The 115,343-nt window shown below is 51.1% G+C and carries 99 protein-coding genes, 1 tRNA gene, 7 pseudogenes and 2 riboswitches (1 of these 109 running past the window's edge); of the genes and pseudogenes, 77 read left to right on the plus strand and 30 right to left on the minus strand.

Annotated elements, in window-relative coordinates; translation table 11 throughout:
- Positions 1-2: 2 nt before the first annotated feature.
- Positions 3-1,103 carry an NADH:flavin oxidoreductase/NADH oxidase gene (locus B0W44_RS02920; RefSeq protein ID WP_077718698.1) on the minus strand — a complete coding sequence of 367 codons (1,101 nt, stop codon included), beginning with the start codon at positions 1,101-1,103 and terminating at the stop codon, positions 3-5.
- A gap of 134 nt (positions 1,104-1,237) precedes the next feature.
- Between B0W44_RS02920 and B0W44_RS17985 the strand changes: the two genes are divergently transcribed.
- Genes B0W44_RS17985 through B0W44_RS02930 form a run of 3 tightly spaced genes read left to right on the plus strand, consistent with a single transcriptional unit; the run spans position 1,238 to position 2,736 of the window.
- A complete protein-coding gene (locus tag B0W44_RS17985) occupies positions 1,238-1,390 on the plus strand; it encodes a hypothetical protein (RefSeq protein WP_169835393.1) in 153 nt (50 codons plus the stop codon).
- Positions 1,384-1,977, plus strand: coding sequence for an ABC transporter ATP-binding protein (locus B0W44_RS02925; protein WP_237087445.1), 594 nt, complete (start codon positions 1,384-1,386; stop codon positions 1,975-1,977). Before B0W44_RS17985 ends, B0W44_RS02925 begins: the two co-directional genes overlap by 7 nt.
- The gene (locus B0W44_RS02930; RefSeq protein ID WP_077718700.1) at positions 1,978-2,736 is read left to right on the plus strand and encodes an ABC transporter permease; all 759 of its coding nucleotides are present in this window, start codon (positions 1,978-1,980) and stop codon (positions 2,734-2,736) included.
- 91 nt (positions 2,737-2,827) lie between these two features.
- Here B0W44_RS02930 and B0W44_RS02935 read toward each other — a convergent pair whose 3' ends face one another.
- Positions 2,828-3,445: a LysE/ArgO family amino acid transporter gene (locus tag B0W44_RS02935; RefSeq protein ID WP_077718701.1), complete on the minus strand. Its 618-nt coding sequence runs from the start codon at positions 3,443-3,445 to the stop codon at positions 2,828-2,830.
- Positions 3,446-3,700: 255 nt separating this feature from the next.
- On the opposite strand from B0W44_RS02935, the gene cimA reads away from it, so the two are divergent.
- Entirely contained in the window at positions 3,701-5,326 is a 1,626-nt protein-coding gene (gene cimA, locus B0W44_RS02940) for a citramalate synthase (RefSeq protein WP_077718702.1), read from the plus strand.
- A 107-nt stretch (positions 5,327-5,433) separates the two neighbouring features.
- On the opposite strand, the gene B0W44_RS02945 is transcribed toward cimA, so the two are convergent.
- Positions 5,434-6,453, minus strand: a complete 1,020-nt coding sequence (locus B0W44_RS02945; RefSeq protein WP_228441443.1) for a DMT family transporter — start codon at positions 6,451-6,453, stop codon at positions 5,434-5,436.
- A 171-nt stretch (positions 6,454-6,624) separates the two neighbouring features.
- Between B0W44_RS02945 and polA the strand changes: the two genes are divergently transcribed.
- From polA to gap, 5 genes and pseudogenes are all read left to right on the plus strand, one after another.
- Complete coding sequence (gene polA, locus B0W44_RS02950) at positions 6,625-9,267, plus strand: DNA polymerase I (protein ID WP_077718703.1); 2,643 nt, start codon at positions 6,625-6,627, stop codon at positions 9,265-9,267.
- Between the two features lie 38 nt (positions 9,268-9,305).
- Positions 9,306-10,132, plus strand: a pseudogene (gene mutM / locus B0W44_RS02955) (DNA-formamidopyrimidine glycosylase).
- A 224-nt stretch (positions 10,133-10,356) separates the two neighbouring features.
- Positions 10,357-10,944 carry a dephospho-CoA kinase gene (gene coaE, locus B0W44_RS02960; RefSeq protein ID WP_335582664.1) on the plus strand — a complete coding sequence of 196 codons (588 nt, stop codon included), beginning with the start codon at positions 10,357-10,359 and terminating at the stop codon, positions 10,942-10,944.
- A gap of 139 nt (positions 10,945-11,083) precedes the next feature.
- The gene (locus tag B0W44_RS02965; RefSeq protein WP_335582645.1) at positions 11,084-11,542 is read left to right on the plus strand and encodes a lytic transglycosylase domain-containing protein; all 459 of its coding nucleotides are present in this window, start codon (positions 11,084-11,086) and stop codon (positions 11,540-11,542) included.
- 84 nt (positions 11,543-11,626) lie between these two features.
- Entirely contained in the window at positions 11,627-12,682 is a 1,056-nt protein-coding gene (gene gap / locus B0W44_RS02970; protein ID WP_077718705.1) for a type I glyceraldehyde-3-phosphate dehydrogenase, read from the plus strand.
- Positions 12,683-12,769: 87 nt separating this feature from the next.
- Here gap and B0W44_RS02975 read toward each other — a convergent pair whose 3' ends face one another.
- On the minus strand, positions 12,770-14,398 hold the full coding sequence (locus B0W44_RS02975) for a Na/Pi cotransporter family protein (protein ID WP_077718706.1): 1,629 nt from the start codon (positions 14,396-14,398) through the stop codon (positions 12,770-12,772).
- Between the two features lie 201 nt (positions 14,399-14,599).
- Between B0W44_RS02975 and nrdR the strand changes: the two genes are divergently transcribed.
- The 5 genes from nrdR (at position 14,600) to B0W44_RS03000 (ending at position 18,359) form a co-directional block, all read left to right on the plus strand.
- The gene (gene nrdR / locus B0W44_RS02980; RefSeq protein WP_077718707.1) at positions 14,600-15,073 is read left to right on the plus strand and encodes a transcriptional regulator NrdR; all 474 of its coding nucleotides are present in this window, start codon (positions 14,600-14,602) and stop codon (positions 15,071-15,073) included.
- Between the two features lie 75 nt (positions 15,074-15,148).
- Positions 15,149-16,555 carry a replication initiation and membrane attachment family protein gene (locus tag B0W44_RS02985; RefSeq protein ID WP_077718708.1) on the plus strand — a complete coding sequence of 469 codons (1,407 nt, stop codon included), beginning with the start codon at positions 15,149-15,151 and terminating at the stop codon, positions 16,553-16,555.
- A 4-nt stretch (positions 16,556-16,559) separates the two neighbouring features.
- Positions 16,560-17,501 (plus strand): primosomal protein DnaI, encoded by a 942-nt coding sequence (gene dnaI / locus B0W44_RS02990; protein WP_077718709.1) that lies wholly within the window; start codon positions 16,560-16,562, stop codon positions 17,499-17,501.
- A 93-nt stretch (positions 17,502-17,594) separates the two neighbouring features.
- Entirely contained in the window at positions 17,595-17,876 is a 282-nt protein-coding gene (locus B0W44_RS02995; protein WP_077718710.1) for a YciI family protein, read from the plus strand.
- Positions 17,877-17,894: 18 nt separating this feature from the next.
- Positions 17,895-18,359: a histidine utilization transcription antiterminator HutP gene (locus B0W44_RS03000; RefSeq protein ID WP_228441446.1), complete on the plus strand. Its 465-nt coding sequence runs from the start codon at positions 17,895-17,897 to the stop codon at positions 18,357-18,359.
- 52 nt (positions 18,360-18,411) lie between these two features.
- Here B0W44_RS03000 and B0W44_RS18860 read toward each other — a convergent pair whose 3' ends face one another.
- Both B0W44_RS18860 and B0W44_RS03005 read right to left on the minus strand, forming a co-directional pair.
- On the minus strand, positions 18,412-18,534 hold the full coding sequence (locus B0W44_RS18860; RefSeq protein WP_257788059.1) for a hypothetical protein: 123 nt from the start codon (positions 18,532-18,534) through the stop codon (positions 18,412-18,414).
- A 1-nt stretch (position 18,535) separates the two neighbouring features.
- Positions 18,536-19,855, minus strand: coding sequence for a helix-turn-helix domain-containing protein (locus B0W44_RS03005; RefSeq protein WP_169835395.1), 1,320 nt, complete (start codon positions 19,853-19,855; stop codon positions 18,536-18,538).
- A 364-nt stretch (positions 19,856-20,219) separates the two neighbouring features.
- Here B0W44_RS03005 and B0W44_RS03010 point away from each other — a divergent pair, with 364 nt between their 5' ends.
- From B0W44_RS03010 to rplT, 5 genes are all read left to right on the plus strand, one after another.
- Positions 20,220-20,939 (plus strand): hypothetical protein, encoded by a 720-nt coding sequence (locus tag B0W44_RS03010; RefSeq protein ID WP_077718712.1) that lies wholly within the window; start codon positions 20,220-20,222, stop codon positions 20,937-20,939.
- A 352-nt stretch (positions 20,940-21,291) separates the two neighbouring features.
- A complete protein-coding gene (gene thrS / locus B0W44_RS03015; RefSeq protein ID WP_077718713.1) occupies positions 21,292-23,220 on the plus strand; it encodes a threonine--tRNA ligase in 1,929 nt (642 codons plus the stop codon).
- Positions 23,221-23,439: 219 nt separating this feature from the next.
- Positions 23,440-23,994 (plus strand): translation initiation factor IF-3, encoded by a 555-nt coding sequence (gene infC / locus B0W44_RS03020; protein ID WP_228441449.1) that lies wholly within the window; start codon positions 23,440-23,442, stop codon positions 23,992-23,994.
- A 33-nt stretch (positions 23,995-24,027) separates the two neighbouring features.
- Positions 24,028-24,225 (plus strand): 50S ribosomal protein L35, encoded by a 198-nt coding sequence (rpmI, locus tag B0W44_RS03025; RefSeq protein WP_077718715.1) that lies wholly within the window; start codon positions 24,028-24,030, stop codon positions 24,223-24,225.
- Between the two features lie 27 nt (positions 24,226-24,252).
- Positions 24,253-24,612, plus strand: a complete 360-nt coding sequence (gene rplT, locus B0W44_RS03030) for a 50S ribosomal protein L20 (RefSeq protein ID WP_077718716.1) — start codon at positions 24,253-24,255, stop codon at positions 24,610-24,612.
- Between the two features lie 345 nt (positions 24,613-24,957).
- Here rplT and B0W44_RS03035 read toward each other — a convergent pair whose 3' ends face one another.
- Positions 24,958-26,229 (minus strand): IS1380 family transposase, encoded by a 1,272-nt coding sequence (locus B0W44_RS03035; protein ID WP_077721187.1) that lies wholly within the window; start codon positions 26,227-26,229, stop codon positions 24,958-24,960.
- Between the two features lie 177 nt (positions 26,230-26,406).
- On the opposite strand from B0W44_RS03035, the gene ilvD reads away from it, so the two are divergent.
- The 6 genes and pseudogenes from ilvD (at position 26,407) to leuB (ending at position 34,817) form a co-directional block, all read left to right on the plus strand.
- Positions 26,407-28,077, plus strand: coding sequence for a dihydroxy-acid dehydratase (gene ilvD, locus B0W44_RS03040; RefSeq protein ID WP_077721230.1), 1,671 nt, complete (start codon positions 26,407-26,409; stop codon positions 28,075-28,077).
- Between the two features lie 635 nt (positions 28,078-28,712).
- Positions 28,713-30,454, plus strand: a pseudogene (gene ilvB, locus B0W44_RS03045) (biosynthetic-type acetolactate synthase large subunit).
- 23 nt (positions 30,455-30,477) lie between these two features.
- Positions 30,478-30,969, plus strand: coding sequence for an acetolactate synthase small subunit (gene ilvN, locus B0W44_RS03050; protein ID WP_077718717.1), 492 nt, complete (start codon positions 30,478-30,480; stop codon positions 30,967-30,969).
- 53 nt (positions 30,970-31,022) lie between these two features.
- Complete coding sequence (gene ilvC / locus B0W44_RS03055; protein ID WP_077718718.1) at positions 31,023-32,030, plus strand: ketol-acid reductoisomerase; 1,008 nt, start codon at positions 31,023-31,025, stop codon at positions 32,028-32,030.
- Positions 32,031-32,058: 28 nt separating this feature from the next.
- Positions 32,059-33,627, plus strand: coding sequence for a 2-isopropylmalate synthase (locus tag B0W44_RS03060; protein ID WP_077718719.1), 1,569 nt, complete (start codon positions 32,059-32,061; stop codon positions 33,625-33,627).
- Between the two features lie 110 nt (positions 33,628-33,737).
- Positions 33,738-34,817 (plus strand): 3-isopropylmalate dehydrogenase, encoded by a 1,080-nt coding sequence (gene leuB, locus B0W44_RS03065; protein WP_077718720.1) that lies wholly within the window; start codon positions 33,738-33,740, stop codon positions 34,815-34,817.
- 57 nt (positions 34,818-34,874) lie between these two features.
- Here leuB and trmB read toward each other — a convergent pair whose 3' ends face one another.
- Positions 34,875-35,516, minus strand: coding sequence for a tRNA (guanosine(46)-N7)-methyltransferase TrmB (gene trmB / locus B0W44_RS03070; protein ID WP_077718721.1), 642 nt, complete (start codon positions 35,514-35,516; stop codon positions 34,875-34,877).
- Positions 35,517-35,642: 126 nt separating this feature from the next.
- Here trmB and B0W44_RS17990 point away from each other — a divergent pair, with 126 nt between their 5' ends.
- Positions 35,643-35,792: a hypothetical protein gene (locus B0W44_RS17990; protein WP_169835338.1), complete on the plus strand. Its 150-nt coding sequence runs from the start codon at positions 35,643-35,645 to the stop codon at positions 35,790-35,792.
- Positions 35,793-35,883: 91 nt separating this feature from the next.
- The gene (locus B0W44_RS03075; RefSeq protein ID WP_077718722.1) at positions 35,884-36,294 is read left to right on the plus strand and encodes an Hsp20/alpha crystallin family protein; all 411 of its coding nucleotides are present in this window, start codon (positions 35,884-35,886) and stop codon (positions 36,292-36,294) included.
- A 44-nt stretch (positions 36,295-36,338) separates the two neighbouring features.
- Here B0W44_RS03075 and sspI read toward each other — a convergent pair whose 3' ends face one another.
- Positions 36,339-36,575 (minus strand): small acid-soluble spore protein SspI, encoded by a 237-nt coding sequence (sspI, locus tag B0W44_RS03080; RefSeq protein ID WP_077718723.1) that lies wholly within the window; start codon positions 36,573-36,575, stop codon positions 36,339-36,341.
- Between the two features lie 141 nt (positions 36,576-36,716).
- Between sspI and B0W44_RS03085 the strand changes: the two genes are divergently transcribed.
- The 10 genes and pseudogenes from B0W44_RS03085 (at position 36,717) to sleB (ending at position 48,734) form a co-directional block, all read left to right on the plus strand.
- Entirely contained in the window at positions 36,717-37,370 is a 654-nt protein-coding gene (locus B0W44_RS03085) for a potassium channel family protein (RefSeq protein ID WP_077718724.1), read from the plus strand.
- A gap of 5 nt (positions 37,371-37,375) precedes the next feature.
- Positions 37,376-38,179 (plus strand): TrmH family RNA methyltransferase, encoded by an 804-nt coding sequence (locus B0W44_RS03090; RefSeq protein WP_228441634.1) that lies wholly within the window; start codon positions 37,376-37,378, stop codon positions 38,177-38,179.
- A gap of 336 nt (positions 38,180-38,515) precedes the next feature.
- Positions 38,516-40,089, plus strand: a pseudogene (locus B0W44_RS03095) (Vga family ABC-F type ribosomal protection protein).
- A gap of 340 nt (positions 40,090-40,429) precedes the next feature.
- Positions 40,430-41,461, plus strand: a complete 1,032-nt coding sequence (pheS, locus tag B0W44_RS03100) for a phenylalanine--tRNA ligase subunit alpha (protein ID WP_077718726.1) — start codon at positions 40,430-40,432, stop codon at positions 41,459-41,461.
- 47 nt (positions 41,462-41,508) lie between these two features.
- A complete protein-coding gene (gene pheT, locus B0W44_RS03105; RefSeq protein ID WP_077718727.1) occupies positions 41,509-43,908 on the plus strand; it encodes a phenylalanine--tRNA ligase subunit beta in 2,400 nt (799 codons plus the stop codon).
- A 111-nt stretch (positions 43,909-44,019) separates the two neighbouring features.
- Positions 44,020-44,283: a cell division protein ZapA gene (gene zapA / locus B0W44_RS03110; RefSeq protein WP_077718728.1), complete on the plus strand. Its 264-nt coding sequence runs from the start codon at positions 44,020-44,022 to the stop codon at positions 44,281-44,283.
- Between the two features lie 6 nt (positions 44,284-44,289).
- Complete coding sequence (locus B0W44_RS03115; RefSeq protein ID WP_169835396.1) at positions 44,290-44,829, plus strand: CvpA family protein; 540 nt, start codon at positions 44,290-44,292, stop codon at positions 44,827-44,829.
- Between the two features lie 36 nt (positions 44,830-44,865).
- Complete coding sequence (polX, locus tag B0W44_RS03120; protein ID WP_077718730.1) at positions 44,866-46,602, plus strand: DNA polymerase/3'-5' exonuclease PolX; 1,737 nt, start codon at positions 44,866-44,868, stop codon at positions 46,600-46,602.
- On the plus strand, positions 46,592-47,851 hold the full coding sequence (locus B0W44_RS03125) for a D-alanyl-D-alanine carboxypeptidase family protein (RefSeq protein ID WP_077718731.1): 1,260 nt from the start codon (positions 46,592-46,594) through the stop codon (positions 47,849-47,851). Before polX ends, B0W44_RS03125 begins: the two co-directional genes overlap by 11 nt.
- Before the next feature lie 145 nt (positions 47,852-47,996).
- Positions 47,997-48,734 (plus strand): spore cortex-lytic enzyme, encoded by a 738-nt coding sequence (gene sleB / locus B0W44_RS03130; RefSeq protein WP_228441635.1) that lies wholly within the window; start codon positions 47,997-47,999, stop codon positions 48,732-48,734.
- A 59-nt stretch (positions 48,735-48,793) separates the two neighbouring features.
- Here the strand turns inward: sleB and B0W44_RS03135 are convergent, their stop codons facing one another.
- The gene (locus B0W44_RS03135; protein ID WP_077718733.1) at positions 48,794-49,153 is read right to left on the minus strand and encodes a phage holin family protein; all 360 of its coding nucleotides are present in this window, start codon (positions 49,151-49,153) and stop codon (positions 48,794-48,796) included.
- Positions 49,154-49,269: 116 nt separating this feature from the next.
- Here B0W44_RS03135 and B0W44_RS03140 point away from each other — a divergent pair, with 116 nt between their 5' ends.
- The 12 genes and pseudogenes from B0W44_RS03140 to lpdA all read left to right on the plus strand — a co-directional run bounded on the left by B0W44_RS03140 (position 49,270) and on the right by lpdA (position 64,501).
- Positions 49,270-51,645 (plus strand): endonuclease MutS2, encoded by a 2,376-nt coding sequence (locus B0W44_RS03140; protein ID WP_077718734.1) that lies wholly within the window; start codon positions 49,270-49,272, stop codon positions 51,643-51,645.
- A 79-nt stretch (positions 51,646-51,724) separates the two neighbouring features.
- The gene (locus tag B0W44_RS03145; RefSeq protein WP_077718735.1) at positions 51,725-52,132 is read left to right on the plus strand and encodes a DUF350 domain-containing protein; all 408 of its coding nucleotides are present in this window, start codon (positions 51,725-51,727) and stop codon (positions 52,130-52,132) included.
- A gap of 271 nt (positions 52,133-52,403) precedes the next feature.
- Positions 52,404-53,879 (plus strand): spore germination protein, encoded by a 1,476-nt coding sequence (locus B0W44_RS03150; protein ID WP_077718736.1) that lies wholly within the window; start codon positions 52,404-52,406, stop codon positions 53,877-53,879.
- Between the two features lie 90 nt (positions 53,880-53,969).
- Complete coding sequence (locus tag B0W44_RS03155; RefSeq protein ID WP_077718737.1) at positions 53,970-55,664, plus strand: long-chain-fatty-acid--CoA ligase; 1,695 nt, start codon at positions 53,970-53,972, stop codon at positions 55,662-55,664.
- A 348-nt stretch (positions 55,665-56,012) separates the two neighbouring features.
- Positions 56,013-56,600 carry a fatty acid metabolism transcriptional regulator FadR gene (locus B0W44_RS03160; protein ID WP_077718738.1) on the plus strand — a complete coding sequence of 196 codons (588 nt, stop codon included), beginning with the start codon at positions 56,013-56,015 and terminating at the stop codon, positions 56,598-56,600.
- A 133-nt stretch (positions 56,601-56,733) separates the two neighbouring features.
- Positions 56,734-57,510, plus strand: a complete 777-nt coding sequence (locus B0W44_RS03165) for an enoyl-CoA hydratase (RefSeq protein ID WP_077718739.1) — start codon at positions 56,734-56,736, stop codon at positions 57,508-57,510.
- Positions 57,511-57,538: 28 nt separating this feature from the next.
- Entirely contained in the window at positions 57,539-58,306 is a 768-nt protein-coding gene (locus tag B0W44_RS03170) for an electron transfer flavoprotein subunit beta/FixA family protein (RefSeq protein ID WP_077718740.1), read from the plus strand.
- Positions 58,307-58,380: 74 nt separating this feature from the next.
- Complete coding sequence (locus tag B0W44_RS03175) at positions 58,381-59,367, plus strand: electron transfer flavoprotein subunit alpha/FixB family protein (protein ID WP_077718741.1); 987 nt, start codon at positions 58,381-58,383, stop codon at positions 59,365-59,367.
- Between the two features lie 366 nt (positions 59,368-59,733).
- Positions 59,734-60,816 (plus strand): pyruvate dehydrogenase (acetyl-transferring) E1 component subunit alpha, encoded by a 1,083-nt coding sequence (gene pdhA, locus B0W44_RS03180; protein ID WP_077718742.1) that lies wholly within the window; start codon positions 59,734-59,736, stop codon positions 60,814-60,816.
- On the plus strand, positions 60,816-61,799 hold the full coding sequence (locus tag B0W44_RS03185) for an alpha-ketoacid dehydrogenase subunit beta (protein WP_077718743.1): 984 nt from the start codon (positions 60,816-60,818) through the stop codon (positions 61,797-61,799). The genes pdhA and B0W44_RS03185 overlap by 1 nt, the downstream gene beginning before the upstream one ends.
- Before the next feature lie 17 nt (positions 61,800-61,816).
- Positions 61,817-63,084: pseudogene (locus tag B0W44_RS03190) on the plus strand (dihydrolipoamide acetyltransferase family protein).
- 1 nt (position 63,085) lies between these two features.
- Positions 63,086-64,501 carry a dihydrolipoyl dehydrogenase gene (gene lpdA, locus B0W44_RS03195; protein WP_077718744.1) on the plus strand — a complete coding sequence of 472 codons (1,416 nt, stop codon included), beginning with the start codon at positions 63,086-63,088 and terminating at the stop codon, positions 64,499-64,501.
- A 95-nt stretch (positions 64,502-64,596) separates the two neighbouring features.
- Here the strand turns inward: lpdA and B0W44_RS03200 are convergent, their stop codons facing one another.
- The 6 genes from B0W44_RS03200 to B0W44_RS03225 all read right to left on the minus strand — a co-directional run bounded on the left by B0W44_RS03200 (position 64,597) and on the right by B0W44_RS03225 (position 69,996).
- A complete protein-coding gene (locus B0W44_RS03200; protein ID WP_077718745.1) occupies positions 64,597-65,346 on the minus strand; it encodes a gamma-glutamyl-gamma-aminobutyrate hydrolase family protein in 750 nt (249 codons plus the stop codon).
- Between the two features lie 10 nt (positions 65,347-65,356).
- Positions 65,357-65,638 carry a hypothetical protein gene (locus tag B0W44_RS03205; protein ID WP_077718746.1) on the minus strand — a complete coding sequence of 94 codons (282 nt, stop codon included), beginning with the start codon at positions 65,636-65,638 and terminating at the stop codon, positions 65,357-65,359.
- 12 nt (positions 65,639-65,650) lie between these two features.
- Positions 65,651-67,021, minus strand: coding sequence for a TRAP transporter large permease subunit (locus tag B0W44_RS03210; protein ID WP_077718747.1), 1,371 nt, complete (start codon positions 67,019-67,021; stop codon positions 65,651-65,653).
- A gap of 275 nt (positions 67,022-67,296) precedes the next feature.
- Positions 67,297-68,052 (minus strand): GntR family transcriptional regulator, encoded by a 756-nt coding sequence (locus B0W44_RS03215; protein ID WP_077718748.1) that lies wholly within the window; start codon positions 68,050-68,052, stop codon positions 67,297-67,299.
- A gap of 188 nt (positions 68,053-68,240) precedes the next feature.
- Complete coding sequence (locus B0W44_RS03220) at positions 68,241-68,585, minus strand: DUF4387 domain-containing protein (RefSeq protein WP_228441452.1); 345 nt, start codon at positions 68,583-68,585, stop codon at positions 68,241-68,243.
- 25 nt (positions 68,586-68,610) lie between these two features.
- Positions 68,611-69,996 (minus strand): acyclic terpene utilization AtuA family protein, encoded by a 1,386-nt coding sequence (locus tag B0W44_RS03225; RefSeq protein WP_077718749.1) that lies wholly within the window; start codon positions 69,994-69,996, stop codon positions 68,611-68,613.
- A 349-nt stretch (positions 69,997-70,345) separates the two neighbouring features.
- Here B0W44_RS03225 and B0W44_RS03230 point away from each other — a divergent pair.
- A pseudogene (locus B0W44_RS03230) lies at positions 70,346-71,759 on the plus strand (APC family permease).
- Between the two features lie 61 nt (positions 71,760-71,820).
- On the opposite strand, the gene B0W44_RS03235 reads toward B0W44_RS03230, so the two are convergent.
- On the minus strand, positions 71,821-72,603 hold the full coding sequence (locus tag B0W44_RS03235; protein WP_077718750.1) for an IclR family transcriptional regulator: 783 nt from the start codon (positions 72,601-72,603) through the stop codon (positions 71,821-71,823).
- Between the two features lie 138 nt (positions 72,604-72,741).
- On the opposite strand from B0W44_RS03235, the gene B0W44_RS03240 reads away from it, so the two are divergent.
- Positions 72,742-73,956, plus strand: coding sequence for a CaiB/BaiF CoA transferase family protein (locus B0W44_RS03240; RefSeq protein WP_077718751.1), 1,215 nt, complete (start codon positions 72,742-72,744; stop codon positions 73,954-73,956).
- Between the two features lie 42 nt (positions 73,957-73,998).
- Positions 73,999-75,195 (plus strand): acyl-CoA dehydrogenase family protein, encoded by a 1,197-nt coding sequence (locus B0W44_RS03245; protein ID WP_077718752.1) that lies wholly within the window; start codon positions 73,999-74,001, stop codon positions 75,193-75,195.
- A gap of 135 nt (positions 75,196-75,330) precedes the next feature.
- Here the strand turns inward: B0W44_RS03245 and B0W44_RS03250 are convergent, their stop codons facing one another.
- Positions 75,331-76,608: a DUF6179 domain-containing protein gene (locus B0W44_RS03250; protein ID WP_228441455.1), complete on the minus strand. Its 1,278-nt coding sequence runs from the start codon at positions 76,606-76,608 to the stop codon at positions 75,331-75,333.
- 107 nt (positions 76,609-76,715) lie between these two features.
- A complete protein-coding gene (locus B0W44_RS03255) occupies positions 76,716-77,237 on the minus strand; it encodes a DUF6323 family protein (protein WP_077718754.1) in 522 nt (173 codons plus the stop codon).
- 619 nt (positions 77,238-77,856) lie between these two features.
- Between B0W44_RS03255 and B0W44_RS18430 the strand changes: the two genes are divergently transcribed.
- From B0W44_RS18430 to B0W44_RS18440, 3 genes are all read left to right on the plus strand, one after another.
- Entirely contained in the window at positions 77,857-78,198 is a 342-nt protein-coding gene (locus B0W44_RS18430) for an IS110 family transposase (RefSeq protein ID WP_228441458.1), read from the plus strand.
- Between the two features lie 82 nt (positions 78,199-78,280).
- Positions 78,281-78,454, plus strand: a complete 174-nt coding sequence (locus B0W44_RS18435; protein WP_228441460.1) for a hypothetical protein — start codon at positions 78,281-78,283, stop codon at positions 78,452-78,454.
- The gene (locus B0W44_RS18440) at positions 78,439-78,951 is read left to right on the plus strand and encodes a transposase (RefSeq protein ID WP_077718756.1); all 513 of its coding nucleotides are present in this window, start codon (positions 78,439-78,441) and stop codon (positions 78,949-78,951) included. Before B0W44_RS18435 ends, B0W44_RS18440 begins: the two co-directional genes overlap by 16 nt.
- A 354-nt stretch (positions 78,952-79,305) precedes the next feature.
- Here B0W44_RS18440 and B0W44_RS03270 read toward each other — a convergent pair whose 3' ends face one another.
- On the minus strand, positions 79,306-79,533 hold the full coding sequence (locus tag B0W44_RS03270) for a DUF1128 domain-containing protein (RefSeq protein WP_077718757.1): 228 nt from the start codon (positions 79,531-79,533) through the stop codon (positions 79,306-79,308).
- Between the two features lie 128 nt (positions 79,534-79,661).
- Here B0W44_RS03270 and B0W44_RS03275 point away from each other — a divergent pair, with 128 nt between their 5' ends.
- A complete protein-coding gene (locus B0W44_RS03275) occupies positions 79,662-80,090 on the plus strand; it encodes a DUF309 domain-containing protein (protein WP_077718758.1) in 429 nt (142 codons plus the stop codon).
- 284 nt (positions 80,091-80,374) lie between these two features.
- Here the strand turns inward: B0W44_RS03275 and B0W44_RS03280 are convergent, their stop codons facing one another.
- Genes B0W44_RS03280 through B0W44_RS03290 form a run of 3 tightly spaced genes read right to left on the minus strand, consistent with a single transcriptional unit; the run spans position 80,375 to position 82,942 of the window.
- On the minus strand, positions 80,375-80,725 hold the full coding sequence (locus B0W44_RS03280) for a hypothetical protein (RefSeq protein WP_077718759.1): 351 nt from the start codon (positions 80,723-80,725) through the stop codon (positions 80,375-80,377).
- Entirely contained in the window at positions 80,683-81,093 is a 411-nt protein-coding gene (locus tag B0W44_RS03285; protein WP_077718760.1) for a hypothetical protein, read from the minus strand. Before B0W44_RS03285 ends, B0W44_RS03280 begins: the two co-directional genes overlap by 43 nt.
- A gap of 19 nt (positions 81,094-81,112) precedes the next feature.
- Positions 81,113-82,942, minus strand: a complete 1,830-nt coding sequence (locus tag B0W44_RS03290; RefSeq protein WP_077718761.1) for a monovalent cation:proton antiporter family protein — start codon at positions 82,940-82,942, stop codon at positions 81,113-81,115.
- Between the two features lie 150 nt (positions 82,943-83,092).
- On the opposite strand from B0W44_RS03290, the gene B0W44_RS03295 reads away from it, so the two are divergent.
- The 4 genes from B0W44_RS03295 (at position 83,093) to B0W44_RS03305 (ending at position 86,515) form a co-directional block, all read left to right on the plus strand.
- On the plus strand, positions 83,093-83,920 hold the full coding sequence (locus tag B0W44_RS03295; protein WP_077718762.1) for an inositol monophosphatase family protein: 828 nt from the start codon (positions 83,093-83,095) through the stop codon (positions 83,918-83,920).
- 21 nt (positions 83,921-83,941) lie between these two features.
- Positions 83,942-85,369, plus strand: a complete 1,428-nt coding sequence (pepV, locus tag B0W44_RS03300; RefSeq protein ID WP_418304085.1) for a dipeptidase PepV — start codon at positions 83,942-83,944, stop codon at positions 85,367-85,369.
- 156 nt (positions 85,370-85,525) lie between these two features.
- Positions 85,526-85,693, plus strand: coding sequence for a hypothetical protein (locus tag B0W44_RS18000; RefSeq protein WP_169835397.1), 168 nt, complete (start codon positions 85,526-85,528; stop codon positions 85,691-85,693).
- Positions 85,694-85,876: 183 nt separating this feature from the next.
- On the plus strand, positions 85,877-86,515 hold the full coding sequence (locus B0W44_RS03305) for an NfeD family protein (RefSeq protein ID WP_169835398.1): 639 nt from the start codon (positions 85,877-85,879) through the stop codon (positions 86,513-86,515).
- Positions 86,516-86,548: 33 nt separating this feature from the next.
- Here the strand turns inward: B0W44_RS03305 and B0W44_RS03310 are convergent, their stop codons facing one another.
- From B0W44_RS03310 to B0W44_RS03320, 3 genes are all read right to left on the minus strand, one after another.
- Positions 86,549-87,271 (minus strand): amino acid ABC transporter ATP-binding protein, encoded by a 723-nt coding sequence (locus B0W44_RS03310; RefSeq protein WP_077718765.1) that lies wholly within the window; start codon positions 87,269-87,271, stop codon positions 86,549-86,551.
- Positions 87,268-87,930, minus strand: a complete 663-nt coding sequence (locus tag B0W44_RS03315; RefSeq protein ID WP_077718766.1) for an amino acid ABC transporter permease — start codon at positions 87,928-87,930, stop codon at positions 87,268-87,270. Before B0W44_RS03315 ends, B0W44_RS03310 begins: the two co-directional genes overlap by 4 nt.
- A 76-nt stretch (positions 87,931-88,006) precedes the next feature.
- On the minus strand, positions 88,007-88,852 hold the full coding sequence (locus B0W44_RS03320) for a glutamine ABC transporter substrate-binding protein (RefSeq protein ID WP_228441463.1): 846 nt from the start codon (positions 88,850-88,852) through the stop codon (positions 88,007-88,009).
- A 192-nt stretch (positions 88,853-89,044) separates the two neighbouring features.
- Here B0W44_RS03320 and B0W44_RS03325 point away from each other — a divergent pair.
- Positions 89,045-89,120, plus strand: a tRNA-Ala gene (locus tag B0W44_RS03325).
- Positions 89,121-89,397: 277 nt separating this feature from the next.
- On the opposite strand, the pseudogene B0W44_RS03330 reads toward B0W44_RS03325, so the two are convergent.
- Positions 89,398-89,482: pseudogene (locus B0W44_RS03330) on the minus strand (preQ(1) synthase); the annotation flags it as partial.
- Between the two features lie 479 nt (positions 89,483-89,961).
- On the opposite strand from B0W44_RS03330, the pseudogene ltrA reads away from it, so the two are divergent.
- From ltrA to hflX, 8 genes and pseudogenes are all read left to right on the plus strand, one after another.
- A pseudogene (ltrA, locus tag B0W44_RS03335) lies at positions 89,962-91,372 on the plus strand (group II intron reverse transcriptase/maturase).
- 71 nt (positions 91,373-91,443) lie between these two features.
- Positions 91,444-91,489, minus strand: a riboswitch (PreQ1 riboswitch).
- Between the two features lie 212 nt (positions 91,490-91,701).
- A complete protein-coding gene (locus tag B0W44_RS03340) occupies positions 91,702-92,997 on the plus strand; it encodes an isoaspartyl peptidase/L-asparaginase family protein (RefSeq protein WP_077718767.1) in 1,296 nt (431 codons plus the stop codon).
- Between the two features lie 210 nt (positions 92,998-93,207).
- On the plus strand, positions 93,208-94,512 hold the full coding sequence (locus tag B0W44_RS03345) for an ABC transporter substrate-binding protein (protein WP_077718768.1): 1,305 nt from the start codon (positions 93,208-93,210) through the stop codon (positions 94,510-94,512).
- A gap of 107 nt (positions 94,513-94,619) precedes the next feature.
- A complete protein-coding gene (locus B0W44_RS03350) occupies positions 94,620-95,492 on the plus strand; it encodes a carbohydrate ABC transporter permease (protein ID WP_077718769.1) in 873 nt (290 codons plus the stop codon).
- Positions 95,493-96,350: a carbohydrate ABC transporter permease gene (locus B0W44_RS03355; protein WP_077718770.1), complete on the plus strand. Its 858-nt coding sequence runs from the start codon at positions 95,493-95,495 to the stop codon at positions 96,348-96,350.
- Between the two features lie 48 nt (positions 96,351-96,398).
- The gene (locus B0W44_RS03360; RefSeq protein ID WP_077718771.1) at positions 96,399-98,162 is read left to right on the plus strand and encodes a glycoside hydrolase family 2 protein; all 1,764 of its coding nucleotides are present in this window, start codon (positions 96,399-96,401) and stop codon (positions 98,160-98,162) included.
- 66 nt (positions 98,163-98,228) lie between these two features.
- Positions 98,229-100,439 (plus strand): family 43 glycosylhydrolase, encoded by a 2,211-nt coding sequence (locus tag B0W44_RS03365; RefSeq protein WP_077718772.1) that lies wholly within the window; start codon positions 98,229-98,231, stop codon positions 100,437-100,439.
- Positions 100,440-100,619: 180 nt separating this feature from the next.
- On the plus strand, positions 100,620-101,882 hold the full coding sequence (gene hflX / locus B0W44_RS03370; protein WP_077718773.1) for a GTPase HflX: 1,263 nt from the start codon (positions 100,620-100,622) through the stop codon (positions 101,880-101,882).
- Between the two features lie 121 nt (positions 101,883-102,003).
- On the opposite strand, the gene B0W44_RS03375 is transcribed toward hflX, so the two are convergent.
- Genes B0W44_RS03375 through B0W44_RS03385 form a run of 3 tightly spaced genes read right to left on the minus strand, consistent with a single transcriptional unit; the run spans position 102,004 to position 105,759 of the window.
- Complete coding sequence (locus B0W44_RS03375; RefSeq protein WP_077721233.1) at positions 102,004-102,783, minus strand: enoyl-CoA hydratase-related protein; 780 nt, start codon at positions 102,781-102,783, stop codon at positions 102,004-102,006.
- 31 nt (positions 102,784-102,814) lie between these two features.
- On the minus strand, positions 102,815-104,446 hold the full coding sequence (locus tag B0W44_RS03380; protein WP_077718774.1) for an acyl--CoA ligase family protein: 1,632 nt from the start codon (positions 104,444-104,446) through the stop codon (positions 102,815-102,817).
- A 32-nt stretch (positions 104,447-104,478) separates the two neighbouring features.
- On the minus strand, positions 104,479-105,759 hold the full coding sequence (locus B0W44_RS03385) for an MFS transporter (RefSeq protein ID WP_077718775.1): 1,281 nt from the start codon (positions 105,757-105,759) through the stop codon (positions 104,479-104,481).
- 97 nt (positions 105,760-105,856) lie between these two features.
- Positions 105,857-105,978: riboswitch (SAM riboswitch) on the minus strand.
- Between the two features lie 307 nt (positions 105,979-106,285).
- Between B0W44_RS03385 and B0W44_RS03390 the strand changes: the two genes are divergently transcribed.
- The 8 genes from B0W44_RS03390 to B0W44_RS03425 form a co-directional block, all read left to right on the plus strand.
- Positions 106,286-106,744 (plus strand): hypothetical protein, encoded by a 459-nt coding sequence (locus B0W44_RS03390; RefSeq protein WP_077718776.1) that lies wholly within the window; start codon positions 106,286-106,288, stop codon positions 106,742-106,744.
- Between the two features lie 429 nt (positions 106,745-107,173).
- Positions 107,174-109,747 (plus strand): sigma-54-dependent transcriptional regulator, encoded by a 2,574-nt coding sequence (locus B0W44_RS03395; RefSeq protein ID WP_169835399.1) that lies wholly within the window; start codon positions 107,174-107,176, stop codon positions 109,745-109,747.
- Between the two features lie 120 nt (positions 109,748-109,867).
- Complete coding sequence (locus B0W44_RS03400; RefSeq protein WP_228441466.1) at positions 109,868-111,745, plus strand: exo-beta-N-acetylmuramidase NamZ family protein; 1,878 nt, start codon at positions 109,868-109,870, stop codon at positions 111,743-111,745.
- Positions 111,746-111,781: 36 nt separating this feature from the next.
- On the plus strand, positions 111,782-112,096 hold the full coding sequence (locus tag B0W44_RS03405) for a PTS sugar transporter subunit IIB (protein WP_077718778.1): 315 nt from the start codon (positions 111,782-111,784) through the stop codon (positions 112,094-112,096).
- A 14-nt stretch (positions 112,097-112,110) separates the two neighbouring features.
- A complete protein-coding gene (gene celB / locus B0W44_RS03410; RefSeq protein ID WP_077718779.1) occupies positions 112,111-113,406 on the plus strand; it encodes a PTS cellobiose transporter subunit IIC in 1,296 nt (431 codons plus the stop codon).
- A gap of 21 nt (positions 113,407-113,427) precedes the next feature.
- On the plus strand, positions 113,428-114,180 hold the full coding sequence (chbG, locus tag B0W44_RS03415; protein WP_077718780.1) for a chitin disaccharide deacetylase: 753 nt from the start codon (positions 113,428-113,430) through the stop codon (positions 114,178-114,180).
- Positions 114,181-114,205: 25 nt separating this feature from the next.
- Positions 114,206-114,535, plus strand: a complete 330-nt coding sequence (locus B0W44_RS03420) for a PTS lactose/cellobiose transporter subunit IIA (protein ID WP_077718781.1) — start codon at positions 114,206-114,208, stop codon at positions 114,533-114,535.
- Positions 114,532-115,343: the 5' portion of a 6-phospho-beta-glucosidase gene (locus tag B0W44_RS03425; protein WP_077718782.1), read on the plus strand. 529 nt of this gene lie beyond the right edge of the window; only the first 812 of its 1,341 coding nucleotides appear in the window; its start codon is at positions 114,532-114,534; its stop codon lies beyond the right edge, outside the window. The genes B0W44_RS03420 and B0W44_RS03425 overlap by 4 nt, the downstream gene beginning before the upstream one ends.

A 115,343-nucleotide genomic window follows, 5' to 3' on the forward strand; every position in this document is an offset into this window, starting at 1 on the left:
CCCTAGCGTGTTGGCGGTTTTGCCCGTTCGTACGGTTTAGGCCAGTTCACCTCGACGTCGAGTGCCTTGGCGGCGTGGAGCGGCCAGTACGGATGGCGCAACATCTCTCTGCCTAAGGCGATAAAGTCCGCCTTTTTGTCCCGCAAAATGTATTCGGCTTGTTCAGCTTCGGTGATGAGCCCAACGGCACAGGTGGCTATGCCGGCTTTCCGGCGTATCGTTTCGGAAAAAGGCACTTGATAACCGGGTCCGATGGAAATCTTTTGTTCCGGTGCATTGCCACCAGAGGACACATCTACGACGTCAACCCCCTTTTCCCTCAACATTTGGCTTAAGCGGACAGAATCTTCCAGTGTCCAGGAAGGCCGTGAGGTGTGTTCCAGCCAGTCCGTTGCCGATATGCGCACCCACAGCGGATAGTCGTCCGGCCAAACGCTGCGAACCGCTTCGACGACTTCCATCAGAAAACGCGTTCGATTCGCAAACGATCCGCCGTACTCGTCAGTGCGGTGATTCGAGTACGGAGAGAGAAACTGGTGCAGCAAGTACCCGTGGGCGGCGTGAATTTCAACTAGCTGAAATCCGGCCTCTAGGGCGCGAATGGCTGCCTCCTTAAAGCAGCGGACGATGCGCCCGATTTCTTCTACTGTAAGCGCGCGGGGCATTCCGTAGTGGCGCGCGTACGGGATCGCGCTGGCTGATACGACTTCCCAACCTCCTTTTTCCTCACTGACATAGCCTTGCCCCTTCCACGGGGCGTGCGTACTCGCTTTTCGTCCAGCGTGGGCCAGTTGAATGCCGGGGACACTGCCGTTCTCTCTTATGAAGTGGGTAATGTTTTGTAACGGTTTTATATGTTCATCGTCCCAAATGCCTAAATCATCGGGTGAGATGCGTCCTCGCGGTTCCACGGCAGTCGCCTCTGCGATGATTAACCCGGCACCCCCGACGGCACGGCTACCGAGGTGGACGAGATGCCAGTCGTTCGCCAACCCGTTTACGGCCGAGTACTGGCACATAGGAGATACCACGATGCGATTGCGAAAGGAAATGTTCTTCAACGTCACAGGTTGAAACAACATCGGCTGTTTCTGTTTGGTCATGAACAAAAGATCCTCCTCTCAACGTGATTAAACTCTATTATACGGAAAACCGGAAGGAAATTGCAGGAAAAGGGACCTGTCCACTATAATGGAGGGTGTCGTGTACGTACCGCGAAAAGGTAAGGAGAACCCAGATGTTACGACTAAACAACATTGTCAAGCGTTATCGGGACGGAAGCAAAACAGTCACCATTTTTCAAGATTTGACCGCCGGATTGGACGCAGGCCAGTTTACGTGTGTGATCGGTCCTTCGGGGCGGGGAAGAGTACGTTGTTGCGCGTGGTGAACAAGTTAGAGCCGATCGACGCCGGTTCCATGTCGCTGTTCGGCAAAAGGGATCGAGACTACTCTGTACAGCAATGGCGAGCACTCATCGGACTCGTGTTTCAAAAACCGGTCATGTTGGAGGGGACCGTCCTAGACAACGTGTCGGCAGGACCGAGGCTGCACCATCGCCCGTTTAAAGAGGAAGAGTGTCTCCAATTAATGCACGAAGTCGGCTTGTCCGAAGAACTGTTACACAAAGACGCCAAAACGCTGTCGGGCGGCGAACAGCAGCGCGTATCTCTTATTCGGGCCCTTGCCCTTAAACCGAAACTGTTACTGTTGGACGAGGTGACGGCGGCGTTAGACGACCACCACAAAAGGGTGGTAGAAGCGTGCGTCAAGAAGCGGAACAGGGATGACGGGCTGGCCGTGCTGTGGGTCACACACGATATGGAGCAGATGAGGCGCTTGGCAGAAAGGGTTTGGTTTGTCTCGAGGAAGCGACTGTTGCAGTACGACACGCAGGAAGCCCTGTTTCACGACGATAAAACTCGAGAAGTTCAAGCCTTTCTACGCTATCAGACAAACGCAGGGGGGCGGAGGTAAGTGTCGACGTTTGCACTGTCGATGACGCTTATCTTTATTTTCATCACGCTGTTTCTGTCCATGTGGCAAAAGTTGCGTCTCGAAAAAGACATTGTAATCGCCACGATTCGCACCGCCGTCCAGTTGACGTTCATCGGATTCGTCCTGGAATTTGTCTTTGAGCAGAAAAATGCAGGTTTTGTCATTGGTGTTATCGCTATCATGGTCACGGTTGCCGCATACAATGCCGCTTCTCGTGGAAAGGATTTGAAAGGCCTCGTGTGGCGTGTGTGGTTCGTCATTGCCACGACTGAGGCTGTCACGATGGGGATCATGGTGGTCGTGGGGATTATCGAACCCCGCCCCGAAACGGTTGTCCCGATCAGCGGCATGATCGTGGGAAATGCGATGGTGGTCGCTAGTCTGCTGATTAACCAGTTGAAGGAGAGCGTGAGAGATTCTGTCCCGGAGATCGAGGTGCTGCTCGCTTTGGGAGCTTCTCAAAAGCAGTCGATGCACCGCGTACTGAAACGCGCCGTCAAGTCGAGCATGATCCCGACGATCGACTCCATGAAGACGGTAGGGCTCGTGCAGTTGCCGGGCATGATGACGGGGATGATTATAGCCGGAACAAGCCCGATTGAAGCTGTCAAATATCAGATTCTGATCATGTTTGCCATTACCGGATCAGCGGCGTTGACGAGCATTTTGCTGGGGATGTTGACTTACGGCATGTGGTTGACCCGCGATTTACAAGTCAAGGACATCCTGCTGAAGTAACGCTGTAAAAGAAACGCGACACGGCTCGATCATTTCGCCGTGTACGGGTGCCGGCAGTCAATCTGAAAAAGATCAAATGCTCTTCTGTCCGTCAAAGCCTTTTAATCACCTGAATCGCCAGGTGTACGGCGACCCCCCAAATGATAACAGCTGACACCCTATTGATGATCTTCAACAATCTACCTTCGGAATCAAATTGCCCGATCGCTTTTCCAAGTAAAGCGAGACCGAAAAACCAGAGCCAGGAAACCGTGATACAGGCGGTAGTAAATGCCACTTTTTCAGAACCCGTATAGCTGAGTGAACTCGTTCCAATCACGCCAATCGTATCGAGAATGGCATGGGGATTGAGCAGGGAGACTGACATAGCGAACACGATTTGTTTGTTGGTTGGCATGGCGGCTTCCGGTTCGCTTAAATTTGCGGGGTCGCTTTTCCAAATGGACCATCCCATATAGAGTAAAAATAAAATGCCAATAGAAAAGATTGCAGTTTGCAATGCCGGGACTGTTAACACAACGACAGAGACGCCTACGACTGCTAACAGAATGAGCAGAGTATCGCAAAGCGAAGCTGTAAGGATAACGGGAACGGCCCCTCTGAATTTTGGCTGGGAAGCTCCTTGATTAAATACAAACACATTTTGTGTACCGAGGGGAAGGATTAATCCAAAGGCTAATACAATACCGTGTAGAAAGGCGGCGATCATGAAAGTCCTCCTGCTGTTTAGAATGTGATAGTGAAACAGTGTCGGTCGAAACTTCGGAAAATCGTGACTGTCTAGATTTATGCACACGTACATCTTAAAGACATGAGACCGTTAAGTAAAGCATTCGCGTGACGAAAGACTTGCGAAGGGGTGACGCGCCGAAAAATTTGCGTGAAATAAAGGACCAACCTGTGTTATACTAGCGATAATTATCTGGAAATCTGACGGAACGCATCACGTAGGGGGTTTTGTAGGGTGAAACCTCAAGTTTTACTGTACGACACGACACTGAGGGATGGCACACAGGGGGAGGGCATCAGCCTTTCCGTAGATGACAAACTAAAAATCGCCAGAAAATTGGATGGCCTCGGCATCCACTACATCGAAGGCGGGTGGCCGGGCAGTAATCCGAAAGATATGGAATTTTTCCTAAAGGCGCGAGAATTGCATTTAGAGCACGCGACCATCACCGCCTTCGGTAGCACTCGGCGCGCCGGCATTGACGTTGAAGAGGACGACAACTTGCAGAAAATCTTGGACAGCGGTGTGAAAGCGGTCGCGATATTTGGAAAAACGTGGGATTTCCACGTACTTAAAGCACTAAAGACGACACTGGAAGAGAACTTAAACATGATTTTTGAGTCGATCCAGTACTTGAAACGAGCCGGTTTAGAAGTCATTTTTGATGCGGAACACTTCTTTGACGGCTACAAGCACAATCCGGAATACGCCTTGGAAGCAGTCCAAAAGGCGCAAGAAGCAGGTGCCGATTGTATCGTTCTCTGTGACACGAACGGCGGTTCCATGCCCCATGAAATTTACGACATCGTCTCGCACGTCGTATCGAAGCTATCGGTTATGGTCGGCATCCATTGTCACAACGACTGTGAGTTAGGAGTCGCCAATTCGCTGGCGGCTGTCCGGGCAGGGGCGAGGCACGTCCAAGGGACGATCAACGGGTACGGTGAAAGATGTGGCAACGCCAACTTGATCTCGGTTATCCCCAACTTGCAGATGAAACTGAACTACAGCTGCGTCGATGAATCGCAATTGAAAAATCTCATTACAGTGTCTAAATATGTCCACGAAATCGCCAACCAAGTACCGCCGAACAACCAACCGTTCGTGGGCAGAAGTGCGTTCGCGCACAAAGGCGGCATGCACGTCAGTGCCATTTTGAAGCACCCGGAAACGTACGAACACATCCCGCCGGAATCCATCGGCAACAAGCGCAGGGTTCTCGTGTCGGAGCTGTCGGGGCAGAGCAATGTGCTGTTTAAGGCGAAAGAGTGGAATGTGAAACTGGATAAGCACGACCCGCAGTCCCGCAAAATTTTAGACAAAATTAAAGAGCAAGAGCACAAGGGTTACCAGTACGAAGCAGCTGAAGCTTCGTTTGAGTTAATGGTGAGGGAAGGGCTCGGCGAATTAAAAGAGTTCTTCCAGTTTGACCACTTTAAGATTTTTATCGAACGCGATGAAGCGGACGTGTTGCGTACGGAAGCCGTCGTCAAACTGCGGGTGAACGGAGAAGTCGTGCACACTGTGTCTGAAGGAAACGGCCCGGTAAACGCCTTGGACAACGCCCTGAGAAAAGCGCTGGAGCAGTACTTCCCTTTAATCAAAAAGATGTACCTTTCTGACTACAAAGTGCGTGTACTGGATGAAACCGACGCGACAGCGTCCACTGTCAGAGTGCTGATCGAATCGTCCGACGGGAAAGAAAAGTGGAGCACCATCGGCGTATCTGCCAACATCATTGAGGCCAGTTGGTATGCGCTGATTGACAGTGTGCGCTACTACTTGATGAAACACGAGGAAGAAATCGAAATCGTCCAGAGCAGTAAACCCGAACAGCGCGTCGGCGTCGTCAACCACTAGCGCGGAAAGGACACATCGCCTCTCGTGCAAAAGGCGGACGTGATGACACTTTCACGGCAGAGGGAAAGCCAAACGCGCGACGCTCATCGAGGAGTGTCGCGCGTTGTTTACTTTTTCGTCCGGACGAACGCGTACACACCGAACAAAATCAGTCCCCCGCCGATCCATTGACTGACAGACAGCGTTTCACCGAAAACAGCGTACGCGAGAACGGACGCGCCGATTGGTTCGCCGAGAATGCTGACGGACACGACAGAGGCCCCGACCCATTTAAGAGACCAGTTCAAAACGGTGTGGCCGAGTAACGTCGGAAAGACAGCCAAGGCGAGGAAAATCCACCAGTCTTTCGCGGCGTAGTTCGTGAAGGAAGCGCCGTTGAAGGCGTTGTAAACGAATAGTGTCACGCTGCTCGCTCCGTACACGACGTACGTGTACACCATGAGGGACACGTTTTTGCGCACGTGCTGTCCGATCAGCCAGTAACCTGTAACCATCGCGGCGCCGAGAAGGGCGAGCAAATCGCCGAACAGCGCCATGCCGCCGATGCGGAAGTCGCCCCAGCCGATGATGACGCTCCCGGTCATGGCGACGCCGGCCCCGAGTAAGGCCTGTAAGGTCGTACGCTCTTTGAAGAAAACGTAGGTGCCGATAAAGGCAAAAAGCGGTTGCATGGCCACCAGTACGACGGAACTGGCGACGGACGTGTAAGCGAGCGATGTAAACCAAAACAGAAAGTGGAAGGCTAAAAAAACTCCTGAGACAAGTGCGAGCAACCAGTCTTTTCGCTTCAACGACTTCAGCTCTGTTCGGCCGTGCACGAAGACCCAAGGCGTCATGAGCACGACAGTAAAAAGCAAGCGGTACAAAGCGACGATCGCTTCCGGCGCGTCCGAGAGCTTGACAAATACTGCAGAGGTTGAGATGGAGAGAACACCGAGCAGCAATGCGGCGTAAGGTTTTAACGTGGATCGAGTTGAAGCCGTTGATTCTACAGAGGTGTGCAATGTCCAGTTCCTTTCTGTTTTGAAAATACAAGACGTTGTGCCGTGAATCGGGCCATCTCCTTCCACCCGGTTGCCTGCGTTCATGACAAGCGGGAAGATGCGTGAGCGGCCGAAGGCCTCCATCCTGGAGTGGCACTCCTCAAGCAACTCCACGACGCGGTTTAGTATTTGCAAGCAGTACGAAAGCCTGTTTTGGCTGCAACGCGGCTTGGAAGTTATAAAAGATTGACCAGTCTGGAAGACGCCTTTGGCACATGTTACAATAAACACAATTGTAACAGTTGGAGGCGCCTTATGGACAAGTTATATTTAATTGACGGGAGCAGTATTGCGTATCGTGCGTTTTACGCCCTCCCACTTTTGACCCATTCGAGTGGAACACCGATTAACGCCGTATACGGTTTTTCCTTAATGTTACTCAAATTGCTCGAAGAAGAAAAGCCAACCCACTTGCTCGTCGCTTTTGATGCCAGTGCAAAGACGTTTCGCCACGCCGATTACGAGGAATACAAAAGCACGCGCATGAAAACTCCAGACGAACTGTCAGGGCAATTTCCGATTATCAAAGATTTGTTGGATGCTTTTTCCATTCCTTACTACGAAGTGGAAAATTACGAAGCAGATGACATTATCGGGACGCTTTCGCGCAAAGCGGAAGAAGCATCTCTCAAAACGCGCATCGTCACCGGGGACAAGGACCTGCTGCAGCTCGTGTCGGAACGGGTGGAAGCCTTGTTGACGCGAAAAGGGATTACAGAAATGGACGTGTACACTGTGGACGCCATCCGTGACAAGTACGGTCTGAAGCCTGAACAGATTGTCGACCTAAAAGGGTTGATGGGCGACAGCTCGGACAACATTCCCGGCATACCCGGTGTCGGGGAGAAGACAGCGCTGAAGTTGCTTCAGCAATTCGGCTCCGTTGAAAATGTTCTCGACAATGCGGATTCCATCTCCGGGAAAAAACTGCAGGAAAGAGTGAGGGATCACGCCGACCAGGCCCGGTTGAGTAAAAAGCTGGCCACCATTTTCCGGGACATGTCTATAGACATTGCGCTCGCTGACTTAAAGTACGACGGCTATGATCGGGAAAGGCTGGCGAAGTTTTTCAAAAAGTGGGAGTTCAAGACGTTGCAAGAGCGCATTATGGGCGATGATGTGACAGAAAGGACAAAGGCGAAGGACATTCTCGTGGACACGATCGCGCATGCCAGTGTGCTCAATGAATGGATCGATTCGGCTTCCGCTCCCGTGGCCCTCTACGTGGAAATGGAGCCGGGACCGTACGTGAACGCCGATGTCATCGGGTTTGGCCTTTCCGATGGAACCCGTCACGCGTATGTCCCGTTTAAAACTGTGAAAGAGAGCCGCACCTTTCAAAGCTGGTTGCAGGACGACGCGAGGGCAAAAGTGGGCTACGATATCAAAAAAGCGATGGTCGCACTGAAAAAATACGGTATCCAAGTCAACGGGTTCGTGTTTGACGTGATGCTCGCCTCTTACTTGCTAAATCCGACCGAGTCGGATCACGCCTTAAGTGAAATCGCCAAACAGCAGTTGCAATACCCTTTACCCCACGACGATGAAGTGTACGGGAAAGGGGCGAAACGCAAACAGCTGGAAGGACAGGAGCTGGCTGAGCACCTCGCCCGCAAAACCGAAGCGATGCGCCTATTGCACCAGCGACTCGACGAACAGCTGGAAACGTACGGAATGAAAGACTTGTACTACCGTTTAGAGCTACCGTTAGCGAAAATTTTGGCCGGGATGGAAGCGGACGGCGTCAAAGTGGATCGAGGCCGGTTACAGGCTTTGGGAAAAGAATTTGAGGAAAGGCTTCAGAAGTTGACAGAAGAGATATACTCACTGGCCGGCACCGAGTTCAACATCAATTCTCCGAAACAGCTTGGTCACATCTTATTTGACAAACTCAATCTCCCGGTCATGAAAAAAACGAAGACGGGGTATTCCACGAGCGCGGACGTACTGGAGAAATTGGAACCGCAACACGAGATCGTGGGCAAAATTTTACTCTTCCGCCAAATCGGCAAGCTGCAGTCCACCTACGTGGAAGGCCTGTTAAAAATGATACAGCAAGAGACAGGCAAAATTCACACCATCTTTCAACAGACCGTTGCCGCAACAGGGCGGCTCAGCAGCACGGACCCGAATCTGCAAAACATCCCGATCCGGTTGGAGGAAGGGCGGCGCATCCGGGAGGTGTTCGTGCCGTCGGAAAGCGGTTGGAAAATATTGGCCGCTGACTATTCGCAAATTGAACTGAGGGTATTGGCGCACTTTGCCCAGGACGAAACGTTGCTGGAGGCGTTCCGCGAAAACATGGACATCCACACCCGTACAGCGATGGACGTGTTCGGTGTGGACAAGGACCGTGTAACGCCGCTGATGCGGCGTCAGGCAAAGGCGGTCAATTTCGGCATCGTGTACGGAATCAGCGACTACGGCCTATCGCAAAATCTGAATATCTCACGCAAAGAGGCGGCTACCTTTATTGAGCGGTACTTCCGAAGTTTCCCGGGCGTCAAACGGTACATGGACGACATTGTCAAACAGGCGCGGGAGCACGGCTACGTGACGACGCTGTTGCACAGGCGCCGCTATTTGCCGGACATCAACAGCAAAAACTTCAATCGCCGCAGTTTTGCCGAGCGGACGGCTATGAACACCCCAATTCAAGGGACAGCAGCCGACATTATCAAACTGGCCATGGTAAAACTAGCCGAACGCCTGTCCCGAGAAGGCTTTAAGACCCGCATGCTGTTGCAAGTGCACGACGAACTCATTTTCGAAGTACCGCCCAACGAGGTGGAAGCGTTAAAAGCGGTCGTAACCGACGTCATGGAAAACGCGGTGGAACTGTCTGTCCCCCTCAAAGTTGACGTCAGTACTGGGGACACGTGGTACGACGCGAAGTAACAATCGTGTATCTCAACGTGGAGAGAGGGGATGGTTGAGTGCCAGAACTCCCAGAAGTTGAGACCGTCCGCCGGACGTTGGAACAGCTCGTTGTCGGCAAGACCGTTGAACGCGTGAGCGTCCATCTGCCGCGCATCATTCGCGAGCCGGTGGACGTTGAAGCATTTGCTGCGGTGCTCCAAGATGAAACGATACGGAAGATCGGGCGCCGGGGAAAGTACTTACTGTTTCACTTCGACCACTGGGTCATGGTGTCCCACCTCCGCATGGAAGGACGTTACAGCGTCTTGCCGCAAAGCGTTCCCGCGGAAAAGCATACACATGTCGTGTTTCACTTCACGGACGGCAGCGACTTGCGTTATCGAGATGTGCGCCAATTTGGTACGATGCAGCTTGTCCGTCCGAAAGACGTGCCGGTAAAGACGACGGTGGGGAAACTCGGGCCAGAACCGCTTTCACAAGAATTCACTGTTTTGTGGCTTCAAGACCAGCTTACGCGGCGGCGGGCCCGGTTAAAGCCGTTGCTGTTGGACCAGTCATTTATTGCGGGATTGGGGAATATTTATGTGGACGAAGCTCTGTTTCAAGCTCGGTTACATCCGGAGCGCTCCGCGTCCAGCTTGAGTCGTGGGGAAATTCGCCGGTTACACGCTGCCATTCAAAAACGATCCGGAAGGCGATTGAGGCCGGTGGTGCTTCGGTGCGCTCGTACGTCAACGGGGCGGGAGAAATGGGCATGTTCCAGTTGCAAATTAGCGTTTACGGCCGACAGGGCGAACCGTGTCCCGTTTGCGGCAACTCGATTCAACGCATCGTCGTTGCCGGACGCGGCACCCACATCTGCGGCCATTGCCAAAGGACATAACGCCGTCCATCTTGAAACGATAGGCTACCATGCTTGCGCGTCATCACAGCAGGTGGCATTTCCACTGTGGATGCCGCAACGCGGCATGGGACTCTTTACGCGGCAGTCCGTTTGCCCAAGTGTCGGGGTAAACGGTACTGTAGGTAGCCGTTCTCGAGCGAGGAGTAGTGATGTATATGCGTGTTGGCTTGACTGGGGGGATCGCCTCTGGGAAGAGCACGGTCTTGGACAGGTTTCAAGAGCTCGGGGCTTCCGTCGTCGACGCCGACGTCGTGGCCCGGGAAGTGGTGGAGCCGGGCACTGAAGGCTTAAGACAGATCATCGCGCACTTCGGTCGGGATTTTGTGCAGCCCGACGGCACCCTCGACCGTGCAAAATTGGGTCAGCTCATTTTCCGAGACGAGAAAGAAAGAACAAAGCTGAACAACATACTGCATCCGATCATCAACGGGCGCATGCGGCAACAGATGGCGCACTTTGAAAAGGAAAAACCGGACACACCCGTTATCGCAGAGATCCCACTCTTAATCGAAAATAACCTCACACGCATGTTCGACCGGATCATCGTCGTGTACGTACCGGAACAAGTACAAGTGGAGCGTTTAATGAAACGAAACGGGCTGAAGGAAAGGGAAGCCAAGGAGCGATTGAAGGCCCAGATCCCTATAGAAGAAAAGAGGCAGTATGCCGATTTCATTGTGGACAACTCCGGGGACGTGGAGAATACGAGACGACAGGTGGATCGCATATGGGGAGCTTTACGCCGAGAAATGGGACAAGACGAACCATCTTCAAACGATCTTGGACATTAGTCGTCCTCTGTGGAGTGTGTCTGTTTCTCATTTTCCTGTTCATGCAGTCGGTGTTGGTCAAAAAGTTGATGTACCCGGTGAAGTACGAAGATGAAGTCCGCATTAGTTCTGAGGCGTTTGGCGTAGATCCTATCTCATCATGGCGATTATTCGAGTGGAAAGTAATTTTAACCCAGAGGTGAGCTCACACAAAGGAGCTTTCGGCCTGATGCAGCTCATGCCTGACACCGCCCGGTGGATGGTGGACGACGGGCACTTCGATTCACACTTTTTAGATCGGTTGGAAGAACCGGCGGTCAACATTCATATGGGTAGCTGGTACATCGGCCAGTTGCTGCGCCAGTTCGACGACAATCCGGTTGCGGCCATCGCTGCCTACAACGCTGGCCCAGGGCGAGTGGCAGAGTGGATAGAGGAAAATGAATGGGACGGGGACGTGCGGAATCTTGAGGATATCCCGTACGGGGAAACGCGGCACTACGTTCAGCGCGTGTTGTATTACTACAGGAAATATAAAGAAGTACACCCCGAAATTCAGAGCAACACGTCCTCATCTGTTGCCCTCACGGGAGAAGCATTTACGAATTTCAGCGGATAATGTTACACGTTAATGGCTAAATGTGATATACTAATTGCAGATAAAGAACGCTAACAGAGTGCAACATACAGGAAGGTGACCTGCATGACAGTTCGCGTGGCCATTAACGGGTTTGGCCGGATTGGAAGGGCGGTTTTTCGTCGGTTAGTCGAACAGGGAGAGGAAAACGTACAACTTGTAGGGGTTAATGCTGCGTATCCGCCGGAGACACTGGCGCACTTAGTTAAGTACGACACTGTCCACGGAACGTTTCGTTACAGTGTAGCGGCTGAAGATAACGCGTTGTCCGTCAACGGGCAACGGGTTTTGGTTGTCAACGAACGAGAACCGGAACGCTTGCCTTGGAAACGTTTCGGGGTCGACATCGTCATTGAGGCGACAGGGAAATTTCGTCACCGGGAGGAAGCGGAGCGGCACCTTGTGGCGGGTGCAAAAAAAGTGATCATAACGGCTCCGGGGAAGGCGGAGGACCTCACAGTCGTCATGGGAGTGAACGAACACTGGTACGACGGTGAAAAACACCACGTCGTGTCGAACGCGTCTTGTACGACGAACTGTCTCGCCCCACTCATGAAGGTGCTTCACGATTCGTTTGGGGTTGAACACGTGATGATGACGACGGTTCACTCGTTTACGAGTGACCAAAAAAGCTTGGACAATCCGCATAAAGATTTGCGCCGGGCCCGCGCTGCTTCCCAAGCGATTGTCCCCACGACGACGGGCGCAGCGGAGGCAGTGGCAAAGGTCATACCTGAGTTAGAAGGGCGTCTGACGGGGTTGGCGTTAAGAGTACCGACACCAAACGTGTCCATCGTCGATGCGGTCGTCGACCTGTCCCGTGACGCGGAGCTTGAGGGCATCATCGAGGCTTACAAAGAGGCGGGAACGACCCACATGCGCGGCATTGTCGATGTGTGTGACGTCCCCCTCGTTTCAGTCGACTTTGTCGGGAACCCCCATTCCGCCATCGTGGATACAGGGGCGTGTTCCATGTTGGGTAACCGAAAAGTCAAGCTGTTGGCCTGGTACGACAATGAATGGGGGTATTCCTGCCGTATCGTCGATCTCGTCCACTACATGGCCGATCAAATGGAGCACCGCGTTTCTGAACCTGAACGTCAAATGGTGTATTCCTCATAAACAGCGGCATTATCATGAATTAACCGGGGCGGTTGGAAGCTGCCCCGGTTTTTTGGTCGGAGGTGCCGCCGGTAGTGGGCGTCTGTCTCAATACTCTCCCAACACCGACTGGGCAATGTTCATCGAGTGGTCGCCGATCCGTTCCAAATTGCTGATAAAATCTAAGAACGCAACCCCCGCATTCCCCGTGCAATGCCCGTTGTTTAAGCGAGCGATATGGGACTTCCGGAACTTTCGTTCCATCTTGTCAATTTTTTCCTCGTTCTGAATAACTTTTTGGGCTAACTCTGTGTCATTCTGTTTCAGTGCCTCGATGGCCATACCGAACGTGTCCAGCGTTAAAGCGTACATTTCCTGCAACTCAGCAAAGGCTTCATCTGAAAAGACGATCTTGTGCCGTTTCTTATAGTTTCCTAATTCGACAACGTTCGTCGCGTGATCTCCGACGCGTTCAATGTCGTTAATCGTCTGCATTAACAGCGTATGCCGGTTCGATTCAGCAGCGGAAAAAGTGCTAGACGATATTTGCGTCAAATAGTCCGAAATTTTCTTTTCCAAGTCGTTAATGACTTCTTCCCGCTGCATCACCAATTCCGAGTCTCTCGACTTGCCGTGGAAGAAGTAGTCGGCGGCGTTATTCAACGCTTTGAAGGAGAGGTGTGCCATGCGGTCCAGCTCTTTCGCCGCTTGTCCCAAGGCGACAGAAGGGTTGTTTAAAAGACGGGTGTCCAAGTTTTTGGCACCGTATTCGATGATTTCTTCTTCTCCGCGAATGACTTTCGTGACGATGTAGGCGAGAACACCGATAAACGGAAGCTGGATCAATGTGTTCGTGAAGTTGAAGATACCGTGGGCGTACGCGATTTGCATCCGGATGTCCGCTCCGGTCATCTCTCCCAACCAGGTGACGAGGGGATAGAACAACGGTAGAGCCAATATAAAGATGATCGTACCGATGACGTTAAATAAGACGTGGGAAAGGGCAGCGCGCCTAGCGGCGAGAGAGGCGCCGAGGGAGGCGAGTACCGCGGTAATCGTCGTTCCGATGTTGTCCCCGAACAAAATGGGAAGCGCCGTGCGCAACGCCACGCCACCGTCGTCGGCCAACTGCTGCAACACGCCGATGGTGGCGCTGCTGCTCTGGACGATGACTGTAAAGACGGTTCCCACCAGAACGCCGAGTATGGGGTTTTGTCCCAATTCCACCATCAGATCTTGAAAAAGAGACAAATCTTTTAGCGGCTTTAAGCCAGTCCCCATCGTTTGCAGTCCGTAAAACAGCATGCCGAAGCCGAAAATGATTTGTCCGATATTGCGTATGTGTTCGTATTTGAAAAAGAAGAGGAGTACCGCCCCTAGGGCAATAATCGGCAACGCGTAATCCTCAATTTTCAGTCCAATGATGAACGCGGTCACCGTCGTCCCGATGTTCGCTCCCATGATGACGCCGATGGCCTGACGCAGAGTCATCAAACCGGCGTTCACAAACCCGACCACCAACACCGTTGTACCGGAGCTGGATTGAATGAGGACGGTCGTCAAAATACCGGCGATCACGCCCATCACGGGATTTGTCGTCAACCGGTCGAGAATGAGGCGCAGACGATCTCCTGCCGCCTTTTCCAGTCCGTCTCCCATGTACTTGATCCCAAACAGAAAAATGCCTAACCCGCCCAAAAAGAGGAAGAGCGTTTCTTGAACGGATATGCCCTCCATCGCATGTCCTCCTGTTGTCTCGTCCGTTTTATGAAACCGAAGACCATTATACAGCAAGTGGGACAAGGATGAAACTGTCTCTTGTTTGGAGTTCGGGCGTATTCTTTGAGTTATCCGGTTATGGACAAACTGTAGAGGAATGGCTGCGTTTGCTGTACAATAAAAAGTAAGACAAATTGGTGAAAATGGATGTGTGATGGAGTGCGATGTCCGTATTGTGATCACACCGGTACGCGCGTTTTGGACTCCCGTCCCGCTCATGAAGGGAAGTCTATTCGCCGCCGGCGGGAGTGTGAAGCGTGCAGCCGGCGATTTACGACATTTGAAACGGTAGAAGAAAAGCCGCTCATCGTCATTAAAAAAGACGGATCACGGGAAGAGTTTAACCGGGACAAGTTGCTGAGAGGACTGGTGCGGGCCTGCGAGAAGCGCCCTGTCCCCTATGAAGAATTGGAGAACCTCGTGTCCCGCATTGAGCGGGACCTGCAGGGAACGACGGAACAGGAAGTCTCCAGCCGCGACATCGGGGAGATGGCCATGGAAGGGCTGTACCACCTGGACGAAGTGGCGTACGTTCGCTTTGCTTCCGTGTACCGTCAGTTCAAAGACATCAACGTGTTCGTTAAAGAATTGGAAGAGCTGCTCAAGAAGCCGACTCCATTTCAAAAAAAGTAATATCCACTTCTGGCGCCGTGCTATAATGGTAGGACACTTCAACAAGTCACTTGGTTTGACCGGAGGTTTGCACGGATGAACCAGACATGGCGAGAACTGAGCCCGAACGACAGTTGGTCCGTCGTAACGGAACGGCCCCTTGAGACAGCTGCAGTCGGTGTGCTCGTCCATTTGTACCAGCCGATTATCGGTACAGATTCCGTCAGCTTGTACATGACGTTGTGCGTGCAAGGCGGAGCTTATGCGGGGAGCCAGTCTCCGCCTTGTACGCACCGTTTTCTGATGAACTTGTTGTCCCTCCCGCTGGATCAAGTGCTGGAAGCGAGGCGCCGTCTGGAAGGCGTCGGGCTGTTAAAGACGTACGAGCGCCGAGAAGAACTGGGTCGGTCTTTTCAGTATGAAGTCATTCCGCCGTTGGAACCGCGCGCGTTTTTTCAGACGGATGTGTTGAGCATCACGTTGATGAACCGTTTGGGAAAAGAGCGTTTCCGCCAGGTGCGGGAACGGTTCTGCCCCGAAAGGATCAGGGAGAGGGACGGTTTCGAGAATGTAACAAAAAAGTTTAACGACGTGTTTACGAGTATCACGGCGTCTGAGTTGACGGTGCGAGATGAAAGCGAGTATCAGCCGCTTTTAGCTGAACTTGAGACAGCTTCTGCCAGTGAAGCGGAGCGAGGCCCTTCGTTTGACGGTGATGAGCTGGATTGGGATTTTCTGAAAGCACAGGCGTCTCCCGTCGGCTCTATCGACCACTTGACGGAAGAGGACCGGGATCAGATTCGTCAGTGGGCGTTTTTTTACCAGTTAGACGTCGTCGCACTGGGCAAGGCTCTGCAAAACCCCGTATTGTACGACGAGCGAAACGAACTCCAATTGGAGGAATTGCATTCGTACATCAAACAGGAATACCGCTACCGTCACGGACACCCCCCGGACATTCGCCAAGTGAACGCACAGCGGCGCACCCCAAGTGGGCGTGAGACGGAGGGCGATCCTTCCGAAAGCGTGGAAGAAAAGCACCGCCGCTGGCTGGCCAAGCTGTCGCCGCTGGAACTGTTGGAACGGTACCAGCGCGGCGGAAAAGTGCCGGAGGCGGACGTCCAGTTGGTGGAAGAACTCGTCGAAACGTACGGCCTTCCCTTCGCCGTCGTCAACGTGCTCATTGAATACGTCCTGTTGACGAACGATTACAAGTTGCCGCGGTCGCTCGTGGAGAAGATGGCTGGGCACTGGAAGCGTGCCAACGTTCAAACCGTCGAGGAAGCGCAAGAACTCGCGTTGAAACAGCTGTACCGGCGTGAACGCCCGAAGTCGACCGAAATAAAGAATCAAAAACGGAGGACTGCTCAAAGACAAAATCGCGCAAAGTCAGACGGTGCGAAGAAACCGCCAGTGGAATCAGAGGAAAGCCGGCGAAAACGGCAAGTGAGATTCGAGCAACTCCTTGGAAAGTTGCAGCAGGCGCGATCGAGAGGAGAGTAGGGCGATGGATGCCTTTCGGCAAACGATCAAATCCGTGTTACAAGAAGTGTCCAAACAAGCGGTTGTCGATCCGGAAAAGAGGGTTGAACAACTGTTGGCAAAACCGAGAATGCGCCGTTTTCAGCGGGAACATCCCGAGCTGGAGAAAGGCGCGTACCTTCGGTCGTTAAACCGGTTGGACCAGTATATTCGCGAGTGGGATCACTGCGACCGTTGTCCCGGGCTTGAAAACTGCCCCAACCTCGTCCGGGGCCACCGCCCGTTCCTCGTTCCTTACGCCGGCTACATCGACCTCCGTCTCAGTCCGTGCCCGTTACAGCGCCAGATGGAGGAGAAGAAGCGCCGCACAAACAAAATTCGCAGCCACTACATACCGAACGACGTGTTGAACGTCACCTTTGAAAAACTGGAGCTCGACGCCACGAGAGAAGAGGCGATATTTGCTGCCATGGCGTTCGCTGCCGAATACCGCCCGGGAGAGAAGCGAAAAGGGCTGTACCTCTACGGCGATTTTGGCGTCGGCAAAAGCTGTATCGCCGGGGCCATGGCGCAGGAGTTGGCAATGCGCGACATTTCCGTTTACATGGTGTACGTCCCCGAGTTTTTCCGGGAGTTGAAAGAATCCATTCAGGAAGGTTCTTCACACCAAAAAGTAGAAGAGTTGAAACGAGTATCCGTCCTCATCTTGGACGACATCGGAGCCGAAGGGGTGTCTCCTTGGTTGCGAGATGAAGTGTTGGGAAGTATTTTACAGTACCGTGTGTCCCACAATCTCCCGACTGTTTACACTTCCAACTTCACGTATGACGAACTGGAAGAACATCTCGCCTATTCGCAAAAAAACGGTTTTGAAGCTGTCAAGGCAGGGCGCATCATGGAGCGAATCAGACACGAGACTGAGGCCTATCACGTTGGCGGGCCAAACCGCCGTACGGCTGAACGCTAGTCTCACATCTTTGACATTTTCATTTACGTATGGCACGTTTTCTCTGGTTGGGGAAGTTTTTATTTTATATGAATTCGAGAGAGGAGAAGTGATATGAAAATTTTTGCCGTGTTGTTGCCGATGCGTGATGAAGAAAAAAGTAACGTGTATCGTCCGCAACACCTCGATTACCTCGCTAAATTGCGAGAGGAGGGCAAAATTTTGGCGAACGGACGTTTCACCGACGGCGCAGGGGGACTCGTCATTTACCGGGCCGACTCGTATGACACGGTCAAAGCATACGTCGAGAACGATCCGTACGTCGTTCACGGGGCGCGGACGTATCACATTCACGAATGGGAAATGGTGACAGGCCGGGGTCCGTTGCAAAACTAGCTCGCGGGGAGGAGTTCGATGGACCGGTGGGAGCCGTTGTTACGAGGTGACATCGGCAAAATGGCAATGATGGTGACGCTGCTCTCGGACGGTCGCGAGGAAAAAGAACTGGTGCAGGCCGTCAGGAGGCGCGGGTATTTAATTGTCACTGGCAAGGTCGGGTCCATGGACCCGCAGAAAGTCGTTGGCTCTATTGAATCGTCAGTAAAACGTCAAGCCCTTATTGACTCCGATCTGTACCGCGAAGAGCACGCGTTGTACCACGCCATGATGGAGGCGCTCCTCGGAATCAGCCGGGGGCAGATTTCGTTCGGCAGCGTATTGCGCACCGTAGGGTTGCGTTACACGGTGTTAAGAGGGCTGAAGTCTCCCAATGCCAAGGAAGAAAAGGATTGGATTGCCGTCGCGATGTACGGAACCATCGGGGCTCCGGCTAAAGGGGCGGAACACGAGGTCATGGGCCTTGGGATTAATCACATTTAAACGACAGCCCGCTGCCATCGTCGAGGCAGCGGGCTTCGTCCAGATCGAGCTATCAGTTATCGCTCTGCACGGTCGGTTGGTGCGAACCGATCGGATAGCTCTCACCAGCAAACGCTACGGCAGGAAGCGATAACAGTGCCAAAACGACAAATCCGAGCAACGTTTTTTTCAACATCTTAAATTATCCCTCCCTTAACGTACTCTTTTTCCAATGCGTACAGTTCACCCATGTACTTCAAAAATTTCTCATTGTCCGTATGCTCGTGTAACTGGGCTAACAGGACAGTGGCCTCTTTATGTTCTTTCGAAAACCCGTGCTTCTTCGCCAGGTCAAAAGCTTTTTCCAACACTTCCTGGGCGCTGTCTTTTTCCTCAAGTTCCATGTAAATGTCCGCCAACATCAGCAGCGCTTCGCTTAAATACTTGTGGTTGGCTGTTTTTTCCGCCAGTTCCACCGCCTGGTGCAAGTCCTCTTTTCCTTTTTGAAAGAGGCCGCGTTTAACTGAAATTTGACCGAGGAACATAAAGGTGCGAATCAAATACTCGCTGGAAAGGTGCTTATGCTTTATGGACAGTGACGTTTTAAAACACTGTTCAGCCATGTCGTAGTTCTCCGTGAGGAAGTAATTCTCTCCTAAGTTGTTCCACAAAATCCCGGTTAATTTCGGATCGTTGGTCAAATGTAAAAACTTTTGGGCCTCTTTTAGTGTGTCGATGGCATCTTCTACATTGTAGTAGTTTTGTTGAATGATCGCTTTTAAAATGTATATGGAAATGAGGCTGTAGTAGTCGTTGTTTTCCTGGGCAATCGACATCGCTTCCACCGTTAGCCCGTAAGCTTGGTTCGCTTTGCCGATGCGTTCGTAGTACAGTGCGAGGTTGTGGAGCTGGCGACCTTTCAAGTAAGGGCGTTCGCCGTTCGGGTTGAACGTTTTGAGCGCCTGCTTCGTGTACCGAATGGCGGCATTAAAATTGTTTTGATAATAGGAAATGTAACCTAAATTTCCGTATGCCTCCGAGATTAAGTTTGTTTCCTCAGGAACGTGCAACTCTTTTGCGCGGCGAATGACATTGTGAAATTCCCATTCGGCCCGGTCGTATTTTTTTTGGTACATAAAATTTTTCCCGCGGAAAAACGTGAGGCGGCACAGGTGGGTCGGGTTCCCTTTTTTTCTTTCCTCGTGTTCCAACGCTTTCAAGCGGCTTTCCGCCTCGTCGTAACAGTGATTCAAGATGAGTGAATTGATCTGGTCCAATTTAATTTCGAAAAAGTCTTCTAACTCCTCCTCTTCTTGAGCCACCTCTTTCAGTTCATCCAAACTCAGTCCGAGCCGGTTCAACAGATAGTCCAGTTTATCTTGTGAGATGTGACGCGTCACGCCCCGTTCAATGTTGCTAATGGTCGGGACAGACAGTTGCGGACCAGCCAGATCCTGCAGAGTCAATCCCATTTCTTTCCTCTTGCGACGTATGAGTTCTCCAATGTGTTGTTCCACCGCATAATCTCCCCCGTATTCGTTACTTTCCCGAACAATTTCAAACATTCTACACGTTATTATAATGAATTGTAGTGTTTTCGTAAATAAAAATTTTACATACAAGGGGAAATTGTTCGAGAATTTTACATCGATTACCTCTCATTTGTACAGAAGAGCAACAAGACAGATTTTCTAGAACAGACGGGTCGCGGCGTTACCCGAAAGCCGTAATCTGCCTTTTGCCATCAATATATGGGGATGGAACGCTGCATATTACTGGTGATTCAGCAAAAATTGCGACTGGGATTGTTTATATTTTGTCACACTGTTCCCACTTCCGTTATGCTAAAATAGCGAATATGGATTGAGAGGAGGATGGAAGATGCGGAGAGTTGCCATTATTCTAATTTTGACATTCGTACTGGCGACGCCGGCGTTGGCGGCGAGTCAAGAAGCTTCACAAGAGCAGGCGGCGGCTTGGGATAAAGTCGTATTGGACTATTATGACGGGAAGTACGGAGCCTCCGAGGAGTACGATCAAGACTATGTCAACATCAGCGACTGGGTGATCCTTGATGTGGATTCTTCTGAACTGGAGGCACAAGTCCGAGAAGAAATAGCCGTGAAGGAACAAGAACTGGCAGAAATTGAGCGACAAGTGGGCGAATTACAAGAGCGTTACGACTACTTTCACAGTCTCATGCAAAGCGTAGAGGACGAGGATTACAAAAAAGAGTTGGAGTCCCTTGTCCAAGACGCGGAGAAAGCTTTGAACGACGCCCAGAAAGAAGCCGAAAGCATACAGAGTGAGATTCAGGGCTTACAAGAAGAAGAGTACTTAACTCAAGTAGCAGTCGCAAAGGCCGAAATTAAATTCGGCGGCAACGTGCTCGGCACGATGACTCAGCGCGAGGACTTGTTTGTCAACCCTGAAAACGGTGAAATGATGGACGCAGCGACAGCGAAAGAGTACGCAGAAGTTAGCGAATATCTCAGTGAGCAGCCGCAAGTGGACCAACAAACGTATCACCACGAAACGGTCGGTTTGTTCTTTCTCGTCATTGGTTTGGGCGGCTGGTGGTTAGTCAACCGAAAACTTTAACACTGCCTTGACTCGAGGGGAAAATCTCGTTACAATACGGAAAACGCGACATCGTGAAACGGCGATGACAAGGCTACGAGTGTGAAGGGATGCCGGTTGCAAGAGAGAAGGCCCTTGGCTGGAAGGCCTTTAACGCGGCGCTCGCACTTACCTCCTTTGAGCTGCAGCGGGGAACGCGGTCGACGTCAGTAACCGCTGCCGGTTTTTTCGCCGTTATGCCGGTGAAGGGTTTACCGGATGGGCTGTTCCGGTAAACTGAATGAGGGTGGAACCACGACGCAGACGCTCGTCCCTTTTGGCGGACGGGCGTTTTTAGTTTTAAAAAATAGAATCATGTCGAGAGGTGATCTTGTTGAGCATTCACGTAACCCTGCCGGACGGTTCTGTCAAAGCGTTTGAATCCAGCGTGACAGTGGAGGACGTTGCCGCATCAATCAGTCCAATCCTTAAGAAGCAGGCCGTTGCCGGGAAAGTCGACGACCGCGTCGTCGATTTAAACCGGGAGATCGAAAAAGACGCCACCGTCAAAATTTTGACCTTGAAAGACGAAGAAGGGCTGGAAGTGTACCGCCACAGTACGGCACACTTGATGGCGCAGGCGATTAAGCGGCTGTATCCAGACGTGAAACTGGGCATCGGTCCGGTGATTGAAGACGGGTTCTACTACGACGTAGATTTGCCCGAAAGCTTAACGCCAGAGGATCTGCCGGAAATTGAAAGAGAGATGCAAAACATCGTGAAAGAGGACTTGCCCATTGAGCGGCAAGTCGTCTCGCGGGAAGAAGCTATTCAGCTGTACGAAGAGGTGGGAGATCCCTATAAATTGGAGCTCATTCGCGATTTGCCGGACGATGCCGTCATTACGATATACAGACAAGGGGAGTTTTTTGATCTCTGCCGCGGCCCCCACTTGCCGTCAACCGGCCGGATCAAAGCGTTTAAACTGTTGAGCATTGCCGGCGCGTACTGGCGCGGGGACAGCGATAACCAAATGCTGCAGCGCATATACGGGACAGCCTGGCCGAAGAAATCCGAGTTGGACGCATACTTAAAGCGGTTGGAAGAGGCGAAGAAACGCGACCACCGCAAGCTCGGCAAGCAGTTGGGCATTTTTACGCTGTCGGAAAAAGTCGGGCAAGGCTTGCCGCTGTGGTTGCCGAACGGTGCCAAGATTAGGCGCACGATTGAACGGTATATCGTCGATCTGGAAGAACGGCTGGGGTACCACCACGTGTACACGCCCCACTTGGCCAGCGTGGAGTTGTACAAAACGTCTGGACACTGGGACCATTACCGGGACGATATGTACCCGCCTATGAAAATAGATAATGAAGAACTGGTCTTGCGTCCGATGAACTGCCCGCACCACATGATGATTTACCGCAACGAATTGCGCAGCTACCGCGATCTCCCTTTGCGAATCGCTGAACTGGGAACGATGCACCGCTACGAAATGTCAGGGGCGCTGGCGGGGTTGCAGCGCGTGCGGGCGATGACGCTCAACGACGCTCACATCTTCTGTCGACCCGAACAGCTGAAGTCCGAGTTTAAACGGGTCGTAGAACTCATCCAGCACGTATACAAAGACTTCGGGATCGAAGACTACTACTTTCGCCTGTCGTACCGCGATCCGGAAGATACGGAGAAGTACGTGCAAAACGACGACATGTGGGAAAAGGCCCAGACGACACTGAAAGAGACGATGGACGAGATGGACCTTGAGTACGTGGAAGCGGAAGGGGAAGCGGCCTTTTACGGACCGAAGTTGGACGTGCAGGTGAGAACAGCTTTAGGCAAAGATGAAACGCTGTCGACCGTTCAGTTGGATTTCCACTTCCCGGACAAATTTGATTTGGAGTATATCGGGGAAGACGGACAAGCCCACAGGCCGGTTGTTATTCACCGGGGCGTCGTCAGTACGATGGAGCGGTTTGTCGCCTTCCTCCTCGAATACTATGCGGGAAACCTCCCGGTGTGGCTGTCGCCAGAGCAAGTGCGGGTCATTCCGGTTGCCGATCAGTTTTTGGACTACGGACGGGAAGTGGAATCCGCCTTGCAATCTAAGGGAATTCGAGCCAGTGTCGACAGCCGGAACGAGAAGATGGGGTACAAAATTCGCGAGGCGCAGTTGCAGAAAATCCCCTACATGCTTGTCGTCGGGGGGAAAGAGGCCCAAAACCGCACCGTTTCGGTCCGGGAGAGAGCTAAAGGCGATCAAGGGGCAGTCTCGATCGAAGCGTTTGTCGATCAAGTGCTCCAACAGATTGAAAACTACACATGACGTGCGTTCTAGGTGTTGACACTCCTCCCGGGATATGCTAATGTGTACGAGTAACACCATATCAGCTTTCCAATGCAAGCAGAAGCGCCCCGCTTCTCACCTGATCGACGCCGTTTTCGCGGTAGTTGGCAGGTCTCAGACAGACGGAAGAGTAGACGTCGATGTTGGCTGGACGTGAAGTGCGGGCATTTTGTCCGCACTTTTGTTTTCGTAAACGAAATGGGTACACTAACCCCGGAGGTGACAAATATTAGCAAAGACATGCCGGTCAATGAGGGCATACGGGCAAGGGAAGTGCGCTTAATCGGACCTAACGGCGACCAGTTAGGCATTAAGAAACTGCGTGAAGCGCTGCAGTTGGCACAAGAGGCCAATCTCGACCTCGTGAACGTCGCCCCTAACGCCAAGCCGCCTGTGTGCCGCATTATGGATTATGGGAAGTACCGTTACGAACAGAGCAAGCGGGAAAAAGAAGCGCGGAAAAAGCAAAAAGTGATCACCGTCAAAGAAGTGCGCCTCAGCTCGAGCATTGAGGAACACGATTTGCAGACGAAACTCCGCAATGTAAAGAAGTTTTTGAAGAAAGGCGACAAAGTCAAGTGTTCCATTCGCTTTCGCGGGCGGGAGATCACGCACCAGGACATCGGCCGGGAGTTGTTGAACCGCATTGCCGAGGAAGTGAAAGACGAAGCCGAGGTGGAGCGCCGTCCGAAGTTAGAAGGACGGAGCATGGTCATGATTTTAACACCTGTCTCGAAGCGGGAAAAGCATTGAACGAAATGACACCGAAAACATGGAGGACCGAAAATGCCTAAAATGAAAACACACCGCGGCGCAGCCAAGCGCTTCGGTAAAACCGGAAAAGGCAAAATTAAGCGGACGAAAGCTTATCACAACCACAACTTAGGGCATAAAACGATGAAGCAGAAGCGCCGTTTGCGCTCGTCGACCATCATGGCAAAAGGTGACGTCAAGCGCATCAAGCAGCTGATTGCCAACAAATAACGCATTGCACGCGAGGAGGGAACGACAGTGGCTAGAGTAAAAGGCGGTCCAGTGACTCGCCGTAGACGCAAAAAAGTGCTAAAGCTGGCAAAAGGGTATTACGGTGCCAAACATAAATTGTTTAAAACGGCAAAACAGCAAGTCATGAAGTCGTACATGTACGCTTACCGCGACCGTCGCCGCCGCAAGCGGGACTTTCGCAAACTGTGGATTGCGCGCATCAATGCGGCTGCCCGTCTGAACGGACTGTCATATAACAAGTTCATGCACGGATTGAAAGCGGCCGGGGTGGAAATTAACCGGAAAATGCTTGCCGATCTCGCCGTCCACGATGAAAAAGCTTTTTCGGAGCTGGTGAACCTGGCAAAATCGAAAGTGAATGCCTAAATCGCATGACAAGTGTTCGACGCAAGTTCTGTCCAGAGAAACACTTTGGACAGAACTTTTTTGTATCGGTTAATGACAGAACGGCTCATTTGCGTTAAACTGGCTATTAAAACAAAATCCTTTCGGGCGTTTCGATTTCTTCTATTTGTTAGAAAAAAAGTATTTTTATCCCGAATTTCGAATGTGGATAACATCAGCTATTTCTAGCATTACCCACATGGAAACAAACAGTAAAAGTGGAAACTAAACTTGTCCTTTCGATGGGGTTTCTTGTTCTTGGGATACACTTTCCCCCTCCCCACACAAGCGGGCTCGGTTATTTCCATGTAAAAGTTTGGATAGGCATTATTGTAGGAGAACCACCCGTTCTTCCATGCGCCGCCAACTGTACTCATTTTGGAAGGCTGCCGCGATTTTTAGAATGACTTGGCGACTGCGATAGATGATCGTACCAGGGACATGGAAAAACTCCTTACGAAATCGTGCAATGGTATAGCGGCGATGAACCGGTTCACAGCAGTCCATCTTAAAACGCTCGAATACATTGTAGGCCAACAGCTTCAGCAACAGATCGATTTCATTGGCTTTAAACGAATCTGTCGGAATACGGTGAATCGAAAAGCCGTGCTTCACTTCTTTGATGTAGTTCTCCATGCACGCGCGCTGATTGTAAAAACGCCAAATGTCGATGGGCTCCCAATCCAAATTGGTCACGATTGCTTCGTAATCCCAAAGAAAGTCGAATTGGAGTTGATCACCATCGTAGCGTTCGGCTTTCCTGATGACGACCACCATTCGAGCCTTTTTCCAAGAAGTGGCTTTGTACACTAAACAAAGGCCTTCGATGATGACGTCTCCGTCCACATAGCGTTTCCAATGAGGACATTTGGCGACTTCTTTGGCTAACCGATGCGTCCATTTGAGTTTGCCAACGTAGCCGATCTGTTTGCCTTCCCAAAAACTATAGAAGGTTTCGCCGCCGAATCCTTTGTCGAATCGGGCATACTTGACTTTACACGATTTAGGAAGACGTTGAAGGGTTTCCTTCGCGAAAGTATGGGCATTGCGGGAACAATGCGTATTGCCTGAACGCAGTTCGGCATTAAGGTAAAGACGGGACTTTCCTTCAAAGGCGATGAGTGGTTGGAAGCTTTTACGTCCGGGCTTTTGAGCGTTTGTCCCAACTTCGGCCCCTTCCTGATTCCCGTACACCGTCTCAACGGTGGAATCGAGGTCGAGAATGCATTCGTCGGATAGGCAGGGAGTGATGAGATCAAGGTTTAATGCCTTCAAGTCCCGACGGATCGTGGGCATGGAGACAGCAGCGCGGCACAGTTCTTTATACAAAAGAGTGTGATGGGGACAACGTCCACCTAAAAAACGACGTACCAGCGAATCGTCTCGCAATGAGCGGAAATGGAATATACGTTCGCAACCCAGTAGCCATCCGACTAAAAGGTACATCAAGATCTTGAAGAACGGAAAAAGCGTATTCCGGCCTTTCCCGCAACCTATCTGACGAAAAGCGTCTTCCAGTTTGATTTTTTCAAGGTACGCAAGCAAGGGTTTACTCCCTGCGTGTGAGGTTGCATTCTTTAGCGTGAATTCTGTTTTCATTTTGGCGATGTTTGTGGTAGACTTCACCTAACGGGTGCCCCTCTCTTTGGGTTTTGTTGTTCGTTCAAACACCATTATACCAAGGATTGGAGCACCTTTATTACTGGATCAAGCAACTTTACTTTCGAAATTCAGGTTTATATCATATATAGAAGGGGATGTGGAACCGTGAGAAAGATGAGAAGCGACATGATCAAAAAGGGGTTTGACCGTGCCCCTCACCGTAGCTTGCTCAGAGCAGCAGGGGTCAAAGAAGAAGATTTTGACAAACCGTTTATCGCCGTCTGCAATTCATACGTGGACATCATCCCGGGGCACGTCCATTTGCAAGAGTTCGGCAAACTTGTGAAGGATGCGATTCGGGAGGCGGGAGGCGTTCCGTTTGAGTTTAACACCATCGGCGTCGACGACGGAATCGCGATGGGGCACATCGGCATGCGCTATTCGCTGCCGAGCCGCGAAATTATTGCCGACTCCGTGGAAACGGTCGTGTCCGCCCACTGGTTTGACGGCATGGTGTGCATCCCGAACTGTGACAAAATCACGCCGGGGATGATGATGGGGGCCCTGCGCGTCAACATTCCCACTATTTTCGTCAGCGGCGGACCGATGAAAGCAGGGAAAGACAAGAGCGGCAGGTCCATCTCCCTGTCCTCTGTCTTTGAAGGTGTGGGAGCGTACCAGTCTGGCAGCATCGACGAAAAAACACTCACTGAACTGGAAATGTACGGTTGCCCGACGTGTGGTTCCTGCTCTGGCATGTTTACAGCGAATTCAATGAACTGTCTGGCGGAAGCCCTCGGTCTGGCATTGCCAGGGAACGGCACTATCCTGGCCGTATCCGAAGAGAGGAAAGAATTCGTCAAGCGGTCGGCTAGACAGCTGATGAAACTCATCGAGAAAGACATCAAGCCCCGCGACATTGTCACGAAAGAGGCGATCGACAACGCGTTTGCCCTCGACATGGCGATGGGCGGTTCGACGAACACCGTCTTGCACACGATGGCCCTCGCGCACGAAGCCGAGATCGACTACCCGATTGAGCGCATAAACGACGTGGCCTCGCGTGTCCCGCATTTGGCCAAGATCGCTCCGGCGTCGGACCACCACATTGAAGACGTGCACGAAGCGGGCGGGGTCAGTGCCATTCTCAACGAACTGTTTAAAAAGCCGGGGGTGCTGCACGGGGACTGTATCACCGTAACCGGCAAAACGTTGCGTGAAAATGTAAAGGGGTGCGAAATCAAAAACAAAGAAGTCATCCGTCCTATTGACAATCCGCACAGTGAACGCGGCGGGCTGGCGGTTCTCTTCGGCAACTTGGCGCCGGAAGGGAGCATCATTAAGGTCGGCGCCGTTGACCCGGAAGTGGGGGATAAGCACGTCGGTCCGGCGATCTGCTTTAACTCCCAGGAAGAGGCGCTGAAAGGGATTGCCCAGGGGAAAGTGAAAGAAGGAGATGTCGTCGTCATCCGTTACGAAGGACCGAAAGGCGGTCCCGGGATGCCAGAAATGCTCGCGCCGACGTCACAAATTGTCGGGATGGGGCTGGGAGCTAAAGTCGGTTTGATTACGGACGGGCGCTTCTCCGGCGCATCCCGCGGCATCTCCATCGGCCACATCTCGCCGGAAGCGGCGGAAGGGGGACCCATCGCCTTCGTGGAAGACGGGGATATCATCGAACTAGACCTCGCCAACCGAAAAATCGAGTTGAAGGTCAGTGACGAGGAGATGAAACGCCGTCAAGCGAAATGGAAAGGGTTTGAACCGAAAGTAAACAGCGGTTATCTGGCCCGTTACTCCAAACTGGTCACATCGGCGAGCACTGGCGGCGTCATGAAAATATAACAAATTATTTTACCTAAAACCATTGACATTGGGCTGAGAAGGTGTCTATAATAGCATCTAAATAATAAATGCAAGCACGCCAAATCTATATGACCGTTTGGTTGGAAGGGTGTCTAGGGTTCCGCCGTAACAGGGTCTGGACCGAGTGACATCAGCACTTACGGCTCGTAAGTGTACACCGTGAGGATAAAAGCCTCTGCGGCAGGTTCTAACCTAATCGTGCCCACATGATTAGGAAATAACGCTGTAGGGGCTTTGATTATTCAACCCCATGATTCAGAAAATTCCAACCGCAGAAGAGGCTATGAAGAGGATAAGACATGAGGCGTCAGGTGTGACAGAGAGCTCTGGGTTGCTGGAAACAGAGTCACCTGCTTCATGGTAGCTCGCCTCGGAGCTTTCCCCTGAACCGCAGTGGGTGTGTGCGCTGCGCAGTAGGATTGGAACGGGTCGCTCCCGTTAAGAGCGAAAGTGTACGACGACGAAACACTTGCTGAGGTTGCGTTTTGCGAAAAACGCGACGAAGTTGGGTGGTACCGCGAAATCCTTCGCCCCAATCTGGCACGTAAAGAGGTGTTAGCTTTATGTGCTGGAAGGAGAAGGATTTTTTATTTTTTAAAAAGGAGGAGACAGTCATGTGTGCCCAGGCGCAAGCGGCGGGAAATGTGTTAGAACTGATCAAGGAAGATGAGGGAGAAGAATTAAGCGGCGCAGAGATTCTTTTGCGGTGTTTGATTCAAGAGGGCGTGGAGCGGATCTTCGGGTACCCGGGCGGGGCTGTGCTTCCGATATACGATTCGCTGTACTCCAGCGCTCTCCAACACATTTTGACTAGACACGAACAGGGGGCGATTCACGCGGCGGACGGGTATGCCCGGGCGACGGGCAAACCGGGCGTCGTCATCGCCACCTCCGGCCCCGGCGCGACCAACTTGGTTACAGGCATTGCCACGGCGCATATGGACTCGGTTCCGCTCGTCTGCATTACGGGAAATGTGGCGACGTCCGCCATCGGGACAGATGCCTTCCAGGAGGCGGATATTACGGGTATTACGATGCCGATTACGAAACACAACTACTTGGTTCGCGATACGAAAGACATTCCGAGGATCGTAAAGGAAGCTTTCCACATTGCGAGCAGCGGCCGTCCCGGACCCGTGCTGATTGATATTCCGAAGGACGTGGCCAACCGGAAAGTGCGATTTCAATCGGTAGACCGTATTTCCCTTCCTGGCTACAACCCGACGTTAAAACCGCATCCCCTTCAAGTGGAACGCCTCGTCAAGGCAGTTGCTGAGGCGAAGCGGCCAGTCATACTGGCTGGCGGGGGGTTGTGAGCAGCGGAGCCGATCAAGAGTTGATCCAGTTCGCGGAACAGGCACGCATTCCCGTCACCACCACCTTGATGGGGATCGGCGGATTCCCTGGGAAACACCCGCTGTTTATGGGCATGCCCGGCATGCACGGAACGTATGCGGCGAACCAGGCGCTGCTCGAGTGCGACCTGCTCATCGGAATTGGGGCGAGATTCGACGACCGGGTCACGATGGGGCGTGTAGACAAATTCGCACGGAAAGCCAAGATCGTCCACATCGACGTCGACCCGGCCGAGATCGGCAAAACTGTCGAGACGTACATCCCCCTCGTCGGCGACGTCAAACTAGTGCTCGAAGCCGCAAACGCGAAAGTCTCGCCGTCTCAGTCAGAAGCGTGGTTGAAGCAAATCGACGAATGGAAGACCGCGCATCCGCTCTCGTACAAAAAACACAGCAACACCCTCATGCCACAGTGGGTAATAGAGCTGTTGTATGAATCGACGGGCGGGGATGCGATTGTGACGACAGACGTCGGGCAGCACCAGATGTGGGTGGCCCAGTACTTTCACTTTAAACAGCCGCGCTCACTTATTTCGTCGGGCGGCCTCGGGACGATGGGCTTTGGCTTTCCTGCGGCCATCGGGGCGCAAGTGGCCCATCCGGAGCGGACGGTCATCTCCGTCAACGGCGACGGTGGCTTCCAGATGAACGCTCAGGAACTGGCTGTTGTCGCCATCCATAATATCCCGGTGAAAGTGGCCATTATTAACAACCAGTGTCTCGGCATGGTGCGCCAGTGGCAGGAGCTCTTCTACGAGAACCGCTACAGTCATATCGATCTCTCGGGGAGCCCGGACTTCGTCAAACTGGCCGAAGCCTACGGCGTTCTCGGACTGAGAGCGACAAATGAGGAGGAAGCAAAAAAGGCGTGGCAGAAGGCCCTCGACCATCGCGGTCCGGCCGTCGTCGACTTCGTCGTCCGCGAAGAGGAGAACGTCTATCCGATGGTGCCCTCCGGTCGCGGTTTGGACGAAATGATTCTAGGGGATGAAGGCAAATGAAGCACGTTAGGGGATGAAGGCAAATGAAGCACGTTCTGTCTGTTCTCGTCAACAATGAACCAGGGGTGCTCGCCCGCGTCGCCGGTCTGTTCGGCAGACGCAATTTCAACATTGACAGCATTTGCGTAGGTGAAACTGAAATCCCGGGTCTTTCGCGCATGATTATCGTCACATCCGAAGACAACCGTACGATGGAGCAAGTGAAAAAGCAGTTGCACAAGCTCGTCGACGTGATTAAAGTGCAGGACTTAAGCGAGAATGCGATGGTGGCGCGGGAGTTGATGCTCGTCAAAGTCGGGGTCACGCCTGCGTCCCGCTCTGAAATTAACGGGATTCTCGATCCGTTTCGCGCAGCTGTTGTCGATGTCAGTCCGGACTCCATCATCGTGCAGGCGACAGGAGACAGGGAAAAACTGGACGCACTGTTGGACCTGCTCCACCCTTACGGCATCAAGGAAATCAGCCGAACAGGGTTAACGGCGATGATGCGCGGCATGGTGAAGGTGCCGTCGTAAGGGTACTGCCACATACGACGTAAATTACAAACTTTTCAGGAGGTTATACGAACATGGCAAAAGTGTATTACAGCAACGATGCAGACATGAGCTACTTGAACGGAAAAACGGTGGCGATCATCGGCTACGGGAGTCAAGGGCACGCTCACGCCCAAAACTTGCGGGACAGTGGAGTGAACGTCGTCGTCGGTTTGCGCAAAGGGAAGTCGTGGGACAAAGCTGTACAGGACGGCTTTGACGTCAAAACGGTGGCTGAAGCGACTCAAGCGAGTGACATTATTCAAATCCTTCTACCAGACGAAATACAGCCGGACACGTACAAAAATGAAATCGAACCGCATTTGACCGAAGGCAAAGCCCTCTTCTTCGCCCACGGGTTCAACATTCACTTCAAGCAAATTGTGCCTCCGGACAATGTCGATGTGGTCCTCATTGCGCCGAAGGGCCCGGGGCACCTCGTGCGCCGCGTGTACGAAGAAGGATTCGGCGTGCCGGCACTCATCGCCGTTGAACAAGATGCCAGCGGCCAAGCGTTTGAAATCGGGATGGCGTACGCCAACGGCATCGGCGCGACGAAAGCCGGTGTCTTGAAGACGACGTTCAAAGAGGAGACCGAAACTGATTTATTCGGTGAGCAGACGGTTCTGTGCGGAGGGGTGAGCGAACTGGTGAAAGCTGGCTTCGAAACACTGACAGAAGCCGGATACCAGCCGGAAATCGCTTATTTTGAATGTTTGCACGAATTGAAGCTCATCGTCGACCTCATGTATGAAGGGGGCCTCACCGGCATGCGCTATTCCATCAGTGACACGGCGGAGTACGGTGATTACGTGAGCGGTCGACGCGTGATCGGTGAAGCGTCTAGGAAAGCGATGAAGGAAGTGCTCAAAGAGATTCAAGACGGCACGTTCGCCCGCAACTGGATCAACGAGCACAAAAGTGGCCGCCCCAACTTCAACAAAATGGCCCAGGCGGACAAAGAAAGCCAGCTGGAGCAAGTGGGTCGCGAACTGCGGAGTATGATGTCTTGGATTAACGACAAGCAGACAGTGAAAAATTAAAACTCGATGATTGGAGGAGGTCCGGAACATGCGCAAAGTGGACATTTTCGATACGACACTGCGCGACGGGGAACAGTCTCCCGGGGTGAATTTAAGTCAAGAGGAAAAGGTGGAGATCGCCCTCCAATTGGAGCGGTTAGGCGTCGACGTCATCGAAGCCGGGTTTGCGGCTGCTTCCCGCGGGGACTTTAACTCCGTCAAGAGAGTGGCGCAAACCGTCAAAAGACCGAAAGTGGTGAGCTTGTCCCGAACGGTTAAAAAAGATATCGATGCCGCGTGGGAAGCGCTGAAAGATGCCGAAAATCCCCGTTTGCACATCTTTATCGCGACCTCACCCATTCACCGTCAGTACAAGTTGCGCATGAGTAAAGAACAAGTGTTGGACAATGCGCGGGAAGCGTTGGCGTACGCCAAACAGTTTTTTTCCGAGATTGAGTTTTCGGCGGAAGACGCCGGAAGGACCGAGTTGGACTTTCTCGTTGAAGTCGCCGACATGGCGATTAAAAGTGGCGCCATTGTGTTGAACCTGCCCGACACCGTGGGGTATTTGAGTCCTGAGGAGTACGCCCACATCTTTAAGTACGTGTCGGAGAAAGTGCCGGATATTGACAAAATAACATTGAGCGCACACTGTCACGACGACTTAGGTATGGCGGTCGCCAACAGCCTAGCGGCAATAGAGGCCGGAGTCGGGCAAATTGAAGGAACAATTAACGGGATCGGCGAGCGGGCTGGAAATGCGGCCATTGAGGAAGTAGCGTTGGCTCTAAACACCCGTAAGGATTACTACTCTGCCATGACCGGACTGAACTTGAAGGAAATTGCGCGCACGAGCCGCCTCGTCAGCAAGCTGACTGGAATGTTCGTCCCCGGGAACAAGGCCGTCGTCGGAGCCAACGCATTTGCTCACGAGTCAGGGATTCACCAGGACGGTATGTTGAAGAACAGCACGACGTACGAAATCATGCGTCCTGAGACGATTGGCCTGTCCCAGAGCAATCTCGTGCTGGGCAAACATTCCGGGCGCCACGCCTTTCGCGACAAATTGCGCAACATGGGCTACCAGTTAAATGACGAGCAAGTCAACAAACTGTTTGAGCGGTTTAAAGATCTCGCAGACCGGAAGAAGACGATCAACGATGAAGACTTGATTGCCCTCGTGGAAGAGCGTTGGGGAGAACCGGAGGAAGTGTACAGCCTGGACTACTTTCATTTATCGTACGGCACGCAGTCCGTGCCGACGGCGACGTTGCGCTTAAACCACAAAGACGGCAAAAAGATCGAGGAAGCGGCTTGTGGCAACGGGTCTATCGACGCCATATACAAAGCGATTGACCGGGCGACGGGTGAACAAGTCGAGTTGGCCGATTACAAAATTAATTCGGTTACACACGGTAAAGACGCCCTTGGGGAGGTGTTTGTGCAACTGCGTCAAAATGAGCTGACGGTTCAAGGCCGGGGGGTCAGCACCGATATTTTGGAGGCGAGTGCACGGGCCTACATCGACGCCGTAAACCGGCTCATCGCCCGCCGTCGGGACCAAGAGACGCAGAAAGGAACCGCTTTGCCAGGGCAGGAAACAGCGACGATCAGTTGAGAAAACCTCTCAACAGTTTCGGTAGACAAAACAGTTTTAGCTTACGTTTCGGCAGACGGATGTCATTTTAGCGAAGAAGCTCATTCATGAGTGTTAGGAGGACCGGAATTTTGGCAAAAGAGAAACAGATAGCAGTTTTGCCGGGAGATGGAATCGGCCCGGAAATCGTCGACGAAGCGGTGAAAGTGCTGAAGCGCGTGGCACGAATGTTCGGCTACTCGTTCACGTTTCAGTACGGCTTGATCGGCGGAGCCGCCCTCGACGAAACAGGACAGCCGCTCCCTGAGGAGACATTGCACATGAGCCAAAAGGCAGACGCCGTATTGCTCGGTGCCGTCGGCGGTCCGAAGTGGGACGACAACCCGGGTGATTTGAGGCCGGAAAAAGCGCTGCTCGGCATTCGCAAGGCGTTGCAACTGTACGCCAATCTGCGGCCAGCGGCTCCCCATGAGCAGCTGATTCACAATTCAACCTTAAAGGAAGAAACAGTGCGCGGGGTCGATCTCATCGTCGTCCGCGAGTTGACAGGGGGACTCTACTTCGGGGAGAAAAAACGGGAACGGACGGAAGACGGGGAAGTGGCTGTCGACACGTTGGTCTATCACGAACACGAGATCGAGCGCATCGTGCGCAAGGCGTTTGAAATTGCTAGACTGCGACGGAAACGCGTGACATCAGTAGACAAAGCGAACGTGTTGGAAAGTTCCCGACTGTGGCGGTCTGTCGTGGAGCGGGTCGCGCCGGACTATCCCGACGTCACGTTGGAGCACATGCTGGTGGACAACTGCGCGATGCAGTTAGTGCGCCGTCCGGCGTCGTTTGACGTCATCGTCACTGAGAACATGTTCGGAGACATCTTGAGTGACGAAGCCGCTATTTTAACTGGTTCAATCGGCATGCTGCCGTCGGCGAGCCTCGGCGACGGCAACATCGGGCTGTACGAGCCGGTACACGGTTCGGCTCCTGACATCGCCGGTCAAGGGATCGCGAACCCCATTGCCACTGTTCTTTCCGTTGCGATGATGATGAAGTACTCCTTCGGCGATGAGGAAGCTGCTCGTGCCATTGAACAAGCGGTGCACAAAGTGCTCGACGCCGGTTACCGGACAGCCGATCTGGCCGGAGACGAGCACACCACTCTCACGACTGCAGAGTACGGCGATAAGATCGTCGACATGTTGGAGAAATAACCGAAAGGGGCTCTCACAAGCTGCAGGTCTAAGCTGTGAGAGCCCTTTTGCGTTCGTTTAAGTGCGCAAGCGCGCTTCAAACCGGTAGATGGGCTGGCCTTTTTTTGAAAACTTTTCTTCATACTCTGTCATAATGTTGTCTTCTCGCCATTCGCTTTCGTGTAAGTTCAGTGTAATGGCGCGGAGGCGGTAATCTCTGTCTGCCACTTGGTTCAGGGAATACTCAAAAAAGCCGGCGTTGTCCGTCTTTAGAAAGATTTCTCCGCCGGGAACGAGCAGCTGTTCGTAAATGGATAAAAAAGAGGGGTGGGTGAGCCGCCGCTTGGCGTGTCGACGTTTCGGCCACGGATCGGAAAAATTTAAATAAATGCGTTCCCACTTTCCCTTGTGGGCAAGAGATGGAAGGTCCTGCACGTCCATCCATAAAAACGCGACATTGCGGAGATTGAGATCAACGGCTTTTTTTACGCACTGCCACAACACTTCCGGTACACGTTCTACACCGACGTAGTTCACATCGGGGTTGCGTTGGGCCAAGGTCGTGATAAACCGTCCCTTTCCCGTGCCGAGTTCGGCGTGAACCGGGTGGTCATTCGTGAAAAAGTGTGACCAAGTCTGCTGTAATCGGTTGGGGTCGATAACGTACTGCGTTTGTGCCAGCAGCTTTTCCTCAACGCCCGGCTTGCGGCGTATGCGCATGTTAGACACCTCGTTTCAGCCTTTTATTATAGCAATTTTTAGGCTTGCACAACAGGCATTCGTCCACGCTATTTTCCGCCACTCTCCATACGTTAAAGAGAGAAGAGGTGGGAAGGAGGAAGGACGTTGAGTGCGAACACCAGCTTCTTCGCTGGCGGGTATTCGTGGATCTGGATTTTGATTATTTTGTTTTTCTTTTTCCTCGTGTTCTGGTGGGGATTCGGAGGTTTTGGCGGCTACGGGTACGGCTACGGTTACGACGGTCCATACTATTAAATCGCACACCGCAAAGGTGGAAAGAGCTTCCTGTTCCCGACAAAGGCAGGTCGCTCTTTTTGAGTCTTGTCGATATGAGAGGTGAAATGGGATGTCGAAACTGTTTCCCTGGTTGGACCACACACGGCACCACGCCGAAATGTGGGAAGATATGTTTCCCCCGTTTGGTCAGTTGTCCGACTTTGCGTGGATGAGACATGAACAGTACGAAACGGAAGACGAGTGGGTGTTTGTCATCGAAATCCCCGGACTGTCGCCGGATCATCAACTGGACATTCGGGCGATAAACGGCGAACTGTGCATAACTGGAAGAAGCAAGGAAAAAAGTGAGGCAGATTTAAATCAGGGGTACTGTGAATCGAACATGTCGTTTCGCTATGTGACGACGCTCCCCAAAGGGTTGCAGAGCGAGCGGATGGAAACGGAGTTGAACGGTTGCGTCTTAAGGGTTCGCATCCCGAAGCCAGAACCCTTCCTCCCCCCGGGAGTGCGACGGCAATGAAAGATGCGGGGAAGAGGTCAAAACTTCCCCCACATCTTGTTGCCTTAAATCGGTTTTTCTGCGTGATCCGGCAAATGGGCGTGCAAGGTGTCAATCAGTTGGCGACGCAAGTCGCTACTGATGTTTTCCCAAATTAATTCAAACACGACACCCAGGCCGGGCAGAAGTTTTTCCTCTTTTTGTTCGATGGAATCGGTGACCATGTCGCGCAATTCCTCCTGCGTCATATCGTGAATGTTGTGAATGACGGCTTTGCGAATACTGATGTTGTCAAGTCCCATCTAGGCAAACCCTCCTGCGTTAGTGTCCACCCCAGCAAACATACCTTGTTCCATAGTATGGCGAAGTCCTTGTGAAAATATAATTGCCGTCTGCTATAATAGTGGAGCAATAGCCGGGATATGTGAAAGGGGAAGCCCTGGATGAAAAAGCAGTTTGCCGTGATCGGTTTGGGCCGCTTTGGCGGCAGCGTGGCGAGGGCGCTGTGCGAGATGGGTTACGAAGTCCTCGTCGTTGACAAGAATGAGCAGAGAATTCAAGATTTTTCCAACATCGCAACCCACGCCGTTGTGGCGGATACCACCGATGAAGAGGCGTTAAATGCCCTCGGAATACGCAACTTCGACATTGTCGTCGTCGCCATCGGAGAGGATATACAGTCGAGCATCCTCACCACCCTCATCTTGAAGGAGTTGGATGTCCAAACAGTCGTCGTCAAGGCGCGAAACGCATTGCACGGAAAGGTGCTGTACAAAATCGGCGCGGACAAAGTGGTCTACCCTGAGCGGGATATGGGGATCCGCGTCGTCCACAGTTTGATCTCCCCAAATATTCTCGACATTATTGAACTGGCGGATGACTACAGCATCGTCGAAATACACGCAGGAGAATTTTTCAGCGGCAAAACGTTGAAGGACCTGGATATTCGAGCCAAATTCGGTTGCAACGTGATGGCGATTAAGAGCGGCGACCGCATCAATATTGCCCCGTTGGCGAGTGACCGCATCAACGAGGGAGATATTCTCGTCGTCATTGGCCACAACGATGACTTGCAGCGCCTCGAGGAGAAGGCGTAGTCGTGATGAATACTGTTGACATTTCGTCTCCGCACAACCGTACCTTAAAGCAGTGGAGGAAACTGCAACATAGCCGAAAGGAACGGTACCGCCGCCGCCAGCTACTCATCGAGGGCGAAAAGCTGTTCACTGAGGCTCGAAAAGCGGGTTGTCAGTTTCATGCAGTGCTGTGTGCCGAAACGCGTTCCCTGTCGGACGAGTGGTGGGATTGGGTACGGCGGGAGGGAATTCCCGTATACGTGCTGTCTCCGCCTTTGTTCCGCGACTTAATGGAGACCGACACGCCGCAAGGGACAGGGGCTGTCGTCGACATGCCCCAAGCTGCGTCTTTTGATCTACATAAGCAAAATTCCCTCGTTCTGTTGCTCGACCGCATTCAAGACCCGGGAAATCTGGGAACACTGCTACGAACGGCAGCAGCTGCAGGGGTGACGTTTGTCGGGCTGGGCAAAGGAACGGTCGACCCGTACAACCCGAAGGTCGTCCGCTCTGCAGCTGGAGCCATATTCCGCATTCCGTTTCAACAGGTCGATCTGGCGGAGTGGATCACGCGTTATCAGGCTGTGGGAGGCCAGGTCGTCGGAACGGCCGCAGATGCCGGCGAGCTGTACCACGCGGTTCGCTATCCTGAACGCGTCGCTTTGTTACTGGGCAACGAAGGGAACGGTCTAGCATCAGAGCTGCGCCGCATGTCCGACCGCAATGTGCAGATCCCGTTGGCTGAAGGGGCCGAATCGCTCAACGTGTCGGTCGCCGGCGCAGTTCTACTGTATGAAATCGTCCGTCAACGCGGGGGTGTGAGTAAATAAAGGATGCAAGGACTGGAATACTGTCTGGCTGACTGGGGATGTCGTGATTTTGACAAATAGTTTTCAGTTGTTTAAGATGACATCAAACGGATGGAAAAGGGTGAACGTTCGCAACATGAGGTTCTAATCCTATTTTGAACGCAACGGATGGAAGGTTTCGCGAAGCGGAAGAGACGTCCGCTATCGTTTGTGTTGCCTTCAAATGCGTATTCAGAATAGGATTGGACGCGATTATTTGAATGGGCCAATACAGTTTGTCTGTGCTCACTCGTTTAGCGCCTCCTATTCTGAACAGGAATGGGAGGCTTTTTATATCCAAAAAGTGGAGATGATCGCATGGCCTTATTGGAAGCCCATCGCTTAAAGATGTTTGAGAGAGATCGGATGTTGTTTGATGTAGACCATCTGCGCATTTATCCGAACGACCGAATAGGCTTAGTGGGGAAAAATGGCAGCGGGAAAACGACGTTACTCATGACGCTCGCTGGGCTTAAAAAGCCAGAGGAAGGTTCGGTCACCGTCCGCGCGTCGTTTCAATACATGCCCCAGTTCAAGGGAAAACACGGTACGAAAAGTGGCGGAGAACGGACTCAGAAATACCTGATTCACGCCCTTTCTAAACAGCCGGAACTGCTCCTCTTGGATGAACCGACGACCCATTTGGATACCAACCATATCGAATGGCTCGAAAAAAAGCTGTCCCGTTGGCCGGGGCCTTTGTCGTCGTCTCCCACGACCGAGCGTTTTTAGACGCGATATGTACGGCCATTTGGGAGATTGATGCGGGTAAGGTGAACATCTATGCTGGGAATTACACTGACTATGCCAACCAAAAAGAGTGGGAGCGCAAGCAACACCAACTGGCCTATGAAAAGTATGTGCAGAAGAAGAAACAGTTGGAAGAAGCGTTACGGCTAAAGGAGCAAAAGGCACAAAGGGCCGCGAAGGCGCCCAAAAACGTGAGTGCATCCGAAGCCAAAATCACTGGAGCCAAGCCCTACTTTGCCAAAAAACAAAAGAAACTTCACCAGACAGCCAAATCGATTCAAACCCGGTTGGAGAAGTTGGAAAAAGTGGAAAAGGTGAAAGAAGAGCCCCCTGTTAAAATGGATGTGTTACATGGGGACACCGTCAAGGGTAAAATTGTGCTACGGGTGAAAGACTTGCCAGGGTTGATGGGGAGCCGTTTACTGTGGAAGCCAGCCAGCTTTGAGGTACGGGGTGGTGACAAGCTGGCCGTTTTGGGACCCAATGGGTGTGGGAAAACGACCCTGTTGAAAAAAATCGTCAAGCAAAGGGAGGGTGTCTCTCTTTCGCCGTCTGTCAAACTGGGCTATTTTAGTCAGGACCTTACCGTTTTATGTGCTGAACAGACCGTATTGGACAATGTCCGTTCTACTTCCAAGCAAGATGAAACCTTGATCCGCACCGTTTTGGGCCGTCTCCATTTTATCCGAGACGACGTGTATAAACCGGTGGGGGTTTTAAGCGGGGGCGAGCGGGTGAAGGTGGCCTTGGCCAAAGTTTTTCTCAGTGATGTGAATGTGTTGATCCTGGATGAGCCGACGAATTATCTGGATATTGCGGCCGTTACGGCCCTGGAGTCCCTTTTGAAAGAATATGAGGGCACCCTCATCTTCGCCACCCATGACCGGCGCTTGGTGCAAACGGTGGCAACGAGAATCTTAACCTTTGAACAGGGGGACATCAAACTGTTTGACGGACCCTATCGCCACTATACAGAGCGTCACGCCCGGAAAAACGGGGATGAGGACAAGGAGAAACGGCGCCTTCTGGTTGAAACCAAACTGACGGAAGTGCTGAGCCGGCTAAGCCTAGGTCCGTCAGAAGACTTGGAACGGGAGTTTGAAAGACTGTTGGCTGAGAAAAAGAGATTGGAAGGAGAATGAGGGGGACCAGAGATCTTGCATAATGTGACAGGTTGATCTATACTGGTAGACAAATTTGAACAGAGAGTAACGGCGAAGAAGGAGAAGGGTGCCGGTACTTGCTGCCAGGGAAGGGGTGTCGTGGACTGGAAGCACCCCTCGGAAAAAGGCCGGACACGTTCCCTCCGGAGCTGTCCCTTGAACGGTCTTGAGAGGATCAGTAGGGGGAACCGGACGATTCCGTTATGCGAATGAAGTGATAAACGAGGGTGGTACCGCGGCCTTTCGCCCCTTTTATAAAAGGGGCGAAAGGCTTTCTTTGTGTGACCTTGCAAGTGAAGTTTAGAAGGAGGAGAAGGGCATGAAAGAACAACTGACAGCGTTGCGAGCAAGGGCGATGGAAGCTGTTCGACAGGCGGAAACGGAGCAAGAACTGTCCGAAACCCGTGTGGCGTACTTGGGGAAGAAAGGGGAATTGACGCAATTTTTGCGTCAAATGGGACAACTTGCGCCAAAAGAGCGTCCTGCTGTCGGGAAGCTTGTCAACAGTATCCGCCGTGAATTAGAGGAGGCCGTCTCCAGGAAAGAAAAAGAGCTGAAAGAACAGGCTCTGGCAGAACAGCTAGCCCGGGAAAGTGTCGACGTGACGCTGCCGGGCCGCACGTTCGATCAAGGGAGCATCCATCCGTTAAGCAGTATAGTCGAACAAATCGAAGACATTTTTATCGGAATGGGATTTCAGGTGGCGGACGGACCACTCGTCGAGTGGGACTATTACAACTTTGAAGCGATGAATATGCCGAAGAACCACCCGGCCCGCGATATGCAGGACACGTTTTACATTACAGAAGACATTCTCATGCGCACCCATACGTCGCCCGTACAGGCGAGGACGATGGAAAGCCGCAAAGGAAAACCGGTTAAAGTGATTTGTCCCGGCTTTGCGTTTCGCCGGGACGACGATGACGCCACCCATTCTCACCAGTTTTCGCAAACAGAAGGGTTAGTCATCGACAAAAATATCGCCATGAGCGATCTGAAAGGCACACTAACGGAGTTTGCCCACAGGATGTACGGAGAAGACCGGCGAGTCCGCTTTCGCGCCAGTTACTTTCCGTTCGTCGAACCGGGGGCCGAGATGGACGTGTCCTGTGCAAACTGTGGCGGAGACGGATGCCATGTGTGTAAAAAAACCGGGTGGATTGAGATATTGGGCGCAGGTATGGTACATCCCCGGGTGCTGGAAATGTCCGGCTACGATCCAGAAAAGTATACCGGTTTTGCGTTTGGCATGGGGATTGAGCGGGTGGCGATGTTAAAGTACGGCGTAGACGACATCCGCTACTACTTCAACAACGACCTCCGTTTCTTGCGCCAGTTTGTCTCGTTGTAACGAGTTGTAGTAGAGGAATTTTCAGTGTAGTACGAGGAGGAATGACGATGCGCGTATCCAAGGAATGGTTATCGCAGTACGTGAATATAGACGGTATCCGTGTAGAGGAAATAGCTGAAAAGTTGACACAGGCCGGTGTGGAAGTTGACACGGTAGAGAAGCGTGACACGGGCATCCACGACGTCGTCGTGGGGTATGTCCTGAGTGCGGAACAACACCCGAATGCTGACAAATTGAAAGTGTGTCGTGTAGACGTCGGGGAAGATCGTCCGGTGGACATTGTGTGCGGCGCTCCCAATGTCGCGGCCGGGCAGTATGTTCCCGTGGCCAAAGTCGGTGCCACGCTCCCGGATTTCAAAATCAAGAAGGCAAAACTGAGGGGCGTCGAATCGAACGGGATGATTTGCTCTGCCAGCGAACTCGGACTGGACAATAAAATGTCCGACGGCATTATGGTGTTAAATGGAAAATGGGAACCGGGGACCGATGTTAAAAGCGTCTTAGGAATGGATGACGAAGTGTTGGAACTCGATCTGACGCCGAACCGTTCCGACTGCTTGAGCATCATCGGTGTTGCCTATGAAGTGGCCGCACTGTTTGACCGCGAACTAAACATACGCTACAGTGAACCGCTTCTGGGAGAGGCGGAGTTGCCGGCAAAGGTAGAGTTGGATGCCGGGGAAGACTGCACGCTCTACACTTTGCAAGTATTGCGAAACATCCAAATCGCCCCGTCACCGCAATGGATGCAAAACCGTCTGATAGCGTCTGGGATTCGCCCGATTAACAACGTCGTCGACATTACAAACTACGTCATGCTGGAGTACGGGCAACCGCTACACGCTTTTGACTACGACAAGGTAGCGGACGGCACGATTGTCGTTCGTCACGCCCGGAAAGGGGAGACGTTTGTCACCCTGGACAACGTGGAACGGGCGCTGGACGAATCGATGATGTTGATTACAGACGGAAGCAAGCCGATCGGCATCGCCGGCGTCATGGGGGGCGCCAACTCTGAAATTAGTGACTCGACCCGGACGGTTCTGATTGAATCGGCCTACTTCTCGCCGCAGTCGATTGGCAGAACGTCTCGCAAACTTGGCTTGAGATCCGAAGCGAGTGCACGTTTCGAGAAAAGTGTCGATCCGACGCGCGTATTGCCGGCATTGCGCCGTGCGGCACAGTTGATGTGCGAGTTGGGTGGAGGTGAGGCCGCGTCTGAAGAAGTGGTGGCTGAAAAAGGGAAACACGCGCCATCGACGGTCTCAATGCGCTACGAGCGGATGAATCAACTGATCGGGGTAGACATCGACAAACGGGAAGTGACATCCATCTTCGACCGGCTCCGCTTTGATTACGATGACAAAGGTGAGCGAATTGAAGTCCACGTCCCGACACGCCGTCCCGACATATCCATTGAAGCTGACTTAATCGAAGAAGTGGCCCGCCTGTTCGGGTACGAGCGCATTCCGGTGCGGTTGCCGACGAGCGAAACGGAGATCGGCTCCCTGACGAAGGTCCAGTCTTTAAAACGCATGTTGCGCCGGACGATGCAAGGTTTGGGTCTGTTCGAAGTCATGACGTACGCTTTTACGGCACCGCACAAAAATAGGGAAATTGAGTCGCTGAACGCAGGGATGCGCGAAATACGCCTGCAAATGCCGATGAGCGAAGAGCGAAGTGTGCTCAGAACCAGCTTGTTGCCGGGATTGCTCGAAGTGGCGCAGTACAACATTCATCGCCGGGAAGAACGAGTCGCCATTTTTGAAATGGGGCGAACATTCGCGACGGAAGAAGCGGAGCTGAGCAAGCTTCCACAAGAGGAGGAGGAGTTTGCCGGACTGTTGTGCGGCCCGTTCATGTCACCCGATTGGCTGGAACAGAAGAAGCCCCTCGATTTCTTTACGGTAAAAGGGTTGCTGGAGGCGCTATTTCAACGGCTCGGCATCAGGGGCATCGCGTACGAACAGGCGTCACCGGAAGGTTTTCACCCTGGCCGAACAGCTGAAGTAAAGCTGGACGGCGAGGGGATCGGGTACGTCGGGCAGTTGCACCCGCAACTTGCCGCACAGTACGACCTTCCCGAAAGTTACGCATTTCAGGTGAAACTGTCTCCCGTTTTGCAGGCGGCAGTGGAAAATGAGGTCCGTTACCGTCCGTTACCCCGCTTCCCGGCCGTGACCCGCGATTTGGCCGTAGTCGTAGACGAAGACGTGCCGGTGAGAGCACTGGAAGACACCATCTGCGACGTGGCGAAAAGATGGTTGGAATCTGTGACGGTATTCGACGTCTTTACAGGGGAAAAGATCGGGAAGGGGAAGAAGAGTGTCGCTTTAGCCCTCGTATTTCGCGACCCGAACCGCACCCTTACGGACGCAGAAATTAACGAGATGCACGATCAGATCGTTCGCCAATTGCACGATAAACACGGTGCCCAATTGAGGTAACCCCGTTCGTGCGTCTATTCTTGACGAAAGGGAAGGAATTGGATAGGGTAGTAGCGAACGAATAACGTGAAAAGCTCGTTATGTTCTGTAGCGGGGAACGGAGGGGCAGTCGTGAGCGAAGAGAAGAACCGTTTAACCGTATCCATTTATGGGAAAAATTATACAATTGTAGGAGATGAAAGCCCCGAGTACATGCGTACACTGGCGGGATACGTGGATGAAGTGATGCATCGGGTCGGACAGGGGAACACCCGTTTGGATACGTCCAAATTAGCCATTTTAACAGCGTTAAACATCGCGAATGACTACTTTCGCCTGCGTCAAAAATACGAGGAATTGGAAAACAAGCTTAAGAACGGAAAAAATCGTTCGTGAATGCCGATGAACCTACTTGACATCGTGGTGTTGTTACTGCTTGCGGGAGCCGTGTTGAACGGGTTGCGCCGCGGATTCGTCTTGCAGATCGCCAGTCTGATCGGATTTGTTTTGGCTTTAGTGATTGCTTTTCGCTTCAGTGCGGATCTCGCAAACGGACTCGGAGAAGTGGTCCCCGTCACGAGCCGTGACGGGGAGACACCGTCGTGGCTGTCATTTTTGCCGCTAGACGCCGTGTTGTACCGGGTGATCGCCTTTGTGCTCCTGTTTTTCGGAACGAAATTCCTTTTCCGCCTTATTGCCGGAATGCTTCACCATGTGGTGAAGCTGCCCGTTTTAAACACTGTGAACCGGTTGGCCGGCGTTTTCCTTGCGCTCGTTCAAATCGGGATCATTTTGGTAATCGCCATCAACGCACTCCAATTCATCCCCGGGCCGAAAATGCAATCCCTCTTGCAAGAGTCGTGGTTTGCCACATGGGTGACGAATACAACCCCTGCCCTGACCAGCTGGTTGAAAGAGTGGATACTTTCGCCGAAAACATAATATAGGTAGCCGAGCAGCCGATGGGAGGGAAGGCCTTTGCCCAGTCATCGCGACATCGCTGAGATGTTGTTCGAACTCGCCAACTACATGGAGATCGACGGTGAAAATCCTTACCGGGCCAATGCGTATCGCCGTGCGGGACAGGCTGTAGAACATTTAAAGCGGCCCTTAGAGGAGATAAAAGAAGACTTGCAATCGGTAGCGGGAATCGGGAAAGGCACGGCTGCTGTCATTCGCGAGATCATAGAGACCGGTGAGTCGTCGCTTTTAAACGAGTATCGCGAAAAACTGCCGAAAGGATTAATGTCTCTTCTGGAACTGCCCGGTCTCGGTCCCAAGTCAGTCAAGACGCTGTACAAAAAGCTGAACGTTACCAATGTGTCGGAACTGGAACAGGCCATTCGCCGACAACAGGTGCGGACTCTGCCGGGATTCGGCGCGAAGTCGGAAGCCAAACTTTTGGAAGCCATCCAACGAGCGGGAACACGACCGGAACGGCTTCCCCTGGGGCATGTTCGGCCTGTCGCTGAAGAGGTATTGACTCAGATTCAATCGATTCCCGAAGTCGTTCAAGCGAGCCTCGCGGGCAGCATTCGCCGCATGGAGGAAACGGTCAAAGACGTGGACATCGTCGTCGCGACGGAACAGCCGGATCACGTTGCGAGAGAAGTTGCGTCCCTCCCTGCGGTCGAGGAGGTCGTGAACCGCGGAACGACGAAAGTGAGTGTTCTCGTTGCGGCGGATTGGCTGGTACAAGTGGACGTGCGCATCGTGACACCGGAGCAGTACGCCACGGCACTTCACCACTTCACAGGGTCGAAAGAACACAATGTGCGCATCCGTCAAATCGCAAAAGAAAAAGGATGGAAAGTGAGCGAATACGGAGTCGAACAGTTGGCGGACGGCCGGACGTTGACGTTTGACGAGGAAACCCACTTTTACAACGAGTTGGGATTGCCGTATATACCACCTGAGTTGCGGCAGGGGAAGGGAGAGACAGAGGTCGGCCTAGAGCAAGGATTGCCCGACCTCGTCGCGGAGAAAGATATTCGCGGCGATTTGCACGTGCACAGTCAGTGGAGTGACGGGCACTGTACGATTCGGGAAATGGCCGAAGCGGCAAAATCGAAAGGATACGAGTACGTTGCCGTGACCGACCACTCCCGTTCCCTCGTCATTGCCGGCGGATTGAGCGTTGAGGACTTGATGAAGCAGCGAGAGGAGATTGATCGGGTCAACCGTGAACTGGATGGCATTACCGTGTTAGCGGGAGTGGAAGTGGACATTCTTCCCGACGGGCGTCTAGACTATCCGGACGACGTACTCGAGCAGCTCGATGTCGTCATCGCGTCTGTGCACAGTGCGTTCGGACAAGATGAGCGGACGATGACGAAGCGCATTTTGCGAGCGGTGGAAAACCCGTACGTCCACGTCATCGCCCATCCGACAGGACGGCTCCTCAACCGGCGTGACAGCTACGCCCTCAACTTGCCGGAAATTTTTAAACGGGCTGCCGATACAGGAACGGTGTTGGAACTGAACGCGAACCCTAATCGCCTGGATTTGAACGATCGCCATTTGAGACAGGCTGTGGAGGATTACGGAGTGACGATTGCTATCAATACCGATGCTCACCGGGCAGAACATCTCCACTTGATAACATACGGCGTGGGAACAGCGCGCAGGGGATGGCTGACTCGGCACCACATTTTGAATACGTTGACATTGGACAAGCTGGTAAAACGGTTGAAAGGAAAAAATCATGGTTCGTAAACTTCGCGACGTCACACTTTACGTACTCCTGTTCGTACTGGCGGTCCATCCACACCGGTCGTTTGCGGAAGGGGAGGCAGGACCGCCTGAATTGCAAGCGGAAGCCGGGATACTGATGGAAGCACAGTCCGGTCAAGTGTTGTACAGTCGCAATCCGGATCGACCGATGTACCCGGCCAGTATCACGAAAATATTGACCGGCATTATCGCCGTTGAATCGGGACGGTTGAACGAGGTGGTCACGGTATCGAAAAATGCCGTTCACGCAGGCGGTACCAGGGTCTACCTCGAAGAAGGTGAACAGAAACCGCTCATTGATTTAGTGTACGGTATGCTCATCAACTCGGGGAACGATGCAGCGGTGGCCGTTGCCGAACATTTAGGAGGGTCGGTGGAAAAGTTTTCGGCCATGATGAACGAGAAAGCCCGGGAACTCGGTGCCACCAACTCACATTTTGTGAATCCCAGCGGGATGCCAGACGAAGATCACGTGACAACGGCCAGGGATATGGCGCTAATTTCCCGTTATGCGATGCAGAATGCGACGTTCCGAGAAATCGTCGGGACGAAAGAATACCCGTGGGAGGGAGAAAGTTGGCAGCCCGGGCACATCGTGAACCACAATCGCCTGTTGTGGGAGTACGACGGCGCGACCGGAGTGAAAAACGGCTATACCGAAGATGCACAACAGACGTTTGTCGCCACGTCTGAACGCAACGGACAACAGCTGATTGCCGTTTTATTAAAGGTTCCGGGTTCGGCTGACAATATGTATCGCGACTTGACGGCATTGATGGATTACGGTCACGAGACGTTTGCGACTCACCGCTTAACCGTCGATGAAGATTCCCTTGCCGGCCTGACTGTAGAAGGCCAAGAAGTGACGGGACAGTTTAAAGAGGACAACTCCTACATCACGTTGCCGAAAGGGGCTTCAGTGGAGACGGTGGAGCAAGATTTCGTCCTGCGCCGGGTGACGCTTCCTATCGAAAAGGGGGAGGAAATCGGCGGCGTTCAACTCACGTTCGATAACGAAGTCCTTAAGAGCATCCCGGTCATTGCAGCGAACAGTGTGGCGAATGTGTCGGCGAGGAGCGAGGAAGAGACGGAGCTGGCGGGATTCCCGTGGATGCTGTGGTTCATCAGCTTGTTGGTCGTTTTTTGGTGTTTACTCTATTTCAGAAGGCAGTGGAAACAGAGACGACGCGTGCGTGCCCGTTTCCGAGATTACCGCTCTTACCGCGGTTAGCCCGAAAAGCGCATAGGAACTCCATCAACTAGGGATAATACTGTCATACAGTGATGTGACTTTCCTGCAAGAAAGGTTGATGTGAGTGGATAAGCGCAAAGTCGTTTCCAGTCTGCTGCTCGGCATATTTCTTACTGCTTGTTTTTTGGGAGTGTACGTGAATACGAACGTAGAGTCGGCATCCGCTTTCGGCGATGAAGTGCTAAAAGTGGGAGCTGAAGGTGGCGACGTGTACGAGTTACAGGGGAGGTTGAAACTGCTCGGGTTTTACACCGGAAAAGTCGACGGCCTGTTCGGCTGGCGAACATATTGGGCGACGCGTCATTTTCAGTACGAATTCGGATTAAATGTGGACGGTGTTGTCGGCCCTAAAACAAAACTGAAGTTGTGGCAGGCGACGAAACATTGGCGACCGAAAGAACATGAGGTGCCGCCTGAGAAACGCTGGAATGCTCCCCAAACGAACCAACAGCAGGAGCAGCAGCAACAGCAGCCGAAGAAGACGGTGCTCGAAAACAGCGCAGGCTTTTCAGCCAACGATATCCGTCTCATGGCAAATGCCGTGTACGGGGAATCGAGAGGGGAACCGTACATCGGAAAAGTGGCGGTTGCCGCTGTGATTTTAAACCGGCTGGAAAGCGAACTGTTCCCGAACAGTCCGTCGGAAGTGATCTTTGAACCGGGCGCGTTTACCGCCGTGGCAGACGGACAAATATGGTTGACGCCAGATGACGAGGCGGTAAAAGCAGTGCGCGATGCCATTAACGGTTGGGACCCGACGGACGGGGCACTGTACTACTACAACCCAGCAAAGACGACAAACAGTTGGATTTACAATCGTCCCGTCATTAAACGCATCGGCAAGCACGTGTTTGCCAAGTAATGAAAGGCGCAAGAAGAAGGACACTGCATCCTCTGCAGTGTCCTTCTTTCGGGATTGGGTTATTTTTCAGCCCGACTTGGCGCATCGAACCGCGCTTTCGTCGGAATGAACAAATCGATGACCCCGATCACTAGCGCCGCCAGCAACGCTCCGATGATACTGGCGCTCACGCCACCTACGATAAACTGTGTCACGTAGATCACCACGGCGCTGACGAGAAAACCGACAATACCGCGGGCGTACGGAGAAATATCCCGTCCCAAGAACGTTTCGATTAACCAACCGAGAGCAGCGATGACGAGTGCTGCCAGAAACGCACTGCCGAAGCCGTTCACTTCGAAGCCAGGTACTAAAAACCCGACGATCCACAACACAATAGCTGCTACGATAAAGCGAACGATGTGGCGTACAATCGTCATGCAGTTCCCTCCTTTTCGTGGATGTAGCATTATCCTTCCCTTTCCTGGAGAAATCTATGTTTTTCATTTGCCTCCCCATTTGTCTCGCATTATAATGACAGCGAGGAGTGACGCCATTGGACACACGGGATTTAGACGCACTGGAGTACCAAAAAGTCATTGAACAGATTCAGCCGTTTGCCTCCTCCCGTTTAGGTCGGGAGAAAGTGAGGCAGCTGCTTCCCGTTCATGCGTTAGCGGAGGTAGAAGAGTGGCTCGCCGCGACGGAAGAGGGGGTAGAGGTGCTGCGACTCAAAGACAGCGTCCCCCTCGGCGGTATACGGGACATCCGTCCGCTTTTGAAGCGGGCGTCCATCGGCTCTGTTCTAACCCCTTCAGAATTGCTGGATATTGCCGGAACCATTTCCAGCGGAAGGCGGTTGAAGCGTTTTCTGCTAGATGTCGTGGAAAAAGAAAACGCGACACTGCCGATCATCACCCGTTTAGCAGGGCAAATAACGAACTTGAAGCATGTAGAAGAGGACATTGAACGTGTCATCGACGACCACGGCGAGATCGTCGACCACGCCAGTGAAAGGTTGCGTACAATCCGCAGCGCGATTCGCCAGACAGAGCGCGACATTCGCGACAAGCTGGAACAGATGCTGAGAAGTACCCGTTACAAAGAGATGCTGCAGGAGGCGATCGTGACGCTGCGCGGTGAACGTTATGTCGTACCGGTGAAACAGGAATACCGTTCACAGTTTGGAGGAACGGTTCACGATCAGTCGGCTTCAGGTGCGACACTGTTTATTGAACCGGATGCAGTCGTCAGTTTGAACCACCGATTGCGTGAGTGGCGTCTTCAAGAAGAGCGGGAAGTGGAGCGGCTGTTAAAGGAACTGACGGCGAAAGTCGCAGAAGTGCACGATGAACTGCAAGGAAATGTCACAGCGTTGGGAGAGCTTGATTTCATATTTGCGAAAGCCGCATACGCTCGCCACGTGAATGCCACCCGCCCCCGTGTGAATGTAGACGGTGTCGTGCGCTTAAAACGTGCGAGACATCCGCTCATTCCGGACGAAAATGTCGTTCCCATCGATGTGGACCTCGGGGACCAGTATACGGCCTTGGTGGTGACCGGTCCGAATACCGGAGGCAAGACTGTGACGTTGAAGACGATCGGGTTGCTGACACTCATGGCCATGTCAGGCTTGTTCATACCGGTAGAAGAAGAAAGCGAAGTCGCCGTGTTTGACAACGTGTTTGCCGACATCGGCGACGAACAGAGCATTGAACAGAACTTGAGCACCTTCTCCGGGCACATGACCAACATCGTGCGCATTCTTACGCATTTGAGCCCCAACAGTCTGGTCTTACTTGATGAACTGGGAGCGGGTACCGATCCGACAGAGGGGGCTGCTCTCGCCATCGCTCTGTTGGACGACATTCAGCGGCGAGGGTGTCGCGTTGTCGCCACCACGCACTACAGTGAATTGAAGGCGTACGCCTACAATCGTGAGAATGTGATGAACGCTAGTGTCGAATTCGATGTTGAAACGCTCAGTCCGACATACCGTTTGCGGGTGGGTGTTCCGGGCAAGAGTAACGCCTTCGCCATCGCGGAGCGGCTCGGTCTCCCCCGACACATCATCAAAACGGCGCAAGAACAGTTGGGCGCAGATGATAACAGCGTGGAAAACATGATTGCTGCTTTGGAATTCAACCGTAAGAAGGCAGAGGGGGAACGAGAAGCTGCCGCCGCCTTGCGCCGCGAAGCCGAAGCACTGAAAGCAAGCGTCGAACGAGCACAACGAGAGCTAGAGCGTGAACGGGAACGCTTACGTATGCAGGCTGAAATGGAAGCGCGCGAAATTGTGAAAAAAGCGAAGCGTGAAGCGGACGCCGTCATCGGCGAGTTACGGCAGTTGAAAAGTACTCCGCAAAACGTGAAAGACCACCAGCTCATCGAGGTCAAAAAGCGCTTGGATGCACAAGAGCCTGAAGTCAGCAGGCCGTGGAAAAGGGCGGAAGGAACGGGTGGAAAACGAGTGAAACACTCTCAACTGAAGCCGGGAGACGAGGTGTACGTCCGTTCGCTCAATCAAAAAGGGCACGTCGCCGACGTCTTAAGCCGCGACGACGTGCAAGTTCAACTCGGCTTGATGAAAGTGACAGTGCCCATCCACGATGTGGAACTAGTGCAAACTCCCGGCGAAAAAGAAGCGGCTCCGATGACGAGCGTCACCCGTGCGGCAGAAGATGTGCGTCCGGAACTGGATCTCCGCGGGAGTACAGTTGAAGAGGCTATTATAGAGACGGATAAGTATTTAGACGATGCTGTATTAAACGGGTTGCAGAGAGTGTCCATCATTCACGGGAAAGGCACAGGGGCTTTGAGAACAGGAATACACAACTATTTAAAGTCACACCGACACGTGAAACAGTTCCGCCTCGGCAGGCAGGGAGAAGGTGGATCGGGAGTGACGGTCGTTGAATTAGGCGAATCGTAGTGAAACGGAACCGTCGCTTTTTCGTATAAGTATTGATGAGCTGCAAATGTGAGAACAAGTGGTACGGGTGGGATTCGCAGTGAATACTTTTTGGGAGAATCCGTATATTGAAACGGCGGCTTTTTACTCAGTGGCCATCGTGTCACTCCTCCTGTCCCTCGCCGTGTTTGAGCTGGCGACGCGCTACCGCAATTGGCATGAAATCAAAAACGGCAACATGGCGGTTGCTTTGGCGACAGGCGGGAAAATTTTTGGCATTGCCAATGTGTTCCACTACTCGATCGCGCACAATGACACGATGTGGGAGGCCCTTGTATGGAGTATTTACGGTTTCGTTCTGCTCTTGGTCGCTTATTTCTTGTTTGAGTTTCTGACGCCTGCGTTTAAAGTTGACGAAGAAATTCAGAACGACAATCGCGCTGTCGGTCTCGTCTCCATGGTGATATCTGTGTCGCTGTCATTCGTCATCGGCGCCAGCATAAGGTGAGCCTATTCTGTCGGCTGGTGCCGTCAGCATGTCAGCGCGTATTTTCAAGAAAGCAGGGATACTGGTGAAAAGACTGCCTCGTATACTAGGGTTGATCGCACTCATTTTTTTCGTAGTCGGATTTCTGTACTTCCTCCTCAACGGTTAATTGATGTGACAGTGATGAAAACGGCAGCCTTTACTTGAGAGGCTGTTTTTTTTGCGCCGAATGAGGGTGGGGACGTTCGGTCATACTGACAAGATAGACGAATGCGAAAAAAGGGGAATGGACATGAGTGATCAGCGAACGAAGTGGCAGCAACAGAAGATTGTCCCCACGTTAGCGGAAAATGTGAACAAACTCAACCGCATGCTCGCCGTCGACCAAAACTTTGACGTCGTACATAGGGAATTCATGTTCGCCGGGCGCCCGTTCTCGATGTACTTCGTGGACGGGTTCGTCAAAGACGACATTATGAACCGCATCATTACCTACCTGAACAAGTTGAAACCGAATGAGTTGGATGACGACACAATTCAGACAATGCTGGAGACGCATCTCGGTTACATCGAGGTCGATACCACTGACAATTTGGGGGATGTTGTCAATCAAGTACTGGCCGGGCCGTTGGCTTTGCTCATGGACGGAGCCGAAAAAGCGATCATCATCGACGTCCGCACGTATCCTGTTCGCAACCCGGAAGAGCCCGATATTGAACGCGTCGTCCGCGGGGCGCGAGACGGGTTTACTGAAACCATCGTTTTTAATACCGCCCTCACGCGACGCCGCCTGCGGGACCCTTCGCTGCGCATGGAGTACATGCAAGTGGGGAAGCGCTCAAAAACAGATATCGCCTTGTCGTATATGGAAGACGTCGCGAATCCGGACACAGTGCGCCTGTTGCGGGAAAAAATTGAGGCCATCGATGTGGACGGCCTTCCGATGGCCGAAAAAAGTCTAGAGGAGTTTGTGTTTGGGAACAATTGGAACCCTTATCCGCTGGTTCGTTATACGGAACGACCCGACGTGGCGGCGGTCCATTTGTTGGAAGGGCACATTCTCATATACGTCGACACGTCCCCCAGCGTCATGATTGCACCGTCTACGTTGTTCCACCACGTTCAGCACGCAGAGGAGTACCGTCAAAAACCGGTTGTCGGTGCTTACTTGCGCTGGGTCCGGTTTTTGGCGATGGCTTTGTCCGTCATTTTGTTGCCCCTTTGGTACTTGTTTGCCACGCATCCGGAACACTTGCCCGAGGCCTTGTCTTTTATCGGAATTGACGACCCGTCAGGAGTGCCGCTCCTTGTCCAGTTTATACTGGCGGAGTTGGGAGCGGATATTTTACGCATGGCGTCGATCCACACTCCTTCTCCCCTAGCGTCGGCCCTGGGCCTCGTCTCTGCCATCCTCATTGGGCAAGTGGCGGTGGAAGTCGGTTTGTTTGTCAACGAAGTGCTCCTGTACTTGGCCATTGCGGTCATCGGGACGTTTGCGACACCTAGTTACGAACTGGGCTTGGCCAACAAATTTGTCCGCCTCTTTCTGTTGTTGACTTCATGGGCGTTCGGATGGATTGGCTTTGTCGCCGGCATCGTGCTTTGGTTTGCATTGCTGTGGCGGACGCGCTCCCTCGACGTGCCGTACTTGTGGCCCTTTGTGCCGTTCAATAAAAAAGCTTTCTGGGACGTGTTGGTCCGTTCTCCCATTCCAGTCAAACACAATCGTCCCAGTATACTCTCCCCTGAAGATCCAGACCGGGAGTAAAGGAAAATCCGCAGCATAGATATACATCATGCCGGTCACATCATATACATGAATGAGTCGCCATTCATTTACAGGGAGGGGATTCATTCGATGTCTGCCGGCATTCCACCGTGGCTGTCCCACTATGAGAAAGAAGTGCCCGCCTCTTTGGACTACCCCGACATTCCGCTACACACTTATTTGGAGAATGCGTACAAGTGCTACCCGGATCACACGGCCATCTATTTCATGGGGAAGACCATGACATACCGTGAACTGTTTCACGACATGCAGTTGTTTTCCAGGGTGTTACAGCAACTAGGCGTCAAGAAAGGAGACCGTGTGGCGATTATGTTGCCGAACTGCCCGCAGGCGGTGATCGCGTACTATGCTGTTTTGCACATTGGCGCCGTCGCCGTCCTGACGAATCCGATGTACAAAAAACGCGAACTAGAGCACCAGCTCGCAGATTCGGGGGCGAAAATTATCGTCTGTCTCGACCTCGTCTATAGCAACGTCGTTTCTGTATTGCCTAGAACGGACCTCGAACACATCGTCGTGACCGCAATAAAAGATTACCTCCCGTTTCCAAAAAATGTGATGTACCCCCTTAAACTGCGTAAAGAAGGTGTCAAACTCCACATTCCGCGGGAACCGTACGTTTCCTACTGGGACGACTTGATGAAACAGCCTGATCTTCCGGAACTGGAAAAGCCCTACATCGACTCTAAAGAAGATTTGGCCCTCTTGCAGTACACCGGAGGGACGACAGGTCTTTCCAAAGGGGTGATGCTCACTCACGCCAATTTAGTCGCCAATGTAGAACAAGCGAGGGCATGGTTTCACCGTTCCCGCCGAGGCGCAGAGTGTATATTGGCCGTGTTGCCCTTTTTCCACGTGTACGGCATGACGGCGGTGATGAATTTCGCCATTCTCCTCGCTGCGAAGATGGTTTTAATTCCGAAATTTGACCTCGCCACAGTGTTAAAAACTGTTAATCGGCTGCGTCCAACGATGTTTCCCGGTGCACCGCCCATGTACGTCGCACTCATTAACCATCCCGATTTAAAAAAGTACGACATTCGCTCCATTAAAGCGTGTATTAGCGGGGCAGCCCCTCTGCCGCGGGAAGTACAGGAAAGATTCGAAGCGATCACAGGTGGCCGCTTGGTGGAAGGTTACGGGTTGACGGAAGCATCACCGGTCACACATGCGAATCCGATCTGGGGAAGGCGAAAAAACGGGAGCATCGGCCTGCCGTTTCCGGATACGGAAGCTAAAGTCGTCGATTCGGAGACAGGGGAGGAAGTGCCGCAGGGAGAAGTCGGGGAGTTGATCGTACGCGGACCGCAAGTGATGCGGGGTTACTGGAACCAACCTGAAGAGAGTGACAACGCTTTGCGAGACGGATGGCTGTACACGGGGGACATGGCGACGATGGACGAAGACGGGTACTTTTACATCGTCGAACGCAAAAAAGACGTGATTGTGGCGAGCGGTTTTAACGTGTACCCCCGCGAAGTGGAGGAAGTGCTTTACGAACATGAGGCCGTAAAAGAGTGCACTGTGGCCGGGATTCCAGACGAGTATCGCGGTGAAACAGTCAAAGCGTACATCGTGTTGAAAGAAAAAAAGGACGTGAGTGCAGAGGAGTTGGAAGCATTTTGCCGCGAACGCCTGGCAGCGTTTAAAGTTCCCCGCAAGTACGAATTCCGCGATGAACTGCCAAAAGCACTCACAGGTAAAGTGTTGCGGCGTGTGCTAGTCGAGGAAGAAAAGAAACGAATGCAAGAGACAAGAGACTGACAATAGTGGAGTAGGCCTGCCTTTTAGGCACTGCTTCGATGCCGGTTGTTCGCCGCAGCGGGAGAGGGAGTTGCCTTCGGATTTTTCCCGATCGGGTGACTACTGCGTGACCAGTCCGTTGATGCCCATGCCCCCTTCGGCGTTTTGTGTGGATCCCCTGAGACACCTTCCTCTCCCACCCGTAGTGCGTATCATTTTGCTGGTGCCGCTACGCCGCACGAGCGTTATTCGGAAACAGGAGACGGAAATGTCGAGTGTTTGACAACGGGCAGCGGTACGTATTACATTAATAGTGAATGAACATTCATTCACAACTTTTTGAATAATGGGTGAAAAGTGAGGCTGACTATGGTAAAATCAACAGGTGAAAAATACGAAGCGATTATCGATGCAGCTGTCAAGGTCATCGCCCGTCACGGTTACCACCATGCCCAAGTGGCCAAGATCGCCCGTGAAGCGGACGTGGCCGACGGCACGATTTACTTGTATTTCGAGAACAAAGACGATATCCTAACCTCACTGTTCCGGGAAAAAATGGGGCGGTTTATTCGAGAAGTCGAACAGGCGCTCGAAAGTGTTCAAAGCCCGGCGGAACAGCTAAAAACGTTAGTTGAAATGCACCTGCGCCACTTAGAAGAAGATCCGGAACTGGCGATCGTCACACAAATCGAATTGCGCCAATCCAACCCCCTGGTGCGCAAAGTCATTGGCCAAATTTTGAAGAAATATTTAAACGTCATTGACCGCATCGTGACGTCTGGTCAAGAAAGCGGCGTATTCCGGCCCCATATCGATGTCAAAATCGCGCGCAAAATGATCTTCGGCACGTTGGACGAAACGGTGACCTCGTGGATCATGAACGGACGCAAGTACTCTCTCACTAGCATGGCCAAAGCGATACACGATCTGTTTTTACACGGTTTAAAGGCCGACTGATTTAGAGAGATATGGCGGCAACCCTTCTAGTGCAGCCGGACCGGGCGGGTATTTTCTCGAAAAACTGGTTATATCCTGTCAGGACTACCAATTAACGACATCATTTTGCGATCAAACTAAGGGAGGAGAAAAGATGAACGATTTGGTAGCGTATCGCGTGTCCCATCACGTCGCGTATTTGGAAATCAGGCATCCGCCGGCCAACACTTTAAGTGAGGCGGCACTGAAATCGCTCACACAGGCCGTCGAACGGGTTGAAGAAGATGCTGCTGTTCGCGCAGCTGTCATCACCGGTGCTGGGAAATTTTTTGTGTCCGGGGCAGATATTAAGGAAATGGCGCAAAAAGCGACGGAAGATGAAGGATTCTCTTTTGCCGCGTTAGGTCAGGACCTTTTCAACCGGATTGAGGGTGGGACGAAGCCGTTTATCGCCGCCATCAACGGAGCTTGTTTCGGCGGCGGGCTCGAGTTGGCAATGGCTTGCCATTTACGGTATGCGGCAAAGGGAGCCAAACTCGGACAGCCTGAGATCAACTTGGGGCTTATCCCCGGGTTCGGCGGAACCCAGCGTCTGCCCCGCCTCATCGGGAGATCCGCAGCTCTCGAGATGTTGTTGACAGGGGAAGCGATTACGGCAGAAGAGGCCCGCAACTTAGGTTTGATCCACCGGGTCGTCTCCGCTGACGACCTGCTCCCGGCTGTTGCGGACTTAGCCGAACAGCTGGCTCAAAAGGGGAGGTTAGCGACGAAATTCGTGTTGGAGGCTGTCTGCAAGGGAAATACACTGCCTTTTGAGGAAGGGTTGCGGCTGGAGGCCCAAAACTTTGGCCGGGCGTTTGCCTCAGATGAGAAACGGGAGGGAGTGGCAGCTTTTTTGGAAAAGCGAAAACCCCGATTTCACGATGTTTAAAAGACTACATAACAGGAGGGAACACGTCATGAACATTGTCGTATGTGTCAAGCAGACATTTGACACGGAAGAGCGCATCGTGATTGAAGACGGACACATTAGCGAGGACGGCGTAGAATTCGTCATCAACCCGTATGACGAATACGCGGTAGAAGAAGCGATTAAATTGAAAGAAACCCACGGCGGAGAAGTAACCGTCGTCACGGTCGGACCTGAGCGGGCGGAACAGGCGTTGAGAACTGCCATGGCCATGGGAGCGGACAGAGGAATCATCGTCAACGACGAGAGTTTGTTCGGTGACGAACATACGACGGCGAAAGTGTTGGCCGCCGTGATCAAAGATTTAGATTACGACATCATTTTGAGCGGGTATATGGCCGTCGATGACGGTTCGGCACAAGTTGGTCCCCGTCTCGCAGAGGAACTCGGCATCCCGCACATTTCTACGATTACGAAACTTGAAGTCAACGGGGACGAGGTTCATGTGGAAAAAGACGTAGAAGGAGATGTAGCCCGTGTCAAAACCTCACTTCCCGTGTTGTTGACCGCTCAACAGGGGTTGAACGAACCGCGTTACCCTTCTCTTCCGGGCATTATGAAAGCGAAGAAAAAGCCGCTGGAGCGGGTGGAAGCCGACGACATGGATGTGGATGCCAGTGCCGTTGGAGCGAAAACAGAAACGCTGGACGTATTTTTGCCGCCGGAGAAGTCGGCAGGCCGCATTTTGGAAGGTGAACTCGACGAACAAGTGAATGCTTTAGTGGATCTGTTGAAAAACGAAAAGAAAGTTATTTAAGGATGACCGGTTTCTCGAAATTACGTTGGCATGAGTATGTTCAGGACAGAAAAAGGAGAGGAGAGCGAAATTCGATGAGTCGACATGTTTTAGTGATGACCGAGTTGCGGAGCGGAACTTTGCGGCAAGTTTCGTATGAGGCCTTGACCGCGGCGCGCAAGTTGGCGGAAGGAGGCGACATTATAGCCGCTGTTTTTGGGAGGGACCTGCCCGATGTTACTGCAGAACTCCAACGGTACGGTGCGAACAACGTGCTGTACGTCGATCACGAACAGTTGAAAGACTATGCGACAGACGCGTATTTGGAAGCGTGGACATACGTGATCGAGGAGAAAAACCCGAGCGTTATTTTAGCCCCCTACACCGCCATCGGGAAAGACGTCAGCCCGCGGGTGGCGTCCAGGCTCGGGATTGGGCTTATATCCGATTGTACCGATGTAGAACTGCTGAACGGCCGCATCGTGTTCACGCGACCGATTTACGCCGGTAAGGCTTTTGTGAAAAAAACGTTCAGAGAGGAATCGCGTGTTTTCGCCACTCTCAGGCCCAACAACATCTCGGCGGAAGAAGCGTCTGATGCGAGGGCGGCGACGGTGGACAAGGTCTCCGTCGACATTTCTCCCAAATCGCTCCGAACAGTGGTCGAAGACATTGTACAGAAGACGTCTTCCGGGGTGGACTTGAGCGAAGCACGGATTGTCGTCGCCGGAGGGCGTGGAGTCAAAAGTGCAGAAGGGTTTAACGTACTGCAAGAACTGGCAGATGTGCTGGGAGGGGCGGTCGGCGCTTCCCGCGGGGCGTGTGATGCCGGTTATTGCGATTACGCTTTGCAGATCGGACAGACCGGGAAAGTCGTCACCCCTGATCTGTACATTGCGTGCGGCATTTCCGGCGCCATCCAGCACTTGGCCGGGATGTCTAACTCGAAAGTGATTGTTGCGATTAATAAAGATCCGGAAGCGAACATTTTTAAAGTGGCGGATTACGGGATTGTCGGTGATTTGTTTGAGGTTGTGCCGAAATTGACAGAAGCGTTCAAAAAAACACTCAGCTCGGTGTAGCACGGTTAGGAGCGTTTGCGCCCGCCCGGAAGAAGAGGCGGGTTTTTTGTGTTGCATAGATTTTCCTTATATTGGCGATTCTATATTTATATGAGTGCAAGAGGGGATTCTTTCGCCGTTTTAAGAAAGGTTAACAGAGTATATAACAGTTTATTTATACAAGGTATAACAGATTTCCCTTTTCATTTCTGATTGTAACGCTTATAATAGGACCTGGAACTGAATTATGCGTTTATCAACATAAGGCGTGATCGACTGAAGGCCTTCGCACTTGGAGGAAATGAATTGAACAGCTTATTTTTTGCGTATAAGACAGGATAGTTCCCGTCTTCTCGACGCTCAAAAAAGGATGAGAGGTGACGATGGATGGATGTGATCAATCCCGATTTGAATGTAAACAGGCAACAAATACTGTCCGAGGACGGTAAAGTCCTCGACGGACAGAACGTTCCAGATTTAAGTGACGACGAACTGAAAGACATGTACCGGTGGATGCTAAAGCTTCGCGTTTTTGACGGACGTGCCATTAAGTTAAACCGCCAAGGACGCCTCGGATTTTACGCCCCCCTCGGCGGACAGGAAGCGTGCCAGATTGCGTCGATGGCGGCGTTAGACAAGAGCGACTGGCTCTTTCCGAGTTACCGCGATATCGGAGCTGCCATGTACCACGGCATGCCGCTCCATCAAGCGTTTCTGTACTCCCGTGGTCAAATCGGCGGGGGTCGCATACCGGATGACGTCAACATGTTTCCGCCGCAAATCATTATTGCCGGACACTTGTTGCATGCCACCGGTGCGGCGATGGCAGGGCAAATGCGAGGTGAAGATTTCGTCACGATTTCGTTTTTCGGCGACGGCGCCACTTCCCAGGGTGACTTTCACGAAGCGTTGAATTTTGCTTCCGTGTTTAAATTGCCGACGATTTTCTTCTGCCAGAACAACCATTACGCCATCAGCGTGCCGCTGGAGCGCCAGATGAACAGCAAGACCATCGCCCAAAAAGCCCTTGCTTACGACATGGCCGGGATTCAGATCGACGGCAACGATCCGTTGGCCGTATATCAAGCGACGAAAGAGGCGGCCGCCCGCGCCCGTCGTGGGGAAGGCCCGACCTTGATCGAAGCGGTCACTTACCGCCTCGGCCCGCACACGATGGCGGGGGACGATCCGAAACGCTACCGCGAGAAGTCCGAAGAAGAAGAGTGGCGTGAAAAGCGAGACCCGCTGAAGCGTTTCAGAGCTTATTTGGAAAGCAAGAACTTGTGGAGCGACACCGAAGAAGAAAAGACGGTACAAGAGATGATGGACGCCATTGCCGAAGGTATTCAAAAAGTGGAGAAAATGGATAAAGGCTCGGTCGTCCAACTGTTAGACGACGTGTACAAAGACATGCCGCCGCACGTTGCGGAGCAGAAGAAAGCTCTGGCCGAAACAGGAGGGGAATTGTAATGGCGAAAATGACCATGGTGCAAGCTGTGCGAGATGCGATGCGGGTCGCGATGGAGCAGGACGAACGCGTCGTCGTTTTCGGCGAAGACGTCGGACCGAACGGCGGGGTCTTCCGAGCGACAGACGGCTTGCACAAGGAGTATGGGGAGAAACGCATTTTCGACACCCCGCTGGCAGAGTCGGCGATCATCGGGCATGCCGTCGGCATGGCCGCTCTCGGGATGAAGCCGATCGCTGAAATCCAGTTTATGGGCTTTATATACGAAGCAATGGACCAAATCGCTTCCCAGGCAGGGCGGTTGCGTTCCCGTTCCGGCGGAAGGTTTAACATCCCAATGGTCCTCCGCACGCCCTTCGGCGGCGGCGTGAAAACCCCTGAACTGCACTCCGACAGTTTGGAGACGATCTTTATGCACAGTCCGGGGTGGAAAATCGCCATTCCCAGCAACCCTTACGATGCGAAAGGAATGCTGCTTGCGGCCATTGAAGACCCTGATCCGGTGTTATTTATGGAATCGATGCCGCTTTACCGCTCAGTGAAGCAAGAAGTGCCAGAAGAGGCCTACACCGTTCCCCTGGGGCAGGCGAATATTGTAAAAGAAGGGCAAGACGCGACGATTTTGACGTACGGCAACATGGTGCGCGTCTCGCAAAGAGCCGTGGAACAATTGGAAAAAGAGCGGGATGCGTCGATAGAGATTGTCGATTTAAGAACGTTGATCCCGCTGGACATGGAGACGATCGCGTCTTCGGTGGAAAAGACGGGACGGGTGGTCGTCGTCACGGAGCACGTGCGCACGGCCGGCGCTGCATCAGAAATTATTACGCGTATTAACGAGCGATCCATTTTGCACGTGAAGGCCCCAATTCAACGTGTGACCGGCCTCGATACGCCGTACCCGATATCTGCGTTGGAAGACGACTGGCTCCCATCCCCGAAACGCATCCAAGAAGCCCTTGCGGATGTTTTGGATTTTGATTAAACAAAGGAGGGACACACGTGGCATACGAATTTAAGCTGCCAGATATCGGCGAAGGCATTCACGAAGCAGAAATCGTCAAACTTCACGTGAAAGAGGGGGACGATGTCCAGGAGGACGACGTATTCGCCGAAGTGGAGACGGACAAGGCGGTCGTAGAAATTCCCGTCCCGATTAACGGAAAAGTCAGCACCCTGAACATTCAAGAGGGAGACACGGTAGAGGTTGGGAGTGTCGTCGCCACGTTTGCCACAGACGAGGATCCGGAGGAGGCGAGCGAAGACGCCAGAGCGGCAGCAGAAGAACCGGATGCAAAGAGAGAAGATCAAGAGACAGTGGAACAGACACCAAGGGCGGTACGACAACCGGCTGCCGACTCGAAAAAAGTGCTCGCCATGCCTTCTGTGCGCAAACTCGCCCGGGAGTTGGGCGTCGACATCACCCAAGTGAAACCGACGGGAAACCGAGGTCAAGTGACGGCAAACGACGTGCAGGCCTTCGCCGACAGCCCTCTGCCAGAGCGGGAACAGCAGCCTGACAGAGATGCCGAAGGGCGAGAGGCAGTCGAAGAGGTAAAGGTTGGGACAGAAGAGCGCCTACCGCTAAAAGGAATTCGTAAAGTGATTGCCGAGCGGATGGTGGAGTCGAAGTTTACAGCCCCACACGTCACGGCGATGGATGAAGTGGACGTGACGGCGCTCGTGGAGCTCAGACATTCGGCGAAGCCCCTTGCGGAAGAAAAAGGCATTAAACTGACGTACTTACCGTATATCATCAAAGCAGTCATTGCGGGACTGCGCCAGTACCCGACGTTGAACGCGTCCATCGACCAAGAAGCCGGTGAAATTGTGATTAAGCATTACTACCACATCGGCATCGCCACGGCGACGGAAGAAGGTTTGATGGTACCGGTCGTAAAAAACGCCGATCAGAAGACCATGTGGCAATTGGCTGACGAGATTGGTAAACTAGTGGAAGAGACGCGAACGCGAAAAATAGCACCGGATAAACTAAAAGGCAGCACGATCAGTATCTCGAATATGGGGTCTGTCGGCGGGGGATGTTCTTCACGCCGATCATCAACTATCCGGAAGTGGCCATTGTCGGCATCGGGACTATATCCGAGAAGCCGGTCGTCCGAAACGGCGAGATTGTCGCCCGCAAAATGATGGGATTGAACGTCACGTTTGACCATCGGCTCGTGGACGGCGATGTAGCTGCGCGTTTTCTAAACGTTGTGAAACACTATTTGGAAAACCCCCAACTTTTACTGATGGAGTTGAAATAACATGGTCGTTGGAGATTTTGCGAACGAAGTGGACGTGTTGGTTGTGGGTGGCGGACCAGGCGGTTACGTCGCAGCCATTCGCGCTGCCCAACTCGGTCGGGATGTCACTCTCGTAGAAAAAGGGGCACTAGGTGGAGTATGTCTCAATGTCGGGTGTATACCGTCTAAAGCGTTAATCTCCGCTGCAGAATTGGCAGAGAGAATGAAACAAGCGGGCAACATGGGGGTTGTAGCGGAGAACGTATCCGTTGACTTTTTGAAAATGCAGGAATGGAAGAACGGCGTCGTGAAGCAGTTGACGAAAGGCGTCGGGCAATTGCTGAAAAGCAACAAAATTACCGTTGTCCAAGGAGAAGCGTATTTCTCCGGAACGGACCAGGTGAGGGTCGCAACAGAAGAGAGCAGTGAAACGTACAAGTTTAACGACTGCATTGTCGCGACTGGTTCGTCATCGGCTGAACTGAAAGCATTGCCGTTTGACGGCGAACGCATTATTTCCTCCACTGAAGCGCTGAACCTTCAACAAGTACCGAAGAACATGATCGTCGTCGGCGGCGGTTACATCGGGCTTGAACTCGGAACAGCGTATGCCAAACTGGGGAGCGACGTCACGATCCTGGAAGGCATGGACCAGCTTCTGCCCGGAACGGATCCGAAAGTCGTGCGCATCATCACGAAAAATTTGAAGAAACAGAAAGTCACATTTAAGACGAACGCTTTTGTGAAAAAGGCAGACGTTCACGGTGACAGCGTGACCGTGACAGCCGACGTGAAGGGAGAAGAGCAGACGTTTACCGCCGACGTCGTCCTCGTGTCCGTCGGACGGCACCCAAACACGAGCGACTTAGGTTTGGAACAGATCGGCGTAGAACTAGACGACAAAGGGTTTGTCAAAGTAAACGAAAAAATGCAGACGAACGTCGACCACATTTACGCCATCGGTGACATAACAGGCCCACCGATGCTGGCGCACAAAGCGAGCTACGAAGGGAAAGTGGCGGCAGAAGTGATCGCCGGCGAAGCGAGCGCCGTCGACTACCGGGCGATGCCGTACGTCGTGTTCAGCGACCCTGAAATTGCCTATACCGGGCTCTCGGAAGAGGAAGCGAAAGCCGAAGGTTATGACGTTACTTCCTTCCGTTTTCCTTTCCCGGCAAACGGGCGGGCCTTGTCGATGAATGCGGCAGACGGATTTGTCAATGTCGTCGCTGACAGAGAGACACAGCGCATCCTCGGCGTGCAAATCGTCGGCCCTGAAGCGTCATCCCTCATTGCAGAAGCGGTCATGGCCATCGAATTCGGCGCAACAGCCGAAGACATTGCCCTGACGATTCACGCCCATCCCACCTTGCCGGAGGTGATCCAGGAAGCAGCCGAAGGCATATTAGGTCACGCCATTCACACGGCGAACAGGTAAACGTAAGGATGTTATAGACCGGACCCCTCTGACCTCAAAAGCCCCGAACTACTTTCAAGTGGTTACGGGGCCTTTAACTTTAGCAGGAACACATATTATTCAGATTGAGAGCGTTTATACTGAATGGCGGCCTGGCGGAGCTGAGCAAAAAATTTGGTCCAATAAGCATAGGTGCGCCACAATTGTTCCGGGTGAAATTGCAACCCAATCAGCCATGGGTGGTCTACACCTTCAAACACTTCGATCACTCCGTCCTCTTCAGACCATCCTACCGCTTTTAACCCTGTTCCAAGCCTAGATACGGCTTGGCGGTGAAACGAGTTCACTTCAATGCGATGGAGGCCGATCCAGTTGGCGATTCGGCTGGCGGGCGACAGGCGAACCGCATGAGTCGCCTGATCGCCTGAAATCCCCTTTCTCCCTTGGTGGTGTTCAGCCGTCGTCTTCCCGTCCAAATTTGTGAGCGTCCCTCCCCGTACGTCGTTGATCATTTGGGCGCCGCGGCATATCCCCAATATCGGGGCGCCTTTGGGTATCATCGCTTGAAGAAGTGCCCGTTCAAAGGCATACCGCCCAGAGCCAGTGCCTTTAAGTCCAGGCAGCGGTTGGGGAGTAGGGTGTAACCTTAAAAAACCTCCGCCAGTTAAAACGAGGCCGTCCAGTTTGCCCACAAGGTGTCGAATGAAATCCCCATCTTGCACAACAGGTACCAGGATGGGGGACATGCCGTGGTGTACTATCGTGTCGACGTAGTGGCGTTCTACGTAAAGTAGGGGGTGACCCGGGTACAGATCACCGGACGCTCCTCGATCTGCGTGCACTGTCAAACCAATCGCCGGTTTCATAGGCTAACTCCTAATCAACTGGCGGGGATGGCGAACGGTTTTCCGCCTTCATACTCAGCGTGTGCTCTTTGTTGAAGTAAATGCAAACCAATCCGATTAAGATCGCACAGGCTGCGAGACGAATGCCCCAGTTCATAAGTGTTCCCGCTGCTGATGCGAGAGCGGCACCGACCTCACCTCCTATGATGAAAGCAGCGCAAAACATGAGAAAGACGAAAAATCCCAAAGCCATCGTCAGCATTGCCATCCATCCGTAAACGTTTTGCATTCCAGTTGACATTTTGTGAAACATGGACATCCCTCCTTACAATCCCAGTACGGGCAACATCCCTGTCAAGAGCAACATACTGAGCAATACGTGACACGCGACCCAAATGATCGTTAATTTGGCTGTTTCCTTAAAACCGGAGCCGGCGATGCCCATCGCCACGTACATGCCAAGGGCCAAAGGCGGCGTCATCCCTTCCAGCGCCCCGGTCATCGCCGGGAGCAGAGCCGCGAAGAGAACGGGATCTCCGCCTAAAGCGGCAAAGGAGGCGATCGTGGCACCCCCCAAAATGGCGATTTGCGATGATCCGGGCAGTATCATGCCCAGCAACATAAAGAATAACGGGAGTACAACGATCAGTACTGTCGTCGTCAGCCCGAGGGAGACAAACCAGTCCCGCACCGCATCCTCCATGCCTAATTCTACGAACACTTGCGATGTGGCGTACGCCATATAAATGGTAACGCTGATGGGGACGACGCGGTTTAACGAATGTCGAAACATGTCGTTCAAAGCGGACCTGTTAATTTTTCCGGAAGACATCGCCTTCCTCCCGATCCACAACGCGTAAGCGGCAGCCATGCCTGGCGTAAACATGAGAACGGAGAAAGAAAAAGCCTCGGCACCTGCTTCGCCAATGCGCCCTTTAATCCAGTTTTGCATTTGCGCGTCCATAAATAAAGGGATGAAAATAAGGGCAGGCAGTATGAGGGCTGGCCAGCCGAGTTTGAAACTTTGGCGAAAACGGGGGCGTTCTTCCTCTGGAATCGGCTGTACGTCGTAGTACTTACAAAACCCCCACAGTGTCAACCACCGTTGGACAAAAAACCACAACCCGATTCCGTAAGCTGCGATCATCCAGCTGCTGAGCGCAATACTTCCGGGATGGAGTTCTTCCAGAATGCCGAATGTCAAGATGACAATTCCTGAAGGGGGAATGAGGTTTCCCAGCATACTGGCCGACATTTCCGTCGTGGCGGCGAGGGGGGAGGGAAAGCCCGTTTTTTTCATCGTCGGAATGGTGAAGACACCGGTTGCTGCTACATTGCCTGGTCCAGTGCCTGACAACGCAGCCATAAACGTACTCCCCAACAGTGAAACGTAACCGGCACCACCGCGAAACCGTCCGACGACAGACAAGATGAGACGAATAATGCGCTGAACGACTTTCGTCTCATCGAACACGACCGCCACTACCATAAACGCAAAAATCGCGTAAAACAAACTGCTCGTTGACGGATACAACAGCGAAGACCAAAACAAGTCGAACTTTCCCGTGATGACAATGGTAAAGACGAAAGAAAGCGCCATTACTTCGTACATCGGTCGTTTTAAAACGACGAACAAAATGGCGACGAAAACGAGAAGAGTGATTAAATACCAGATTGGCAAAGGAACGCCTAACATAATCCATCCCACCTTGCAAAAAGAATCAGGATGGTTTCTCCCACTTTAACCGCTTACAAACGTCATCCATTCAACGGTGTCCTAAAAATGTTATGTTTTTATCTGTTTCATCGGTATTGCAGCGTGATGTCGAGATTAGAGAGCTCCGACAGGTTACATAACGCTGTAATATGAAAACATAACCATGGAGCAAATAAAAGTCTTTTTGGCATTACAGGTTATGACCATAAAATGTATTTAAAATGGTAATGGATCATTTTGCAATGTCCATCCTGTTAGTTTTTCAATTCTAACTGTCTTGTAATAAAAAACTTGTATTTATCCCCACGATAAAAGGCTTCCCGGTATTCTATCGGCTTGTCATGTGCGTACACGATAGATGTGACGCTGAAAATAGGGGATCTTTGGGGCACCTTTAAAACGTCTGACAGCGATTCATCGGAGACGGTTGCTTCATATGTTTGTTCGATTTGGGTCGGAGTTACATCTGATTGGCTGTCATACAGATCGAGCGTTGAAAAAGGTTTATTTTTTTGGGACGTATCGAGGGCAGTTTTGTGCATTTTTTGCCCGAGGTCGTAAGAAAAATAACTGTTGTAATAGACAATGGGTTCTTCATCGCCCAATCCCATTAATTGCAAGTTGAAGATTTTCTCCGAAATCGGTATGTCCAGCAATTTGGCCAAATAAATACTGTTGGGTGTCGCTTCTGCTTTTAAAAGTTTAGTCGAAGCGACGAATCCGTGTTGTGCCAGGGACGTTTCAAACGTGTTGACCCGAGTTAATTCTTGTTTAATTTTCGGCTTAGCCACGAAGGTTCCCATCCCTTGGGACCGGTAAAGCAACCCTTCGTTTTCAGCCAAAGCAATCGCTTGTCGGACAGTAATTCTACTGACATCGTAAATTTCGCACAGTTCCCTTTCGGACGGAATTTTTTCCCCTTCTTTCAACTCGCCATTCTTAATCTGCTGCTCAATGATATTTTTAATTTGTTCATATAGAGGGACTGATCCTTTCCGATCTAACAACATACAGTGCCACCACCAACATTCTGTTAACGTATAACATGTTATAAGATGTATATGGAACACATTATACGTTTCTTTTGGGCAAATGGCAATTCATTGACTAGACACTGAAGGATATGCACCTCCCATCACCTGTTCACACTTTGTTTAGAGACTTTAACCTTTTTTCGGGAAGCCTTCGCGGAACGATGTCACCCTTTTTTTGGCATAGGAATTTCCACATCAAACAGGACAGGGTACTGCTGACTGCCCATTACGTCATGCTCGCCTGGACTGCCGCTTGGCCGCATCCGTCGAATCGTAAACTTGATTGCCATGGCCGGGTCAAAGGCGACGAAGTGTACAATCCGCTCCACCGGGATTTTGTACAGGGAAGATAGGAAAGATTTATTCAATACGCCGCTGTTTTTGACGGCCTCGTAATGTTCCGCGTTCTTGAATAAGATGTCAAAGGTGATATGGTCAGGACCGGCGTTTTTGCTTCGAATGGTTGAAGCTAATTCAACCAGTTTCCGCATTGGACGGTTGTGCGACATGTTCTAGCCTCCGTTTCTACTTTCATTATGAGTGTGTCCCAACTTTTTGTTGGTGGGTGATGCGTTCAATTTTTAACTCAAACCATTCCATCGGATCAGCCGGAATGGCGTGATTCATCGTCCACTCGTAGCCGGGTCTCGCCACTAGTACTTCATCGGACAGAAAAGCTGCCGCTCCGGCGGTACCGCGAATATTTTTTAACCGGGCATACATGAAGTTGCGAGCGGCTAAATTCGTCAACTCTTTCGCTACCTCTAATGTAGGAGCTACTCCTTCCACGACGATGCCGAGTTCGTGGGAACGAATGTCAGTGATCGGTTCAAGTTCGCCCATGACCCCGTTCTTTCCGTATACATGGTAGTACACATCATAACCTGTATCACCAAAGCGTTCTTTCACTTTTTTTCTAGACCACGCAATCGCCTCATCGAGGTGGGTAATGACATACGGGTCGCGGATACCGACGACCATGAGACAGCGTTCGCCGACTTTTCCTGCGCCTTCCAATTTCACCGTGTACTGTTCAGAAGTGACAAATTTTGAACCTGTCACACGCGTTCGACGCTCGTCTACTGCCTCGTATACACACGCGCTCATGTCCACGTATCCCCCCGGTACGTATTCCCGGTAGGGGTCGATGCGTTCGTACATCGCGTGGCTGGCGACAGAGCTGGGAGTACAGCGCTGGTAATCGCTCATCGGTTCCACGACAATGTAGTCTCCCCCCACGGTTCCGATGACCGTTTCCTTTCCGGCGAAAGGCTCTGCACAGAACGAGGCGCATTCCAGCACTTTTCCGGCGTAGTAGGCGATATCTTTCGGGTACGATTCTTTGATGAGCGGTGCGGCAAACAGGCAAGCGTCACTGGAACGTCCGCAAATGACGACATCGGCACCCTGTTCCAACGCGTGGACAATGGGCTCAGCCCCCATTACGGCGACAATAGTATCCGTACGTTCCAACTGCTCAACAGTGAGATTTTCCCGTCCGTCCAAGCCGATCACTTGCACTTGGCTGTTCATTTTGTTCAACAATTGCTGTTTGTCGACTTCAGAGTAGATTTTAGCAATTGTAAGTTCGCGGATGCCCATATCACGGGCTAACTTTTTGATATAATCGGCATACTGGTCTACCCCTCTGTTCGTCCCGGTGTCAGAAGCGGAACCGACGATCATGGGGACATTCAGCTGTCGCGATGCACGGAACATCAATTCCAAATCGTGTTCTTGCCATGTGGCGGGGCTGCACGATTCGTCAGCTCCCAACGGGTGCGGGCCGATATCGCTGCTCCCGGAATCTGCGATGATGTAGTCGGGTTTTTGTTCGACTCCTTTCCAAAAGCTTTCTTGTTCAATCGGGGTGAACCCCAAATGGCCCGTCGGCGACATCAGTTTCATCGGTTTCGGCATACCAGTTCCTCCTCGTTTTATGTAAGCGCATTAATGTATTATACATTATAACCATTAGACAAAATAATGAAGGATATCACGTACAAAATCTCTAATGGTTATTACCATTAAGTCTAATTATGATTATAAGGATTTATCATGTAATGTCAAATAAATTGTTCAAAGCAAATGACTTTCGGCACCTAAAAAGCAGGGAGACACGGGTAATAGTTGTAGATACGGGTGCATACCGTTGTTAGTAAGGCTCAATTAAACGAATATGAAAGCGGTTCAAATTAGTGACGGAGTCATTTATAATATAGTAACACTATTATCAATATAGGAACAAATGGTGTGAAGGAGGTCGAAAATGGAAGAACGGAAATTTATCAAAGTGCTGGGGAATAAGGATGTACTCGCTCTTGCGTTTGGCGCGATGATCGGCTGGGGATGGGTTGTCACGACCGGTTTGTGGATAACAGAAGCGGGATCATTGGGGGCTATTCTCGCCTTTGTCATTGGAGGGGTTCTCGTAGTATTCGTCGGCCTCACGTATGCTGAATTAGCTTCCGCTCTGCCGCTGGCAGGGGGAGAGTACGTCTACAGCTATAAGGCAATGGGAAGGGGTGCTTCCTTTATCACGACATGGGCTATTATCCTCGGTTACGTGTCGGTTGTCGCTTTTGAAGCAGTTGCGCTCCCGACGGTATTCGAATACTTGATTCCCAATTACAGCATGGGTTATCTGTACACTATCGCCGGTTGGGATGTGACAGCGACGTGGGTCGGGGTTGGCGTACTCGGCTCAATCATCGTAGCTTGGATCAACTACCGGGGCATTAAACTGACGACGACTATTAATCTAGTATTCACATTACTCATTGTCATCGCCGGGATTTTATTAGTTACAGGGAGTTCCGTATCCGGGAGCACTCACAACATGGAACCGCTTTTTGAGAAGGGAATGGGCGGATTATTGAGCGTCGTCATCATGACACCCTTTATGTTTGTCGGGTTTGACGTCATTCCGCAAGCATCTGAAGAGATTCAGTTGTCCCGGAGAAAGATCGGTCAGTTGCTCGTTTTTTCTGTCGTTTTAGCCATCACGTGGTATATCGCCGTTATTTTTGGTGTGTCCCGTGTGATGAGCCCGGCAGAAATGAGCGAATCGAATTTGGTTACGGCTGATGCCATGGCGAAAGCGTTTGGCGGGAGTCAATTGATGGGGAATCTTCTAGTGCTCGGGGAATCGGAGGAATTGTCACGAGCTGGATCGGTTTCTACGTCGGCGGGAGCCGGGCAATATACGCCCTTGCCCGTGCTGGTATGCTCCCAAAAGTTCTGGGAGAACTGCACCCGAAGTACCGGACTCCTTACAAAGCCATTGTGTTAATTGGAGTCCTTTCCACGCTTGCCCCGTTCTTCGGGCGTCCTGCACTCGTCTGGCTGGTCGACGCAGGGGATTGGGGTTAGTTGTCGCCTGGTTCATGGTCGCCGTATCGTTTATCATCCTGCGGAAGAAAAATTCCGACATGGAGCGGCCGTTTCACCTTCCAGGCGGTACGAGTATCGGTTGGATTGCCGTGGTCATGTCGCTTGGGGTATGTGTGCTCTACATGCCAGGGATGCCGTCCTCGCTCGTTTGGCCTTATGAATGGATCATCGTGTTCTTATGGATGATTTTGGGAGCTGTCTTATACAGGTTGTCAACGTTTAAGTACGGAACTGACTATTCAGATCAGTATATGGAACAAGAGATCGGGCGTGTGTTGAAACAAAAATAGTTGTGGAAAGGCCTTCATCAGAGATCCGCTCATGTGAGGGTGAGCGGGTTTTTGTATCAACTCATTCAGGGGCGCCAAGTTGTTGGGACAGTTTGCGGGCACTGCGGCACGTCCACTCCGTCAGTTGTTGCAGCCTCTGTTCATCTGTGCGGAATCGCGGTCCGGAAACGGTTAATCCCGCAACGATGGAGCCGGATGCGTCAAAAACGGGTGCGGATATCGCGAAGGCATCAGGGTCCACTTCCCCCTCGCTGACTGCGTAACCTCTCTCGCGGATCGCGTTCAGTTCTTTTTCCAACTGCATCATCTCGTCCGGTGATAGCGTTGTGCCGATCGCTGATGGATCGAGATAAAGCTGACGTTCGGCGGAATCAAGATACGCCAACAGTATTTTGCGTGAGGCTCCCCGGTGCAGCGGACCGACGTTACCAATACGAGTTGTCAACTTAATGGGTTGCGAACTTTCAACCGTCTCGATACAGATTCCCGCGCGGTCGACGGCGTCGAGCACCGTCAAGTTGACCGTTTCATTGGTGCCGGCCGCCAGTTCTTTCATAATCGGAAGGGCTACTTGTCTGAGCTCGATTTGAGAAGCGGCGACGACCCCGAGCTCAAACACTTTCAACCCTAACCGGTATTTCCGGTTCTCCGGGTTTTGAGTCAGAAAGCCGAGTTTCTCCAGCGTGGCGACGATCCGGTAGACGATCGTTTTGGACAAGTTCATGCGCATAGCCATTTCAGTGATGCCGAGTTCTGGGTGCCGGTCGTCGAAACAACTGAGTAAACGCAACCCGCGTTCCAATGTTTGTAACGTTTGTCTCTGTTTTGCCGTTGGTTGTGCCATGTGAACCGTCTCCTTTGCGTTCACTATCCATCATATCACATTTTTTCCGAAAGTGGTTCAAACGGACAACTCAATAATTTATAATATAGTAACAGAGTTCCTAATATAGGAACAATATGGCGAGGAAGGAGGGGAAACGTGAAACAAGCACTGGAAGGAGTCCGGGTCATCGACTTGTCCCGCGTGTTAGCCGGTCCGTATTGCACGATGATGATGGGGGACCTGGGAGCTGATGTCATTAAAGTGGAAGCGCCCGGCGGAAGTGACGAAACGCGGAGATGGGGACCTCCGTACATCGGAAGCTTAAGTGCTTACTACTTGACAGCCAATCGGAACAAACGGGCGATCGCACTCAATTTAAAGTCGAAAGAAGGACAAATGATTCTCCACGAGCTTGTGAAAGAAGCGGATGTCGTCGTCGAGAATTGGCGCCCGGGAAAAGCGGCGCAACTTGGGGCAGGGTACGAGCAGTTACAGGAGATCAATCCCGCTCTCGTCTATTGCTCGATCAGCGGTTTCGGTCAGGATGGTCCGTACCGGGATTTGCCCGGTTACGATTTCGTGGTTCAAGCGATGGGCGGGTTGATGAGTATTACCGGTGAAAAAGGGGGAGAGCCGTTAAAAGTCGGCGTGGCCGTTGCCGACCTTTTTGCAGGGTTTGCCGCCTTTAGCAGTATACTGGCTGCCTTGCGGGTGAAAGAAAAGACCGGCGAAGGACAGCAAATTGACATTTCCCTGCTGGACAGTCAGGTGGCCATGCTCGCGAACGTGGCGATGAACTATCTCGTCGGGCAAAAGGTGCCGGAGCGGCTCGGGAACCAGCATGCCAATATTGTTCCGTACCAAACGTTCGAGGCGAAAGACGGCCTGTTCGTCGTGGCCGTCGGGAACGACCGCCAGTTCCGCCGTTTGTGCGAGGCCATCGACCATGCAGAATGGGCGGAAGATCCGCGGTTTAAGACAAATGACGGGCGCGTGCGACACCGGGACGAGATCGTTCCATTACTGGCGGATGTCTTTCTGACGAAAGAACGGTCCTATTGGATGAAAGAGTTGACCCGACGCGATATTCCTTGCGGTCCGATTCATACGGTCGAGCAAGTGTTTCAAGATCCCCACGTCAACTACCGTCAGATGCTTGTCCGCATGCGTCATCCGGAAGTTGGCGATTTACCCCTCGTCGGGAGTCCGATTAAAATGTCCCGCACACCGGTCAAGTTCAAACGGTATCCGCCGTCTGCAGGAGAACATACCGAAGACGTTTTGCGGGAAGCCGGTTTTACAGCAGAACAAATTGATGTATGGAAGTCGAACGGCGTGATCGGACAGACAGGGGAGACGGTGGAAAAGTGATGAGCCATCATTTAGTACGTGAAAAAGGAGGAGAATGGTATCATGCATTTTGGATTAAGTGAAGAGCAAAAAGCCGTTCGCAACATGGTGCGCGATTTTACAGAGAAAGAAATTTTGCCTTATATTCAGGAATGGGACGCGAAAGGCCACTTTGAAATGTCGATTATCGAAAAGTTGGCTGATCTAGGTCTTATGGGAGTTTGCATCCCGGAACAGTACGGCGGAGCCGGAATGGATTACAACACGTTGGCCATCGTGTGTGAGGAATTGGAGTACGGCGACACAGCGTTCCGCACCGCGGTATCCGTTCACACGGGGTTAAACAGCATGACCCTCCTGCAGTGGGGAAACGAGGAGCAGAAAGCGCGTTATCTCGTTCCCCAGGCCAAAGGAGAGAAAATCGGGGCCTTCGGGTTGACGGAACCGGATGCAGGGTCTGACGTGGCCGGCATGAAGTCGACGGCTGTCCGCGACGGGGACGAGTACGTGCTGAACGGCACGAAAACGTGGATTTCCCTCGCCGACCACGCCGATCATTTTCTCATCTTTGCATACACCGATACGGAGAAGAAACATCACGGCATCTCCGCGTTTATCGTCGAGCGGACGTTCCCCGGTGTGACGACCCGGCCGATCAAGGGGAAATTAGGAATTCGCGCGGGGAATACAGGAGAAGTCATGATGGAAGATGTCCGGGTGCCGAAGGAAAACTTGCTCGGAGAAGAAGGAGAAGGATTCAAAATCGCCATGAGCGCACTGGACAACGGGCGGTTTACCGTGGCGGCAGGGGCGGCGGGATTGACGCGGGCGTGTCTCGACGCTTCGGTCAAATACGCCAACGAACGCAAAACGTTTGGCAAAGAGATCGGCCGCTATCAGCTGGTTCAGCAGATGATTGCGAATATGGTGGCCGGATATGAAACGTCCCAGCTCCTCGTCTACCGGGCCGGATGGCTGAAAAACAGAGGGAAACGGAACACGCGGGAGACGTCCCTGGCGAAGTGGTACGCATGTGACGTCGCTTTTCGTTCGGCGTGTGACGCTGTGCAAGTCCACGGCGCTTACGGATACTCAAGCGAATACCCAGTGGAGCGGTTTATGCGCAATGCGAAAGCGCCGGTCATTTACGAAGGAACGCGCGAAGTGCACACTATCATGCAAGGAGAGTACGCCCTCGGTTACCGCCGGGACAAACCGCTCCGACAGATGCTCCCCTCCTGGCCGTTTGATCGTTCATGATCGTTTTTATATCCGTTAAAAAACAGATCCCGCCTTTTTTTGAGAGGCGGGATCTCATTGGGGTGTTCTTACAATGTTCGGCTGTCTTCCCGTGATTGACCACATGGACGAACGAATTTGTCGGCGGCCCATAGTCTAATCAAACGAGATGTCCTCAATGTCAATATCGTGTATACAGGCTTCGATAGCGGTCAACTGATCTAGAGAGAGGTTCTGCAAAAATGCGACGTAATGCTGTTCCCATTCGCTGTCAGGCATTTTCTCTTGAAAGACGAGGGACGAAAAATGACAGGATTGATCTCGCAAATCCTCGTAAAATACCCTTTTGGCGAGTATAGCCAGTTCGATGTGGCTCAACGACCCAAAGAGCGTCTGAAACTCGTTGCCGAAGAAGCAACCGGCCCTCAGCACATCGACGTAATCTGCCAGTGAATGAACATTTTTCTGAATGAGGTCGACTTTTTCTTCCGTTTTTTCGCAAGCTGTGATACGGTCGACGAGTAACCGAAAGGAACTGTCGGTCATTTGGTCCCCTCTGTTTAATGAAATGACGTGGGGCTTCTGCCTTTTTTCCATTTCCTTTATGATGACGGTTTCCAGGCGGTGATGGTGGGCTGCGTTGACAACCCTTTGCGCCAGGTGGCGCGTACATTGGTGCATGTAATCGTTCAGCCGGGAATTGCTTATGTTTAAACGGGATGGTAACTCGTCCGCCGCTTCATGAAGCAAGGTTTGGATTTGGGCGGCACTGGCAAGGGTGAACCGCCGTGTGAGCACTTCAAATTGACCGGGTGAAATGTTGATCTTGCGGGCATCTCCTCCCGACAAAATTGAAAAAACCGCGTTGTTTAACACCAACTCGAATATGTTAAACAATTCGATGCGGTAATCGAACCGGCAAACTTGTCCGAAGTGAACTAACAGCGCTTCAAGGTCTCGTTGGCTGAACAAGCGGCAAAAATCGGTCTCCATCTTTAGGTGCTCTACATATTCCCTGATGTAAAAGACGCCCTCCATTTGTATGTCATCCACGGCCAAAGGGTAATCGATGCTTGCCATCGTGTTGTGTGCATCAAACAGAATGCCGTATTGGTTTAAAAATGCCGGCAACGATTCGTCGATCGTGGTGTGATAGGCCTCAACGGCAACATCTAGTTTGTTTTGTTTCACGACCGTGTAGAGGCGTTTCGTTTCGTCCAAGCACTGGCGGAGCAGGTCAACGCCCTCGCCGTAAATTTTCCTTATATCAGCAGTTGTTAAATAATCGACGGCACGTAACGGGTCAGCAAAGCGACGCAAATTTGCGTCAACGGCGTACAAAATGGAGGACAGGATGCGTTCGGCCGTGTCACTCGTCACGGAAGAACTCTTTCCTTGTGTATACCGCTTAATCAAATCGCTCAGAATGGACATGAACCCCCTCTGGATACGGTGAACCTCCTGGCTGTCGAGCCATCCTGTACAGAGAGCTTCGTTTAATAGGGAAAGGGTATACTGTTTTTTGGAGAGGCGGGAGGGTCTTATGTTTCCTTGTGTCTGCCGTGCTGGAACGGGGTTTCGTCGCTCTGATGCCATTCACCTTCATCCCTTTCGTACAGAGAACCTTTAAGTAACGCATCACTTCTGTAATCTCCGACAAATGTTTCCATCTTACTTTTGAGCAGTTCCAATGAACCGCCGCAAGCACTGTCAAAGTAATCCTTCATCTTCTCGATGATCGTAATATCCCCGATAGCGTCCTCGGTTTCGTTTTTGACGTAATAAAAAATTTCATGCAAGTCGTGTAGCACTGAGGTGACATTTTCACGGTCGATGTAAGGAGACGTACAAAAGGTTTCGGCCAGCCGCTTCGTTACGTCAACGCCGAGTTCCACACGCCCGTAACTGTGTAACAGCTGTTCCCGATCGTCTATCAAATGGCGGATGTCTTCGGCGGTTAATTGAACACCGTATTTTTTCGTCTTTTGATTCACTGCAAGTAACTCGGTCACGAGCGTTTCCCGCATTGAAGTATGGATTGAACGGAACAAACGCGGCAACATGTCATCAACCCCCCTTGTATATTATGTTTAAAGCCTATTGATCCTTGATAATTGAATAGCTTTACCTGTTGTTGGCGGGCAGAGCTTCGTAATGAGTGTTCGCTTGCGTAGCAATCGAACACGAATTAGAAGGAGCAAACGTAAGCGCGCTGGTCATTATATCGGTGTTTACGATCTTGGGCTGTCTTTGGGAAAATAGCCTTAGGTGTCTACCAAGGGAATGTTCCGATTTCCCCCTGTTGCCCCTTTATAGGGTGTCTTCCGAAAAAAGAGTGTTCCCCTGGCCCCATGATATAGACCTACACGCTGACTGTTTCCCAGCCGATCATCCCTCCTGAGAAGCAGAGGGAGGCACGTGCACCGATGATCCCTGGTGTATTCCAATAGCTCGCAAGGCTGTCGTTCATGGGTTTCCCAGGGACATCCCAGGATCGTAGGCACTGTGATCTTCATGCGAAGGAGGTGATCGATATGACTTCCCCCTTGTTTGTCGGAATCGATGTAGGCAGCGAAAGCAACGTGGTTTGCTGTCTGACCCGGGACGAGGAGAAACGGCCCCTCAGCCGGTTTAGCATCACCAACAATCGCCCCGGTTCCTGGAATTACAAGAGCGTATCTTGTGCAAAAGCATGGCTTTGAGCAGATCCTGTTTGGCTTGGAACACACGGGGTGCTATTCGACTCACGCGGCCATGTACATCCACCGCCACTTGGATTTTGGCGTCCTCAGCAAAAATGTCTATGTCTTTAATCCCAGTCTCATCAAGGAATTCAAGAAGGCGCATTACTTGGACGCCCCCAAAAACGATCGGGTCGATGCCTGGTTCATTGCCGCCAAGCTTCGTGTCGGTCATCTCCCCCATCCCTTCACGTGGAGCGAACCGCTCATGGCCCTGCAGCGCCTGACACGGGCTCGTTACCACCTGGTACAGGATCTCACCCGGAGAGTAATTTCCTCATGACCAACTTGTATCTAAAGTTCAGCGACTTTTGCCTCACTGGACCGTTTCGCAGAAACCAGTTTCAGCTACCTCGCTGGCCGTCATGGAGGAACTTGAATCGGTAGAAGCCTTGGCCGATATGTCTTTGGACAAGCTAATGGACTTCCTTGTCCTGCGCGGCAAGAACCGCTTTGATGATCCGGAAGCGTTGCCCGTGCGTTACAAAAGGCAGCCCGTTCTTCGTACCGTTTGCCTCAGTCCATGGCAGACTCCGTGAATCTGGCCATGGCTTCCAGCATCCGCGTCATCCGTACGGTGCAGGAACAACTCAAATCTCTGAAAAAGGCGATTAAGGATCATCTCGAAACCATTCCCCAGACCTTGGATTCGGTTCCGGGTATCGGTCCCATCCTCGCCTCCGGCATTCTGGCTGAAGTGGACATCAACCAGTTTAAAAGCCATAAAGAATTGGCGAAGTATGGCGGCCTGGCCTGGACCGAAAACCAGTCTGGGAAATTTACAGCAAACCGAACCCGGCTCATTCGTTCCGGCAACCGCTATCTCAAGTACTACCTGATCGAAGCGGCAAACAGTGTCCGGGTGTACGACCCTGTTTTTGCTGAGTACTATGCGAAAAAAAAAGCGGAGCCGAAGGAATTTGCCGAGAAACGTGCCCTTGCGCTTACAGCCCGTAAACTGGTGCGATTGGTCTTTTATCTGCTGAAGACCAATCGACTTTACGAACCCCAAGGAGGGAGCCAACAACAGGCATAAACATATTTGCGTTTTACGTCCACCAGTTCCTGATTTCTGGTAATAAATGGTATACAGGTAGGGTGGGCTTGGTTGAGTATGGCCATTTTTAACAACACCACCAGTAAAAAAGTCATTAACTTTAAATTAGGGTCTAGACATCATACCGCTGCTCTTTTTCTAAATCAAAGCCTGTTGACAACCAGCTTATAATGTGGTATGTTATTATGGGGCTTTTCAACTACATAATATTTCGATACGTATATGATATACCTTTTTTTTCTGTTGTTGTCAAATGGTAAAACAGGACCGCTTGAGCAGAAAAGCGGTCCCCCAAACCTGTAAATCAAAAAAATGAATGTTCGCCGAATAAGCCTATTTTCTTTTTCTCAGTTCACCGAGTTCTGTCAATACCCCTTCTAATTGCATCGTGGTCAATTGTGGACGGCTCACCACCATTTCGTAAATGTCCCGCACTTCTGCGTAATCGTCCAGGCGAAAGTCCTCGGGGTCAATCAGAGAAACGTTTACCATCCTTAACCGCTTTTTCAGATCGTTGAGCATAAAAGCCATGTTTTCGTAAGTGGCTTCTTTCAAATTCACGCTTTCTCACTCCTTTCCCAACGCTTTAAGCTGATCGACGTGTTCATTGTATCGTATTTGCGGACACGTGTTAACTTGCCGCTTTCTTTTGGTATGATAAGAGAAAATGGGCGGTTGGAGGTTGGCGCATGAGATGGCCGCTGCCGGATGAATACCCGCATTTGTACGTTGAATTTCTTTATTTGTTTAACAAGAAGCGGGATTACTACGAATGTCACGAAGTGCTGGAGGACCTGTGGCTGGAAGAAGGGCGACACCCGCTGTACCAAGGTTTGCTGCAAGTTGCCGTCGCCTTGCATCATTTCCGAAACGACAACGTAAACGGTGCTGTGAAGTTATTTCGCTCGGCTTTGGCAAAGCTGAGACCGTTTCCCGACGACAGTCTGGGGATTGACTTGGGGAAGGTGAAGGGGGATGTGCAAGAGTACCTTGCGCATCTGGAACAGTACGACCGCCAGCCGATTGATTTTTACGACTTGACGATCGCCATACACGATGCAAAACTGAAAGAATTGGTGGGTGAGGTTGCTATCAGAGAACGGCGGACGGCGGATTAGAAGTCAAGCAGTAGTAAGTCATCGGCTCTTTCCCAGAAACGGCATGCTTCCCCGAGGGAAGGCCGCGGGGTCGATTTACATCACCCTACGCTCAAGATTGGCTCATGAACGCCAAGGGTAAACAGAGTGATGAACGCACCCCATCGGACACTTGCCGTTTGGACAGCAGACGACCAAGCCACAGGAGGACGATAGCTAAAGAGGGTCGGGGCGTGAGGGGTTAAGTTGTCATGGTTGACCAAAGGATGCGAGCTGTCACGCACTGCGGAGTCGCCCACTGTTCGTCACCTGTTTGAACAGCATGCAGTGTGGTCCGGTTGGTACGACCGGTGGATGAATTCGAGTTTCCCGCTTTGACGGTTTAGATCGATCGCAAGGCCATCTAAAAGTGGAAGGTCGTCCTTGGTGTAACTGAACGGGATGTCTTTTATCCAGACGATGTGGTCCCCGTCCCGTTTTTCAGTCAGGGTGAGCTGGAACGCCGTACTGCCGCACCCGCTTGTCACGGGAACCACGCGGTAACACAACCGTTCCGCGTCCGGTTCGTCCAACAGGATCATTTTGAGCTTTAACGCCGCGAGTTGTGAGAGGTTCACGGCCGGCCGTTCACTCGTTGGACCCAATGTCTGACCCATGCTTGCCATTCCTCCTCTGTTTCCATCTCCATGATCTCTTCGTACAGCTTCTCTAAAACTGTCTGGTCGTCGTCATCGAGAGTGTCAGCTGGTTTTCCGTGAAAATACGATTCCACCCTGCGCTTTTCTTCAAGCTGTTTTCGATAAAGCGGTATGATCGGCTGTGCATACTGGTGCAACGCGTGCCATTCCGCTTTCGGGTTCCGTTCGATGCGCCCTTCGAACCGTTTCACGTATTCCGGTTGCGTCAGAGGCGGAAGGGAACGGCGCGATTTCCCCGTGAACAGGATGGCCCTTAATTCTTCTAAGGCATCTGCCAGACGCAAACCTAACACCTCACAAAACAGTATACGTTTATTGTAACACATCCGCAGCTCCGCCTGACAGCTACTCCAATTCCTTCCGCATTTGTTGGATGTGTTCCGGACTTCCGGAGACGAGCAGCCGGTCACCGCTCTTAATCTGTGTGTCTCCGTGGGGAATGACCGAATCTTCCCCTCGGTAAATGCGTAGGACGAGCGCATCGCCGAGGAACGGGAGATGGCGCAGCAACAGCTCGTTGTAACGCTCGTTGTTCACAGTAATTTCTTGGATAGAATCCCCTTTTTGCGTCAACAGCCGCACAGATGCCGGGAATACGATCAACCCTTTTAACAGGGTGTGGGTGGCGAACAGACTGGAGAAGGCCGTAATCCCTTGCTCTGTCAGTTCGTCCTGAATGGACGGGTCGTCGGTGAGAACGATGACGCGGAGCCGGTCGTCTTGTTCCTTGGCGTACTGGGCAACGGCGCGGTTAAACTCGTCTGTGCCCGTTGCCAGAACGAGCACGTCCGTGTCAAAGGCGTTGTGCTTCTCGAGTTCGGACAGTTCCATCTGATCCAGCTCGACCATCGGGAACTTGACTTCTTCCTGAACCGCTTGGGGCGTGAGCTTCGGTTGGGAACGGGAGTACATCGTCACCCGGTAGCCTTCTTTTTTTAATTCCAGTCCCACCGGAATGGTGGACCCGTTCACCCCGACGATCGATATTTTGGGCGGTAGCTCCTCTGGCACGTCTGGCTTCATCCGGTTAAACAGGATCGGGGAGATGACGCATGTGAGCACGGCGACGAGAATAAAGGCGTCGTGGACGTTTCGCTCGATTAAATCCAACTCCAACGCGACAGTTGCCGCCGCGATGACGAGACTCAGCGTTGACGACAGGAGGACTCCCGACGAAAGGGTTTCCCGCCACGAAAACCATTTTCGCAACATGAGGGAGGGAACGATTTTGGCGGCGTACAGGGCGACAAGGAGATAAGGGACGAGCAGGAGCACTGACGGATCGCTGAATAACGCCCGTAGATCGAGGTTCACTCCGACCATGACCATGAAAATCGGAATTAAAAAACCGTACCCGAACGAGTCGAGTTTGTGTACGAGTTCCGGTTTCGGTGCGAGCAACGACAAAATCGCACCAGCCAGAAACGCGCCCAGAATGTTTTCCGCCCCGACTGATTCCGACAGCGCGACGAAGAACAAAATGAGGGTGAAAGCGCCGCGTGTCCCGATTTGCACAGTGCCTTTGGACAGTTTTTGAAACCACTCTACTTTCGAGAGAGGCTTCAAGATGTGGTACGTCATGAAGAAAGCCAAAAACAGAGTGAATATGAGGAGCGGGTGGGAGCCTGTGTCCGTGGACAGGGAGACAAACACGGCGAGTAAAATCATCGTCACGAAATCGGAAATGACGGCGATTAATAGAACAGTCTGACCGTAAGGAGTGCTGGTCATATGGTTTTCCTTCAGGACTGGCATCACGATGCTGAGTGAAATGGTTGCGATGATGATCGCCATTAAGTACGGCTGGTCCGTTAGACCGAGGGGCACCATCCACATGCCGAACATCGCCGATACGGCGAGGATTAACACAAACACAGCGACGGCGATCTTCAACGGATTCACATTTCCTTGTCTTTGCTTCGATGTGAGCATGCCAAAGTCGACTTCTAGACCGCTTAAAAACAGAAGGTAAATCAACCCGAGCGTAGACAACAGCTGCAGCGTGGCATCGTCTGCCACGAGGTTCAGACCGGTTTTCCCAACGACAATTCCAGCCACGATTTCAGCCACGACGACCGGGACGAATGTCCAGCGCAGACGGTTGATCATAATCGGGACGAGAAAAGATATGGTCACGACGATCATGAGCGATGTTAAGGATACGTGGTTCTCCAAGGAGAGCCCCTCCTTCTTCCGATGAACCCAAAAAAGAATACGGTCATTATAACATTAAAAAAAGGATGAACGACAGGAATTTTGTTAAGATGTGTTATTTGCTATAGTTAAATAAGACGGAGTAATGGATGAAAGGATGCACAGAGCAGAATGGAAGCAAAGAGGAAACGCGATGTTGCCATTGCCGCTGCCCGAGAAGCCGGAGCATTGATTCGGGAAAACGCCCACCGCGTGAAAAAAGTGGCGTTTAAAACGTCCGAAAGTGATCTCGTCACGGACATTGACAAGCGATCCGAGGAGATTATTCGCCGACACATCTTACAGTCTTTTCCCGATCACGACATTCTCGGCGAAGAAGGGGTGGAACCCGGCCCAGCTGCATCGTCCGACGCTTTAGCTGAGATGCGGGATGCGGAACACTTGTGGATTGTCGACCCGATTGACGGGACGACGAACTTCGTACACGGGTTTCCATTCTTTTGTGTCTCAATCGCACTGGCGGAAATGGGCGAAGTCACACTCGGCATCGTTTACGACCCGATGAGGGAGGAATGGTTTATAGCGGAAAAGGGCAAGGGTGCGACCGTAAACGGTGAACGCATGCGAGTTTCGAGAGATGAAAAACTGTCCGAGTGTCTTATGTCCAGCGGCTTTCCGTCTGAGTCTCATAAGGGAGCGGGTTTATTTGCCTTGAGACCGCGAGTGCGCAATGTCCGCATTGCAGGATCAGCAGCACTGCAACTGGCGCACGTAGCGGCAGGCCGTGTGAGCGGGTATTGGGAATGGGATGTCAATGCGTGGGATGTCGCAGCAGGCGTACTGCTCGTCGAGGAAGCAGGTGGACGGGTAACCGATACGGCGGGGCGTCCGTACGATTTAAGTGTAAGTCATATTTTGGCAACAAACGGCCATATTCATGATAAAGTGGCAGACATCTTGGCAAAAGCACACAAAGCACCATCGAATGACTGCACATGACTTTAAAATGAAGGAGGGAAGATTCACGTGTCCGTTCAATGGAGAAATGAAGTGGAGAAACAGTACGACACTTACTTGGAAAAAGTGAAGGAATTTTTGAGCATCCCCAGCGTACACGACGAAACGAGTGTGAAAGACGGAGCGCCTTTCGGCCAGCCGGTTGCCGACGCGCTGGAGTACATATTGAACTATTGCGAAGAAATTGGCTTTACGACACACAATGTCGGCGGGTATGCCGCTCACGCCGAGTACGGTACAGGAGAGGAGATCATTGGCGTATTGTGCCACGTCGATGTAGTGCCTGCCGGAGACGGGTGGACGTGGGACCCGTTCAAACCGGAGCTCAGGGACGGGAAGTTGTACGCCCGCGGAGCCATCGACGACAAAGGCCCGACGATGGCGGCCGTGTTTGCCTTGAAGATCATCAAAGAGCTCGGGTTACCGCTGAGAAGGCGGGTGAGAATTATTTTTGGCACCGATGAAGAGAGCGGAGACTGGGTCGGATTGCGGCGATACTTTGCCGAACAGCCGATGCCGCTCATGGGATTTGCGCCGGATGCCGAGTTTCCGATTATTACGGCTGAGAAGGGAATACTCATTTGCCACCTCGTACAAGATGTCGGGACCCTGTCGGCGCAGCGTGAATCCGGTTGGACGTTAGCGTCGTTTCAAGCCGGAAACCGCGAAAATATGGTGGCGGACAAGGCGGAAGCCGTGCTGACAGGTGACGGAGATGTGTTCGCCGTCAAGGAACAGTTCCAGTCGTACTTGATGAAGCGCCGTATTCGCGGTTACGCCGAAGAGCAAAACGACGGCGTGCGGCTCGTATTGGAGGGAATCTCTCACCACGGCATGGAGCCGCACAAAGGGTTGAACGCAGGTCTGGAACTGGCGCGTTTTCTCCATGCGCTAGACCTGGACGAACGGGGAAGGCAACTGATCCGGCTTATCCATGACTACTTTGTGGACAGCTTTTTCGGCGAGAAGTTAGGCATCGATATCGAAGACGACATAAACGGAAAATTAACCGTCAATGTCGGGACGTTCAGCTACGTGCAGGACGGACAAGCGAAATTAGGAGTGAACATCCGCTACCCGGTGAAGGCCGGTACGTCCGAAATTATGGGCAAGCTGAAGGCGGCGGCACAAGCGTTTGGTTACACAGTCGCCCCGAACGTGATTGACCAAAAACCGCACTATGTCAAACACGATCACGAATTGGTGAAAACTTTGCAACGAGTGTACGAAGCCCACACCGGAGAAGAAGCGACATTGCTGGCCATCGGCGGTGGAACGTACGGCCGCGCCCTCGACACCGGTGTCGCTTTCGGTCCTCTCTTCCCGGGGGAAGAAGAGACCGCGCACCAGAAAGATGAGTATTTTAATGTGGAAAACATGAAGAGAGCGATGGCGATTTACGCCGAAGCGATTTATGAATTGGCCAAGTAATTTGAGCTGAAACGGGACTCCTCCCTCCTGCTCCCCTCCCCTCTCCCCTCCTTACATGCGAGGAAAGGGGGGAGGCTCACACGTTTAACGACCATTCCCCGGGAAATACTATCCTTAAACCATTTATGGACTTTATAGGCAAGGGGGAATTTCCTCATGGAGAGTACCGGATATGAAGATCAGCGAGATCCGCGTGTAGATGCCACATTCGTAGACGGATTCGATATGGAGGACGAGGAAGAAGACCGTTGGGAAGGCCCTTTTGACTCTGTCTTTCCAAACCGGATACACCGTACGGGAACGAGCTTCTGGCGTGGGCGATGACGAAATCTTTCAAGGAGTTGGAAAGCTGTCAAAGCGGCAGCTTGTTATGATTGAATTCGGTGCACGCGGAAACGCAGACCGAAACCGAACGCATACATATTTTCGGTTTACTGCTATAGTGATCAGGAAAAAGAGAACGGATTGTTCATCTTGAACACCCCTTTTAAACGGGAGGTGATGGGAGTGTTCAGTGCACTACTTGACTCTACCGCTGTTATCTTATTGCTTGTTTACGTTGGCATGGCGTTAATCGCGACTGAATTTTTTGTAAAAGCGCGAGGCATCGCCGGATTGCTCGGATTAGTTTCGATGGTGTTGTACTTTACAGCCGCCGTCGAACACTTGTCACTGTGGATGGTGGGGTTGTTTGTGGTTGGTCTCACGATGATGATTGTCGATGGGAAATTCGTGCAGGATGGGACGATGGCAGCCATTGGTGTCCTGCTCATGCTCGTCGGGCTAGTGATGCCGACGAATGATTTCCTGCTGGGGACAGGAGTGGCGTGTGCGTTAATCCTCGGTTTGTTGTCGAGTTTGCTGTCGTTTCGCTTCTTGCCGAAAAGAGATATTTGGGAAAAACTGACGTTACGTGACCGATTTACGAGCGAAGCCGGTTACTCTTCTATAAACGTAACGTATCAATCGCTCGTCGGACAAAAAGGGCGAACACTAACGGATATGCGCCCCTCTGGCACGATTGAAGTTGGCGGTAAAACATACAGTGCTGTTACGAACGGTACCTGGTTAAAGAAGGGATCTAAAGTCAAGGTCGAATCTGTCAACGGAACGCGCATTATGGTTGTGGAAGTTAAAGAAGGGTAAATCGCCCACCGATTTTAACGTGGGCTATTCCGGTTACAACACTTTATCTAAGAAAGCTTTTGTGCGCTCCGATTGCGGTTCTGTAAAAATGCGCTCCGGCTCTCCTTCTTCTACGATGACCCCTTCGTCCATAAACATCACCCGGTCGGCCACTTCCCGCGCAAATCCCATCTCATGGGTGACGACGACCATCGTCATCCCTTCAAGGGCCAATTGCTTCATGACCCCCAGGACTTCTCCGACGAGTTCAGGGTCCAAAGCGGAGGTCGGTTCATCAAACAACATCACTTTCGGTTCCATCGCAAGCGCTCGGGCGATGGCGACGCGTTGCTGCTGTCCACCGGACAACTGCCGAGGATAACTGTCCGCCTTGTCCCTTAATCCTACTTTTTCCAACAGCGCTAAGGCGCGTACACGGGCGTCCTCTCGGCTGACTTTTCGCACTTTAAGTGGTGCCAGCATAATGTTCTCGATGACCGATTTATGGGGAAACAAGTTAAACTGCTGGAACACCATGCCCACTTCAGTGCGCAACAAGTTGATGTCCGTTTGCGGATCGCGTAAATTGTGTCCGTCGACGACGACATCTCCGCTCGTTATCTCCTCCAGCATGTTCAAACAGCGCAGAAACGTACTCTTTCCAGAACCGCTCGGGCCGATGACACAGACGACTTCTGACTTTTGAACGTCGCAGTCAATCCCTTTTAAAACTTCTGACTGACCGAAACTTTTGTGTAGGTTGCGAACTTGAATCATGCGTTATCCAACCTCTTTTCCAACCTGCGCAAGGCTATCGACAGGCTTAAGGTAATGGCGAGATAAAACGCTGCGACCGTGGTGTAAATTTCGACGGCGTTAAAGTGATTGGCGACGATGAGACGACCTTGAAAGATGAGTTCCGGGACGAGGATGACGGATAAGAGAGACGTATCTTTGATACTGATAATAAATTGATTGCCCATGGGCGGAATCATGCGCTTAAAGGCCTGGGGCCAAATAATGTAGCGCATCGTTTGTCCATGGCTCAAACCGAGCGAACGCCCGGCTTCCATCTGCCCTTTTTCGATCGACTGGACCGCTCCACGGACAATTTCAGCGATGTACGCGCCGGAGTTGATCGCGATGACAATGATCCCGGCGACGACAGGGTCTAATGTGTACTGGATAATTAGGGGAAGTGCGAAATAGATCCAAATGGCTTGGACTAAAATGGGGGTTCCGCGAATTACTTCGACGTAAACCGTTGCGATGCCGTACAACAGTTTGTTTGTTGAGATCCGACCCAGACCGAACACAGCGCCCAGGACGTATCCGAACAGCAGTCCGACCACCGAGATGATGAGGGTGTAGTACAGACCTGTCATCAGCTCTGGGAAGAATTCTGTCACGCCAACCCAGTTAAATCTCCCAACCATTGTTTCACCTCTCACGTAAAGAGGGTGTAACATGTTGAAGGTTACACCCTCTATGCCGATTGTTTTCCCGTTTTTGTTAATTCGGCGTTTCGCCGAACCATTTTTCGTAAATTTCGTCGTACGTGCCGTTTTCCTTTAGTGTAGCCAGTGCGTCGTTCACTTTTTCCACGAGCTCTCCCTGACCTTTAGCAAAGGTTATGCCGTAGTTTTCAGCCTGGTACAAGTCTCCAACCATTTTCAGGGTGTCTTTCCCTTTCGTTTGAATGTAGTAGGCAACGTTGGGAGCGTCGTACAGAATGGCATCGGCACTGCCGTTTTCGACTGCTAAGTAGGCTTGGTCCAGTTGTTCATACTCGTTCGGGATGGCGCCTTCAATGTTCTCCTTTATGAAGTCAGAACTCGTCGAACCGAGGCGCGTCGCAATCGTCTTTCCTTCGAGATCTTTAATTCCGTTGATCGTGTCGTTGTCAATGGGCACGCCGATACGGAGACCGGATTCGTAGTACGGATCGCTGAAATCAACTTTTTGCTTCCGGTCTTCTTTTATACTGATTCCGGCGATGGCCATATCAAATGAACCGGTTTGCAATCCAGGTATAATGCCGTCAAAGTTCGTCGTTTTCAAATCGATGTCAAACCCGACTTCATCTGCGATGGCGTTGATAAGATCAATATCAAACCCGACGTACTCACCGTTTTCCTTAAACTCAAACGGTACGAACGACGTGTCACTGGCCACGACGTACGTATCTTTTAGCCCGTTATCGCCGTCTCCGCTAGCGGAGGATTCGGCATTCCCTGTGCCACCGCTGCCAGATCCTTCTGCATCAGATGTGTCAGCCGTGCCACAGGCCGTTAGTCCGATCAAGAGGATGAGAGAAAACATCAGGACGGCTAGCAATCTGCCCTTACGGTCTGTCACTTCATGACCTCCTTTTTAAGATTACGTCAATTACTATTTATTCTTTAATTGACTCAATTATACGTAAAGGTATATGACAGAACTATCAGGCAATTTGTATGAATTTCGATGTTTTTGTCTATACAGTTTTTCTATCATCCCTTGTAACAATAGTAAAATCACGGTATAATTTCAGATAGGGCTAGGTATTTAGGGGCTGTAGCTCAGTTGGGAGAGCGCTTCGTTCGCAACGAAGAGGTCGGCGGTTCGAGCCCGCTCAGCTCCACCAAACACGACCTAAGTCACCGTTATAGGGCGATTGCGTATCTCGCTGACTTGTCCGCAGCAGAAGCGGCGGCCCAAAATTTTTGCAACGAAGTGATAAGAGCAAGCAAACCGCCTCTTGATCGATACACAGTCGAAAAAGGAGGCGGTTTTTATTGTGGAGAAAACCCGGAATACGTGGACGTATTCCGGGACACGTACCTGAGGTACAATGTTTGACGGACGCCCAAGATGTTCGAGACTAGAAGCAATCCTACAAATAGAGCGATTGGCTCTCAACCTTTTTTTGTCGGGGCTATAACTGATGTAGATTGTCGCGAAGTCCGGCTGCCCGGTTTTAGGACACAATGTGGTAAACTCGGGACAAAATAGTCTCGGTCTGGATCCTTTCGCGTTAAAATAAAAAACCATGGCCTAAGGCACATGGTTTTCTTCTCGGTACGCCCAGCATGGGCGTCATCTATAGGGTGAAAGTCCCGAACGGGGGCTGGCGAGCGCCTACCGTAGTCAAAGGCAAGGGTGTCCGTCGCGAGGCGGAATCTGAAGGAAGCCGGAGACAAACGCACGGGTCAAGGTACACGAACTGGATTTGAGGCAGGATTAGTTGGATGAGTTGCCAGAACACAACGAAATCCAAAGCCGCCAAGGGCTCATCCTGTAAACTCCAGTGATCGCGGGCGGAAAGATGACGCTCTTATCTGGGGAGGCCTGCGGAACACGCGAAGTAACATCGTAACCGCAGTCGAGAGGCTGCGCTGAATCCGCAGGAGTCAGCAGAGGCCATAGTACGCAAGTACGGGGCGCCGGAAAGCGGAAGGGCCGAACCGAAAGGAGAGAGGAAACCGATGCGTTCGAGAGAAGAGCGCAGACAGCAGAATATCCCGCAAGGGAGCTGCCAACAGAGAGCAGCGGTGAAGCCGCGAGGGTATGTTGGAGCGCCGAGCTCTTCTCCGGCACAAGTCGCCCCTTCCTCTCGCGAAGACCATAACGACTTGCTGGACAGGATGCTTGAGAGAGAAAATCTCTTGCTCGCATAACAAGCGAGTGGTCCGAAACGGAGGAGCGCCCGGAGTGGACGGAGTAACGGTAGCTGAACTGCAGGCTTACCTGAACACACACTGGGCACAGGTGAAAGCAGAGCTCCTAGCGGGAACCTACAAACCCGCGCCAGTCAAACGGGTGGAAATCCCCAAACCTGGAGGCGGCGTGAGGCTTCTAGGGATCCCGACCGCGATGGACCGGCTCCTCCAGCAAGCCCTGCTGCAAGTGATGCATCCGATCTTCGATGCTCACTTCTCATGGGACAGCTACGGCTTCCGACCAGGGAAGCGAGCCCATGATGCGGTCCTTCAAGCCCAGCGCTATATCCAGAGTGGATACAGATGGGTTGTGGACTTGGACTTAGAGAAGTGCTTTGACCGAGTAAACCACGACATGCTCATGGCGAGGGTAGCAAGAAGGGAGAAGGACAAGCGAGACCTGAAACTCATCCGGGTGTACCTCAACGCCGGAGTCATGGTCAACGGAGTATGCCAACGGACAGAGGAAGGGACGCCGCAAGGCGGACCGCTGAGTCCGCTTCTGGCCAACATCTTGTTGGACGACCTGGACAAAGAACGAAAGAAACGCGGGTTGCAATTCGCACGTTATGCGGACGATTGTAACATCTTTGTCGCTAGCAAGCGCGCAGGGGAACGCGTCATGGAATCGGTGATTCGCTTTGTAGAGGGAAAGCTGAAACTGAAAGTGAACCGAGACAAAAGTGCGGTAGACCGCCCCTGGAACCGGAAATTCCTAGGGTTCAGTTTTCTGCCGGACAAACAAGCAACGATTCGGTTAGCCCCGAAGACCATCTCCCGATTCAAAGATAGAATACGTGAGATGACGAGTCGTTCACGGGCGATCTCCATGGAAGAGCGAATTAAACGGCTCAACCGCTACATCATCGGTTGGGTCAGGTACTTTCGACTGGCATCGATGAAGACGCACTGTGAAAGATTCGACCAATGGATTCGGCGCAGACTGAGGATGTGCCTATGGAAACAATGGAAACGGGTCAGAACCCGTCTTCGTGAACTTAGGGCCCTTGGCGTACCAGAATGGGCCTGCTTCATGATGGCCAATTCCCGCCGAGGACCATGGGAAATGTCCCGGAACACAAACAATGCCCTTCCGACTTCCTACTGGGAAGCGAAAGGGCTGAAGAGTATGCTTTCTCGTTATATGGAACTTCGTCAACCTTTTGGAACCGCCTAGTGCGGACCCGCATGCTAGGTGGTGTGAGAGGACGGAGGCTAGCCGCCCCTCCTACTCGATTTATTTACATGATGTCCTTAGTTTTTTATAGAGGGTTAAGCTAAGAACCTCTCACGTTTGTAAACAGAATAAATATAAGTATAATGATTCTCTTTCTAGCACCAGTATATAGAGGGAGGGGGGAGGATGTCAAGGAGGGGAAGGATACAAAACTTAGTCCCCTTTATTATAGTACGCTTAATATTATAATTATATGAAATAAATTGATAAACTTTTCAATTTTAATATAAAATAAAGTTAATATATTAAAAAAACAAGGAGGCATTATAATGGGTCAAGCCGCTTTGAAGCGTTGGAGCGTTTGCGCGTTTGTGGTCGTTTTGTTGTTTTCGTTGATTGCTGTCAGCAGTGTGCCTGACACAGCAGATGCCACGAAACATAAAGGCAACGTCGTATTAGCCGTACATGGCGGTGCAGGTGGAGGAAGTATTGCAGAAGATCAACGGGAAGCGTATCAAAAGGAAGTTCGCGCCGCTTTAGAAACTGGGAAAAAGATTCTCGATTCAGGGGGGAGCAGTGTCGATGCAGTAGAAGCAGCAGTGAGGGTGTTAGAGGATTCGCCTTTATTTAACGCCGGTAAAGGGGCTGTTTTCAACGACGATGCGGCTCACGAACTGGATGCGTCCATCATGAATGGGGAGAATTTGGAAGCAGGCGCGGTTGCTGGCTCGAAACACGCCAAAAACCCGATTACTTTGGCCCGAACCATTATGGAGGAGTCTCCCCATGTGTTGTTGAGTGGAGATTCTGCCGATTGGTTTGGGATGGAACACGGTGTGGAAATGGTCACTCAAGATTATTACTATACGCAGGAACGTTGGGACGAACTGATGCGATCGAAAGAGAAGGAAAATGATGCGGAAGCTTTTGGGACTGTCGGTGCAGTGGCGAGTGACCGGTCAGGAAATCTGGCGGCAGCAACGTCGACGGGCGGCCTAACAAACAAACACCGGGGTAGGATTGGAGATTCGCCGATCGTCGGGGCGGGGATGTATGCCAACAACGACAGCGTCGCCGTGTCAGCTACGGGCAAAGGGGAAGTGTTCATCCGCGGTACGGCAGCTGTGGACATTTCCGCATTAGTGCAATACAAAGGTTTGCCCGTGGAGGAAGCGGCGAGAACAGTTATAGAAGAGAAGCTTCTTCCCCTCGGCGGAACAGGGGGCGTCATTGCGTTGGATAAAAACGGGAATTTTGCCGCTCCCTATTCGACGGAGAGAATGATTTACGGATACGTAACCGAGGACGGACAGTATACGATTGTTCTCTCCCCTGAAGATGAACCCGATGACGTACCTCCCCCCAGTGCTACTGACATTAGAGCACGTGTCGAGCAGTTCAAAAAAGAGGGGGAGTTCAAGAACAGTGAGGCTGCCCGGTCCTTGACAAATCTATTAACTGTAGTGGAGCGTTTTGAGGAGCGAAGAGAAGCGGACAAAGTCGTCAAACACATGGAAAACTTTAAATCTCTGCTTATCCGACAGAACGAAGATGCATTGATTTCCGACAAGGCGTACAACGTGCTTTACGCCGACGCTGTAGCTTTGATTCAAAAGTGGCGGTAGATGGGAAGTCAGTTTACATTACACTAGTTGAAAAACGCGGTGAAGGCCATTTATTACATGCACGATGTAATAAATGGCCTTTGCTGTATACAAGGAAATGATAAACATAATTGTCAGATGAATCACATAAAATGTGCATTAATCCAGTCTTGATGTATGTCAAAACGCATATGAAAAAATTTTGTGAGCTGGGACAAAGGAGAAGCGATAATGAGCAGGTGGTTTCATTTACTTGTGGGAGTCGTATCATTAGTTTTCGTATTGTCTGCGTGTTCGGGTAGTGTTTCTCCAGGAGCAGGTAGTGAAGAAGATGTTGAGATACCTGAAGGTGCTACCGAAGTCGTGATGTGGAATCTGTTTGGCGGTGGTGACGCCGAATACATGCAGGCCATCGTCGATAAGTTTAACGAAAGTCAATCGGAATTTTTTGTTAATAACGTGATGCAAGAATTTGATGAATACTATACAAAGTTACTGACAAGTGTCGCCGCTGGCAAAGGGCCGGATTTAGCCATTGCCCATTCGCATGTCTTACCCGAACTAGTTAACCAAGGGTTATTAATGGAATTAGACGATTACGCGTCAAAAAGCGGTATGGACTTTGCTGACTTCAATCAAAATGTTTTAGATGTAACAGTTTATGACGGCAAACATTACGCCGTTCCCATCGACACACATCCCCAAATCATGTACATCAACAATGATCTTGTCAGAGATGCAGGCCTTCTGAGTGATGACGGTTCAGTGGAAATGGAAGAGAGCCCAGAAGGATTTGTCAAGTTTTTAACGACTTTGAAGGAAGAATTACCAGAAGATAAGATGGCTTTTGCCTTTTCAAGTGCTGGAGAAGATCCTTACCGAATATGGTGGGCACTTTATACGCAAATGGGCGGTGAACACTTGCTCTCGGAGGACCTTGAAAATCCGGATTATGTTCTGGATGAAGAAAAAGCCATCAAGGCAGCGAATTACATTAAAGACCTTTACCACAAACATGAAGTCGTTCCGTTAAATCTAGCTGATTTTTATTCGGATTTCCAATCTGGTCAGGCAGCCGTAATGAGTACCGGCGTATGGGCGACAGGTATATGGGAAAGGACAGAAGGCCTTGATTTCACGGCCATGCCCTTTCCTAACATGTACGAGCGTGAGGGCGCCTGGGCCAATTCCCATACGTTTATATTGCCTTATTATGCGGACGCTGACGAAGAAAAACAGCGAGCCGCCGTCGAATTCATGAACTTCGCAACAGAAAACGGCCTGATGTGGGCTGAAGCAGGTCACATACCGGCCAAAGATACAGTCGTTAAGTCAGAAGAGTTTAATGAAATGCCTTATCGAAGTGAATATGCAGAAGTTGCGAATTACGTCAATTTTGCAGATCGCACGATTTATGCACGAGGCGTTCAGGAGATTGTCATTCGTAATCTGGATCTGGTCTGGTCTAACAAAGTCACTGCAGAAGAGGCTTTTGCGACAATTGAACAGGAGGTCACCGAACTAATTGGCAACTAAAACGTCCAGAGACAACACATATTAGGTCTGACCAGCGCTGAACGTTATCAGGGTCCGTCTCTTTGTTTGAGGGGCATTCATGTTTCTTCGCGAAGGAGGGCAGTGATATGAAGAAGGTATTACAAGATATAAAACCTATTCCTTTTCTGTTGCCATTCTTTGTCGCATACGTCATCTTTACCATTTTTCCCATATTTAAAGGGCTTGAAATGAGCTTATACGATTGGACTTTGGTGCGTAAAATGGAATTTGTCGGGTTTGAAAATTATCAAAAAATGTTTGCTGATTCTCACTTTTGGCATACCCTCTGGAATACGACGCTTTTCGTTATCTTAACGACGCCCACGATGGTGATTTTAGCTTTGGTATTGGCATTAATCGCTAATATGCAAACGAAGCTGAAAACGTTTTTTCGCGGGGCGTTTTTTCTTCCGAGCATATTGTCTGTTTCAGTCATTTCGTTTTTGGCGATCTTTATGCTTCAGCCGTACAACGGATTTGTAAACACTTTCATTCACGCGATCGGGATTGACTTAGAGCCGTTTTGGATGGCTGATGAGACGCTTGCTTGGGTCACGATTGTCGTTGTGACGTTGTGGTGGACGGTTGGTTTTAATATGGTTTTATTTCTTGCTGCTTTGCAAGAAATACCAGAAACGTTGTATGAGGCAAGTGAAATTGACGGCGCAAGTCGTTCGGACATGTTTCGACATATCACGTTGCCACATCTCATTCCGATTGGAAAGGTGATCCTACTACTTCAAATTTTAGCTTCGTACAAAGTTTTTGCACAAATCCTATTAATCACGGGTGGTGGACCGGGTGGCGCAACCAGACCTTTGATTCAATACATTTATGAGGTCGGTTTCACGCAAAGTAACCTAAGTTACGCCGCCACGATGTCCTATGCGCTGTTCTTTATTTTGTTGATTCTTTCCATCATTCAACTGAGAATGCAAAGATCGGAGGAAAGTCAGTAAATGAGTCCGGTAGGGGAAAAGAACTTTATGCTCAGGCGGAATCGTGATCCGAAGTTGGGAATTAAAGTAGCGTTCGGTTTCGTTATGGCTGTTTTATTTATTTTTCCAATTGTGTGGATGTTATTTGTCTCGATCAAGCCAGATGGCTATGTAACCACTCAACCTCTAAAGTGGTTTTTGCCGCCCTACACGTTTTCAAACTACACCACGCTACTGTTTGACAGCCTCATATTACGCTGGTTAGTCAACAGTTTGATCGTCGCGGCTATGACTACAATCCTCACGTTAATTGTGACTTCTTTAGCGGCATATGCCATATCACAAATGAAGTTTCGGTACAAAAACTTCATTTTCATCTTCTTTTTGTTAGGTTTGATGGTGCCCGGAGAGGCGACAATCATTCCCCTTTATGAAGTTGCCAAAAGCCTCAATCTCTTAGACACTTACGCGGGGTTGATTTTGCCGATGATTGCGTCCCCCTTGGGTGTCATTATTTTAAAAAGTTTTTTTGATGGAGTGCCTAAAGAGGTGATTGAAAGCGGTGTGATGGATGGGTGCTCGCATTTTAAGCTGTATTACAAAATTGTGTGTCCTTTAGCAAAACCGGCACTGTCGGCGATCGGTATTTTTACGTTCATCGGTTCTTGGAATAACTTTTTATGGCCCTATATCTCGATTTTGTCTGAGACCCTGTATACGTTGCCCGTAGGACTTCCAGTCTTTAATTCTGCCTACTCCCAAGCCTATGTCTTGCCGATGACCGCCAATGCCATCGCTTCCATTCCCGTTATTATTGCCTTTCTAATCTTTGAGAAGCAAATCGTGAGAGGCATTAGTTTTACAGGCATTAAGGGATGACCGTGATTCGAGAGCAGCCACTTTTTAAGAAGAAGGAGAGTGTCATCAATGTCAGCTGAACGCACTTACCACCGCACAGAATACCCGCGACCGCAATTTCGCCGACAGGCTTGGGTGAACTTGAATGGTGCTTGGAATTTTTCGTTCGACGATGAAAACGCAGGGGAAAAGGAGGAGTGGTATCGCAACCCCAATTTTTCGGCACACATTCAAGTGCCCTTTACGTATGAAACGAAAGCGAGTGGAATCGGAGACGAGTCGTTTCATCCTTATGTCTGGTATCACAGAACTTTTGAGATCCCAAATACGGAAATCGGAAAACGAGTCATACTCAGATTTCAAGCGTCAGATTATTTAACGAAAGTTTGGGTGAACGGTGTTTTTGTAGGAGAGCACGTAGGCGGAAATGCGGCCTTTTCATTTGATATTACACATGCTGTGACACATGACCGAACAAACAGTTTGGTGGTGAAAGTGGAAGACAGCCAAAGCTGTCATCAGCCGAGAGGAAAGCAGCGCTGGACAGATGAAAACTTCGGCTGTTGGTATGTGCAAACCACCGGTATTTGGCAAACAGTTTGGTTGGAGTTTCTGCCTGAAGAACACATTGAACATGTCAAAATAACACCGAAGATAGATGAAAATAGTGTTGCTTTTGATTTTATACTTAACGGATTGTACGACAAGCCTTTAAGAGTGGAGGCCAATATTCGCTTCGACGGAAAGCCAGTGAAACAATTTTCATTTACCTCTGATCGTCCCCATATGCATGTTGAAGTCAATCTTTTGTCCGAAATACATGAATGGAAAGTCATGCACTGGTCTCCAGAGCATCCGCATCTGTATGATGTCACTTTCCGCTTGTTCAAAGAGGACACACTGCAAGATGAAGTGGATGCGTACTTTGGCATGAGAAAGATATCGATTAAAAATGGGCAGGTCTTGTTGAATAACAGACCGATCTATCAAAAGCTTCTGCTGGATCAAGGGTATTGGCCGGATACGTTGCTGACTCCGCCCTCTGACGAAGCGATGTTAGAGGATATTGAGAAAACGTTGGCAATGGGATTCAACGGCGTTCGCAAGCATCAAAAAATAGAAGATGAACGTTTCTTGTACTGGTGTGACAAAAAAGGATTGCTCGTATGGTCTGAAATGGCGTCGGCTTACGAATTTTCAGATGAGGCGGTCGTGAATTTTACAAACGAGTGGTTAGAAGTGATTCAGCAGCACTACAATCATCCTTCTATTGTCACTTGGGTGCCATTTAACGAATCTTGGGGTATTCCTAATGTTTTGTCGGATGCCAAACAACAAGCCTTTACAGAATCGATTTATTATTTAACGAAATCTTTGGACTCCATGCGGCCAGTCATCGTCAATGACGGCTGGGAGCATACAATTTCAGACATTGTGACCCTTCATGACTATGAAGAGTATAAAGAAGCGTTTCTGGATCGCTACAGCAATCAAGATAAAATATTGACGAATGAGATACCGCATAACAATCATAAGTACGCATTTGCAGAAGGCTATCAATATGAAGGGCAGCCTGTCATTATTTCCGAGTACGGCGGCATTGCCTTTAAAGACGGTGAAGGTTGGGGCTACGGCAATCGAGTTGAGTCAGAGGAAGCATTTTTAGACCGGTACCGCCGTGTCACCGAAGCGATACAATCACTTCCGTACGTTACCGGTTACTGCTATACACAAATGACTGACGTGCAGCAAGAAGTTAACGGATTATTGAGGGAAGATCGAACACCTAAAATTCCGTTGGAAAAAATAAGACGCGTTAACGATTCTGTTTAGACAATTGACGTTAACGGGACGTGAAGCACGCGGTTTAAGTTATACGTAAACGGGAGTGAGCAGCGCATGAAAAGAAGTGTGGAGCCTCATAAAGTACTACGAGGTTGGCTGTGTGTCACATTCGTGTTTGCCTTCACGCCAGCTCACGTAACCGCAAATGAAGACGTCTTTCAGTACCAGATTATGAATGGAGCGGCTGACCCGTTTGTCACGTATCACGACGGATATTACTATATGACCTTTACTCAAGTGGATCGCATTGACATTTATAAGTCGGCATCGTTGGCGGATATTGCGAACGGGGAGGTCACGAGGGCATTCACACCGCCAGCTGACGGATGGGGGAGCCAAAATATTTGGGCGCCCAAGCTTCATCACATCGATGGGAAGTGGTACTTGTATTACACGGCTGACGATGGCGTGGATGCTAATCACCACATGTACGTGTTAGAGAACACATCGTCAGATCCAATGTCCGACTCATGGGTAAACAAAGGGCAAATAGAGAACATGCCCGATATTTTCGCGATTGACGGGAATACGTTTGAGAACGACGGAACGCGGTATTTTGTTTGGTCGACGCGAACAGATGGCATCATGGAATTGTGGATGGACGAAATGATCAATCCCTGGACCGTGCGTGGTGACCCGGTGATCATTTCATCTCCGACTTACGATTGGGAGAAAGTGGATGGTGCAGTGAATGAAGGTCCAGCCATTTTAAAGCGCAATGGACGGATATTTATGACGTACTCTGCCACCGGGTGTCAATCAGAAGATTATGCGATCGGCCTGTTAACCGCCTGGGATACATCAGATTTAATGGACCCTGCGTCATGGGAGAAATCACCTGAACCTGTGTTTAGCAAAAACCCGGAAAACGATGTGTACGGACCGGGTCATAATAGCTTTACCACTTCTCCCGACGGAAAGGAAGATTGGATGGTTTACCACGCGAACTCTCGTCCCGATGCGGGATGTTCGGGCGAGCGTGGGGCCCGTGTGCAAAAAATAGAGTGGAATGAGGACGGAACGCCTGACTTCGGCACACCGGCCAAAGTGCAAATACTAGTCGACTGCATTCCCGGCCGATACGAGGCCCAGGATGCGATTGTCCACAACGCGAAAGTCATAAGCTACAGTCGAAATGTTTCTTGCGGCAAACATGTGGGCTACATTGATTTTGAAGATAGTTATGTAGAGTTTCCATACGTTTATGCTCCGTATTCGGGCGTATATAAAATGACGATTAATTATGCGCACGGCATGCCGCATGCCAGCCACCAAGTGACGGTGAACCAAGGAGAGACTTTCGAAGTGCAGTATCCGCAGACGGGTTGGGGCAACTTTACGGATATGGACATCGATGTCCAACTTAGGAGAGGGTTGAATACAATCCGAATCGCCAAAGGGGAAAATTTCAGCGAACTCAACTATATTGCGATTCAGGAAAAACTTCCGCCAGAAGGCCCGCTGAAAGGTCCCTTGCAGGCGAAAATAGATCGGGTTGAATCTTTGCCGGAGGAAGCCTACACGGCAGAAAGCTGGGCTACTTTACAAAGGGTGCTTGAAGAGACAGAGGTGATGTTGGCTGACCCTGATGCATCGCAACAGCAGTTGGATACAGCCTTTGGCGCTTTGACTCTAGCCGTCGATCAACTGCAGTTTGATCGTGAACCTTCGGAGGACGGTGCCCCGAAAGTCGCGTCTATGGAGATTGCAGAAGATGCACCTGATCGATTGACTTTGACATTTGATCAAGCGATCGACTTGGATTATGCCAACGGCTTTTTCTTACTTGGAACAGAAGGACCGATCATGATAACATCTGTTAATTACAAATTGAGTAGTGAGAACCACCGTCTAACACTCAATTTGGCTCGCGAAGCGCGAGCAAATGAAAGATTGAGCTTGTCATATGACGACACTGTAGGAAGTGTGAAGGCAGAGGACAGTGAGCAGCCCTTACCCGGATTTTTCGGAAAAAAAGTTCATCATCCATTCGCTCCAAAAGTGAGCCCGGAATCTATTCGAAAAGGGGTTCATCTTTTGGGGAAAGAAGGGTTGATATACGATCGAAATGCGACCCATTCTTTAAAGCGACACATGACAGCTGTCGATCACTTCGCACAACAAAAAGAGTCCGAAAAAGTGATCAAGCACTTGAAAGGATTTCTATCTTTAATCCATCACCAGAAAGACAATGGCTTAATATCTAATGTGGCGTACATCGTTCTCAAGTCCGATGCTGAAACATTGCTAGCGGAATGGGAATGATCCGCAAGTGTAGGTCTGCGACTTCTGACTTTATTACTGCTACTCAGGCTCCCTTAAAGATGTTGATCGCTTACACAACTTATTGCATGATCGTGATATACTGATTGGAAGGAAGGTCGAGCGATACCGAACGTGATCGATGACCTTGTTCAGTAATCACAACAGCCAGGAGGAAACAGATTGGCGCAGCAAAAAGACAGACAGCGGACGTTCTTGGTCGGGTTGGAAACGAAATCTCCGGCGACAGGTTGGAGCGCCAGTGAATCACTTGACGAACTGGCGCGCCTCATTGATACAGCTGGAGGCACGGTTGTCGGGCGCGATATTCAAAAACTGAACAGACCGGACAGTGCCACTTATATCGGTCGCGGTAAAGCAGAAGAACTTCATCAGATCGCACAGGAAGCGGAGGTCGATCTCATCGTCTTTGACGGAGAACTGTCACCGGTTCAGCAACGCAATTTGGAAGCAATCGTTCAATGTGTCGTCATCGACCGTACGGCTGTCATTTTAGACATTTTTGCCCTTCGCGCCCGTTCCCGTGAAGCGAAGCTGCAAGTCGAGCTCGCGCAATTAAACTATATGTTGCCTCGCATGACAGGGAGAGGAGTGGATCTTTCGCGCCTCGGGGGCGGGATTGGCACGAGAGGTCCGGGAGAAACCAAGTTGGAAGTCGACCGGCGCAAAATTCGCAATCGCATCGCAAACGTCAAAAAAGAGTTGTTAGAGGTAAAGGCGCACCGGGCCAGGTTAAGGCAGAGTCGCGCCAGCCAACCGCTGCCGGTGGTCGCTCTCACCGGCTACACGAATGCCGGTAAATCGACCTTGCACCGGGCATTGGCGGGGTCCGACGTGTTAGCCGAAAATCGTCTCTTTGCCACGTTCGACGCAACGACGAGAAGAGTGGACCCTCCCAACGGAGAGCCCTTTCTTCTCGTTGACACAGTCGGTTTCATTCACAAGTTACCGACTTTTTTAGTCGCTGCATTTCGTTCCACACTGGAAGAAGTGAAGGAAGCGGACTTGTTGTTACACGTCGTCGATGCCGGGCATCCGAAACGAGACGAACAGATGGAAACGGTGCAATCCGTGTTGGACGAAATAGGAGCCGCGAACAAACCAATGCTTCTCGTGTACAACAAGTGGGATCAAATGGCCGGTAGCGATTATCCGCATCCGTTCCGTCAAACAAATACGGTCGCCGTCTCGGCACTTACCGGTGAGAACATGGATGCATTGCAACATGCCATCCAACAGGCCCTCTCGGCTCGACGTGTCACTGTGGAAGTGACAATTCCGTTTGACAAGACGGAGTGGGTGTCCTGGATTTTCGACCACGGTCGCATGCTCGCACATCAGCACCGGTTAGATGGTACTTATATTAAAGTAGAGCTGGAAAAAAACCTCGCTAACAAATTGTCGAGGCAATTGAAAGATATGTGACGCTCCTGCACCCTCAAGATGTCCATACCGAAAAACTTGTAGGACATACTTCGATGAGGGCTACAACTTGGGAGAGCCGATGGACATCCCTTGGGGGCGATAAGGTCTATGTGTTTAAAGGTTATTGATGGCGTGAAACTCCGTCATCCCACGTCGGCTCTTTCTTCTCTAAAAAAGCCGATATGCCTTTTATTGTCTCTCGATGCTTACTGTTGCGGACAATCACCTCCGTGGCATAGTGGAGGGCAGACCAATCGTCCATTTGGAGTTGCCGGTAAAACAAGCGCTTTCCAAGCTCGATCACTTGTAAGCTGTGTTTTGCTACTTCGTTGGCCAGTTTTTCTGTTTCCTTATCAAGCTGGTCATCCGGGACCACCCGATTAACCAGCTCCATCGCTTCCGCTTCTCGAGCTGTATACAGTTTTCCCGTAAACAACATTTCTGCCGCCTTTTTTCTGCTAATGTTACGGCTTAAAAAGACGGCCGGAGTGCTACAAAAGAGTCCCCAGTTAATACCCGTTGCACCGAATTGAGCACGTTCTGAAGCTACAGCCAGATCGGAAACGGCGACCAATTCAAGTCCAGCTGCAACCGCGACACCTTGAACCTTAGCAATCACAACTTGTGGCAGATCTCGGATCAACTGTTTAACCCGGAAACTTTGTTCAAACAACGCGTGTACGGTTTCTGTATCTGACTCTTGTATTTCTTGAAAGTGGTGACCAAGGCAAAATATGTTTGGTGCCCCTTGGAGCACCACGACAGCCACTTCACGAGTATTGGCAATAGTTTTGAGCTGTTTCTCCATATCCTTCATTGCTTTCAGCGTAAGAGTTAAATTTTCATTAACGTTGTTTAGAGTCACCCATCCTACAGGACCACGACGTTCATAAAGAATCACTTGACTCAAAGCACGTCCTCCTTACAACCCTTTAGTTGGTGTTTAACTGCTTCTCTCGCTCTTTTTCACGAAGCAAATGTTTTTGTACTTTACCTGTGTTAGTTTTTGGCAACTCACAGAATTCAATCTCTTTGGGACACTTAAAGTGGGCGAGTCGTTTGCGGCAAAATGTTTGCAGTTCCTCCACACTCACGCATTCCCCGGGTTGAACTGTAATGAACGCTTTCGGGACCTCTCCCCATTTGCGGTCGGGGATGCCGATCACGGCTACCTCTAATACTGAAGGGTGTTCCAAAAGGACCCGCTCCACTTCTACTGAACTGATATTCTCACCTCCTGAGATAATGATGTCCTTTTGCCGATCCTTCAGCTCTATGTAACCGTCCGCGTGCCACACCGCTAAATCGCCTGTATGAAACCACCCGCCGTGAAAAGCTTGAGCAGTAGCTTCCTCATCTTTGTAGTAGCCAAGCATGACCCCGTTCCCGCGCATGAGGACTTCACCCATCGTGAGGCCGTCTTTAGGAACCTGGCGCATCTTGTCGTCGACAACAGTCAGTTCGCCTAGTCCGATATACGGAATACCTTGCCGTGCTTTTAATTCCGCCCGTTGATTGTCTGGAAGTGCATCCCACTCTTTTCGCCATTCATTGATCGTGAACGGGCCGTACACTTCCGTCAGGCCGTACACATGGGTGACCTTTGCTCCAAAAGACTCTAATTTGCGCAGCAAAGCTGGGCTCGGAGGGGCAGCAGCTGTAATAATGTGGACGGTGCCAGGCAATCCAGTTCTCTCACTCTCTAGATATTGGGAAATCATCGTCAGCACTGGGGGTGCCGCACAGAAGTGCGTGATGCCTTCTGATTCAATCAACTGAACGATTCGGGATGCCTCTACTTTGCGCAAAAGGACATGTGTGGCGCCAACTGCCGTCGCGGCCCAGGGGAAACACCAACCTGCGGCGTGAAACATTGGGAGTGTCCACAGGTACACGCTGTCAGGCGAAAGATTCATTTCTACGATTTCACTAAAGGCATTTATGAATGCTCCTCGATGGTGCAGCATGACCCCTTTTGGACGTCCAGTAGTTCCACTGGTGTAATGAATAGAAATCAAATCCCACTCATCTTGAACACTTACCGACATCGGGTCAAAGGGCACCGAGTGGAGCCAGCTTTCGTACGGAAGCACGTCCACGGGCTGTTCAATGTGGCGTGTAGTCGGGAAATGTTTATCCGTGCCATCGACGATGAGGACGCGGACACTTGGGACTTCTTCAAGACAAGGAACCAGTCGTTCAGCGTACGTGTCGTCCACAAAAAGGACAACTGCTTCAGAGTGATTGAGGATGTAGGACATTTCCTTTGATTTCAAACGAACGTTGATGGGAACGAGTACAGCTCCCATCAGAGGAACCGCCAGGTGAAGCTCGAGGGCAAGTTTGGTATTCGGAACGACTGCCGCAACACGGTCACCCCGCTGTACGCCGAGACGGTAGAGACCTCGCGCCAGACGGTGGACTCTTTCGTACAATGTCCGGTAAGTGTAGCGAGTGTTTCCTTCGACAACCGCTACGCGATCTGGAAAAGCCACTACCGTCCTTTCTAAAAACGACGCGGGGGTAAGGGGCGCTTGAAACGGTTGATGATACAAACTTGACATAATGTTAACCACCTTTCTCCCAGGAAATAAACCTAAAGTTCCTTCAGTTTGAGGGCACCTATAAGTCCGAGAAGGGCCAAGGAGATCAAATAAGTACTGACAGCAAACGCAGAATCAAAGTTGTCGACTAAAAAGGTGCTGATCATCGGTGCGATGCCACCCCCGAGGACCGCTCCGATTGCATAAGCAACCGATGAACCGCTGTACCGCAGGCGGGCTGGAAACGAACTTGCGACAAATGATGCGAGGGGGCCGTACATGGCACCAAACGTGAAAAACGCGAACGCTACCGCAGTCACAATGAGGAAAGGCTGTTTGCTGTTGACCAGGACAAAATATGGAAATGCCCATACCACCAAAGAGAGGACACCGACGACATACACGTTCTTGGCTCCGACGATGTCTGAAAAGTGTCCGAAAAGGACTACGGCAAGTGCCGCCGCAATGCCGCCGAGCACAGTGGCATTGGTTAGCAGATTCTGATCGAGGTTTAAATACGTCGATCCATACCCGATAAAAAACGTACTGAACGTGTAAAACGCAGCGAACATCACAATGTTCACTAAGATGGCCCAGAGGATCGTTTTAGGGTAGGTGCGAAGCGATTCGAGCACAGGAGCTTGGGACACATTTTCGTCTTTTAGAACTTTTTGAAACTCTGGTGATTCCAGAACGCGTAAACGGGCGTACAGTCCGACGATGACTAGGCCCAAGCTGAAAAGGAACGGAATGCGCCATGCCCACGAAAAAAAGGCGTCACCGGATACCGTGAGTAAGAGTGAAACAACGGTTGAAGAGAGTACTAAGCCGAAGGGTGAACCCAGCTGTGGGAGGCTTGCAAAAAATCCGCGTCGATCACGCCCTGCCCACTCCATAGAGAGCAAGACAGCACCTCCCCACTCTCCGCCTGCTGAGAGACCCTGTAAAAAGCGGAGAATCGACAACAAGAGCGGAGCCCATATGCCAATTGTTTCATAAGTCGGTAAAAGCCCCATAGTCGTTGTCGCGATTCCCATCATCAGTAATGTGAAAATGAGTGTCGTCTTTCTTCCAAAGCGATCGCCAAAGTGACTAAAGATAAAACTGCCAACAGGTCGTGCCACAAACCCGATGGCAAAGATTAAGAACGTCTGCATCAACCCTGCGTAAGGGTCAGAATCCGGGAAAAACAAAGTAGGAAATACGAGGGCTCCCACTGTTCCGTAAATAAAGAAGTCGTACCATTCGATGGTTGTTCCGATCACGCTCGAGATGGCGGCCCGACGTCGGTGAAGGGATGTTTCGGAAACTTCAACTGATACATCATAACTCATTCACACTCTCTCCTCTCCTGTCACTATTTCTAGGCTCGACACATACAAAAACCCCCTCTTCGATAAGAAGAGGGGTTCGCTCTGTAGCGAAACGCTCTTCTTATCTCTCGGAACGAGTTAAACTCATCCCGCAGGAGTTGGCACCTTTTTTGCACTGCGCGAGTGCAAAGAGGTTGCCGGGCTTCATTGGGCCAGTCCCTCCGCCTCTCTTGATAAGAAGCATTCACTATGAATATGTAATTGAAAAAACTTGTAATTATCCTACAACTCTATTCTCACATTGTCAAGGGGAATACGCCGTTCAGTTTAGAAAATTTTTTCTGAACTACTTTGTCCGCACCTTACAAAATTGTAAGTTTTGGTAGTTAAAATGTAAGACCAATCAATGTCAATCAGTTTCAAATTTTTCTACGATAAAAGAAGAGCCGAAAGATCGTGATACTTAAATGGCTTTTGGGAAAAAAGCGTGTGTGGTACGGGTACTAGAAATGCGTGAACGTGTTTAGGGGGAAGGGGATGTGAGCACATGGATACGGGTCGGTTTATTTGTGTCCTTCAACACTCAATTCCTGCGACGTTTCGTCTCTTTTTGGCAGTGAACTTTCTGATTTACGGAGCTGCTAAACTGACGTTCGGACAATTTGGCGTACCAACAGAAGAAATTGCCGCCATGCGAGGAGAAGGTTTTACGTTAGCTTGGACATTTTTTGGATATTCGCGCTTATATGAAATGTTTATCGGGTTAGGGGAAGTCATAGCCGCTGTCTTAATCGCGATTCCGAGGACGGCAACGTTGGGTGCCATCTGTTATTTTCCAATTGCCGTTAATATTATGATGGTCAATTATGCTTTTGATATTGGTGTTCAAGACCTCAGTACTGTTTTGATGGTTATGTGTCTCATCTTACTGTGGCTGGATCGCAAGAAACTTCTTTTGATTTTTGTAAAATCACACGATGTGGCAGAAAGAGTGAAAAAGTTATGACAAGCTTTGTCGTTTCGGAATTAATTGTGATCTTCGTTCTTACGACGTTGTATTATTTTATTAAGGATATCAAAAGCGACCATAAGAAAAAAGTATGAGTTTGTCCAAGGATAAAGGAGTGTGCGATTAGTTTTGTCATTGCGGTAGGGGAAATCAACCGCACGTATAAGGATTATAGATGATACAGCAGTTTCAGTATTGTGAGAACTTCCGAGAGAAACTCCCAATTTTTTGCTGGTACTGATCATTTTGGGAGGTTACCGACCGCCTTATACGATGCCTTCCTTTAGCTATGTCATGATGGATCAGTCATTGAGAACGTGTTGATAAGCGTAAGACACTCTATCAGACAGAAGCGTAAAGTCTCACTTGATGACACGGTCATTTTGTATAATATTGACGAAAATGTATTTAGTGAGAGGTGGGAAGTTGAGTAATCAGTTGTGGGATACGTTGTGTCAAATGTGTGACGAGGCGCGAGACAAGTGGGGGGTAAGCGCACAAGAAATAGCGGATACATTGCAACAGCATCGCAGTAACGTCAGCCGGGAATTAAACCGGCTCGTCAAACACGGTTTGGTTGAGAAAAAAGAGGGGCGCCCTGTCTTGTTCCGTGTGGCTCGTACATCAGCCGGCATCCAAGTATTCGGTCGAATAATTGGGGCAGAGGGTAGTTTTCGCGCTCCGATTGAACAGGCGAAAGCGGCTTTGCACTACCCTCCGTACGGCCTCCATACTCTCCTCTTCGGCGCGACAGGCGTCGGAAAAAGCATGTTTGCGCGTTTGATGTACGAATACAGGCGGATTTCCACCCAGCATAAAGGAGAATTTGTCACCTTCAACTGTGCTGACTACGCTCACAATCCTCAACTGTTGCTTAGTCAGTTGTTTGGCAGTGTGAAGGGATCTTATACGGGAGCGAGTCAAGACCGGCGAGGTTTGTTGGAACGGGCTGATGGCGGCATGCTTTTTTTAGACGAAATTCACCGTCTGCCTCCAGAAGGTCAAGAGATGTTGTTCACTTATTTAGATACAGGATGTTACCGCAAGCTGGGAGAAACGGAGGACGGACGACAGGCACAAGTATTCATCGTCGCGGCGACGACAGAACAACCAGATTCGGTTTTGTTAAAAACCTTTCGCCGTCGCATTCCAATGGAAATTCAACTTCCTAAGTTGGCGGACCGGCCGCTAAACGAGAGGATTGCGCTTATCCGATTGTTTTGTGAGGAAGAGGCGCGGCGGTTGAAGAAGAACATCGTATTGGAACCGGTTGCAGTGCAAGCGTTTATTGCTTATGAATGTCCGGGCAATGTCGGACAGTTAAAAAAGGATATTCAACTATCCTGTGCCCACGCCTATGCGGAACAGCGAACAGAGAAAACGTTGTATATTTTGCAGTCCCACTTGCCCTTGGAAGTCAAGAGAGGGGCACTGCGCTTACGTTATTTGCTGGAAAAGCCGGAATTGGATCATTTGATAGGAACTTGTCAGATATCAACGAAAGATCCGGAATCGACTGAAGCGGGGGAGGAAATCCCGATCCATTTCCAGATGCCGCGTGAATTGTCGGACGCTCGATATGCGGATCGTGACAATATTAGAAAAATCGTTGAGCCTCAATTGATTGATTTAGCCCATCAGCTACTGTCACGAGCGGAGGAAAAACTGGGGAAAGCGTATCCTCCCAAAGTGTACGCCGGATTGGCCATGCACATTGACGCTATGGTGAAACGGTTAAAAAAGGGAAAAATGACTTCTCCTTACAATTTAAATGAGTTAAGAAAAAAATACCCGCAAGCTTTCATAGTGGCTACCGAAAGTATGACGCTCATCGAAAAGACCCTTCAAATCGATGTACCTATGGAGGAAATTGGTTACTTGACATTGTTCTACGCTTATGACGAATCGGACAACAACTGGGAAAGGGGAACGACAGCTGTAATTGTGATGGCGCATGGAACATCGACGGCATCTTCCATGCTGTCGGTAGCACAAGATTTGCTGGACATTTCCGAAGGATGGGCCATTGATGTTCCGTTATCAATGAATCCGGAGCACGCATTCGAGAAACTAAAAGATCTGGCGGTCAAAGTGGATACAGGTCGCGGTGTTTTACTGTTAGTTGACATGGGATCATTGGAGAATTTTGGCGCTCTCCTCAGTGAAGAGACAGGGATCGTGACGGCAACGATTAAGCGTGTGAGTACCCCGCTCGTGATTGAAGCTTTACGAAAGGCCAATCTTGGCCATACATTAGAGGAGATTGTAAACTCCATAAAAGCCAATGAGGATCAGTCTAATGTTATGGTACGTCCCCCTGTCTCATCTGAGTCCGGTGAGAACGCCCGATATGTCATCATGCTTTGCTGCTTGACAGGGACGGGGGGTGCGGAACAGTTAGAGCAACTGGTGAAGGAACATATTCACTTATCCGGAGGTGTGTTATTGCAAACAGTTGCAGCAGGAGAATGGAATGAAATCGCCAAACAGTTAAAACAAAACCGACAGCGTGTAGTGGCTGCCATCGGATTGTGGCAAGGGGAAGACTCGGTTCCGTTGTCCATGTCTCCTTCGGATATATTACTCGACAGTGAATGTGAACGTTTGCAACGCTTCGTCAACTTGTGGGAACAGCGCTTTTCCCTCTATCAAAAGATGAAATCTTCGTTAGCGGTCAATATGAAGAGCGATCAAGTAGATATGTTGCTGGAACAGTTTCTCGATTGGTTGGAGGAAATTGAACAAAAAGCGGGGGAATACGTAACGGAAGATACATTTGTCGGGGTCGCGATGCATTTTGTATGTTTGGTGGATCGTCTTAAGCAAGGTGAGCGATATGAAGGTAGAGGGGATAAGGCGGCAGAACCTCCGAAGACACGACTGGCCAAAGCAGTTCTGAGACATTTGAGTGAGCTAGAACGACAGACTCGTGTTGTGATGCCATCGTTCGAGAAAAGTATTTTTGTATCTATGTTTAATTGTGAAACCTTCAGTGTGTAATATGCTGTTACACAGTTTACACAGCAAAACAGCAGTGGGTGAGAAAACCGTGCTTTTAGGATATTGGCACGGTTTTTGCTTTTTTACTTTTGGGAGGGAAAAAACAGGGGAGGCTTTAGCATGAAGAAGGGTCAGCGATTTCTCAACATGAACAAGACGGTATTGAGTGTTTGTGTCGTAATCGTGCTGCTGATCACGTGCATCGCCGCTTGGAATCCGGTGACGGCGAAAAAGACGGTTGAACCGGCAAAGCAAGGGCGAGTAGTCCCTGGGATAGAGGTATTCTTGGAAAGGCATGCGGACTGGGTCAAAGGAAAAAAGGTGGGGCTGATTACAAACCCGACAGGCGTTAACCGCGACCTTGCCAGCGATATCGACTTATTACATGGTCATCCCGACGTTCAATTGACCGCTCTGTTCGGACCGGAACACGGCATTCGAGGGGATCGGCCGGCAGGGGAATACGTGGAATCCTACATAGACGAACGGACCGGCTTACCTGTCTACAGTCTGTATGGCCCGACATGGAAGCCGACGGAGGAGATGTTGGAAGATGTCGATGTCCTGTTGTTCGACATTCAAGACATCGGTTCCAATGTGTATACGTACATTTATACGTTGGGGTTTGCGATGGAAGCTGCGGCTGAGTTCGATAAAAGACTTATTGTACTGGATCGGCCGAACCCGATTGGCGGCACGCGCGTAGAAGGGCCGGTGCGCGATGAAGATACGGTCAGTTTTATGGGGAGGTTTTTGCTCCCTGTGCGTCACGGTATGACAATTGGCGAGTTGGCGACGATGTGGAATCACGAATATGCATTGGGTATTGATTTGAGAGTAGCGAAAATGAAGGGTTGGCAGCGCACGATGCATTATGAGGATACCGGTTTGCCTTGGGTGTTGACGTCGCCGAACATACCGACATCGGACTCAGCCAACTTATATGCAGGAACAGAGCTTGTGGACAATACTCCTTTTTCGACGGGCTTAGGAACAACGAAACCTTTTGAACTGGTGGGAGCACCGTGGATCAACGGAGAAGAATTGGCAGACGAATTGAACAGCCGCGGTATTCCCGGAGTCACGTTTCGGCCGGCTTACTTTACCCCGATGTTCAGTCAATATGAGGGGGAGCGTGTCGGCGGTGTCCAAGTACATATTCAAAAAGCTGATGAGATCGATCTCGTCCAGTTAGGGCTGCACCTGGTGGATGCGATGCGCGATCAACAGCCGGAGAAGTTTAATCTTGATGCGACTTATGATGAGTTGATCGGTGATAAACGGGTACGTCCGATGCTTGAAGCGGATGCGCCGATAGAGGAGATTCTTAACGTATGGCAAGATGAACTGGACTTCTGGACTCAAGAAGTACGCAACCGCTATTTGTTGTACGGTCCTTACCCTAAAGAGGCAAAGCCTTACAAGCCGAAGGCGATCCTGGGCATCTTGCCGTTGGACTTGGAACTTGTGCTCGGTCAATCAAAAGAAATAACAGTTCACGGGGTGGACGCGAACGGGAGGAAACTAGAGATATCACCGGAAGAGATTGATTGGGAAGTGAAAGGCGATGTGGGTTACATTGAAAACGGCGTCTTTACAGCGGTGAAAGAAGGGAAGGGGAAGCTAGTGGCGAAAAAAGGTGACATGACGGCTGAACGGAACGTTGTCGTGGCTAAGAATGTTGTGGAAAACATCCGGTATGGTGTTCACAACCAATACACACGTATTGTGTTTGATTTGAACAAGACGACCGAATACGACATCAAACGAGAAGGCAGTGAAATTGTTGTAAGCGTCCCATATGCCGAAAAAGGAGGACAGTTGGACGGAGAAGGAACCGTGACAGTGGGGAACAGCCCGGTCGTGTCAAGTGTTCACTACTCTTTTGCACAAGAAAATATGTTTGAAGCACGTCTGCAGTTAAAAAGAGACGATGTCGCGTTTCAAACACCGACCTATAGCAATCGGGTCGTGATTGACGTGATGCACGGACAGTAAAAGCTAAATTTTTATTTCTAAAAAAGGGGAGAGAGCATGAAGGTCATCTTACTATGTGCACTCGGAATGAGTACGAGTTTATTAGTCGAGAACATGAAAAAGGCCGCGAATGAACAAGGGATAGAAGTGGAAGTTGTCGCGCATTCAGTGGATCAATTCGAAAAGTATTTAAGTGACGCGGATGTCATGTTGCTCGGACCGCAAATCCGGTATAAGTACCGGTCTTTGTCCAAAGCGGCGGAAGCCGCGAACGTCCCTTTGGCAGTGATTGACACGCTAGCTTATGGAATGGTTGACGGTCATAAAGTTCTAAAGCAGGCGACAGATTTAATAAAAAAGAAGGGGAATTAAAGGAGGAATCTTGCATGGACCGTTTTAACGCTGTGATGGAACGCTATTTTATGCCGGTAGCAGAAGTAATCGCTGAGCAACGCCATCTCAAGGCGATCCGCGACGGGATTATTACGACGATGCCGTTGCTCATTATTGGCAGTGTCTTTTTAATCATCGCTTTTCCGCCTATCGAGTCTTGGGCGGCGTTCATGGAGCCGTACGTCCCGACGTTAACCATTCCGGTGGACGCCACGTTCGGCATTATGGGATTGGTCGCAGCTTTCTCCATTGCTTATAACCTTGGGAAGAGCTATGAGATGGACCCCCTTTCTTCTGGGGTGTTGAGCGTGGCCGCCTTTTTAATCGCCACCCCCCACTCCGAGGAAGGAAATATTCCCCTGAATCTGATGGGGAGCGAAGGTTTGTTTGTCGCTATTTTGATCGCGTTGTTCACTGTTGAAGTTTTCCGGTTGATGGAAAAGCGAGACTTTGTCATCCGAATGCCTGCCGGCGTACCCCCTTCGGTATGGCGGGCATTTACGGCACTCATTCCCGGTTTCGTCATTGTATGTATGGTATGGGGAGTAAGCTTGCTGCTTCAAACATGGTTTAGTCTTTCATTGCACGAAGTGGTTGGAGCGATTTTGAGGGAACCTTTGCAGGCAATGGGGAGCAGCATTTGGGCTGCACTGTTAGCCATTTTTCTCATTCAGCTTTTGTGGTCGGCAGGCATTCACGGCATTTCCGTTGTAGCGAGTGTCATGGCTCCCATTTGGTATAGTCTCGCAGACGAAAATCAGGCGGCCAAAGTGGCCGGCGAGGAATTGCCGAACATCGTCGGACAACAATTTATGGCCATATGGATTGCTGTCGGAGGGTCCGGTATGATACTGGCGTTGACGATCCTATTCGTGTTGCGCGCCAGGTCCAGACACTTAAAAAGCTTAGGAAAGATGACCATTTGGTCGAGTTTCTTTAACATTAGCGAACCGGTCATTTTCGGTGCTCCCATTGTGATGAATCCGATAATGATTGTCCCCTTTATTTTGGCACCGATGGCCGTAGGTGCTTTTACGTACATTGTGATGGCACTCGATCTCGTAGGACGGCCGTACGCTGTTGTTCCGTGGACGACACCGGCACCTTTTTCTGGGTGGTTGACAACAGGGGATTGGCGCGGAGCAGTATTGATGATCGCCAATATTTTGTTAGCGATGGCCATCTATTATCCCTTCTTCCGTGCGTGGGACAGGAAGTTAGCGGAAGAGGAGGTTGTTGACGAAGAGACAGTTGAAGGGACGGATGCTGGTTCGTCCGTTAAAATGTAGATCATGTGAGCAGGTGAGGGTATGAAATTAATCGTGAATGCAGATGATTTCGGCTATACACGCGCTGTCAGCTATGGGATTGTCGATGCGTATCAAACAGGTATTGTTTCCTCCACGACGATGATGTGTAACGTTGATGACTTGGAGCATCCGGTACAACTGGCTGAGCAAAATCCAACATTAGGGGTAGGGATCCATCTCGTGTTGACGAGCGGTTCACCTGTCAGTGAAAATGTACCGTCTCTCGTGGATGGGAATGGGCAATTTTTCAGATACGATGAATTCCTCAAGAACATTCAGTCGCTTGAGAGCGAAGAGATCGAACGTGAATGGACGTCCCAAATCGAGAGGTTCTTTTCAACAGGGTTGAAACCAACTCATTTGGATAGCCATCATCACGTCCACGCACGCAAAGAAATACGGCCCATCGCCGTTCAATTGGCTAAAAAATACGGGATCCCTTTAAGGAGAGTGAATCGCGAGACGTCTTCAGGCGGTATCTATGGCCCGGTTAAAACGACTGACGTGCTGTTTACCGACTTTTATAAGGACAATGTGAGTATCGATATGTTTGAGACGTTGTTGCTTAAGAGCGTCGAAAAGGTTCAGACGGTAGAAATCAATTGTCATCCGGGCTATGTGGATGAGGCGCTTGTTAAGAAAAGTTCGTATGTCTATCAACGATTAAAAGAGTTTACGGTCTTGACATCGCCAGAATTAAAAAAACGGATTCAACAATTAAATATTGATCTTATCACGTACCGCGATATATAAAGCTTATAAACGGGGAGAGAGCTTGATGTGCCATACTGAAGGGACGGTATTTGAAATCATTCTATACGGCGGCAACGCACGCAGCCTCGCGATGGAGGGAATTGCGGCAGCGAAAAAGGGGCAGTATTCCATCGCGCGGGACAAAATAGAGCAGGCAGCGGCTGAGATTGAAAAAGCGCATCGCATTCAAACAGAGATTATTCAACGTGAAGCGGGAGGGAAACGACTTCCAGTCACTTTATTGCTCGTTCACGCGCAAGATCACTTGATGAATGCCATGACCGTAAAAGAATTGGCTGAGGAGTTCGTCAACTTGTATCAGGAGCTAGGAACATTAGGAGGGGACGAGCTTTGAGAGGATTGAAGGTTGTCACGATAGGCGGCGGGTCTAGTTATACTCCGGAGCTCGTAGAAGGTTTGATCAAACGGTACGACACCCTTCCTGTCAGAGATCTGTGGCTCGTCGACATTCCGGAAGGCGAGGAGAAATTGAACATCGTTGGAAACTTGGCGAAGCGTATGGTTGCGAAAGCTGGCGTGCCGATCGACATCCATTTGACGTTAGACAGAAGGGAAGCCTTAAAAGATGCAGACTTCGTGACGACACAAATTCGGGTCGGTCTATTGAAGGCCCGTGCTAAAGATGAACATATCCCTTTGAAATATGGCGTCATCGGCCAGGAGACGAACGGGCCGGGAGGTTTGTTTAAAGGATTGCGAACGATTCCCGTCATTTTGGATATCGCGCGTGAAATGAACGAACTGTGCCCAAACGCGTGGTTAATCAACTTCTCCAACCCTGCGGGTATGGTGACTGAAGCGTTGCTCCGCTACGGCGAGTTTGACAAAGTGATCGGGCTGTGCAACATTCCGATTGGAATGCGGATGCGCGTGGCCCGAATGCTTGATGTCGAAGCCCATCGCATCTGTATTGATTTTGCCGGACTCAACCACATGGTGTTCGGGTTGAACGTATACTTGGATGGCGAAAACGTGACAGAACGGCTGTTGGCGTTGATGGTGGGGGAAAAAACGCCAGGTTTGACGGCGAAGAACATTCCCGACATTGAATGGGAACCGGAATTCATCAAAGCCCTGGGTGTGCTACCGTGTCCGTACCTCAAATATTATTTTCAAACGGATGAGATGTTGCGAGAACAGCA

This window comes from Novibacillus thermophilus, from assembly GCF_002005165.1.
Classification (GTDB): Bacteria; Bacillota; Bacilli; order Thermoactinomycetales; family Novibacillaceae; genus Novibacillus; species Novibacillus thermophilus.

Coding starts and splice junctions, on each gene's coding strand:
- B0W44_RS02920 (WP_077718698.1), bottom strand. CDS start 1,103: ATGACCAAACAGAAACAGCCGATGTTGTTTCAACCTGTGACGTTGAAG.
- B0W44_RS17985 (WP_169835393.1), top strand. CDS start 1,238: ATGTTACGACTAAACAACATTGTCAAGCGTTATCGGGACGGAAGCAAA.
- B0W44_RS02935 (WP_077718701.1), bottom strand. CDS start 3,445: ATGATCGCCGCCTTTCTACACGGTATTGTATTAGCCTTTGGATTAATC.
- B0W44_RS02945 (WP_228441443.1), bottom strand. CDS start 6,453: ATGGAGGCCTTCGGCCGCTCACGCATCTTCCCGCTTGTCATGAACGCA.
- polA (WP_077718703.1), top strand. CDS start 6,625: ATGGACAAGTTATATTTAATTGACGGGAGCAGTATTGCGTATCGTGCG.
- B0W44_RS02965 (WP_335582645.1), top strand. CDS start 11,084: ATGGCGATTATTCGAGTGGAAAGTAATTTTAACCCAGAGGTGAGCTCA.
- gap (WP_077718705.1), top strand. CDS start 11,627: ATGACAGTTCGCGTGGCCATTAACGGGTTTGGCCGGATTGGAAGGGCG.
- B0W44_RS02975 (WP_077718706.1), bottom strand. CDS start 14,398: ATGGAGGGCATATCCGTTCAAGAAACGCTCTTCCTCTTTTTGGGCGGG.
- B0W44_RS02985 (WP_077718708.1), top strand. CDS start 15,149: ATGAACCAGACATGGCGAGAACTGAGCCCGAACGACAGTTGGTCCGTC.
- dnaI (WP_077718709.1), top strand. CDS start 16,560: ATGGATGCCTTTCGGCAAACGATCAAATCCGTGTTACAAGAAGTGTCC.
- B0W44_RS02995 (WP_077718710.1), top strand. CDS start 17,595: ATGAAAATTTTTGCCGTGTTGTTGCCGATGCGTGATGAAGAAAAAAGT.
- B0W44_RS03000 (WP_228441446.1), top strand. CDS start 17,895: ATGGACCGGTGGGAGCCGTTGTTACGAGGTGACATCGGCAAAATGGCA.
- B0W44_RS18860 (WP_257788059.1), bottom strand. CDS start 18,534: ATGTTGAAAAAAACGTTGCTCGGATTTGTCGTTTTGGCACTGTTATCG.
- B0W44_RS03010 (WP_077718712.1), top strand. CDS start 20,220: ATGCGGAGAGTTGCCATTATTCTAATTTTGACATTCGTACTGGCGACG.
- infC (WP_228441449.1), top strand. CDS start 23,440: ATGGGTACACTAACCCCGGAGGTGACAAATATTAGCAAAGACATGCCG.
- rpmI (WP_077718715.1), top strand. CDS start 24,028: ATGCCTAAAATGAAAACACACCGCGGCGCAGCCAAGCGCTTCGGTAAA.
- B0W44_RS03035 (WP_077721187.1), bottom strand. CDS start 26,229: ATGAAAACAGAATTCACGCTAAAGAATGCAACCTCACACGCAGGGAGT.
- ilvD (WP_077721230.1), top strand. CDS start 26,407: ATGAGAAGCGACATGATCAAAAAGGGGTTTGACCGTGCCCCTCACCGT.
- ilvN (WP_077718717.1), top strand. CDS start 30,478: ATGAAGCACGTTCTGTCTGTTCTCGTCAACAATGAACCAGGGGTGCTC.
- ilvC (WP_077718718.1), top strand. CDS start 31,023: ATGGCAAAAGTGTATTACAGCAACGATGCAGACATGAGCTACTTGAAC.
- B0W44_RS03060 (WP_077718719.1), top strand. CDS start 32,059: ATGCGCAAAGTGGACATTTTCGATACGACACTGCGCGACGGGGAACAG.
- trmB (WP_077718721.1), bottom strand. CDS start 35,516: ATGCGCATACGCCGCAAGCCGGGCGTTGAGGAAAAGCTGCTGGCACAA.
- B0W44_RS03075 (WP_077718722.1), top strand. CDS start 35,884: ATGTCGAAACTGTTTCCCTGGTTGGACCACACACGGCACCACGCCGAA.
- sspI (WP_077718723.1), bottom strand. CDS start 36,575: ATGGGACTTGACAACATCAGTATTCGCAAAGCCGTCATTCACAACATT.
- B0W44_RS03085 (WP_077718724.1), top strand. CDS start 36,717: ATGAAAAAGCAGTTTGCCGTGATCGGTTTGGGCCGCTTTGGCGGCAGC.
- B0W44_RS03090 (WP_228441634.1), top strand. CDS start 37,376: ATGAATACTGTTGACATTTCGTCTCCGCACAACCGTACCTTAAAGCAG.
- pheS (WP_077718726.1), top strand. CDS start 40,430: ATGAAAGAACAACTGACAGCGTTGCGAGCAAGGGCGATGGAAGCTGTT.
- pheT (WP_077718727.1), top strand. CDS start 41,509: ATGCGCGTATCCAAGGAATGGTTATCGCAGTACGTGAATATAGACGGT.
- B0W44_RS03115 (WP_169835396.1), top strand. CDS start 44,290: ATGAACCTACTTGACATCGTGGTGTTGTTACTGCTTGCGGGAGCCGTG.
- B0W44_RS03125 (WP_077718731.1), top strand. CDS start 46,592: ATGGTTCGTAAACTTCGCGACGTCACACTTTACGTACTCCTGTTCGTA.
- B0W44_RS03135 (WP_077718733.1), bottom strand. CDS start 49,153: ATGACGATTGTACGCCACATCGTTCGCTTTATCGTAGCAGCTATTGTG.
- B0W44_RS03150 (WP_077718736.1), top strand. CDS start 52,404: ATGAGTGATCAGCGAACGAAGTGGCAGCAACAGAAGATTGTCCCCACG.
- B0W44_RS03155 (WP_077718737.1), top strand. CDS start 53,970: ATGTCTGCCGGCATTCCACCGTGGCTGTCCCACTATGAGAAAGAAGTG.
- B0W44_RS03160 (WP_077718738.1), top strand. CDS start 56,013: ATGGTAAAATCAACAGGTGAAAAATACGAAGCGATTATCGATGCAGCT.
- B0W44_RS03165 (WP_077718739.1), top strand. CDS start 56,734: ATGAACGATTTGGTAGCGTATCGCGTGTCCCATCACGTCGCGTATTTG.
- B0W44_RS03170 (WP_077718740.1), top strand. CDS start 57,539: ATGAACATTGTCGTATGTGTCAAGCAGACATTTGACACGGAAGAGCGC.
- B0W44_RS03175 (WP_077718741.1), top strand. CDS start 58,381: ATGAGTCGACATGTTTTAGTGATGACCGAGTTGCGGAGCGGAACTTTG.
- pdhA (WP_077718742.1), top strand. CDS start 59,734: ATGGATGTGATCAATCCCGATTTGAATGTAAACAGGCAACAAATACTG.
- B0W44_RS03185 (WP_077718743.1), top strand. CDS start 60,816: ATGGCGAAAATGACCATGGTGCAAGCTGTGCGAGATGCGATGCGGGTC.
- lpdA (WP_077718744.1), top strand. CDS start 63,086: ATGGTCGTTGGAGATTTTGCGAACGAAGTGGACGTGTTGGTTGTGGGT.
- B0W44_RS03200 (WP_077718745.1), bottom strand. CDS start 65,346: ATGAAACCGGCGATTGGTTTGACAGTGCACGCAGATCGAGGAGCGTCC.
- B0W44_RS03205 (WP_077718746.1), bottom strand. CDS start 65,638: ATGTTTCACAAAATGTCAACTGGAATGCAAAACGTTTACGGATGGATG.
- B0W44_RS03210 (WP_077718747.1), bottom strand. CDS start 67,021: ATGTTAGGCGTTCCTTTGCCAATCTGGTATTTAATCACTCTTCTCGTT.
- B0W44_RS03215 (WP_077718748.1), bottom strand. CDS start 68,052: ATGTTGTTAGATCGGAAAGGATCAGTCCCTCTATATGAACAAATTAAA.
- B0W44_RS03220 (WP_228441452.1), bottom strand. CDS start 68,585: ATGTCGCACAACCGTCCAATGCGGAAACTGGTTGAATTAGCTTCAACC.
- B0W44_RS03225 (WP_077718749.1), bottom strand. CDS start 69,996: ATGCCGAAACCGATGAAACTGATGTCGCCGACGGGCCATTTGGGGTTC.
- B0W44_RS03235 (WP_077718750.1), bottom strand. CDS start 72,603: ATGGCACAACCAACGGCAAAACAGAGACAAACGTTACAAACATTGGAA.
- B0W44_RS03245 (WP_077718752.1), top strand. CDS start 73,999: ATGCATTTTGGATTAAGTGAAGAGCAAAAAGCCGTTCGCAACATGGTG.
- B0W44_RS03250 (WP_228441455.1), bottom strand. CDS start 76,608: ATGTCCATTCTGAGCGATTTGATTAAGCGGTATACACAAGGAAAGAGT.
- B0W44_RS03255 (WP_077718754.1), bottom strand. CDS start 77,237: ATGTTGCCGCGTTTGTTCCGTTCAATCCATACTTCAATGCGGGAAACG.
- B0W44_RS18435 (WP_228441460.1), top strand. CDS start 78,281: ATGGAGGAACTTGAATCGGTAGAAGCCTTGGCCGATATGTCTTTGGAC.
- B0W44_RS18440 (WP_077718756.1), top strand. CDS start 78,439: ATGGCAGACTCCGTGAATCTGGCCATGGCTTCCAGCATCCGCGTCATC.
- B0W44_RS03275 (WP_077718758.1), top strand. CDS start 79,662: ATGAGATGGCCGCTGCCGGATGAATACCCGCATTTGTACGTTGAATTT.
- B0W44_RS03280 (WP_077718759.1), bottom strand. CDS start 80,725: ATGGGTCAGACATTGGGTCCAACGAGTGAACGGCCGGCCGTGAACCTC.
- B0W44_RS03285 (WP_077718760.1), bottom strand. CDS start 81,093: ATGTGTTACAATAAACGTATACTGTTTTGTGAGGTGTTAGGTTTGCGT.
- B0W44_RS03295 (WP_077718762.1), top strand. CDS start 83,093: ATGGAAGCAAAGAGGAAACGCGATGTTGCCATTGCCGCTGCCCGAGAA.
- B0W44_RS18000 (WP_169835397.1), top strand. CDS start 85,526: ATGGAGAGTACCGGATATGAAGATCAGCGAGATCCGCGTGTAGATGCC.
- B0W44_RS03310 (WP_077718765.1), bottom strand. CDS start 87,271: ATGATTCAAGTTCGCAACCTACACAAAAGTTTCGGTCAGTCAGAAGTT.
- B0W44_RS03315 (WP_077718766.1), bottom strand. CDS start 87,930: ATGGTTGGGAGATTTAACTGGGTTGGCGTGACAGAATTCTTCCCAGAG.
- B0W44_RS03340 (WP_077718767.1), top strand. CDS start 91,702: ATGGGTCAAGCCGCTTTGAAGCGTTGGAGCGTTTGCGCGTTTGTGGTC.
- B0W44_RS03345 (WP_077718768.1), top strand. CDS start 93,208: ATGAGCAGGTGGTTTCATTTACTTGTGGGAGTCGTATCATTAGTTTTC.
- B0W44_RS03350 (WP_077718769.1), top strand. CDS start 94,620: ATGAAGAAGGTATTACAAGATATAAAACCTATTCCTTTTCTGTTGCCA.
- B0W44_RS03355 (WP_077718770.1), top strand. CDS start 95,493: ATGAGTCCGGTAGGGGAAAAGAACTTTATGCTCAGGCGGAATCGTGAT.
- B0W44_RS03360 (WP_077718771.1), top strand. CDS start 96,399: ATGTCAGCTGAACGCACTTACCACCGCACAGAATACCCGCGACCGCAA.
- B0W44_RS03365 (WP_077718772.1), top strand. CDS start 98,229: ATGAAAAGAAGTGTGGAGCCTCATAAAGTACTACGAGGTTGGCTGTGT.
- B0W44_RS03380 (WP_077718774.1), bottom strand. CDS start 104,446: ATGTCAAGTTTGTATCATCAACCGTTTCAAGCGCCCCTTACCCCCGCG.
- B0W44_RS03385 (WP_077718775.1), bottom strand. CDS start 105,759: ATGAGTTATGATGTATCAGTTGAAGTTTCCGAAACATCCCTTCACCGA.
- B0W44_RS03390 (WP_077718776.1), top strand. CDS start 106,286: ATGGATACGGGTCGGTTTATTTGTGTCCTTCAACACTCAATTCCTGCG.
- B0W44_RS03400 (WP_228441466.1), top strand. CDS start 109,868: ATGAAGAAGGGTCAGCGATTTCTCAACATGAACAAGACGGTATTGAGT.
- B0W44_RS03405 (WP_077718778.1), top strand. CDS start 111,782: ATGAAGGTCATCTTACTATGTGCACTCGGAATGAGTACGAGTTTATTA.
- celB (WP_077718779.1), top strand. CDS start 112,111: ATGGACCGTTTTAACGCTGTGATGGAACGCTATTTTATGCCGGTAGCA.
- chbG (WP_077718780.1), top strand. CDS start 113,428: ATGAAATTAATCGTGAATGCAGATGATTTCGGCTATACACGCGCTGTC.
- B0W44_RS03420 (WP_077718781.1), top strand. CDS start 114,206: ATGTGCCATACTGAAGGGACGGTATTTGAAATCATTCTATACGGCGGC.